The organism is Shewanella sp. c952, assembly GCF_019654975.1.
Lineage (GTDB): Bacteria > Pseudomonadota > Gammaproteobacteria > Enterobacterales > Shewanellaceae > Shewanella.
The window spans coordinates 1-89,047 of the sequence record NZ_BPEW01000022.1 but is presented as its reverse complement, the minus strand read 5'-3'; the positions used below and the strand labels follow the sequence as shown (position 1 = coordinate 89,047).

Annotated in this window: 85 protein-coding genes, 2 pseudogenes and 1 riboswitch; of the genes and pseudogenes, 41 read left to right on the top strand and 46 right to left on the bottom strand. The window is 44.1% G+C overall.

Going from position 1 to position 89,047, the window contains the following annotated elements:
* Positions 1-544 precede the first annotated feature (544 nt).
* Positions 545-1,006 carry an RNA-binding protein gene (locus K5R16_RS14925; protein WP_220738352.1) on the top strand — a complete coding sequence of 154 codons (462 nt, stop codon included), beginning with the start codon at positions 545-547 and terminating at the stop codon, positions 1,004-1,006.
* Between the two features lie 5 nt (positions 1,007-1,011).
* Here K5R16_RS14925 and murI read toward each other — a convergent pair whose 3' ends face one another.
* Positions 1,012-1,818: a glutamate racemase gene (gene murI / locus K5R16_RS14920; RefSeq protein WP_220738351.1), complete on the bottom strand. Its 807-nt coding sequence runs from the start codon at positions 1,816-1,818 to the stop codon at positions 1,012-1,014.
* Between the two features lie 185 nt (positions 1,819-2,003).
* Between murI and trmA the strand changes: the two genes are divergently transcribed.
* Positions 2,004-3,101 carry a tRNA (uridine(54)-C5)-methyltransferase TrmA gene (gene trmA, locus K5R16_RS14915; protein WP_220738350.1) on the top strand — a complete coding sequence of 366 codons (1,098 nt, stop codon included), beginning with the start codon at positions 2,004-2,006 and terminating at the stop codon, positions 3,099-3,101.
* A 60-nt stretch (positions 3,102-3,161) separates the two neighbouring features.
* Here trmA and fabR read toward each other — a convergent pair whose 3' ends face one another.
* Positions 3,162-3,776 carry an HTH-type transcriptional repressor FabR gene (gene fabR, locus K5R16_RS14910; RefSeq protein WP_220738349.1) on the bottom strand — a complete coding sequence of 205 codons (615 nt, stop codon included), beginning with the start codon at positions 3,774-3,776 and terminating at the stop codon, positions 3,162-3,164.
* Positions 3,777-3,916: 140 nt separating this feature from the next.
* Here fabR and K5R16_RS14905 point away from each other — a divergent pair, with 140 nt between their 5' ends.
* The 3 genes from K5R16_RS14905 to mnmH all read left to right on the top strand — a co-directional run bounded on the left by K5R16_RS14905 (position 3,917) and on the right by mnmH (position 7,371).
* Entirely contained in the window at positions 3,917-5,023 is a 1,107-nt protein-coding gene (locus K5R16_RS14905; RefSeq protein ID WP_220738348.1) for a fatty acid desaturase, read from the top strand.
* A gap of 213 nt (positions 5,024-5,236) precedes the next feature.
* Positions 5,237-6,274, top strand: a complete 1,038-nt coding sequence (gene selD, locus K5R16_RS14900) for a selenide, water dikinase SelD (RefSeq protein ID WP_220738347.1) — start codon at positions 5,237-5,239, stop codon at positions 6,272-6,274.
* A complete protein-coding gene (mnmH, locus tag K5R16_RS14895; RefSeq protein ID WP_220738346.1) occupies positions 6,274-7,371 on the top strand; it encodes a tRNA 2-selenouridine(34) synthase MnmH in 1,098 nt (365 codons plus the stop codon). The genes selD and mnmH overlap by 1 nt, the downstream gene beginning before the upstream one ends.
* Before the next feature lie 41 nt (positions 7,372-7,412).
* Here mnmH and K5R16_RS14890 read toward each other — a convergent pair whose 3' ends face one another.
* The 3 genes from K5R16_RS14890 to nudE form a co-directional block, all read right to left on the bottom strand.
* On the bottom strand, positions 7,413-9,068 hold the full coding sequence (locus tag K5R16_RS14890) for an MFS transporter (protein WP_220738345.1): 1,656 nt from the start codon (positions 9,066-9,068) through the stop codon (positions 7,413-7,415).
* A gap of 110 nt (positions 9,069-9,178) precedes the next feature.
* The gene (cysQ, locus tag K5R16_RS14885; protein WP_220738344.1) at positions 9,179-9,994 is read right to left on the bottom strand and encodes a 3'(2'),5'-bisphosphate nucleotidase CysQ; all 816 of its coding nucleotides are present in this window, start codon (positions 9,992-9,994) and stop codon (positions 9,179-9,181) included.
* Between the two features lie 31 nt (positions 9,995-10,025).
* Positions 10,026-10,580, bottom strand: coding sequence for an ADP compounds hydrolase NudE (gene nudE, locus K5R16_RS14880; protein WP_220738343.1), 555 nt, complete (start codon positions 10,578-10,580; stop codon positions 10,026-10,028).
* Between the two features lie 108 nt (positions 10,581-10,688).
* On the opposite strand from nudE, the gene yrfG reads away from it, so the two are divergent.
* Positions 10,689-11,357 (top strand): GMP/IMP nucleotidase, encoded by a 669-nt coding sequence (gene yrfG, locus K5R16_RS14875; RefSeq protein ID WP_220738342.1) that lies wholly within the window; start codon positions 10,689-10,691, stop codon positions 11,355-11,357.
* Between the two features lie 55 nt (positions 11,358-11,412).
* On the opposite strand, the gene K5R16_RS14870 is transcribed toward yrfG, so the two are convergent.
* From K5R16_RS14870 to gspC, 12 genes are all read right to left on the bottom strand, one after another.
* A complete protein-coding gene (locus K5R16_RS14870; protein WP_220738341.1) occupies positions 11,413-12,171 on the bottom strand; it encodes a type II secretion system protein N in 759 nt (252 codons plus the stop codon).
* Between the two features lie 9 nt (positions 12,172-12,180).
* Entirely contained in the window at positions 12,181-12,657 is a 477-nt protein-coding gene (locus K5R16_RS14865; RefSeq protein ID WP_220738340.1) for a type II secretion system protein M, read from the bottom strand.
* 1 nt (position 12,658) lies between these two features.
* Positions 12,659-13,849: a type II secretion system protein GspL gene (gspL, locus tag K5R16_RS14860; RefSeq protein ID WP_220738339.1), complete on the bottom strand. Its 1,191-nt coding sequence runs from the start codon at positions 13,847-13,849 to the stop codon at positions 12,659-12,661.
* A 46-nt stretch (positions 13,850-13,895) separates the two neighbouring features.
* Positions 13,896-14,876: a type II secretion system minor pseudopilin GspK gene (gene gspK / locus K5R16_RS14855; RefSeq protein WP_220738356.1), complete on the bottom strand. Its 981-nt coding sequence runs from the start codon at positions 14,874-14,876 to the stop codon at positions 13,896-13,898.
* 14 nt (positions 14,877-14,890) lie between these two features.
* Positions 14,891-15,634: a type II secretion system minor pseudopilin GspJ gene (gspJ, locus tag K5R16_RS14850; protein ID WP_220738338.1), complete on the bottom strand. Its 744-nt coding sequence runs from the start codon at positions 15,632-15,634 to the stop codon at positions 14,891-14,893.
* Positions 15,615-15,986, bottom strand: coding sequence for a type II secretion system minor pseudopilin GspI (gspI, locus tag K5R16_RS14845; RefSeq protein ID WP_220738337.1), 372 nt, complete (start codon positions 15,984-15,986; stop codon positions 15,615-15,617). Before gspI ends, gspJ begins: the two co-directional genes overlap by 20 nt.
* 44 nt (positions 15,987-16,030) lie before the next feature.
* Positions 16,031-16,663: a type II secretion system minor pseudopilin GspH gene (gene gspH / locus K5R16_RS14840; RefSeq protein WP_220738336.1), complete on the bottom strand. Its 633-nt coding sequence runs from the start codon at positions 16,661-16,663 to the stop codon at positions 16,031-16,033.
* Positions 16,626-17,060 carry a type II secretion system major pseudopilin GspG gene (gspG, locus tag K5R16_RS14835; RefSeq protein WP_220738335.1) on the bottom strand — a complete coding sequence of 145 codons (435 nt, stop codon included), beginning with the start codon at positions 17,058-17,060 and terminating at the stop codon, positions 16,626-16,628. Before gspG ends, gspH begins: the two co-directional genes overlap by 38 nt.
* Positions 17,061-17,124: 64 nt before the next feature.
* A complete protein-coding gene (gspF, locus tag K5R16_RS14830) occupies positions 17,125-18,348 on the bottom strand; it encodes a type II secretion system inner membrane protein GspF (protein WP_220738334.1) in 1,224 nt (407 codons plus the stop codon).
* A 3-nt stretch (positions 18,349-18,351) separates the two neighbouring features.
* The gene (gspE, locus tag K5R16_RS14825; RefSeq protein ID WP_220738333.1) at positions 18,352-19,923 is read right to left on the bottom strand and encodes a type II secretion system ATPase GspE; all 1,572 of its coding nucleotides are present in this window, start codon (positions 19,921-19,923) and stop codon (positions 18,352-18,354) included.
* Complete coding sequence (gene gspD, locus K5R16_RS14820) at positions 19,916-22,060, bottom strand: type II secretion system secretin GspD (RefSeq protein WP_220738332.1); 2,145 nt, start codon at positions 22,058-22,060, stop codon at positions 19,916-19,918. The genes gspE and gspD overlap by 8 nt, the downstream gene beginning before the upstream one ends.
* An 84-nt stretch (positions 22,061-22,144) precedes the next feature.
* Positions 22,145-23,059 (bottom strand): type II secretion system protein GspC, encoded by a 915-nt coding sequence (gene gspC, locus K5R16_RS14815; protein WP_220738331.1) that lies wholly within the window; start codon positions 23,057-23,059, stop codon positions 22,145-22,147.
* 270 nt (positions 23,060-23,329) lie between these two features.
* On the opposite strand from gspC, the gene hslR reads away from it, so the two are divergent.
* The 5 genes from hslR (at position 23,330) to K5R16_RS14790 (ending at position 27,252) form a co-directional block, all read left to right on the top strand.
* On the top strand, positions 23,330-23,728 hold the full coding sequence (gene hslR / locus K5R16_RS14810; protein WP_220738330.1) for a ribosome-associated heat shock protein Hsp15: 399 nt from the start codon (positions 23,330-23,332) through the stop codon (positions 23,726-23,728).
* Positions 23,729-23,743: 15 nt separating this feature from the next.
* A complete protein-coding gene (gene hslO, locus K5R16_RS14805) occupies positions 23,744-24,604 on the top strand; it encodes an Hsp33 family molecular chaperone HslO (RefSeq protein ID WP_220738329.1) in 861 nt (286 codons plus the stop codon).
* Positions 24,605-24,859: 255 nt separating this feature from the next.
* A complete protein-coding gene (locus tag K5R16_RS14800) occupies positions 24,860-26,401 on the top strand; it encodes a phosphoenolpyruvate carboxykinase (RefSeq protein ID WP_220738328.1) in 1,542 nt (513 codons plus the stop codon).
* A 222-nt stretch (positions 26,402-26,623) separates the two neighbouring features.
* Positions 26,624-27,049 (top strand): hypothetical protein, encoded by a 426-nt coding sequence (locus K5R16_RS14795; RefSeq protein ID WP_220738327.1) that lies wholly within the window; start codon positions 26,624-26,626, stop codon positions 27,047-27,049.
* Positions 27,046-27,252 (top strand): helix-turn-helix transcriptional regulator, encoded by a 207-nt coding sequence (locus K5R16_RS14790; protein ID WP_220738326.1) that lies wholly within the window; start codon positions 27,046-27,048, stop codon positions 27,250-27,252. The genes K5R16_RS14795 and K5R16_RS14790 overlap by 4 nt, the downstream gene beginning before the upstream one ends.
* Before the next feature lie 66 nt (positions 27,253-27,318).
* Here the strand turns inward: K5R16_RS14790 and K5R16_RS14785 are convergent, their stop codons facing one another.
* A complete protein-coding gene (locus tag K5R16_RS14785) occupies positions 27,319-27,798 on the bottom strand; it encodes a hypothetical protein (protein WP_220738325.1) in 480 nt (159 codons plus the stop codon).
* A gap of 296 nt (positions 27,799-28,094) precedes the next feature.
* Between K5R16_RS14785 and K5R16_RS14780 the strand changes: the two genes are divergently transcribed.
* The gene (locus tag K5R16_RS14780; protein ID WP_220738324.1) at positions 28,095-29,939 is read left to right on the top strand and encodes a M14 family metallopeptidase; all 1,845 of its coding nucleotides are present in this window, start codon (positions 28,095-28,097) and stop codon (positions 29,937-29,939) included.
* Positions 29,940-30,022: 83 nt separating this feature from the next.
* On the opposite strand, the gene K5R16_RS14775 is transcribed toward K5R16_RS14780, so the two are convergent.
* Positions 30,023-30,826, bottom strand: a complete 804-nt coding sequence (locus K5R16_RS14775) for a bifunctional 2-polyprenyl-6-hydroxyphenol methylase/3-demethylubiquinol 3-O-methyltransferase UbiG (protein ID WP_220738323.1) — start codon at positions 30,824-30,826, stop codon at positions 30,023-30,025.
* 251 nt (positions 30,827-31,077) lie between these two features.
* Between K5R16_RS14775 and K5R16_RS14770 the strand changes: the two genes are divergently transcribed.
* Complete coding sequence (locus K5R16_RS14770) at positions 31,078-31,833, top strand: DUF4097 domain-containing protein (RefSeq protein WP_220738322.1); 756 nt, start codon at positions 31,078-31,080, stop codon at positions 31,831-31,833.
* Between the two features lie 666 nt (positions 31,834-32,499).
* On the opposite strand, the gene K5R16_RS14765 is transcribed toward K5R16_RS14770, so the two are convergent.
* Positions 32,500-33,528 (bottom strand): methionine synthase, encoded by a 1,029-nt coding sequence (locus K5R16_RS14765; RefSeq protein ID WP_220738321.1) that lies wholly within the window; start codon positions 33,526-33,528, stop codon positions 32,500-32,502.
* A 31-nt stretch (positions 33,529-33,559) separates the two neighbouring features.
* Complete coding sequence (locus K5R16_RS14760) at positions 33,560-34,534, bottom strand: DUF1852 domain-containing protein (RefSeq protein WP_220738320.1); 975 nt, start codon at positions 34,532-34,534, stop codon at positions 33,560-33,562.
* Between the two features lie 346 nt (positions 34,535-34,880).
* Between K5R16_RS14760 and K5R16_RS14755 the strand changes: the two genes are divergently transcribed.
* Positions 34,881-35,690 (top strand): sulfite exporter TauE/SafE family protein, encoded by an 810-nt coding sequence (locus tag K5R16_RS14755; protein WP_220738319.1) that lies wholly within the window; start codon positions 34,881-34,883, stop codon positions 35,688-35,690.
* An 8-nt stretch (positions 35,691-35,698) separates the two neighbouring features.
* On the opposite strand, the pseudogene K5R16_RS14750 reads toward K5R16_RS14755, so the two are convergent.
* Positions 35,699-35,959, bottom strand: a pseudogene (locus K5R16_RS14750) (GIY-YIG nuclease family protein); the annotation flags it as partial.
* Position 35,960: 1 nt separating this feature from the next.
* Positions 35,961-38,129 (bottom strand): S9 family peptidase, encoded by a 2,169-nt coding sequence (locus K5R16_RS14745; protein ID WP_220738317.1) that lies wholly within the window; start codon positions 38,127-38,129, stop codon positions 35,961-35,963.
* A gap of 148 nt (positions 38,130-38,277) precedes the next feature.
* Positions 38,278-38,517: riboswitch (FMN riboswitch) on the top strand.
* Between the two features lie 188 nt (positions 38,518-38,705).
* On the opposite strand from K5R16_RS14745, the gene ribB reads away from it, so the two are divergent.
* Together ribB and K5R16_RS14735 are read left to right on the top strand one after the other, a co-directional pair.
* Positions 38,706-39,344 carry a 3,4-dihydroxy-2-butanone-4-phosphate synthase gene (gene ribB, locus K5R16_RS14740; protein WP_220738316.1) on the top strand — a complete coding sequence of 213 codons (639 nt, stop codon included), beginning with the start codon at positions 38,706-38,708 and terminating at the stop codon, positions 39,342-39,344.
* Between the two features lie 404 nt (positions 39,345-39,748).
* Positions 39,749-42,970 carry an EAL domain-containing protein gene (locus K5R16_RS14735; protein ID WP_220738315.1) on the top strand — a complete coding sequence of 1,074 codons (3,222 nt, stop codon included), beginning with the start codon at positions 39,749-39,751 and terminating at the stop codon, positions 42,968-42,970.
* Positions 42,971-43,023: 53 nt separating this feature from the next.
* On the opposite strand, the gene ftnA is transcribed toward K5R16_RS14735, so the two are convergent.
* Positions 43,024-43,551 carry a non-heme ferritin gene (gene ftnA, locus K5R16_RS14730; RefSeq protein ID WP_020910394.1) on the bottom strand — a complete coding sequence of 176 codons (528 nt, stop codon included), beginning with the start codon at positions 43,549-43,551 and terminating at the stop codon, positions 43,024-43,026.
* 378 nt (positions 43,552-43,929) lie between these two features.
* Here ftnA and glp point away from each other — a divergent pair, with 378 nt between their 5' ends.
* From glp to K5R16_RS14705, 5 genes and pseudogenes are all read left to right on the top strand, one after another.
* The gene (gene glp / locus K5R16_RS14725) at positions 43,930-45,174 is read left to right on the top strand and encodes a gephyrin-like molybdotransferase Glp (protein WP_220738314.1); all 1,245 of its coding nucleotides are present in this window, start codon (positions 43,930-43,932) and stop codon (positions 45,172-45,174) included.
* Positions 45,175-45,188: 14 nt separating this feature from the next.
* Entirely contained in the window at positions 45,189-45,962 is a 774-nt protein-coding gene (moeB, locus tag K5R16_RS14720) for a molybdopterin-synthase adenylyltransferase MoeB (RefSeq protein ID WP_374758399.1), read from the top strand.
* 837 nt (positions 45,963-46,799) lie between these two features.
* Positions 46,800-46,940 carry a class IIb bacteriocin, lactobin A/cerein 7B family gene (locus K5R16_RS14715; protein WP_220738313.1) on the top strand — a complete coding sequence of 47 codons (141 nt, stop codon included), beginning with the start codon at positions 46,800-46,802 and terminating at the stop codon, positions 46,938-46,940.
* Positions 46,941-47,003: 63 nt separating this feature from the next.
* Entirely contained in the window at positions 47,004-47,726 is a 723-nt protein-coding gene (locus tag K5R16_RS14710) for a hypothetical protein (RefSeq protein WP_220738312.1), read from the top strand.
* Between the two features lie 959 nt (positions 47,727-48,685).
* Positions 48,686-48,853 (top strand): annotated as a pseudogene (locus K5R16_RS14705) (molybdopterin-synthase adenylyltransferase MoeB); the annotation flags it as partial.
* A 51-nt stretch (positions 48,854-48,904) separates the two neighbouring features.
* On the opposite strand, the gene K5R16_RS14700 reads toward K5R16_RS14705, so the two are convergent.
* The gene (locus tag K5R16_RS14700) at positions 48,905-50,971 is read right to left on the bottom strand and encodes a TonB-dependent receptor (RefSeq protein ID WP_220738311.1); all 2,067 of its coding nucleotides are present in this window, start codon (positions 50,969-50,971) and stop codon (positions 48,905-48,907) included.
* 470 nt (positions 50,972-51,441) lie between these two features.
* Between K5R16_RS14700 and K5R16_RS14695 the strand changes: the two genes are divergently transcribed.
* From K5R16_RS14695 to K5R16_RS14680, 4 genes are all read left to right on the top strand, one after another.
* A complete protein-coding gene (locus tag K5R16_RS14695; protein ID WP_220738310.1) occupies positions 51,442-51,741 on the top strand; it encodes a hypothetical protein in 300 nt (99 codons plus the stop codon).
* Positions 51,738-53,348, top strand: coding sequence for a PepSY domain-containing protein (locus K5R16_RS14690; RefSeq protein ID WP_220738309.1), 1,611 nt, complete (start codon positions 51,738-51,740; stop codon positions 53,346-53,348). The genes K5R16_RS14695 and K5R16_RS14690 overlap by 4 nt, the downstream gene beginning before the upstream one ends.
* A 558-nt stretch (positions 53,349-53,906) precedes the next feature.
* Complete coding sequence (locus K5R16_RS14685; RefSeq protein ID WP_308440829.1) at positions 53,907-54,983, top strand: diguanylate cyclase; 1,077 nt, start codon at positions 53,907-53,909, stop codon at positions 54,981-54,983.
* Between the two features lie 131 nt (positions 54,984-55,114).
* Positions 55,115-55,696: a DUF333 domain-containing protein gene (locus tag K5R16_RS14680; protein WP_220738307.1), complete on the top strand. Its 582-nt coding sequence runs from the start codon at positions 55,115-55,117 to the stop codon at positions 55,694-55,696.
* Between the two features lie 20 nt (positions 55,697-55,716).
* On the opposite strand, the gene K5R16_RS14675 is transcribed toward K5R16_RS14680, so the two are convergent.
* The 7 genes from K5R16_RS14675 to K5R16_RS14645 all read right to left on the bottom strand — a co-directional run bounded on the left by K5R16_RS14675 (position 55,717) and on the right by K5R16_RS14645 (position 59,889).
* On the bottom strand, positions 55,717-56,523 hold the full coding sequence (locus K5R16_RS14675; RefSeq protein WP_220738306.1) for a hypothetical protein: 807 nt from the start codon (positions 56,521-56,523) through the stop codon (positions 55,717-55,719).
* 4 nt (positions 56,524-56,527) lie between these two features.
* Positions 56,528-57,019 (bottom strand): RNA polymerase sigma factor, encoded by a 492-nt coding sequence (locus K5R16_RS14670; RefSeq protein ID WP_220738305.1) that lies wholly within the window; start codon positions 57,017-57,019, stop codon positions 56,528-56,530.
* A complete protein-coding gene (locus K5R16_RS14665; protein ID WP_220738304.1) occupies positions 57,012-57,803 on the bottom strand; it encodes a DNA-binding domain-containing protein in 792 nt (263 codons plus the stop codon). The genes K5R16_RS14670 and K5R16_RS14665 overlap by 8 nt, the downstream gene beginning before the upstream one ends.
* Positions 57,794-58,648, bottom strand: coding sequence for a DUF692 domain-containing protein (locus tag K5R16_RS14660; RefSeq protein ID WP_220738303.1), 855 nt, complete (start codon positions 58,646-58,648; stop codon positions 57,794-57,796). The genes K5R16_RS14665 and K5R16_RS14660 overlap by 10 nt, the downstream gene beginning before the upstream one ends.
* Positions 58,648-58,932, bottom strand: coding sequence for a DUF2282 domain-containing protein (locus tag K5R16_RS14655; RefSeq protein WP_220738302.1), 285 nt, complete (start codon positions 58,930-58,932; stop codon positions 58,648-58,650). The genes K5R16_RS14660 and K5R16_RS14655 overlap by 1 nt, the downstream gene beginning before the upstream one ends.
* A 121-nt stretch (positions 58,933-59,053) precedes the next feature.
* On the bottom strand, positions 59,054-59,440 hold the full coding sequence (locus K5R16_RS14650; RefSeq protein WP_220738301.1) for a thiol-disulfide oxidoreductase DCC family protein: 387 nt from the start codon (positions 59,438-59,440) through the stop codon (positions 59,054-59,056).
* 2 nt (positions 59,441-59,442) lie between these two features.
* Positions 59,443-59,889, bottom strand: coding sequence for a DUF3429 domain-containing protein (locus K5R16_RS14645; protein WP_220738300.1), 447 nt, complete (start codon positions 59,887-59,889; stop codon positions 59,443-59,445).
* Between the two features lie 160 nt (positions 59,890-60,049).
* On the opposite strand from K5R16_RS14645, the gene folX reads away from it, so the two are divergent.
* The 3 genes from folX to folM are packed head-to-tail and all read left to right on the top strand — an operon-like array spanning position 60,050 to position 61,819.
* Positions 60,050-60,415, top strand: a complete 366-nt coding sequence (gene folX / locus K5R16_RS14640) for a dihydroneopterin triphosphate 2'-epimerase (protein ID WP_044555521.1) — start codon at positions 60,050-60,052, stop codon at positions 60,413-60,415.
* Positions 60,416-60,456: 41 nt separating this feature from the next.
* Complete coding sequence (folE, locus tag K5R16_RS14635; protein WP_220738299.1) at positions 60,457-61,095, top strand: GTP cyclohydrolase I FolE; 639 nt, start codon at positions 60,457-60,459, stop codon at positions 61,093-61,095.
* A 19-nt stretch (positions 61,096-61,114) separates the two neighbouring features.
* Positions 61,115-61,819, top strand: coding sequence for a dihydromonapterin reductase (folM, locus tag K5R16_RS14630; protein ID WP_220738298.1), 705 nt, complete (start codon positions 61,115-61,117; stop codon positions 61,817-61,819).
* Positions 61,820-61,872: 53 nt separating this feature from the next.
* On the opposite strand, the gene K5R16_RS14625 is transcribed toward folM, so the two are convergent.
* On the bottom strand, positions 61,873-63,129 hold the full coding sequence (locus K5R16_RS14625; RefSeq protein ID WP_220738297.1) for a mechanosensitive ion channel family protein: 1,257 nt from the start codon (positions 63,127-63,129) through the stop codon (positions 61,873-61,875).
* Between the two features lie 197 nt (positions 63,130-63,326).
* Between K5R16_RS14625 and K5R16_RS14620 the strand changes: the two genes are divergently transcribed.
* The 4 genes from K5R16_RS14620 to K5R16_RS14605 all read left to right on the top strand — a co-directional run bounded on the left by K5R16_RS14620 (position 63,327) and on the right by K5R16_RS14605 (position 66,696).
* A complete protein-coding gene (locus K5R16_RS14620; RefSeq protein ID WP_220738296.1) occupies positions 63,327-63,863 on the top strand; it encodes a porin family protein in 537 nt (178 codons plus the stop codon).
* A 97-nt stretch (positions 63,864-63,960) separates the two neighbouring features.
* A complete protein-coding gene (locus K5R16_RS14615; protein WP_220738295.1) occupies positions 63,961-64,602 on the top strand; it encodes a DUF3157 family protein in 642 nt (213 codons plus the stop codon).
* A gap of 221 nt (positions 64,603-64,823) precedes the next feature.
* Positions 64,824-65,366, top strand: a complete 543-nt coding sequence (locus K5R16_RS14610) for a DUF4287 domain-containing protein (protein ID WP_220738294.1) — start codon at positions 64,824-64,826, stop codon at positions 65,364-65,366.
* Between the two features lie 160 nt (positions 65,367-65,526).
* Positions 65,527-66,696: a MerR family transcriptional regulator gene (locus K5R16_RS14605; RefSeq protein ID WP_220738293.1), complete on the top strand. Its 1,170-nt coding sequence runs from the start codon at positions 65,527-65,529 to the stop codon at positions 66,694-66,696.
* 652 nt (positions 66,697-67,348) lie between these two features.
* Here K5R16_RS14605 and K5R16_RS14600 read toward each other — a convergent pair.
* The 4 genes from K5R16_RS14600 to hutC form a co-directional block, all read right to left on the bottom strand.
* A complete protein-coding gene (locus K5R16_RS14600) occupies positions 67,349-67,804 on the bottom strand; it encodes a PaaI family thioesterase (protein ID WP_220738292.1) in 456 nt (151 codons plus the stop codon).
* A 394-nt stretch (positions 67,805-68,198) separates the two neighbouring features.
* The gene (gene hutH / locus K5R16_RS14595; RefSeq protein WP_220738291.1) at positions 68,199-69,731 is read right to left on the bottom strand and encodes a histidine ammonia-lyase; all 1,533 of its coding nucleotides are present in this window, start codon (positions 69,729-69,731) and stop codon (positions 68,199-68,201) included.
* 2 nt (positions 69,732-69,733) lie between these two features.
* Positions 69,734-71,422 (bottom strand): urocanate hydratase, encoded by a 1,689-nt coding sequence (gene hutU, locus K5R16_RS14590; protein WP_220738290.1) that lies wholly within the window; start codon positions 71,420-71,422, stop codon positions 69,734-69,736.
* 122 nt (positions 71,423-71,544) lie between these two features.
* Positions 71,545-72,249 carry a histidine utilization repressor gene (gene hutC / locus K5R16_RS14585; protein ID WP_220738354.1) on the bottom strand — a complete coding sequence of 235 codons (705 nt, stop codon included), beginning with the start codon at positions 72,247-72,249 and terminating at the stop codon, positions 71,545-71,547.
* A gap of 244 nt (positions 72,250-72,493) precedes the next feature.
* On the opposite strand from hutC, the gene hutI reads away from it, so the two are divergent.
* Positions 72,494-73,720 carry an imidazolonepropionase gene (hutI, locus tag K5R16_RS14580; protein WP_220738289.1) on the top strand — a complete coding sequence of 409 codons (1,227 nt, stop codon included), beginning with the start codon at positions 72,494-72,496 and terminating at the stop codon, positions 73,718-73,720.
* Between the two features lie 456 nt (positions 73,721-74,176).
* Positions 74,177-74,854, top strand: a complete 678-nt coding sequence (mtnC, locus tag K5R16_RS14575) for an acireductone synthase (RefSeq protein WP_220738288.1) — start codon at positions 74,177-74,179, stop codon at positions 74,852-74,854.
* Between the two features lie 58 nt (positions 74,855-74,912).
* Here mtnC and K5R16_RS14570 read toward each other — a convergent pair whose 3' ends face one another.
* A complete protein-coding gene (locus K5R16_RS14570) occupies positions 74,913-75,665 on the bottom strand; it encodes a DUF4344 domain-containing metallopeptidase (protein WP_220738287.1) in 753 nt (250 codons plus the stop codon).
* 104 nt (positions 75,666-75,769) lie between these two features.
* Between K5R16_RS14570 and K5R16_RS14565 the strand changes: the two genes are divergently transcribed.
* The 3 genes from K5R16_RS14565 (at position 75,770) to K5R16_RS14555 (ending at position 77,203) form a co-directional block, all read left to right on the top strand.
* Complete coding sequence (locus tag K5R16_RS14565; RefSeq protein ID WP_220738286.1) at positions 75,770-76,195, top strand: thioesterase family protein; 426 nt, start codon at positions 75,770-75,772, stop codon at positions 76,193-76,195.
* Positions 76,196-76,258: 63 nt separating this feature from the next.
* Complete coding sequence (locus tag K5R16_RS14560; RefSeq protein ID WP_220738285.1) at positions 76,259-76,525, top strand: GNAT family N-acetyltransferase; 267 nt, start codon at positions 76,259-76,261, stop codon at positions 76,523-76,525.
* A 39-nt stretch (positions 76,526-76,564) separates the two neighbouring features.
* The gene (locus K5R16_RS14555) at positions 76,565-77,203 is read left to right on the top strand and encodes a hypothetical protein (RefSeq protein WP_220738284.1); all 639 of its coding nucleotides are present in this window, start codon (positions 76,565-76,567) and stop codon (positions 77,201-77,203) included.
* An 11-nt stretch (positions 77,204-77,214) separates the two neighbouring features.
* Here the strand turns inward: K5R16_RS14555 and K5R16_RS14550 are convergent, their stop codons facing one another.
* From K5R16_RS14550 to K5R16_RS14530, 5 genes are all read right to left on the bottom strand, one after another.
* On the bottom strand, positions 77,215-77,619 hold the full coding sequence (locus K5R16_RS14550; RefSeq protein WP_220738283.1) for a thioesterase family protein: 405 nt from the start codon (positions 77,617-77,619) through the stop codon (positions 77,215-77,217).
* 173 nt (positions 77,620-77,792) lie between these two features.
* Positions 77,793-79,589 carry a long-chain fatty acid--CoA ligase gene (locus K5R16_RS14545; protein WP_220738282.1) on the bottom strand — a complete coding sequence of 599 codons (1,797 nt, stop codon included), beginning with the start codon at positions 79,587-79,589 and terminating at the stop codon, positions 77,793-77,795.
* Between the two features lie 337 nt (positions 79,590-79,926).
* Entirely contained in the window at positions 79,927-81,231 is a 1,305-nt protein-coding gene (locus tag K5R16_RS14540) for a hypothetical protein (RefSeq protein WP_220738281.1), read from the bottom strand.
* On the bottom strand, positions 81,228-82,073 hold the full coding sequence (locus K5R16_RS14535) for an ABC transporter ATP-binding protein (RefSeq protein WP_220738280.1): 846 nt from the start codon (positions 82,071-82,073) through the stop codon (positions 81,228-81,230). Before K5R16_RS14535 ends, K5R16_RS14540 begins: the two co-directional genes overlap by 4 nt.
* A gap of 20 nt (positions 82,074-82,093) precedes the next feature.
* Positions 82,094-82,465 carry a GntR family transcriptional regulator gene (locus tag K5R16_RS14530; protein WP_220738279.1) on the bottom strand — a complete coding sequence of 124 codons (372 nt, stop codon included), beginning with the start codon at positions 82,463-82,465 and terminating at the stop codon, positions 82,094-82,096.
* A gap of 90 nt (positions 82,466-82,555) precedes the next feature.
* Between K5R16_RS14530 and K5R16_RS14525 the strand changes: the two genes are divergently transcribed.
* From K5R16_RS14525 to K5R16_RS14515, 3 genes are all read left to right on the top strand, one after another.
* Positions 82,556-84,163 (top strand): alpha/beta hydrolase, encoded by a 1,608-nt coding sequence (locus K5R16_RS14525; protein WP_220738278.1) that lies wholly within the window; start codon positions 82,556-82,558, stop codon positions 84,161-84,163.
* A gap of 10 nt (positions 84,164-84,173) precedes the next feature.
* Positions 84,174-84,908 (top strand): ATP-binding cassette domain-containing protein, encoded by a 735-nt coding sequence (locus K5R16_RS14520; protein ID WP_220738277.1) that lies wholly within the window; start codon positions 84,174-84,176, stop codon positions 84,906-84,908.
* Positions 84,909-84,969: 61 nt separating this feature from the next.
* The gene (locus tag K5R16_RS14515; RefSeq protein ID WP_220738276.1) at positions 84,970-86,106 is read left to right on the top strand and encodes an ABC transporter permease; all 1,137 of its coding nucleotides are present in this window, start codon (positions 84,970-84,972) and stop codon (positions 86,104-86,106) included.
* Between the two features lie 49 nt (positions 86,107-86,155).
* On the opposite strand, the gene K5R16_RS14510 is transcribed toward K5R16_RS14515, so the two are convergent.
* Positions 86,156-87,169: a GlxA family transcriptional regulator gene (locus K5R16_RS14510; RefSeq protein WP_220738275.1), complete on the bottom strand. Its 1,014-nt coding sequence runs from the start codon at positions 87,167-87,169 to the stop codon at positions 86,156-86,158.
* Positions 87,170-87,305: 136 nt separating this feature from the next.
* On the opposite strand from K5R16_RS14510, the gene K5R16_RS14505 reads away from it, so the two are divergent.
* Positions 87,306-87,485, top strand: coding sequence for a hypothetical protein (locus tag K5R16_RS14505; RefSeq protein WP_220738274.1), 180 nt, complete (start codon positions 87,306-87,308; stop codon positions 87,483-87,485).
* A gap of 278 nt (positions 87,486-87,763) precedes the next feature.
* Here K5R16_RS14505 and mog read toward each other — a convergent pair whose 3' ends face one another.
* Both mog and K5R16_RS14495 read right to left on the bottom strand, forming a co-directional pair.
* Positions 87,764-88,297, bottom strand: coding sequence for a molybdopterin adenylyltransferase (mog, locus tag K5R16_RS14500; RefSeq protein ID WP_220738273.1), 534 nt, complete (start codon positions 88,295-88,297; stop codon positions 87,764-87,766).
* Positions 88,298-88,561: 264 nt separating this feature from the next.
* Positions 88,562-89,044 carry an NlpC/P60 family protein gene (locus tag K5R16_RS14495; RefSeq protein WP_220738353.1) on the bottom strand — a complete coding sequence of 161 codons (483 nt, stop codon included), beginning with the start codon at positions 89,042-89,044 and terminating at the stop codon, positions 88,562-88,564.
* Positions 89,045-89,047: the final 3 nt, after the last annotated feature.

Sequence of the window (89,047 nt, the reverse complement as noted above, 5' to 3'; positions counted from 1 at the left end):
GCGTGAAGTCATCTTTCATACTTCGCCGAAGACGCTAGGTCGTTGGCTTGAGGAGGCGTATTCTACACTCTCCAGTGGCGGCGTCAAGCGCTTATTTTAAGAAGTTTTTCAAGCGATGATTTCTTAATCACTCTCGTGAAAAGAAGCACTACCCGAAGCCCTTAAAGCGTTTGTCACCTGAATCAAATCCCCGAAGGTTTTTAACTCTCTAACACCGCTGCAAGTCCCGTACTACCTAAGCTTTTGTTTAGTTAGTTGGCCTGCTGTGCCGTGTCAGTGGTTGCGCATTATAGGGAGATCTTGAGTAAGCGCAAGCGCTTTTTAATAAGAAAACGATCGCATGTCGATCTTTTCACCAAACAGCCAAATTATGGGGGATTATCGTACTTTCAATGCTGATTAATTGGCCTTTATAGGTTTGAGATTAAGATAAAGTTCATTTTTTCAGCAACGCACTAGTGTATTGCTCAATAATTCATTACCATATGCAAGTTATTAACAGTTAGTTATCGATTCATTCATTTACACTTCAGAGATTATATATATGCAGAAGTCATTCTTTATCGTTTTAGCCGTTGCCATTATAGGTGCATTAGCTATTTTTCAGATCGCTCCAGATCTAAACGCTGCCATTGCTTTCTTTACTGGTGCAATCATCGCAAGCGTTATCTTTTCAATTCAATCAAAATCAGGATCGTCTGTTACAGCTAGTAGCAACGAACCTTATACCGGTCCAACTATGACCTTATATGTAGGTAACTTGCCTTACCGTGTTCATGAAGGTGAAGTAAAAGCATTATTTGGTGAGTATGGTCCCGTGAACTCAGTTCGCTTGGTGCGAGATCGTAAGACCGGTCGTCGTAAAGGCTTTGGCTTTATCGAAATGTCAGAAGCGGGTGCTAAGAAAGCGATGTCTAAGTTAAACGAATATGATTTTCAAGAAAGAACATTGAAGGTTCGTGAAGCTAAGTCTCAAGATTCAGATAAAACAGAAAGCCAAGCGTAAGCTAGCTAACGTAAGTTAGTTGAGGAGTGTGGTTCTATACTCGTGAACCCCTCTTCAACTAACCTTTCTTTCAATCCCTTCGCAATCTCGCCCGTCGTAAATACCGCACTATAATCTACCACCCTGTTGCTTTCCGTTTTTATTAGACCATTCGCTTTAAGTAAATTTAGCACTCTGTCAGCCACTGCTCTACCAGAATCTAGCAAGATAACGCTTTGCCCTAATAGCTGTTTAATCTCTGCTGCCAAAATTGGAAAGTGTGTACAACCTAGCACTAAGGTATCAAGTTCAGACATTCGGATTGGGGCTAGCAATAACTCAAGCCTTCGCATGTCGACTGCAACTCCCGCCAACTTTGCTTCCGCAAGCATGACCAATTCAGATGAACCGAACAGCTCCACTCGACAATCTTCTGCAAATGCATCGATTAACTCTTTGGTATAGGGACGTTTGATTGTACCGGGGGTAGCCAGTAAACCGATGTGCCTGCGCTTAGATATTTTTGCTGCAGGTTTAATAGCCGGGACAACACCGACAACAGGAATTGATAACTGCTGCCTTAATATTGGTAACACTAGTGTGCTGGCCGAGTTACATGCAACCACCACAATGCTGGCATTGATACGCTTTGCCTGTTCGGTGATAAGCGATACGCATCCACTAATGAGTTCCGACTCTTCTAATTCACCATATGGTAGTCGCGCATTATCGAATAAATAGCAGCAGTTTTGCTGAGGCATTACTTTTCTGATCTCGTCCAGAATCGATAACCCACCAATTCCAGAGTCAAAAATAAGAATAGGTCCAGACAAAGCGTTCTCCACTATCATATAAATGCTGTTATATAGCTGCGCAATTAGCCTTAGTTAAGGCCGAATTAGCTATTTTGCTTTAAAATTTCCCCACAAGCTAGGTTAAATCGAATGGGAGAAACTGGACATCCCTGCTATCTAGTATAATATTCCGCCCCTAATTTAAAGCTCACGGTGATCAAAATATGAATTTAGCAGCAATGGATCCTTCAACCTATGATGTGCAACTCGAAGCGAAGCGCGTCAAGCTAAAGCAGTTATTTACTGATTTTGACACGCCGGAACTTGAATCATTTAGCTCTGAAACAGCCCACTATCGTATGCGTGCTGAATTTAGAATGTGGCATGAAGGGGAAGACCTCTACTATTACATGTTCGATAAAGAGCTTGATAGCAAAGTGCGTTGCGATCAGTTTCTACCTGCAAGTGAGCTGATCAACAAAATGATGCCTGTGCTGGTTGAGCTATTAAAGCCCAACACTATCTTGCGTCATCGCCTGTTTCAAATAGATTTTCTATCTACGCTAAGTGGAGAGATCTTAGTATCCTTGCTTTACCATAAGCAGCTAGATGCTGAATGGGAAGAGCAAGCCAAAATCTTAAAGCAAACACTGAGTAGCCAATTCAATGTCAATTTGATTGGCCGCGCTCGCAAACAAAAACTGATCTTTGATAAAGACTTCGTCGTTGAATCACTTAACGTAGCTGGTAAGCAACTGCAGTATCATCAGATCGAAAATAGCTTTACCCAGCCTAATGGTAAAGTTTCAGTCAAAATGCTTGAGTGGGCGATTGATGTCACTAAAAATAGCACTGGCGACTTATTAGAGCTCTATTGCGGCAATGGTAATTTCTCAATTGCACTGGCGCAAAACTTTGAACGAGTATTGGCGACTGAACTCGCTAAGCCGTCAGTAGAATCTGCACAGTACAATATCAAAATGAATAACGTTGAAAATCTGCAAATTATTCGTATGTCAGCAGAAGACTTCACCGACGCCATGGCAAAGAAACGTAGCTACCGACGTTTAGAAGGTATCGATCTTGATAGCTATAACTGCAACACCATCTTTGTCGATCCGCCACGTGCTGGTTTAGACGAGAATACCGTTAAACTAGTGCAAGGTTATGAGCGTATTGTTTATATCTCATGTAACCCTAATACCTTGCTAGATAACTTAAAAGAGTTGAGTAAGACCCATAGCATCACTCGTTTTGCATTGTTTGATCAGTTCCCGTATACCGATCACATGGAGTCTGGTGTATTTCTTGAGAAGAAATAGAGCCCAATGAGTCCAACAAAAACGGCATCCAATTGGATGCCGTTTTTGTTATTTAGTCTGCTACTTCTGCTCTCTTTTATTCTGCAGAGCATCGGCACCTTTAGCGATCATATGCAATTGGATCACTAGTCGGTCTGCTAAGGCCTTACGATCTATACGTTTCATATCCAACGCCGCAGCACCCGCATTGAATACTAAAGTCACCAGCGCTTCTGCTTGGGCATGTGCTAGATCTGGTGCTCGATTAGCGGTTGCCTCTGTGTAATGCGCTAATTCAGAGATGAAATGCTCAATCTCTCTTGCTACTGCACCACGAAATGGCGCAGAGGTGCCAGAACGCTCATGCAGCAGGATACGGAATACGTTAGGGTTAGATTCAAGTACTTCCATAAAGGTTTCAACAGAGATACGGATAACGCTGCCGCCCGCTTCTGCACGCTGGCGTCCTTTACGCATCATCTGCCTGAGCGTAAGTCCACCTTCATCCACCATCGTTAAACCCAACTCATTCATATCTTTAAAATGTCGATAGAATGAGGTCGGTGCAATATTGGCCTCGCGCGCAACTTCGCGCAAACTCAAGCTAGAAAAGCTACGCTCAGCACTCAACTGATTAAACGCTGCATCAACTAGCGCGCGTCGTGTCTTCTCTTTTTGTTGTGCTCTAATGCCCATACTGAACCTACTTACAAAAGTTATGTTTCGAATAATAACGCTTTTTTACTTAAAACGCAGCATCAACAAACTTGACCCAAATCTCTATCCAAGTTAAATTAGCGTACAGCTGTACGCTCAACTAGAGATTATAAAAAATAATGAAAAAACCTCCAATTATTTGGATGAATGTGAGCCTTTTTACCATCACATTTGCCTGCGCTGTATTATTAGTACCTTGGTATGGGATCGTTTATGGCTTTGAAGCTATTGAGTGGATTGCCTTTGTCGTTCTTGCCTTTGCCAGTGGCTTATCGATCACCGGTGGCTACCATAGACTCTGGTCTCATCGCACATATAAAGCCCATGCTTCAGTGCGCTTTCTCTATGCCCTTGGCGGCGCATTGGCACTACAAAACAGTGCACTGCATTGGTCTTCAGATCATCGAGTTCACCACAAGCATGTCGATAATAACGACAAAGACCCTTACTCAGCGAAAATGGGGTTTTGGTATAGCCATATAGGCTGGATGCTGCGTGAATATCAATCTCAGCGATACCATGATTACAAAAATGTACGCGATCTACAGAATGATAAAATTGTGATGTGGCAGCACAAATACTACCTACCTCTGCTTATTATCATGAACTTCGGTCTGCCTATTTTGCTAGGTTGGTTGAATGGTGACATTCTTGGCATGCTACTGCTAGCAGGACTATTACGCCTAGTGGTGGTACATCACTGTACTTTCTTCATTAATTCATTAGCTCATATATGGGGTTCCCAACCGTATACAGATAAAAATACTGCCCGTGATAATGGATTTATAGCACTGTTAACTTATGGCGAGGGATACCATAACTACCACCATATATTTGAGAATGACTACCGCAATGGCATTCACTGGTGGCAGTATGATCCAACCAAGTGGTTAATCGATGGTTTAGCGTTAGTCGGGCTCACTAATAGCCGCCGAGTCGTGCCACAAGAGCGTATCGAAAGCGCTCGCTTACAGATGCAGCTTAAACGCACTCAAAATAGAGTCGCTCATCTTCCTAACAGTGAAGAGATTATTGAAAAGCTACAAGCTGAGTATGAAATGCTGAAAACTCATTTAGCTGAATATTACGATGCCAAGAAAGCACTGCTAGAGGCTAAGCGTAAACAGCTCGCGGATCGAGATCTTATGGCAGAGGTCAAAGAGCTTAAACTTCGATTCAAGCAGCAAAAGAAAAACTGGCATAGTCTGACCGCAAGCTTTAGCTAATACCCAATACCTAATACCATTGCTAAAACAACATCAGCCACTCTCATGAGTGGCTTTTTCTTCTATATTCATCTCGCTTAATGCTAAGTAAATTCAACAAATGCACCACTAGTTTGCTAATAGACTTCAACTTCACTAACCACTCCATTGAAGTCATTAGATGATGGGTCTATGATGATCGGCTAATTAGCATTTTTAGGGCGTTTTAAGCTCATGTCAGATCAACAAATTAAACTTACCGAGTATAGTCATGGCGCAGGTTGTGGCTGCAAGATTTCCCCTAAGGTACTTGGTACTATACTCGCGACTCAACTACCGGTATTTGACGATCCTAAACTGCTTGTGGGAAACCAAACCCGAGATGATGCTGCGGTTTACAAACTTAACGACACCACAGGCATTATTAGCACCACCGACTTTTTTATGCCTATCGTTGATGACCCTTTTACTTTTGGACGCATAGCAGCAACCAATGCGATCAGTGATATCTATGCCATGGGCGGCACACCTATGATGGCTATCGCCATTTTGGGCTGGCCAGTCGATAAGCTACCTGCTGAAGTGGCACAACAAGTTGTTGATGGTGGCAGACAAGCCTGCGCCGATGCAGGGATAATACTGGCCGGTGGTCACAGTATCGATTCTCCTGAGCCTATTTTTGGCTTAGCAGTCACTGGGCAAATTCCACTGGATGAGCTTAAACAGAACAATACGGCTAAAGTTGGCGATAAACTTTACCTAACCAAGCCTCTTGGTATTGGTATTTTAACCACTGCGCAAAAACAGAAAAAGCTTGCTGATGTCGATCTCAATATAGCAGCAGATGCGATGTGCCAGTTAAACATTTTGGGCCCTAATATCGCTAAAATCTCACAGGTAAACGCACTAACTGATGTTACTGGTTTCGGCTTAGCTGGACACCTTTTAGAGATGTGTCATGGCGCAGAGCTTGGCGCAAAAATCGATATCAGTTTGCTGCCACTACTTCCCAATGCTCAGCAATACCTTGAGATGGGCTGTATCCCAGGCGGAACCCACAGAAACTTCGATAGCTATGGTGAACACTTGCCCGTGTTAACTGAACAGCAAAAAGCGATTATCTGCGATCCGCAAACTAGTGGCGGCTTGTTGATCTCGGTCTCTGCTGAGGGCGAAGCTGAATTGCAGCAATTACTATCAGACAATGGTGTCGAACCTATCTGCATTGGTGAGCTAGTAGAGCAATCAGCAACCACAGTGGAGCTTATCTAATGCCCGTCAACATGGTGAGCGCAAGTGAGTACCGACGAATTCTTGTCAGTGATCATCCAATAATGGATGCGCGAGCACCTGTTGAATTTACTAAAGGGGCATTTCCTGCCAGTAGTAACTATCCGTTAATGGAAGATGAAGAGCGTAAGTTAGTCGGTACTTGCTACAAACAAAAAGGACAACAAGCTGCTATAGCCTTAGGTCATTCACTTGTTACCGGCGAGGTAAAACAGCAAAGACTTGACGCTTGGCAACGCTATTTTACTCAGCATCCAGATGCGTACCTTTATTGCTTTCGAGGTGGCTTACGCTCTAAATTAACTCAACAGTGGTTAAAAGAAGCCGGTATCAATATCCCCTTTATTGAAGGCGGCTATAAAGCGATGCGTCAGTTTTTAATTGAAACTATCGATAACGCAGCGAGCCAGAAACCCATGTTAATCCTCAGCGGGATCACTGGCAGTGGTAAGACTGACTTTTTGCTCGCTCGTAATGACGGCGTAGATCTCGAAGGTATTGCCCATCATCGTGGTTCGAGCTTTGGCCGTTACCATGAGCCGCAGCCGACCCAGATAAACTTTGAGAATGCATTAGCGGTTGCCCTCCTGAAACATCAAGATAGCAACGCTAAACACCTGCTGCTCGAAGATGAGAGCTTCCTCATTGGACGCTCTGCATTACCACAAGCATTCTACAAAGGGATGCAAGCGGCAAATGTCGTCGTGTTAGAAGAACCGATGGAGGCTAGATTAACTCGCCTACTTAATGAGTATGTGCATAAGATGCATAGCGGTTATATTGAGCGTCTTGGTGAAGAAGCCGGTTTTGCAGCATTTGCAGAATATTTAGCACTGAGTATCACCGGGATAAAGAAACGTCTTGGCGGTAAACAGCACGATGAATTCCAAGCGATTATCACCAATGCACTCAACATTCAGCAAAGTCGTGGTGATACTAGCGCTCATCTTGAATGGATTGAGCTACTGTTAAGCAAATATTACGACCCTATGTATCAATACCAGATAGATAAGAAAACTGAACGGATTTTGTTTAAAGGTGATCATGCCGCAGTGCATCAATGGTTAGATGCTAACTAACGTCTCCCCCTTTAGCCGGTTATGACTCTCTTCTTAACCGGCTATATCGTTAAGTTCACTTCAATCTCCCCTCTTAACCACGACTTTTTTCTGTGCTTAATACTGCATTTAACCCATCGAGCGTGCTTTATTGATTCTGGCAATGCAGCCCCTTTAGCACACACCAGCACTGACAAGGGCTGCATTGCACCGTCCCATTGTCGTTTATTGATAAAGTACCTCTCTAGGCGATTTTGTTGAGTATCAGGCTGTGGAGTTGCGATATAAACAGGTCGATTAAACAAACCATCAATGACAAGCAGCGTAGAGAGTTCGAATCGCTCTATTTCAACGATAACAGGCACGGTTCTGTCCTGCTTTAAAGCAACGAGTTCATCAGTATTGTTGATGTTCTGCCGATTAAGGATCCGCCGTAATACATAGCTAAATGCACTCATCGCAAATTCTGACCAACTTAGTAGCAACACCAACAGTACTAGCAAATTACCACAGGCGATCAGGAGGAATAATTGTTCGATTTTCCATTGCAGTCCGTTTAACACCAACATGGCAAAAACTGCCGAAGTCACCATAAACAGTGCGTTGACGATATTGTTACTGGCGATGGCCTGCGCACATTCGTTTTCATCTGCACGCGCTTGAATGAAGGTATATAGCGGCACAATAAACAAACCGCCGCCAACACCTATCATCAATAGATCAAACATCAAACGGTAGTGGATGGCATCGCTGACAAATGTGACGACATCAAATACAGCAGTTGGAGCCGCTAAGATTGGTAAAGCGACATACAGATCGATGCCAAATACACCAAGTACTATCAAACCTAAAGGTGCGATCCCCAGTTCAACTTGCTTACATGACAATCGCTCACACACAAAAGAGCCTATGCCTATGCCAATTGAAAAGAGCAGCAGCAATAATGACACCACGGTCGGGTCAGAATGAAGTGTTATCCGGGCAAAATTTGGGATCTGCGTTAAATAGCTCGCGCCAACAAACCAAAACCAGCTAATAGCCAGTATCGCGATCCATATGTCTCGACTTTTTCGTACTTTCGCAATGCTTGTTGCCGTCGCTTTGATGATCGAAAACTTGGGTTTTACTTTATTACTTGAGGGAATACTGGGGATCATCCAGCTACTAAATACGCCAATCAACGCCAAGGTAAACACGCTGCCCGCCGCCCAATAAGTCGCATGTTCGCTAGCGACAATCAGCCCAGCAGACAAAGTACCGGCCAAAATAGCCAGAAAGGTGCCCATTTCAACCCAAGCATTGCCCGACACCAGCTCATGTTCGCGTAATACCCGGGGCAATAATGAGTATTTTACTGGGCCAAAATATGCTGATTGCACCCCCATCAAGAACAGCAGTAACAACATAATAAGATAGCTATGAGAAAAGATTGCCAACACTGCAGCAGACATAATCAATAGCTCGAGTACTTTCAGTCGACGGATAAGAGTCGCTTTATCGATACTGTCGGCTACTTGTCCCGCATGTGCTGAAAATAGCAAAAATGGCAGAATGAAAAGGCCTGCGGCAAGGTTTACAAAAAGGTGTACATCAATAGGCAACGCTTCAATTTGTGAGTAGCTCACCATTAATAGCAGCACATTTTTATAAACATTATCATTTAGCGCCCCTAAGCACTGAGTCACAAAATAGGGCAAAAAGCGGCGGCTAAAAAGCATAAATATCCTTTTGAAAACTGACTGATACAAGTTGCTATAAAAGCCAGCGGCGATAGAATTAGTCCAATAAAAAAGCCATCACATTGTGATGGCTTTAAACAGTTAATAACTTAACTCTCAGCGATTAGAATTTCATCCCAGGCCAAGTTTGGCGAGCCAACAACGATAAAGTTTGGATTCTCCAAGCTTTCTCGCTCGTTATAACTCAATGGCTGCAGTGCGAGATCCATGATCTGACCACCCGCCTCTTCTACAATAATTTGTGCTGCACCTGTGTCCCATTCACCAGTAGGACCAATACGTACATAGCTGTCTGCACGCCCTTCAGCTACTAAACAGCTTTTTAGTGCTGCTCCACCAAGCACCACGAGTTCGCAATGCTTATTTTGGTTAAACAGCTTAATAACCGACTGTGGATCTTGGCGGCGACTAACTGCTAGCCTCAATGGACTATTGTCATCATGGCTAATCTGACGACTACTAATGCGCATCTCGCTGCCGTTGTCTCGCTTATAAGCACCTAAACCGGCAATAGCGTAGTAACACACCTCGGTCATCGGCACATACACAACACCAACGATAGGGCGATTATGCTCAACTAGAGCGATTATTACTGAAAAATCACCACTTCCGGCGATAAACTCACCGGTTCCATCGAGCGGATCGACCAACCAGTAACGTTGCCAATTGCAACGCTCAGAAAATGCTATGTCGGCATCTTCTTCTGATAAGACAGGGATCTCAGGCGTGAGCTCTTTAAGGGCTTTGATGATGATATTATGCGCGGCAATATCAGCCGAAGTCACCGGGGTATTATCTGACTTTATCTCGCGTTCGAAATCACCAAGTTGGTAAATATCTCGAATTTTTTTACCCGCCTCAGTGGCGATATCTATGACTTGATCGATGTAACTCTCTGGCTTCATAACTACTTACTACCCGGTTATATTAGTTAAGCTACTTCAGTTGTAGATGCTTTTGCGCTAAAAATAAAGCACTTACACTGCGAGACTCTGAAAAATCCTGCTCTTGCAATAAATCCTGCCACTGCTCCAATGGCCATGGAACCATGTCTATCGGCTCAGGTTCATCACCTTCCAATTCACTTTGATACAGCTCTTCAGCTAAAAATATCTGCATTTTGCTGGCAAAATAACCTGGCGCGAGGCTCAACTCCATTAAGTGAGTCAGTTTATTTGAGCCGTAGCCAATCTCTTCCTGCAACTCTCGATTAGCAGCCTCCGCTGCGGTCTCACCTGGATCAATTAGCCCTTTTGGAAAGCCAAGCTCATAACTGTGAGTACCCGCTGCATACTCCCGCCCTAATAATAACTGTTTATTACCAAGTACAGGTACTACCATCACAGCGCCACGATTGTTACCTTTCATCCGCTCATATTGACGCTCAACTTGATTTGAAAACCTTAAATGCAGCTGTTCAATCTGAAATAGTCGGCTTTTAGCCACTACTTCAGCATGCAATATTTCCGGTTTAACCTTCTTGATAGTCATACACATCCTATGGCGATTGATCTTTCCCGCAGATAGTTGCTGAGATCAGTTACAATCTTACTATTCTAGCTCCAATCTACAACCTGAATTTACTAGGATCATCTAACTATGTTTCCATGGCACGATATTGATACTGTTTTACTTGATATGGACGGCACCCTACTCGACCTGCATTTTGATAATCATTTTTGGCTCAGTTTGATCCCAAAAGCGCTGAGTGAGCAACGTAATATCTCGGAAAGTGCCGCAATGGAGTGGGTTGAAGCAAACTACCAAAAGGTGGACGGTACACTAGATTGGTACTGTTTAGATTATTGGGAGCAACAGATGGGGCTCGATATTATGACCCTGCACAAAACCTTAGTGGAGAAGATCCAGTTGCGCCAAGACAGCTTGCCATTTCTGTATGCGCTAGAAAAAGCCAACAAAAAGCGAATTCTAGTAACCAATGCTCACCCGAAGGGCTTAACACTCAAATTGGCGCATACCGATTTAGCTTTAGGCTTAGACGCAATGATATCTAGCCATGAAACAGGTTACCCCAAAGAGCATCCACTGTTTTGGCAACAACTATTTGAACGCTTTGATCTAGATCCAAGTCGCTGCTTATTCATTGATGACAACGAAACCATTTTAGCTGCAGCTAAACTCGCCGGAGTCGGCCATCAATTAGGTGTGGCAAACCCAGATAGCCAAAAGCCAAATAAGCTATTTAGCGACTTCCCTGCAATAGACGATTACCATCAGCTATTGCATGAATTGCTCAAACAAGTTTGATCAAAAAAGGCACCTTTAAAGTGCCTTTTTTAACATTTTTACAGGAGCGATAAACCTAGATAGGTAGTCGACCTTGATAGGTAATTGGGTAGTAACCTTGGCTATCTTTCTTGCCTAGGAATCCAAGTGCTTTTTTCAGGTCATCAGGCTGTGTATTAACCTCACGGATCTTGGCATTCACCTGCATCATCTTATTATCAGCCAACAAAATAGACCCGTCTAAGCCTAGGCCATTAAGCTTTTCATCTGTCGCCAATTGCACTTGGCCATCGATACAGCTTAAACCTAAAGCGATATCGCCTAATGGATAATTACCAAACTGATTAGTCACTTGTACTTTGTTTAAAAACAGCTTACCCGATAACTGTTCGCACCAAGGTAACCCTTGTTCAAAGGTATCGACTAAGGCGCTTACATCACCTTTAATTTCAGTTCTAAACGGTAGTCGAGTATTACCTAACAAAAAGTCACTCGGCGCTTCAAAGCGCAGCGCGCTAACGTCAAGCCCAGCAAAAGAATACGCCACTACAGCTTTACCATTAACGGCGCTACTGCGACTTCCTATACTAATATCGGCCTTAACCGTTCCCATCAACAGTGAAGCAACACTCAAGTCCCAGCGCACCATTTCAAGCTGACGTTTTTGCACAGTCAAAGAGTCGATACTGCCAGACCAAATAGTGCCAGATACACCACTAATAACCGTATTAGCCGGTATAGGTGCAAGCTTCACTGCCATGCTAGCGGGAAATAACACCACTAAAAAAACCAAATAGATGAAAAAGCCTAGCGCGATTTTTTTTACTAATTTCACAACAACATCCTACTTGGATAACTGAATTCGGCGAACATTAACGAAACCTGGGGTATCGGATTCAGCCACATCCAAGCTCTCTAATGATAAACCTTGGTTTTGAACCAGCTCATTGAGATAGCTCAGCAAAGTATCAAAGGGCACTTCGTCCATCCATACTTGAATTTTATTACCTTGTGGCTGCATACGAGTAATTGTTAAACCAAAGCTACCCGCAGTTTGGTTAACCGCAGCGCTTAAGCTGCCTTTAAAAGCACTGCCTTGGCTTGTTTGTTTCAAGCCAGCAATACGATTCGCGGTCTGCTTTACATAATTGAGAGTATTGAGCTGGCCTTCAAGATTACGCTCAGCATCGGTTTCGGCATTGGCGATTGGCGTCCAAACACCCCAATACAAAATACCTATAACTAAGACTACGCCACAAGCGCTAACCATCTGCTTTTCACGCAGGATCAAGCCCGCCCACCATACTTTAAGATTATCCATCTTATTTGCTCCTAATGGTTAAGGTGCTGGTGACTTCTGACTCACCACTGTTCATCGCGCCACCATCGAGCTTGTATTTGCGAGATATTATCTCTTTAAACTTCTCAATTTGTGCATAGTTCTTAGCTTTAATCTGCATCCGCAGTTCGCCACGATTACTGTCAAAACGCAATGTGGTCGGTTTTAAATCTTGTACTTGCTCAAACGCTGCTTGAGTGCCTTCAAGCATGCTGAAAAACTCAGTGCCGCTGCCGCCACCTTGCATTTTTCTTACATGACTATCCATTTGCGCGCGCAGATTAACCACTCGTGAACTACCTGGTACCACTTGCTTGTAGATCTGTTCGCTCTGTAGTCTTACCACATCCGCTTTAGCATTCATTTGGTGAATATTAAGGCCTTTATTCACTAGCGCTAACACCACCACAACCGCAAATATAATGGCAGCATTACGCCAAAGGCTAAGATGCTTGCCGTATTCACGCTTAGGCTGATAAACACCTGATAGAAGGTTCATTGGCGCATTAAGCATACCGCGCGCTAACACCAACATAGGTAAGTCTAGAGGTTGTGCTTTTATAGCGGTGCCTGCCAAAGCAAGTTCGGTATACCCAGCAACTGTGGTAGCCTCTTCGCTGTCAGGCAAGAGTTGTGGTAACGCCATCTCGAGCCACTCTTGCTCAAGGCTTACACCACTGCCTTGGCCTGTTCGTAGCAAAATCTCCTGCCCAAAAGTAATAGCCGCCCAATCACATTCAGCCAAAGGCAGAGCAAGACAGTCTGGCACAATACACTTAGCTTTCAATCCAGCTTCCGCGAGCCACTCTATCCAGTTTTGCATCTGCTCGTGAGCAACTACTGCAATATTGAGCGCATCGCCTTCACGAGGACCAACCACAAAATGCAGCTCTTCTACATCTTGCGCTAAATTCTCTTCGAGCATAAATGGCAGTGCTTTAATCGCCTGACGCTGGCCTTTTTCTGGCAGATCCACTGCAGTCAAAGTGATGCTAGATGCCGGGACTAATACGTCAACTGCACGATTAGCTGCTCTTTCAGTCAGAGTCGATAGTGCGCTGGCATCACTAAGTTCGCCAGAACCTATTATTTCTTGTTCCTGTTCAGACCAAACGAGCCACGAACACGGTTGCTCAAAGGATTGTCCTAAACGGATGAATAGTCTTTCACTCACTGATCTGTCTCCACGAGTCTCTTTAATTTTGCTTAAAGGACTGTTGTTATTTTTGTCCGCCAAACTGACGGGATAACACATTTAGCGTTCTGCCATCGCCATTGAGTACACTCTCAAGCCTAAATACGGCATTATCGACTTTAGCGCCCGCTTCCAATAAAAAATAGCTACTGGTCACGCCAAAACTCGATTTAAGTTGTGCATCGCCAGCGAGGCTAGCAATAGAGGAGTTTTCCCAAAACTTATCTACTGTTTCATAACCATCGCCAGGACGTTGGTTGATGATACTTTCAGCCTCACCAACAGAAATTTTATTGTCTAACATGCCCGCAATCAGCGCGGCATGCTCTACCGGCACAGTATTAACATTTAATACTTGTGTTGTATTACCTGGTAGTGCACACACATACGGTGCAATCTTGAGATAGATATCTTGCGTGAACCCCATAACAGCACGCAACTCACTCTTATGGCTCATCAAGGTATTAGCTGCACGATAAGGTACATTTCGCGCCTCATACTCTGCATCTTCTGCACCGTAAGGGCTCGCCGTCATATCTTCATCAATATAATCTTTTAAGGTTTGCGATAAGCGCTCCGCGGCAAAATCGTCCATCCCTAGAGCGACTAACAGCCCTTTAAACTGAATCACTGGCAGTGGCATTTTAGGTTGACTATTTTCAACTTTCTTAGTCGTCTGTGACAATGCATTCACGTTAAAGCATGATTGCATATCACTGATTTTACCTGCTATCTCGCCATTCTCTGCTGGGAAAATCACATCTGCTTGGGCCCAATACTGCTGCATGTGCACAGTATCAGAATCTTCTAAATCTTGTTTCAATACTTTCTTGGCGATCTCTTCAGCTGATATGGCATACCAAAAAGCTTGATCATACTGCGCCAAATTGATGGTGCGCCTAACAGACAACTGGTTTCTAGAGGTGATATTAGTCGCAATAATCGCGACTAACGCCACAATCAACAACACCACGATCAACGCAACGCCTCTTTGTTTAGTTGGCATGGTTAAGGAATTATTCACCCTGTCTTACCATCCTCTGTACTGCTGCCACCGTTATTATTGCCGCCGTTGTTATTACCGCTGTTATTATTACCGCCGTTATTATTACCGCCGTTGTTATTACCGCCACTGTTATTACTTCCAGCGGGGGCACCTGTCGGCAATAAGAACTTACGCTGCACCTTGCCTATATCCTCGAACTCTATTTCCATAGCGATCGCTTTAGGCAGCTTGGTAGCATCAGTTTTTCGTTCCCACTTATCATCACTGAAAAAAGCATACTCAACCGAAATCACCTTTTTCATCACAATCGTTTTAATCGGCTCGGCACCAATTTCGGGCTCAGGATATGGGTAATACCAACGTTCCAAATTCCCTTCTATAACCACATAAGCAACTGACTGCAAACTGCCTCTAGGCAGTAATCCATCAGGATTTAACCAACCTAAACGGAAAAACACTAACGACTCAGATTCTGAATCGAGCATGTTATCGCCAGTCTGAAACACAGTGGTGGCACGGCCACCTTCAAGTAATCTAGGGGTGCGAGCTACCATCTGGTTAAGGTCACGCTCAATAATGCCAAAACCTTGCTGCATCGCTTTTAACTTAGCGGCGAATTCACGGGTAACCGTATCGTTTTGCATTACGGTATGTAGCACCGTATTTGCCGCAAGCCCTATTAGGGCAAATATCGCAATAGCGATCAGCATTTCTAACAGCGTAAAGCCGCCGCTAGGTTTAATCCGACTTGAGGACATAACTACTTACCTCAGCAATAACACGACCAAAGCGATCATCATCGCTAATGGTGATCCGGATCATTCTAAAATTATCATCGGTTGTCTTCACAACCTCTTTGCGCCAATACCAGTCTTTACCCGCTAACTGCTCTTGGCCATCTTTACGACCGATATCGGGAAATTTGGGCTCTAAACGCGCTTCTACCATTTGATTATGGGCAACCCATTGCGCCATAGTGCGCTCTTCCAATATCGGCATATTGGCCATCTGCTCGCCCAGGCTTTTAGTTATGGATACTGCGGCAATTGAAAAAACCGCCAAAGCAACGATGACTTCAAGCAAGGTCATTCCGCGCTGCTTAACAGACATAGGCAGGCGCTTTTTGATGAGGGATTGGCGTTTGTAGAAAACCATTAACGATCATCATCTTCATAATTCAGTTTCAATCGACCTAATGAATCGCCTACGACTACGACTTCGATCTCTTTACCCATTTCGTCTTTAGCAACAAAAGCGAGCTCAAATGCACTCATTTCACCACTTGGGAATAGTAGAATTTGTGGCTCCGGATACTTCTTTTTTTCGTCGGCAGACTTTTCGATTAATGGCTCATCAAACCAACTATCTTGCTCTTCATCCTCTTGCACCAGCGGCAAACCATCAAGCACCAAAACCAGCTCAATACCCGGCTCCATCTGCCTGTTCGCTAACAACCTATCTTGCTCTAGCGGCTTCCAGTTACCCTCTTCGTCATAGAAGACATACTCATAGCTGTCTTCTTCAATGACAATACCGATAAAATGGCCACTGAGGACAGTTTCATCCAATACCATTTCCGAGGACATCATAAACTGCTGCGCCAAGCGGTCGAGTGATTGCTTTTGACCACCACCGCCCATACTCAAGGTAACCGCCGATGCCGCTAATCCCATAAGTAGCACAACGAGCAACACCTCCATTAAGGTGAAGCCCGTTTGGCGAACTTGACGCGCTGCTGGTAATGTCATCTTATTGGAAGTTCTGTAAGTTCCAATTACCGATGTCATCTTCAGTACCTGGTTGGCCATCAGGACCTGCACTAAAGATATCTAACTTACCGTTTTCACCTGGACTTAAAAGCAGGTAATCATTGCGCCATGGATCTTGTGGCAAGCGCTTAACATAGCCATCTTCACGGTAGTTACGTGGCTCAGGCGACATGGTTGGCTTCTGTACTAATGCTTCTAAACCTTGTTCTGTAGATGGATAGATACTGTTATCTAAACGATACATATCTAACGCATTTTCTAGCGCCACAATATCTGAAACAGCTTTCTGTTGGTCAGCTTTATCTTTGTTACCCATTAGGTTTGGTACCACCATTGAGGCTAAAATACCTAGAATAACAATAACGACCATCACTTCTAAAAGCGTGAAACCTTTTTGCTTATTACGAGTTTGCATTAAAAACTTCCTTTAACTGAATTACTTACATATTTCTCGAATGGCAATGCCAACATCGAAACGGTTAACCACTGATCATATTATTCAGCGCCAAAATAGGCTGCAGAATAGCTAAAACAATAAATAGCACTATTGCCGCCATGCTAACAACCAACATGGGTTCAAATACACCCAGTGCAATAGTGACATTTGACTCAAATTCACGATCTTGGTTATCTGCTGCTCGCTCAAGCATCTGCTCGAGTTGACCACTTTTTTCACCAGAGGTGATCATATAGAGCATCATAGGCGGGAAAAGTTTAGTATTTGCCAACGCAGTCCCTAAACTTGTGCCCTCACGCACTCTTAACGTAGCCTCTTCAACAGCTGCTTTAACCTTTACGTTAACCAATACATCACTAGCAATGCGCATTGCATCGAGCAGTGGCACTGAACTGGCCGTCAAGATACTCAATGTTCTAGCAAAACGAGCCGTGTTCAGGCTTTTACTGACCTTACTTATCACAGGTAGGCGCAGTAGCAATGTATCGTATTTCATTCTATTTGCAGGCACGACTAACAAGCGCTTCATGACCACAAATAGACCAATAATAAGCCCAAGTAAGATAAGGCCATAATCACGAATAAAATCAGACGAGCTAATGAGCAACTCGGTAGTCCAAGGCAGCTCTTGCCCCATATGCTCAAATTGACCTACAACCTCTGGTACCACTGCAGCCAGCAAGATAGCTATCACGCCAACAGCAACACAGGTGAGCACGATAGGATAGATCATCGCTTGGGTCATTTTGCTTTTAAGTTGTTGGCGACGCTCGGTATAGTCGGCAAGACGATTTAATACCACTTCTAAGTGACCAGATTTTTCACCTGATGCCACCATCGCACGATATAACTCATCAAAGATGTGAGGGAACTCAGCCATTGAATCAGCCAAGCTATAACCTTCAACAACACGCGAACGAACCGCCATCACCATACTGGCTAAACGATCTTTTTCGCACTGTTGACCAACGGCCTTAAGCGCCTCTTCAATCGGCAGGCCCGCTGCCACTAGGGTCGCAATTTGACGAGTGAGTAATGCGAGCTCCGAAACCGAGATGCCACGCTTAAAAAAGCTCACACCACCGGATTTAGACTTGCTCTCTTTTTCAACCACCGGAGTAATTTCCAGTGGCATCAAACGTAACTCTCTAATTTGGCCGCGAGCATGCCTGGCTGTATCGGCTTCGACAACGCCTTTTTGCTGCTTACCCGCTTTATCTAATGCTTTGTATTCAAATGCTGGCACTGGTTACTCCTCGCGAGTCACACGCAGCACTTCTTCAAGGGTGGTTTTCCCTGCAAGCACTTTACTCATACCGTCATGACGGATACTCGGGACTGATTTACGTATATGCTTCTCAATCGCCAATTCGCCTCGACCAGTGTGGATCAACTCTCGTACATCATCATCAACCACTAACAACTCATGGATACCAGTACGACCACGGTAGCCGTTATGCCCACAAGCCTGACACCCTTTAGCACGATAAATAATACTTGGATCATCAGCTGAAATGCCTAACAGCTCTCTTTCGCGCTCGTCAGGTACATGCTCCTCCTTACAATGCTTACATAAGGTCCGGATCAGTCGCTGTGCAAGCACACCCAGTAAACTTGAAGAAACAAGGAAAGGTTCTACGCCCATATCCTGTAAACGGGTAATCGAGCCAGAAGCAGTGTTAGTATGCAGCGTTGAGATAACCATATGACCAGTTAACGAGGCTTGCACTGCAATTTGTGCGGTCTCTAGATCTCGAATTTCACCAATCATCACCACATCGGGATCTTGACGTAATATTGCACGTAAACCACGGGCAAAGGTCATATCCACTTTAGTGTTAACTTGAGTCTGGCCGATACCTTCTAATTCATACTCGATAGGATCTTCTACCGTAAGAATATTGGTATCAATGGAGTTCAGTTCGGTTAGACCGGCATATAGAGTGGTACTTTTACCGGAGCCTGTTGGGCCAGTAACCAAGATAATTCCGTGAGGTTTACGAATAAGCTCATCGAACTGTATCCGCACATCTTCAGTCATACCGAGTTGCACTAGGTCTAAGTTGCCGGCATTTTTATCCAGTAGACGCAGTACCACTCGCTCGCCATGACTTGATGGCATCGTTGATACACGCACATCGACCGCTCGACCAGCAATACGCAGTGAAATACGACCATCTTGCGGCACGCGCTTCTCAGCAATGTCTAAACGTGCCATCACTTTAATACGTGATACCAACAGCGACGACAGCTTGCGGTTAGGTTTTAAGACCTCTTTTAAGATCCCGTCAACACGGAAACGCACCACGAGTTGCTTCTCATAGGTCTCAATATGAATGTCGGACGCTTCCTCTTTAATCGCTTCGGACAACAATGCGTTGATCAATTTAATGATCGGAGCATCGTCATCACCCTCTAACAGATCTTCTGTTTGAGGTAGCTCTTCGGCCAGCGTGAACAGGTCCATCTCATTACCAATATCTTCCATCATCTGCTGTGCTTCTGACGAATTAGCTTGGTAAGCTTGCGTTAAGCGCGCTTCAAAGGCGCTATCTGCTAATTTAATGAGAGGTAGAGATTTACCGCTATAACGGCGAGCCTCTAACAGTGCCGACAAAGGCGTCCCAGCAGTATGATAAAGCGACAAAATACCCGCTTCGTCTTTATCTAAAGCCGCGTTGAATCGGTGAGCAAAGGCAAACGGTAAGCGTTCTTTACTGGTTGAGTGGAAGACTTCATCCGCTTCCGCCTCTGAAACTAACCCAAGCTCATTAGACACTTGTGCTAGCTCGTCATCTGCTTGAAGTTGATTATCACTCATCGCTAGAGTCTTTATCTGTGGCTTCTTCAGCTTTCACTTTCTCAGCATCAGCATCCTTACTGCTCGAAATACTCTTCAATGCAGGATCTGTTTCACGCATTTTAGTATCCAAGCCTTTACCGTCTTTATAACGATTGAGTACTTCATTAACGTCTGCTGGCAGATAAGCATCTTGATCCCACTCGTCAAGTATCGGTACATCAGTATTTGGCATTAAATTAACACCACGTTCCTGCTGCTCAAGTTGTAATGCGCGGAAATAATTGTACTTTCGCCCAGCAATACCTTCCATAGTAATACCATCACGAATAATCGTTGGTTTGATAAATACCATTAGGTTTTTCTTTTTCTTACCGCTTGATGATGACTTAAATAGATGACCAATAATTGGGATATCGCCTAAGAATGGTACCTTTTGTACCGACTCTTGCACCTCTTCGTTGATCAAACCACCGAGTACCACAATCTGTCCAGAGTCGGCCATTACAGTGGTAGTCAAACGACGAGTTGCAAAGGTAACATCAACACCTGTTTTACCGTTAATACCTGATACTTCTTGTTCAATCGTTAGCTTAACTGCGTTACCTTCGTTGACCTGTGGCACCACTTTAAGCTTTACACCCACTTCTTTACGTTCAACGGTTTGGAATGGGTTGCTATTACCGTTACTAGAGTTTTGGCTACCAGTAAGAATAGGCACTTCATCACCGACTATGAATGAGGCTTCTTGGTTATCAAGCGTGGTAATTGACGGAGTAGCAAGTACGTTTGATTTAGTATCACTCGATACCGCTTGAATCAAGGCACCAAAATCGCCCATCGCGACCCCCCAGGCCATACCATTCACTTTACCCAGCGCTTGTGCCAGTAAAGTAATGTCACCTCGAGTGTCAGGGTTTTCAGTACACGTGCCATCATTACAGACTGTAGAGCCATCTTCACCTTGAGCCTGCCAGATACCAGCGCCAATCTCGCCAATGGTTGGTCCTAAGTTATTAAACTGAGTACCACCACCGGCCTCTGTTGCCCACTGCACACCAAAACCAACATCATCACCTTCGGAGACTTCAACGATAATCGCTTCTACTAAAACTTGAGCACGACGAATATCAAGCTGATTAATCACGCTTTCAATGGTACGCATTTGATCTGGCTCGGCACTAATTACCAAGGCATTGGTATCTGTGTGCGCCATAATATTTATTTCGTTGCGGCGCTTACTCGCCCCTTGAGCGGCGCTGCCTTTGTCATCAACCAGTTGCTGTGCAAAACCAGTTAATACTTCAACTAAGTCTTCAGCTTTGGCGTAGCGTAAATAACGTACTTTAGTATTGCCTGTGCTTGCTTGCTCAGCGTCTAATTTCTTAATTAACTTAACCACACGCAAACGACTCTTTTCGTCACCACTGACGATAACGGCGTTAGTACGCTCATCAGCGACAACTTTTGGAGCCTGACCAGGCATTTGTGATTGATTCGCCGTTGAACGATAGAGCGTGTCGACGATGCGTACGATTTCACCTGCGGAAGCAAACTCAAGCTTTACCACTTCTACAGCAGTATCACCTTGCTTATCCACTCGGCGTACAATCTCAACCAACTTATTCACTACCGCTGCACGGCCAGTGATCATCAATACATTTGAGGGGTCATATTGAACGACATTACCGCCACCGGCATTATCGTTTAACTGGCGTAACAGCGGCGCAAGCTGCTTAGCTTCTGTGTTATACAGCGCGACAATGCGGGTAACCATCTCATCGCCTAAACCAGGCGAATTGTCATCAGCTACGCGAATAGATGCCGTTTTAGCATCTTTATCTTTGATGACCTTTATGATGTTGTTATCCATCTCAACAACCGCATAGCCATAGACTTGCAAGGTATTGAGGAAGAATTGATAATATTGCTCGTCATCTAAAAGATCATAGCTGCGAACGTTGATTTTGCCGCGAACGGTAGGGTCGACAATGATCGTGCGATTCAAGTTTTTACCAACGATGTTGATAAACTCCTGAATGTCAGTGCCCTTAAAGTTAGCCGCATATTGTTCAGACCAAGCAAGTTGTGGTGCGAGTAACGATGCGCCCATAACCATACCAGCGATTAGTCTGCGTCTAATCCTTTTATTATTCATTGTATTACTTCCCCTAAAACCTTTAATTGCGGCAAGCTCAATTAATTATTGCAGCAGCCTTTATTGTTATTGGTTGCTGCTCTTTTATTGCGGCAAGCTAAACATAATTTCGATAAGTTGACCTTCACGCTCAACCATTAAGGCAACTTCAGTCATCTCTGGGAGTTGCCCCATAACCTCTAACGCCTGACCCATGTCGGTCAAGTCATAACCGTTAAGTGATTTAGCCAAATCATTTGGCTTGAAACCCGCTTCGGTAAATAGCTTTCTGTCTTTTCCTGGGTTAAGTCGGTAACCCGCTAGCTCTCCACCACTCTTAACAGGTGAGATGGCTAAGTAATCAGTTATCTTGCTCGGGTCAGCCAAAATCTCAGCTCGAGATTGGCCTAACTCACGGGCAACTTCGCGATTTTGACGTTGATCAACTCTTTTACCTTTTGGCAAGCTCTTAGCTTTCTGTAGCTGCTGGTTAGCATTGCTATTAGTGTTGTATTCGAGTCCATCTAGCATCAAGGTTTCATAGCGGCCACTGTTAGTGATAATAATGCGATCGGCATAAACCTCTTTCAACGATGCTGACGTTCCTCTAATTTTATCACCGAGACTATAAGTTTCTTGGCTACCACTAGAAGCAATAACCGCCAGACCTTTTTGCTCTGTGGTCGATGCCACCACCCCTGTCAGCTGAATCGACAACGAAGTTTTCGGTGCATCGGTGATAATCTCTTCTACAGGCGCCGTCTTAGGCTTAGAAGAGCTATCTGCACGGCCAAATAGACTCAATGCTTTGACGCCTGAGATATTGGCTGAACCGGAAGATGTCGATGAGGCAGGCGTAGGCGTCCAGCGAGAAACAGCTGAATTTTCAGGGACTAACTTCCATGTGATCTGTGCTAAAAGAAATAGCATTAGCACGATACCAATAGTAAATATCGCTGAGCTAACAGGCTTCTGGGGCACACCTGCTGCTTTGGTTAAAAACTTATCTAATAAATCCATATTTATGTGGACCCTCTGCACAGGTCTCTGTTCTGGTTATGATAATTTAGCAAATCCTGACTCATGCTAACCCACACTTCAATCCGCAACAAGCCCATAACAGCAGCAATGTTGGCGATAATAGGGCAAATATGCTAACTTTACGCGCCTAAAAAGGGTGTGAAGCTTGCCACTATTTTGCGTGTCGAGATGTAAAGATTCGTATATTAATACTCAGCTTGTGAACTTACCCCTACTTTAACAAAGGTTAATCTACCACTGGAGTCGCTCATGATTGACAACGAGCAACAAGCATTAAAAGTCAGGTTAGACAAATGGCTCTGGGCTGCGCGCTTCTATAAGACTCGCGCCATCTCAAAAGAGATGATTAATGGTGGTAAAGTACACTACAACGGTCAGCGCACCAAATCGAGTAAGTATGCTGAGATAGGTGCCACCATTAGATTAAGACAAGGCTATGACGAAAAAGAGATAGTTATTGTTAAATTGTCAGAACAGCGCCAAAAAGGGTTAATCGCGCAAACCCTTTACCAAGAAACACCGCAGAGCATAGCGAAACGAGAGACCTATGCCGAGCAAAGACGCTTGAATATTCTTCATAATCCGGCTCCAGAACAGAAGCCCGATAAGAAACAACGTCGTCAAATTATGCGCTTTAAAGAAAGCTAACACTGGAATACCGAAATGACTAAAGACAACTTATACCGTTACCTATTTGACAATGCCAGCGTGCGTGGTGAACTGGTGCAACTAGAGAAAAGCTACCAAGAAGTGATTGCTGCGCATGACTACCCGGTTGCCATTCAACACTTACTCGGCGAGCTCATGGCGGCAACTTCACTGCTGACAGCAACCTTGAAGTTTAGCGGCGATATTAGCATTCAACTGCAGGGCGACGGTCCAGTATCACTTGCAGTTATCAACGGCAATAACTTGCAACAATTGCGCGGCGTTTCACGCTGGAATGGCGACATTGCTGCAGACGCACTGTTGCAATCTTTATTTGGCAAAGGCCATATGGTCATAACGTTAACACCCGATGATGGTGAACGTTACCAAGGCGTTGTTGCACTCGACAAAGAAACATTGAGTGAGTGTCTCGAAGCCTACTTTGAGCAGTCAGAGCAACTACCAACCAAGATAAAATTGTTTGCCGATGCTAAGCAAGCAGCAGGTATGTTCCTACAGGTGTTGCCAACTGACGGCAACCACAATGAAGAGTTTGAACACCTTTCAGTGTTAACCGAAACAGTTAAGCAAGAGGAACTCTTTTCGCTTGAAGCTGAAGAAGTGCTACATCGCCTCTATCACGAAGAAGAAGTTCGTCTATTTGAGCCAGTAGCAATTACTTTCAACTGTACTTGCTCGAAAGAGCGTAGTGCACAAGCTATCCGCACAGTAGCGAAAGAGGAAATAGACTCCATTATTGCTGAGCAAGGCAAGGTTGAGATGGGTTGCGAGTACTGCAACAGCAAATATATATTCGACGCAATTGATGTCGAAGCTATTTATGCTGTGTCGCCAAATAGCGATACCACTCAATAAGCAATTTTTATTTGCTTTACCTATTTTAAGGCGCTCATTGAGCGCCTTTTTTATGCTTCAATTTAATGAAATATGTAATTGGTATGACCTTCCTACCAAGTTTCACTGCAATATTGCAGTTTGATGATCACTTTTTAGTATTTTTTTTGATCTAGTCCACATATTCAATTGCGCATACGTTACAATCGCCGCAGACAAAATAGCTGGCGCCATAGACCGGCACATAAAACGACCCTAAAGATGGAGACCTTACCCATGGCGGATGGATCAAACCGCGAGTACCTTAACCTCTCTACAGGCCAATTAGTCGAGCTTGCGCTAGCACGCGGCGAAGGCGAATTGACCGCAAACGGTGCTTTAGTTGCAAAAACTGGCGAACGCTCAGGTCGCTCACCTAACGACCGCTTTATCGTGAAAGAGCCAAGCTCTGAAGCTGATATCGAGTGGGGACCAGTTAACAAGCCATTCGAAGCAGAAGCTTTTACAGCGCTTTGGAATCGTGTTGAAGCTTACTTAGCGGATAAAGACACGTTTGTTTCACAGCTGGAAGTTGGTGCTAGCAAAGAGCACTACCAACCCGTCACTGTAACAACTGAATATGCTTGGCATCAGCTATTTGCTCGTAACCTTTTCATCGTACCAGAAGAGTTTAATGCAGCAGACAAGCCAACTTGGCAGATCATCAATGCACCAGGATTTGTATGTAATCCAGAGCGTGATGGTACTCATTCTGATGCAACAGTTATTTTAAACTTCGCTGAACGTAAAGTACTGCTTGCTGGCCTTAAATATGCTGGCGAAATGAAGAAGTCTATGTTCTCAGTACAAAACTTCCTGCTACCAGCGAAAGGTGTATTACCAATGCACTGTTCTGCTAACGTAGGCACTGACGGCGATACTACGCTGTTTTTCGGCCTATCTGGCACAGGTAAAACTACGCTTTCTGCAGATCCTAAGCGCTTCCTTATTGGTGATGATGAGCACGGCTGGGCACCCGGTGGCGTATTCAATATTGAAGGCGGTTGCTACGCAAAATGTATCGACCTTAGCCAGAAAAACGAGCCTGTGATCTGGGATGCTATCCGTTTTGGTACCGTACTTGAAAACGTGGTAACCGATGAGAACCGTGTACCTGACTACACTAACTCTTCACTAACAGAAAACACTCGCGCCGCTTATCCACTTGAGCACATAGCTCAACGTAAAGAGGAAAACTGCGGCGCAGAACCTCATGCAGTCGTGTTCTTAACTTGCGATGTTTCAGGTGTATTACCGCCAGTTTCTAAGCTGACCAAAGAGCAGGCGGCCTACCACTTCTTGTCAGGTTACACAGCTAAAGTGGGTTCAACTGAAATGGGCTCAACAGCAGCTATTCAGTCAACCTTCTCAACGTGTTTCGGTGCACCGTTCTTCCCACGCCCTGCAGGCGTATACGCTGAGCTATTAATGAAGCGTATCGAGTCTTTTGGTAGCCAAGTTTACTTGGTCAATACTGGCTGGACTGGCGGACCACACGGTATTGGTAAGCGTTTTGACATTCCAACAACCCGCGCGATTGTCGATGCAATCGTTAGCGGCGAGCTAAAAGATGTTGAAACGGAGTACCTTGAAAAGTTAAACCTGCATGTTCCAGTGACGATTCCAGGCGTAGACAGCAACTTACTCAACCCCGTTAATACTTGGGAAGATAAGCAGCAGTATGCCGAGTTCGCACAGCATCTAGCAGAAAGCTTCCAGAAGAACTTTGAAAAATACCAAGTGCCTGATTCAATCAAGAATGCAGGGCCAAACGCTTAATGCTCTAACATAAGTGTTTACGCTTAAAATCCCAATTTAGCCCGGCTAAATTGGGATTTTTTTTGTGAAAAGCATCTTTGATTCTCCTCTAACCAATATTATCAGCCCGAAATTAAAGTAAAGCCAAGTAAACTTTTAGTAAAGCAAGCTTGACTTACGTATCAAGTAAGCCTAACTTAAAGTCAAGCTTGCTTTACTAAATATACAAAGGGAACTGTACTGATGAAAAAAGCACTAGATGCCATATGCGTTAAAGGGCTACCAAAACGTGATATTAAAAACGCCAATAGGGTTAACCTATTAACATTGCTGTGGGTAGTCACTTTGATGCTCAGTACCTACTTAGCCGGAGAAGGGATGTTAACAAGCCCAATAGCGCTAACGATCGCCATTGCGATTCATGCCATTGTCGGTATCGCTATGCTGCTATCTTATAAACATTTCCTCACTCAGCTAGATGAGATGGAACGTAAGGTACAGTTAGGCGCTCTCGCACTGGCAGTTGGGGTAGCCATCATTAGTTTCTCCAGCTATTCAATCCTTGAGGAAGCCACCACATTGCCACCGTTAAATACCGCATATCTCATCGCACTTATGGCGCTAACCTATATTGTTGGCATCTTTAAAGGAAGGTTGGCCTACCGATGAAAAATCGCTTAAAAATCCTCAGAGCTGAGCGAGACTGGACCCAAGCAGATCTCGCCGACAAACTGGAAGTATCGCGGCAAACGATCAATGCGATAGAGAAAGGGAAATACGATCCCAGTTTACCGTTAGCGTTTAAAGTCGCCCGTCTATTTGAGCTAACTATTGAGCAGATTTTTGAGGAAGAGACGACGCACGAAGAATAGATATTTAAATTTTTATCAGTGACTTAGCTGCTTAGCTGCTTAGCTATAGTCACTGTGACACCAATTTCAATCTTTAACCAAGCTAAAGTTTGAATAATCAAATACCATTTTTATCGCAAAACTCATAAATAAAATGCCAGCCTCTGTTTCCATTACGGTCTCTACAGGCACTAGCATATTTTCTTGCCGGCGATAGCGAGTATTATAGATCTTGTCATCTTTTACCTCGTTGATGAAAACATCATCCCCTTGTTGAGCGATATCATCACAACTAAAGCTTTGATACATAAAGGGTTCATACCCGTCAGCATCGTATGACGTACCTTCACTCATCCATAGATCCAGTTGCTCATATTTAGACTGGCCATTCGCATAGTGGATTAAGTTTGTTCCTGTCGCTTGTTTTTCATCATCGACTGTCAGCAAAAACATTTGCTTCATAATGAAGTTAGAAGACAATAAATTGCTATGCGCCGTCTTTATATCATCACAACCGTAGCTTAAGCTGGTAAAAAAAAATGCACTAAAAATAATAAAACTCTTCAAGTTAAGTTCCTTGTAAATCAAAGTGTTCAACTATTACCCTGCACTAGATCCAGGTATTAAACAAGAACTAAGCAGCCATAACAACAAAGCAAAGTGTAAAAATGGGTTTATACCAACTTTGTAATCAAACTTACCCAAATTTAAAGGATGGTTTTTTACTGAATAAGAATGTTGCCTGATGAGTAATCTAAGTCGCATATTTCGATACAGTTATCCGGTTGCACTTGTTAGCATTTTGGTGAAATATAAGCCTCTTATAATAATTCCAAATTTATCTTACAGATGGATGCCCTACCATGCGCTTTTTGACCCCTTTAACAAGCTACGCAGCCGTTGCGGTTGCTGTCACTAGCTTTTGCACTCTTGCCGTCGAACACAATGACACGCCTCAGTTAGCAACCACTTACGTTAATGATGCCATTTTACCTCCCATTATCGAATGGCATGGTAAGAGTGAATCACTACTGGCAGCACCAGACAGCGAATGGGCTACACCTTTTGAACTGCATGGCCTTAAAACCAGTCCAAATTATGATGAAACCTTCGCATGGTTAGATAAGCTGATTAGTCAGACAGATATGCTCAAAAAAGTCAGCATAGGCAAGAGTCCGCAAGGACGTGACATTTGGATGATAGTCGCTTCTAAAGAGGGCGCTGAAGATGCCCCCACTCTACTTAAAAATAATAAACCTAGCGTGTTAGTTCAGGCTGGCATTCATTCTGGAGAGATTGATGGCAAAGACGCTGGCATGATGCTGCTACGCGATATTGTTATTGGTGATAAAGCCGCGCTACTCGACAACGCTAATCTATTATTTGTGCCTATTTTTAGTGTTGACGCCCATGAGCGTTCAACCGAATATAACCGCGTCAACCAAAGAGGCCCGGTTAATATGGGCTGGCGCACAACGGCAAACAACCTCAACCTTAATCGTGACTACGCCAAAGCTGACACGCTAGAGATGCAGCATATGCTGCGTGCCATTAATATCTGGCAACCTGACCTATACATAGACGTACATGTTACCGACGGTATCGACTATCAGTACGATGTCACCTTCGGTTACAACCTTGCCCAAGGTTTGAGCCCTGCCAGTTATAAGTGGTTAGAAAACAGCTACCGCCCAGCCATTGAGTCAGCACTTGTCGAAGAGGGTCACGTTCCTGGACCACTCGTTTTCGCAATCGACAATACCGACATCAGCAAGGGTATGTCTTTATGGAATGCTAGCCCACGTTTTTCCAATGGCTATGGTGATGCGCGCCACCTGCCGACGATTTTGATTGAGAACCACAGCCTAAAGCCATTTAAGCAACGAGTGCTCGGCACCTATGTGATGCTTGAGGCAACGCTGAAAACCATCGGTGAGCAAACAACCAAACTCAAATCGGCTATCCAACAAGACAAATACCGCTACTCGCCTCGTCTAACTTTAACTTGGAAACGAGAGCAGCAAGCAAAAGGCTGGGACTTTAAGGGTATCGGTTACTCGATGGAGCAAAGTGTAATCAGTGGCAATGAGATTGTTCGTTGGAATGGAGAGCCTAAGTTGTACCCTAACCTACCAGTCATTGGTGGTACCAAAGCCGATATCAAAGTGAATCGCCCAACGGCTTACTATGTGCCACCACAGTGGACAGAAGTGATTGAACGGTTAAGCGTGCACGGCATACGCATGACCACTATCAGTAAACCTAGTTCGCAAAAATTGCAACAATACCAATTTACCGAAGCCAAGTTTGGCAGTGCTGATTATGAAGGTCATCAACGCGTTAAAGCTAAGGTAAGCAGCCAAACTATCGAGGCGACTTTGCCTACAGGCACTGTACGTATCGACACCGAGCAACCGCTTGGCGATCTTGCAATCTTATTACTTGAACCGCAGTCGCCTGACTCACTATTTCAGTGGGGATTTTTCAATCCTATTTTCACTCGTACAGAGTATATCGAAAACTATGCGGTTGAGCCGTTAGCAGCGCAGATGTTAAAACAAGATCCCAAACTGCAAGCAGCATTCGATAAAGCACTTAAGGATGAAGCGTTTGCCGCCGATCCAAAAGCTCGTTTGCGTTGGTTTTACCAGCGCAGCCCTTATTATGATAACGAGTACCAAAAATACCCGGTGTTAAGAAGCAACTAAATTTGCAATCATCGGTAAACATCCGAGCTTAGCTCAAACAAAAACAGCGCCAAATGGCGCTGTTTTTATGTTAAAAATCGAACTTAGGCTTTCTTATAACCTGAAATAGCATAAGTCAGCGGCAAGCGTTGCCCTTGCTGCTCGACAAAATAACGTGACCGTGGCGCAGTGCCTTGCGCTAAAGTGACCTCAACCGTCTCCTCTGTCAGTCCATCGAAACAGTTGTATGGGCTAAAATCGAATTCATTGAATGAGTCGATTTCGATACCGGCACGGATCAGTGCATTAATAACATCAGCTAGAGAGTGCGGCCAACTCATAAAGGTCTCGGTTTCATCACCTGCATTTTCTGTGTAGGTAGGCTCATCATCCACATCAGGCTCATCTTGATGAAAATAGCTATAACCGTCAAACACCGCTTGTGCGGGGTGAAACTCCACCATATAGAACTGACCACCCGTTTTAAGCTTACTGGCTATGGTTTGCGCCCACTTATTTAGATCTGGCAACCAGACAATGGCGCCGTAGGAGGTAAATACGATATCGAACTGACCCGCGACCTGCTTAGTCACTTGATAAACATCGGTGCAAATAAAATCGGCATCTAGTTTAGCTTGAGTTGCTAATAATTTAGCTTGTTCAATAGCTGCACCAGAAAGGTCAACACCAGTTACTTTTGCGCCTAAGCGTGCCCATGACAGGGTGTCTAAACCAAAGTGACATTGCAGATGTAGCAGGCTTTTACCCTCTACATTCAGTGCAGCCAGCTCTATCTCTTGCAATGAGCTGTTACCCGCTAAAAAACCAGCGACATCGTAAAAGTCGGAAGTAACATGAGTTTGTACTCGGCGATCCCAACCTTGTTGATTTACAGATAAATAATCCATTCTTGCTTCCATCCCCTATGACTGAACTAGGCTATAACCGAAAAATTCAGCAGTAATAAACGATTAAGTAAAATCACTAACAATGTCGATTTTGGCCAATTTTATGAGTTAATTCACCACCAGTAGTCAAGATAACAATAAAACATCATAATTAAAACAAATAGATAACAGGTTGGCATGCTACCTGCTTAGATAGGTCATAGCTTTAAATACAAAATTGATTCTAAAAAATATAACAAGGACATCATCTTATGAAATTAGCCTCTAGTCTTTTTGCGGCAGTCATAACGCTAGCGCTATCGGGTTGCATCATCAATGTAAATGGCGCCAGTGCCGGGCCGCTTGATCATCAGAAAAAGCAGATCCAGATTGAAGCAGCAGGTATCGATACATTTGTCGCCAATACAGGCGCAGGTGACTTAAAAATCCAAGGCGTTACCGGGTTAACTCAAATCACCGTGGTAGCTGACATCTACACTTATGGTGATATCAAAGCAGACTTAACACTAGAAAAGAGCGGCAGCAATGCAAAGTTGGTTGCCGAGTTTGACAGTAATATCAATTTTAGTCGCTCGCCATATATCGACCTCACCATTCAAGTACCTGCAGATATGGTACTGAAAATTGACGATGGTTCTGGTGACATTGAAATTAAAAATGTCTCAGCCAATATTGAGCTTGAAGATGGCTCTGGTGACCTTTCAATTCAAGGTGGCCATAACCTTAGTATCACCGACGGTTCTGGCTCAGTATCGATTACTAACACCACCGGCAAGCTAACATTGGAAGATGGTTCAGGCTCAATCAACCTAAATGGCATTGGTGGCGACACTAACATCGATGATGGCTCTGGCGATATGACGGTAACCAACGTCAATGGTCACGTTGTTATTGATGACGGTTCAGGTGATATTGAAGTCGACAACACCAAAGGCCTTAGCATTGTTGAAGCTGGTAGTGGCGATTTAAGCATCGATAATATCAACGGTTCAGTGAGTATGAACTAAGCCAATACCAAGTCTAATTAAGCTTCAACAGGAGCAGTTCAAACTTGCTCTTTATAGCAACTCTGAAAAACTGAGCTAAAATTAGCTTAGTGAAGGAGTATTCCTTCCCGGCGTGGGTGCTATTGTCGATTAATGTGCTTAGTGGTCGGTTATGTCGACCAAGAGCGTATTTAAGTACAACAGCGCCCAGCCCACCCTTTGAGGAGCTCAGCTGAATTATCAGCTGAGCTTCGACAATTTCAAGCCATCTAGCTCGTTATTCTGAATCGTCAACTCAACTTCTAGCATCATTGGTTCCAATAGCTATGTGGCTCAGTTTCGAAGACCTCAGCCGTATTTACACCGATTTATCAAAGCGTAAGTGTTCAGCATGTGTGCTTTTCAATTAAAAAATACCAAGCCACCATTTCGCAAAATTAACAAAAAACACAGATCCACCATCGGCGTTGCCGAAGTGCACTGAAAAGAGTCGTAATAGCGCCAGGACCTTTCTCAAGCGTAGCTTTATGCTGTAGCACTGAGCTAAACCCACAGTAAAACCGACTCCGCTTCAGCCTACCGTTTCAGAATCAACTAAAAGTCAGTAGGTCTTTACTGAGTAGCAACTTGACTGACTAGGGGCTGCGCTCTATTTACAAATATCAGACAGACTCTAGTCAGCAGTAGCTAGGCTGACAGCTCCCGTCTAACGATGTCGGCTCCAGCTGTTAAAGCGTTTAGTTTGGCGGTTGCTATTTGGCGAGGCAAAGGTGCCATGCCGCAGTTGGTACACGGAAAGAGATTCTCGGCATCAACAAACTCGAGTGCTTTTCGTAGGGTATTAGCCACCTCTTCTGGCGTTTCAATAGTGTTAGTCGCTACATCGATAGCCCCAACCATCACTTTTTTACCTCGAATAAGCTCAAGCAACTCGAGTGGAACATGAGAGTTATGACATTCTAATGAGATTATATCGATATTCGATTTTTGCAACTTAGGAAAAGCTTGTTCGTATTGCCTCCACTCTGTGCCCAAGGTCTGTTTCCAATCGGTATTCGCTTTAATGCCATAGCCATAGCAGATGTGTACTGCCGTTTCGCATTTAAGCCCCTCGATTGCTCTTTCTAAACAGGCAATCCCCCAATCATTTACCTCGTCAAAGAACACATTAAATGCTGGCTCATCAAACTGGATGATATCAACCCCTGCAGCCTCTAGCTCTTTGGCTTCTTGATTGAGAATTTTGGCAAATTCCCAAGCGAGTTTTTCACGACTTTTATAACGATCATCATACAGCGTGTCGATCATGGTCATAGGGCCAGGCAGCGCCCATTTGATAGGTTGCTTGGTCTGCTGGCGTAAGAACTTGGCATCTTCTACAAAAACAGGCTTTTGACGAGAAACCGCGCCAACCACGGTCGGCACGCTGGCATCATAACGATCGCGAATTTTTACTGTTTGACGCTTTTCAAAATCCACGCCGTTTAAGTGCTCGATAAAGGTCGTCACAAAGTGCTGCCGCGTTTGCTCGCCATCACTAACAATATCGATACCTGCTTGCTGTTGATCTTGCAGTGACACACGCAATGCGTCGTGTTTACCCTCAAGCAACTCCTCATCTTGCAATTTCCAAGGTGACCAAAGCGTTTCTGGCTGCGCGAGCCAAGCGGGTTTAGGTAAACTGCCTGCAGTTGAAGTCGGTAATAATTTTTTCATAATAATTGCTACTGCCTATTTAAGGTTGTTATTAAGCGTAATTTGCAGACCACTGCTCAAGCACAGTTTGGTATGGTTTGATGAAATGCTCCTCTGCGAACTTTCCTTGCTCAATAGCCAACTGGCTGCGCTCTTCTCGGTCATAAACAATTTGAGTTAATGAATGATCTAGGTTCTTCAAGTTTGGTTGATAACATTTTCCCGCCACAGCATTAGCATTGTAGATCTCAGGTCGGTAGATTTTTTGAAAAGCTCCCATAGTGCTGATAGTACTGATGAGCTCAAGATTGCTGTAATCACTAAGCAGATCACCAAAGAAATAGAACGCTAAAGGGGCTACGCTATTAGCTGGCATAAAATAGCGAACCTGCAGTCCCATTTTTTTGAAATACTGTTCTGTCAAAGAGGATTCATTTGGTAAGTATTCAAGGCCTAGTATTGGATGTTGGTTCTCAGTGCACGTATATATTTTATTATCCGAGACGCTGAGACAAATAACAGGCAACTTATTAAAACTCTGTTTATATATTTCAGAGTTGATAAAGCATTTAAATAAATTACCATGTAATTCACCAAAGCCGCTTGGAATACTAAAATTTGATTTACCTTTATTGTGTTCCAGCAGTAACACGCTGAAATCATAATCTCGCACATAAGAAGAAAAGTTATTTCCAACTATACCTTCAATACGCTGATTATTTTTATGATCAATAATATTTGTTTTCAACACTTCAATTGACGGGAAGGCCTGCCCATCTCTTTCGATATCCATATCAACAGAGACAATTTCAAGTTCTACAGCATAGCGGTCACCTTTAGGATTATCCCAACCCGCTAAGGCATTAAAATTGTTATCTATCATTTTTAATGCATTTCTCAGGTTCTCACGACGGCTGTCGCCTCTTGCCAAATTAGCAAAGTTGGTCGTGATGCGAGTACTGTTTGCAGGGTGATAATTCTCATCGAGAGGAATACTCTTGATTGCAAAATTAAAGTTATTGCTCATTATTATTCGGTATCCTGTTTACTGAGATATAAGTTGAATTAATTTTTACTCTGATGGGTTTTACTTGCTTGGTTGATCTATTCTCACCCTTCAGTTCTAAATATTTATTACTGATGACTTAACCAAATAACAACGGTAATGATGACAACGTAAATATTAGAATCTATTTATACTTGTTTCGATGCATTAACAATAGTGCTTTTATTTCACACTCAACATGAGTGACATTCATGTTCTATTAAGTTTGAAAAGTGAATCGAATGTCAGTTATATTAATTAGCTTGAAGCGAGCACAATCTAATTTATTTGGCACGCTAGTCCTACTTATACAAAGAGATAAACTAAAATGAGTGAGTTGCTGTTGTTGATTGTTTACTGCGCATTGCTAGGTTGTGGAGTTGGTTTTTTAGCAGGTCTGCTGGGCATTGGCGGTGGGCTAGTTATCGTGCCGGTACTAAGCAGCATTTTACTTCATTTTGAGGTTCTACCTGCAGAACAAGTGATGGTAGCCGCAATTGCGACCTCATTAGCATCGATTTTATTTACCTCCACATCGTCGGCAATCGCTCATCACAAGAATGGTAATGTGCCGTGGAGCCTAACGCCTTGGGTAATGGGTGGGGTTGCTCTTGGCGCTCTTATCAGTGGCTTTATGGCCTCACTATTACCAGAACAAATTGTGCGTATTGTGTTTGCAGCGAGTGTAGTGCTGATTGCTTTTAAGATGCTTTACAGTAATAAAAATCACTCCAGCACTGAGCGAGAAATGCCAAATAAGGGTCTGTTAACTGTTTTGACGACGATCACTGGCAGCTTGTCAGCCATGATAGGGATTGGTGGCGGTGCACTCTTGGTACCCTTGTTGACATTTTTCTCACTAGACATGAAAAAAGCCATCGGCTGTGCCTCTGCATGTGGAATTGTTATCGCATTATTTGGCTCGATAGGTTACATCAGCTCTGGTAGCCAGCAGTTTGCTTTAGCAGACGGTTTTGCTGGTTTTGTTTATTTACCCGCTTTATTCGGCATTGTTTGCACTTCCTGGTTTACCGCTCCTTTAGGCGCCAAATCGACGCACCGCTTACCCGTTTCAGTTATAAAGAAAATTTTTGCCGTGTTACTGTTAGTTGTCGCTGCAAATATGATTCTAAAATAACAGGGACGTTAGATTGGCTGGCGGCTTTCGATCAACGCCAGCTTCTTTGCTCTAGGCCATTTCTTCAACGCTATCTCTCGCTTTAGCGCATCACTGTGGCTGCCTATTGTTTCCGAATAGGCTAAGGTTAATGGGCCTTTACCGCGCAAAAACTTGGCAGACTTAGCGCTGCCACTTTGATGCTCGCTAAAACGCCGTAAGACATCGGTGGTTACTCCTGTATATAGGTGGCCGTTAGCACAGCGCACCATATACAGATACCAGACGGATTCAGTTGCCACTAGTAGCATTTACTTTATCTAAACCGAGCAAACCAATGAAGAAAGCATACTCTTGTGCTTTGTCTTCATATTGGCGATAGCGGCCACTCTTGCCACCGTGGCCCGCTTCCATATCGGTATCAAACAGTAGCAAGTTGTCGTCGGTTTTAATATCACGCAGCTTAGCGACCCATTTAGCGGGTTCGAAGTACTGCACTTGTGAGTCATGCAAACCTGTGGTGACTAACAGATGTGGATAATCCTGCGCCTTGGCTTGATCATAAGGTGAGTAACTCAGCATATAGTCAAAGTAGACCTTTTCATTGGGGTTACCCCATTCGTCATACTCGTTTGTGGTCAGTGGAATAGACTCATCCAGCATAGTGGTAACGATATCAACAAACGGCACGTGCGCTGCCACCGCAAAGTAACTTTGTGCTGCTTGGTTGATAACCCCACCCATTAACAGACCACCAGCACTGCCACCTGCAGCAACGACTTTACTTTTGTCGCCATAACCTTGTGCAGTTAATGCTTGAGTTACATCAATAAAGTCATTAAAGCTATTTTGTTTGTTGAGCATACGTCCATCGTCATACCAACCGCGGCCAAGCATCTCGGAGCCACGTACATGGGCAATCGAGTAGACAAAGCCGCGATCCAGTAGACTCAAAATCGAGGAGCTAAAATCAGGTTCGACCGTATAACCGTAGGAGCCATAGCCATATTGGTATAACGGGTTAGTACCATCTTTATTAAACAACTCTTTACGGTAAACCAGCGTTACTGGTACCTCTTGACCATCACGGGCTTTTACAAATAATCGCTCTGCTTGATATAGCGTAGCGTCAAATCCACCAAGCACTTTTTCTTGCTTGAGCAATTGGCGCTGGTTAGGCTGAGTGAGGTCATATTCATAAACCGATTCAGGCGTAGTTGGGCTTGAGTAATACACTCTAAGCTTATCGCTCTGTTGGCTGGCATTAACATCGAAGCCGACGACATAGGCTGGGTCGTTAAACTCAAGTTCGACACCCGCGCTCATATCAAAGTCTTGCTCCTTTAAGGGGTAAACATGGATACGGCTAATACCGCGTTCACGGGTTTGCACCACCATGTACTGCGTTAGCAGCAAGACATCTTCAATTCTCGACTGTGGATCATGACCAATCACGTCCTGCCAAGCCTGTTTATCAGCCGCTTTATCGACTGCGACTTTCATCAGTCTAAAATTACTCGCTTGCCAATTGGTTAAGATGTAGTAGCTATCACCCAACTTAGAGACTGAATACTCGTGCCCCTCCTCTCTTGGCAATACCGCTTTAAACTCTGCTAAGGCCGCATTAGCATCAAGCATTAGCACTTCGCTGGTAATGGTACTCTCAGCGTACAAAGCGATTGAGGTTTCATCTAACGACTTACTTAGGCCAATATAAAAGGTGTCATCTTGCTCTTCATACACCAGTACATCTTCAGTTTGTGCGGTGCCGAGCTTATGGCGAAACACTTGATAACCTAATAAGGTTTGTGGATCTTTGGCGATGTAAAATAGATGCTGGTTGTCATTGGCCCACACGACTCGTCCATCGGTACCTTCAAGCTTATCTGCTATTAACTCACCGCTGACGAGATCTTTAAAATAGAGGCTATAAATACGCCGACTGAGTAAGTCTTCTCCAAACACTAGCTTGGTTTCATCGGGGCTAACAGATACACCACCTAAACCATAGAAATCGTGCCCTTCAGCTCGCTCATTCACATCAAGCAACACCAATTCATCATTACTATCGAGCGCCTTTTTTCTAGCGACAATTGGGTATTCAAACCCCTCCTTGTAGTAACGATAGTACCAATGCTTGTGCCAAAAATAAGGCACGCTTGATTCATCCTTATCAAGTCTCGCCACTAACTCTTCAAACAACTGCTTTTTAAGGCCGTCATAAGGTTTGAATTGCGCCTTGGTGTAGTTATTTTCAGCATTAAGATGAGCGATGATTTTGGGATCTTTACGCTCGTCATCGCGCATCCAGTAATAATCGTCGACGCGAGTCTCACCATGTAAGGTCATGGTATGAGGGATTTTTTCCGCAATGGGGGCGTCGATTTCAGTCTTAGGGGTCATGTTTTTACATCCAGATAGCAAAAAGGTGCTTAGTGTGAGGGCTAACATCAATTTCATTCGCGGCGTCCTTGTCAGCATAAAGTCATGGCGCGTTAGTCAGTAAACAAGTTCACTACACCCACCACATTTGTCAGTGCTCCAGCTTGTCATTTTAATCAAATTGACGCAACATAGCGGCGTTTATCTGTTACCAAACAGAAATAAACATAATTCTCAGGGCGGGGTGTAACTCCCCACCGGCGGTAAGTTATGTAAGTTGTGGTTATACAACTTCATAAAAGCCCGCGAGCGCCTGCTGATAGTGACAAGATGTCCACTAGTAGGGTCAAGCAGATCTGGTAAACAGACCTTTTACAGGTTGTACCTATTCCAGAGCCGACGGTAATGAATACTGCTGCGTACTATGTGCGTTGCGTGTACTGAGTCCGGATGAAAGAGAATATAAGATTGAGCAAGCTTGCTTTTGCAGCTGCGTCAGTGTGTTTTGCCGGGTGCAGAGCGACTAATGCTGCCTGTATGAACAAAATTGTCTTCACCTCTTATTAAGCACATGCATCTATCAATGATGCAGGTGTCATTTTCTGTACGCCCTGATTCTGGCAACCCAATGTAGTTTATTTAAGGATGTTTACCATGAATCAGTCTTTACTTGCGCCTTATGGCAACGCTATCGAACGCGTCAACGCAGCACTTACCGCCCTTCGACAAGGGAAAGGGGTGTTAGTAGTTGATGATGAAGATAGAGAAAACGAAGGCGATCTTATCTATAGCGCCGAAACTCTAACCAATGAACAGATGGCGCTACTTATTCGTGAGTGTAGCGGCATTGTTTGCTTATGCCTAACCGATGAGCGCATCGCGCAGCTAGCGTTGCCACCAATGGTTGTTGATAACAACAGTCAATATGGCACTGCTTTTACTGTCAGTATCGAAGCCAAAGCGGGAGTCACCACAGGTGTCTCAGCCGCAGACCGTGTTACCACGGTAAAAGCCGCTATCGCTGATGGTGCAAAACCTGATGACTTAGCCCGTCCAGGTCATGTTTACCCACTGCGCGCTCGCCCAGGTGGAGTACTAGAGCGCCGTGGTCATACCGAAGGTACTGTTGATTTGATGAAACTTGCCGGACTTAAGCCTTTTGGTGTTCTGTGCGAAGTCACACTACCTGACGGCACTATGGCACGCCTGCCAGAGATCATCGATTTTGGCCAGCAACACAATATGCCAGTACTCACCATTGAAGATATTGTGGCTTACCGTAACTCGCAATAATCTGAATCACCAATCTAAGTCGCAGCGTAACTTGAGTCTATTGTTATGCCAATGATATAAAAAAGGTCATGCCTACTGCATGACCTTTTTTATGCGAGTAAGCTATAAATCAGTCAACATTTCGTCTTGGCTTAACGGAAAAATAATTTAGTAAACACGCATTTACCACCTTTTCCGGTGATTGACAGCAGCAAAATAATTTCAGATTAGCAGAGAGGATTAGCCACAATTTCGACACTATTAGTTAAATTCGTGACCTAGATTAGACTTTGATGAATTAACTGAGACTCCACATTCTGAATATGGTTATTATTTAGCGCAATTTTTTAATCTCCTATCTTCACTTTTAAGATTAAAACAACATATTTAACAGTCAGACTGTTACGTGAAAAGGTTGTCGCCGAATGTTAAGCCTATTAAGCCACTTGAGCTTAAAACAGAAACTATTTCTTATCGCTTCTCTACCAATGCTTATATTGGTGGTGTTTGCTGGGCTACATTCCATTTCGCTCTACCAGCAATACCAAGATGCTTCTGCCAATTCGTTTACCACTCAAGTAACTCTCGATATCGAAAACATTATTTTCGAATTGCAAAAAGAGCGCGGCCTATCGGCAGGCTATCTCAGCAGTCACGGCAAACAATTTAACAATGAACTGCAACAGCAGTGGCTAGCGACAGACCAAGCACTAAAAAGCTTGTTGCAGAACAAAGCATTGCAAATGGTTATTGATACCACTAAAGAAGATCGTGAACTTTTTCACTTGTTGCAAAGCCGCTTTAGCCGCAGCAGTGATGAACATCAACAACTACTCAAGATGCGCCAGCAAGTACTCAAGCTTACTGGTGATAATTACTTTAACTATTATTCTCAACTAAATCAGAAGCTGATTAGCTTTATCTCCCAGCTACGTTTTAAGAGTGACGACTCCTATCTAGTAATGATACAGGCTGATTTAGTCAATATCTTAAAAGCTCAAGAACTTGCGGGGCAAGAGCGCGGCTTGGTCAACCAATTACTGTCAGCCCCCACCTTAGACGCAGACTCATACGAAGCCATCAACAACATTACTCATCGACTGAAAAACACGTTTAAGAATGCAAGCTTAGCGATGACAGATGAAAATCGCAGCAAACTAAATCAGATAATAGAAAGCCCAGAACAACAGCAACTCACAGCATTATTAGATAATTTAAAACAGCAAATCGAACTCATAGAGCAAGCCCATGGCCTCAGTGTGCTAATGGGATATGAAGGATTAACCTATGACTATAATCGCTACTTAATGACAGCTAAGCCTCAATATCAAATCAATTTCGAACAACATCATTTTGAACTAAATATCGCTCTCGAAAACATTGCTCGCCGAGATAATCTAACCAGCCAACAATCGGCTCAGGTAGCAACGATTAAGCGCACTACCAATACTTACTACCTACATTTACTACAAGCTAGCAAGAACCAGCAACTGCCAGCTCCTATGAGTTCTCTAGCTGGGCAATATGCAGATATGCACCAAGCATTGCAGCAGTTGCAATACCAAACACCATTAATTAACAGTCAAAAATGGTGGGTTACCGCCAGTGCTCGAATCGACCTATTGCACCAAATGAATATCCAGTTGACCCATAAGATAGCCCGTCAAAGTGATGTTCAAAAACAGCTAATTTTGTCGTCACTCTATATCAGTTTTCTTAGTGGTATTTTGGTTTTCTACATAGTGTTTATTTTAGGTAAATATATTGCCAACAGCCTTATCAGCTCGATTACGACCATAGTCAATGATGTGGAGGAGATGGCAAAAGATCCTAATCTACAGCTGAACATTGAGATTAAGGGTAATGATGAATTAACCCAGATATCTACCGCGTTGAACCAGATGCTAAGTGAGCGCATGTTAGCGAGAACATCATTACAACAAGCATCTGCGGTATTTGAGCATTCATCCGAAGCGATTATGGTCACCAATGCTGACAACCTTATTGAATTGGTGAATCCCGCTTTTACCAAAATCACAGGTTATACACTTGAGGAAGTCAAAGGCCAAAAGCCTAGCATACTCAGTTCTAACCACCATCAGCCAGAGTTCTACCGCGAATTATGGCAGTCGATTACAACCACCCATCATTGGGAAGGCGAGATCTGGAATAAGCGTAAAGATGGTAATGTTTACCCTGAATACCTTTCAATAACCGCGGTTGAAAATGCCCAAGGCCAAATAAGCCAATACATAGGCCTATTTTTGGATGTGAGCAACCACAAACAGTATGAACAAGATCTCTGGTACAAGAGTAATTATGACTCGTTAACTAAGCTTCCCAACAGACATCAGTTTTCATCTAGACTGCAGCACGCTATTGACGGTGCAAACCAAACAAATTCTCAGGTGGCAGTGTTCTTTATCGATTTAGATCGTTTCAAGTTCATCAATGAATTACATGGTCACGCAGCTGGCAATGAGATTTTAAAGCAATCAGCCACTCGGCTTGAGACCGTACTCGGGCCAGAAGACTCTATTGCTCGTTTTGGTGGTGATGAATTTGTCATTATCTCACCGCTACATAATGCCATTGAAACCGCAGAACAGCTGGCACACAAATTGGTAGATGTATTAGTTCAACCGTTAAAACTGGGTGCCATTGAAAGTAACATTTCCGCCAGCGTCGGTATCGCTTTCTACCCTGAAGATGGCCAAGATATTGAGATGCTACTGCGAAATTCAGAAACGGCGATGTACCAAGCTAAACGTGATGGTCGCGCCCACTTCCAATATTTCTCGCCTGAGATGAATGTTGAGATGCTAGAGCGAATGCAGCTTGAGCAGAGACTAAGAAAGGCAGTTAAAAAGTCTGAGTTTTATTTGGAGTATCAACCTGTGGTTGATATGACTCACGGCACAGTATCCAGTGTAGAAGCACTTATCCGCTGGCGAGATCCTGAGTTTGGCATTATCTCTCCCGCGCTATTTATTCCCATCGCTGAAGAAACAGGGCTTATAGAACCACTGGGCGAATGGGTGTTAAATCAAGCGCTAGCTGATCTGTCTAGCTGGCATGCCCAAGGGCATATGCTAAAAATTGCCATTAATGTATCTGGTCGGCAGTGTATTAACTCCAACGGTTTAAGCTTTTTCCAAGTATTAAAGGCTGCACTGCAGAGCCATGCAATAGCAGCGCATTATGTACATATAGAGATCACTGAGAGCATGCTCATTGAAGACAAGCCCTATAGTCTAGAGATCCTGCAATCAATTAGAAACTTAGGCGTTGATATCTATCTTGATGATTTCGGTACTGGCTATTCCGCATTAAGCTACCTCAACCAGTTCCCTATTTCTGTGATTAAGATTGATAAGAGCTTTATCGACAATGCTACGGTCAGTCAGTCCGACGCTAAGCTCGTTAAAGCCATTGTGATGATGGGGCAAAGTTTAGAGATGCCACTGGTCGCTGAGGGAATTGAAACTGAAGAGCAGTGGGACTTCTTACAATCATTAGGCTGCAATTACGCCCAGGGTTACCTAATGTCAAAACCCTTATCCAACGAGGATCTACTGACCTTTCTTGAAAATGAAACCGCAATCAACCGCATCGTAAATCGTAAAGCACTGGTGTCGGTTAATTAGGCATAAAAAAAGAGCAGCTAGGCTGCTCTTTTTTTATCACACCAAATAATCAGTTATTCAGCGGTGCTAGTCATCACACTGGCAGACTCTTCAATTGCCATTTGCGCCAGGTCTTTATCAACGAAGAACAAGGCTTTACCATCTTCACCGACTAAACGGATCTTATCGACGATTGATTTGAATAGCTTCTCTTCTTCGTGCTGCTCAGAAACATACCACTGCAAGAAGTTAAACGTTGAGTAATCTTGATTAGTGAATGCAGCGTGAGCAAGTTCATTAATCTTTTTAGTGATTAGCTGCTCATGCTCATAGGTGTATTCGAATAATGCTAACAGCGATGGGAAGTCAGCTTGTGGTGCTTCAATAGTACCAAGCAGTGGCATGCCACCCGTTTCACTCACGTAAGTGAACAAACGGTGCATATGCCCCATCTCTTCATCAGCATGGGCACGCATGAACTTAGCTGCGCCTTCAAAGCCTTTATCTTCACACCATGCACTCATCTGCAGGTACAAGTTAGAGGAGAAAAACTCCATGTTGATCTGGTCATTTAATTGGTCAATCATCTTCTGGGCCAACATCTTAATTCCTCTGGGTATCTGTATATGGCCGCTATTGTTATCAAGCTAGCTTAGAATTGCAATAAAATTTACTTAAGTTACTGTTTAATAAATAATAATGGTTTTCATTTACATAAAAGCAAACGCTAATGTTTAGCGGTAAACTCAAAGAAATATCAAAGGAATCAGTCTTTAACTAGCCTATAGATAGAGAAAAAGAGATTAAAACATGACTAAATCCAGCGGCTAACCAAGGCTAATTTCGATAAAAATAATAATAAAGCCACTATCAGCTGTTAAAACTGCCGAGCAGATCATAGTCATCTGCAATCACCGTGGCATAATGCCTTATATTCGTTTTTAATTAACGTACGCTAATTTAGCCTCAAGGATAGATAGATGCAGACTCATGCAGACCCGTGTAAACAACCTAGCCTAATGCATCCCTCGCTAGCGATTGTAAAATTACTAGAACAAGTGCAGCCAATCACAGATTCTGAAGTCGTAACGCTGACACAAGCACTAGGACGCGTCTTAGCTGAAGACCTTGCTTCTCATGTCGATCTACCTCCTTTCGACAACTCAGCAATGGACGGTTACGCCTTTAATTTTGATGATTTAGATACCGGCACTCCGCTAACTCTTATTGGTGATTCTTTTGCCGGACACCCTTTTAGCGGACAATGCGTTAAAGGCGGCTGTATCCGCATCATGACTGGTGCACCAGTACCTGCAGGTTACGACACCGTACAGATGCAAGAAAAGGTAACGGCTGATGGTAACAACATCACCATCGAAGCCCCAAAAGCCAAAGGCGCTAATGTGCGCTATCGCGCCGAAGAGCTTACCACCGGTACTAAGGTACTCTCAGCAGGTACCCTCATTGGCGCCGCCGAGATGGGCGTACTAGCAACCATAGGTGCAAGCCAGTTAAGAGTGTATCGCCCGCTCAAAGTTGCTTTTTTCTCAACAGGTGATGAGCTGCGCCCTGTTGGCAGCGAGCTTGGCCCTGGACAAATTTACGATTCAAACCGCTACAGTATTCAAGGGCTACTGAGCCGAGCAAACGTAGAGTGGCTTGATCTTGGTGTTATTGAAGATGATAAAGAAGCCATTCGCCAAGCTTTTAAAACGGCAGCAGCTCAAGCTGATATGGTGCTGACCTCTGGTGGCGTATCAGTTGGTGACGCCGATTACACCAAGCAGATCCTCGATGAAGAGGGTGAAATCACTTTCTGGAAGCTTGCCATTAAACCAGGTAAGCCTTTTGCCTTTGGTCACTTAGGTGATGCGGTTTTCTGCGGTTTACCCGGTAATCCAGTTTCCTCTATGGTCACATTCTACAAGCTTGTTTGGCCGCTAATACAAAAAATGCAAGGCTTACCGCAAGTGAAACCAGTAACGCTATCAGCCACCTTGACCCAAGATATTCGCAAGTTCCCGGGACGCGTCGAATACCAACGTGCGGTACTGAGCTATAACGAGCAAGGTGAAGCACAAGTAGCCGTCACTGGTGGCCAAGGTTCAGGCATGCTGACCTCAATGACACTCGCTAACTGCTTTATCATCTTAGAACAAGATTGCGATGGCATCAGTGCTGGCGAGAAAGTTACCGTCGAACCTTTCAATAGCGTACTGGCTTAAGAGAACATAGAGCAATGTCGAGTGAACTGACTGACACAGATGAGATTTTAACTGACGCGGAAATATTGCGTTATAGCCGCCAAATCTCCATTAAAGCGATGGACTTTGAGGGACAAGAGAAGCTCAAACAAGCCAAGGTACTAATCATAGGTGCGGGCGGTTTGGGCTGCGCTGCCAGCCAATATTTGGCAGTAGCAGGCGCGGGAGCAATCACTTTAGTCGACTTTGATACCGTTGAAGTGTCTAACTTACAACGTCAAGTCCTGCATCAAGATGCCAATGTCGGCCAAGCTAAAGTTGACTCCGCTAAAGAGACACTAACAGCCTTAAACCCACATATTAAAATCGATACCATCAATGCTGTATTAGATGACCACGAGATTGAAGCACTGGTTGCACAGCACTCGATTGTGATGGACTGTACCGACAACGTGATGGTGCGTGAGCAACTCAATCAAAGCTGCTTTAAGCACAAAATCCCGCTTATCTCTGCTGCAGCTATCCGTATGGAGGGCATGGTTACAGTATTTGACTATCAAGCAGCAACACCATGCTATCGCTGCTTTAGCCAACTGTTTGGTGAACAACAGCTCAGCTGCGTCGAGTCAGGAATTCTCGCACCCGTGGTTGGCATGATAGGTTGCCTGCAAGCCGTAGAGGCCGTTAAAGTCATCGCCAATATGGGCCGCACGTTAGCTGGGCGAATTTTGATGATCGATGCCATGACTATGGAGTTTCGAGAGATGAAACTGCCAAAGCAGCCAAGTTGTAAGATTTGCAATAATTAACACATAAGTATTATAAATTAACCCACAAATTTGAGGTACCCACTGCAAATGGCTACCTCTCCTTCCCACCTTCATTTTTCCAATAATACTTTAGAGTGTGACTCTTGGGTGCCAAAGCAACTCCCTCAATGATTTATGCACCTTAACATTTGAGCACACAGTGATCTTAAAGATTAACGCCTCCGATTCAAGCCTTGCTTTGAGTTAACACAAAATATCTACACGTGCTTCGCAATGAGTAATGCAATAAAAGTAATTCCAGCGAATAAAAGTGAAGAACCTCGATAATGACATAATTCCAACCTTCAACCTTTAGTACCATAACTGTAACAACTCGGTGAAATAATCCACAACAAAAAATTTGATGTATTCGACGATTAGTACTAGTTTAGATTCCAATCCAAAGGGCACGAAGTCACCCTTAATGTTTTGGAAACTATTTTATTAATACGGAAGTTTTATGTCAGGGTTATTTCGTCGACAGGCCATTGACGCTCAAAAGCAAAAGTTGCACGGTGACATTTCCTTAGCACAACCTATCTCTATATATACAACATCGTTCACCTTAGTCTTTATTGTTTCCGCAATAATACTTTTCCTATCCTTTTCTCATTACGCCCGCAAAGAAACTGTTCGCGGATATTTAGTTCCTGACAAAGGTTTGATTAAAACCTACGCCAACCGCAGCGGAAACATTGACAAACTGCATGTTTCAGAAGGTGACATTGTTAAAAGCGGCGCGCCCTTAGTCAGTCGCTTAAGGTTTAGTAGCTCTCATCGAGCAACGAAACACCTAAGCAAACATAACGTTAAACAGTTTAAATTAAGGAAGATATTATGCAATTTTCAAAAATAGAAGAGTTAACAATGAACGAGATTGAGCAAGTAAATGGTGGTGGATTTCCAGCGATCATCGCATATTGGGGCGTTCGAGCACTAATAGTTGGGGCTTTAGCATACTCTGCCGAAGCTCATTAGGCTAGCTGAATAAGATAAAGGTAAGCGGATACTTCGCTTACCTTCATTTACTAAGGACTATTAATGAAATTTAAGTTTATACAACTTCATAAGCTTCTGTCATATTTACCCCCCCCCTTTTTTTTGTTCCCTATACTTAAAAAGAAAAAAACAAAGGGAGATAATGTTAAGTCTATTTTTGACAGTTTGTTTACTGTATTGGCTGTCGTCTACTGTACTTTATTTATCTGGACACCATATTCAAAAGCATATGACGCTTGTTCTAATGAGTACTTTGAGATTAGAGAAGCCAATTTCTCTTGTGAAGATGTGACAGTAAAGATTGTTAGCAATGAATTGACCTATCGATTTCTCAGTTTTAGTTTTACAGGGGCTTCACTCGGTTTTAATAGCTTTTTTAGTAACATATTTATAAACCAGCAAGGCACTGAGGATGCTAACCAAAGCGTGGATGAACTTGTTAAACATGAGTTAGAACATGTTAACCAAAGAGAGGAGCTCGGAGAGGTTAGTTTTTTACTGTCGCCTAAATGGCTAATTGAAGGTAGTGCTGATTATATTCGAGGGCAACCTACGATTGAATATTGCGAGGGACTTGCCAATTGGGGTGAGGAAAATGATACTAGGCAGTTTTATTTTGAATCCTGGGCTAAGGTAGCTTATCAGTCACAAGTTAAAGGTGTTAGTTTTGACGACTTATTAAAAACTGATTTACACTTTCCAGAAAATGAAGATATCATTATAACCAAGATTTCTGAAATCTATTGCCCCTCTGATAAGAAATAGCGATGATAATAATAGTCCCTATTACTTTAATATTGATTTATATGTTTATCATTGCAATTTCCTTACGAAAAAAAAGTAAGTTCCTAGCATTTTTCGCCATGTTTGAACTGTACTTTTCTGTCATTATTACTTACTCATATTTACAATAGGTAATTAATGCCACATAGCCCAATCAGGCAGGGTGAGATCGCGAACATTTTTCAGGCAATTTAACGACCAATTTGACGATCACATTTAGGTGTGATCATAAAAAAACTATAGCCAGCCATTATTAATCACTATTTGCTACAAGCAAGGCTTGATGGTCAATGTATCATTGTTAATCATTACAATTTCTATTGTTTATATCTTAGGATTCATATCCCTAAATCTTATTAATACTTTCATGAAAAACAAAAAACAAGTCATATCTACACTGGGTTGGAAAGCTCGAAGTTGCCGAAGTACATTGAAGACTATTTATAAGCTGACGACAAATAGTGCCACCCATAGCTAATTCATTGTCGGCGCTGTAGGTGTAAAAATTAAGGTGTGGGCGAAGCGGCACGACCTTTATCAAGCTGAGATTGATTTAGTTGTTAGACGAAGTCTAACTTAAAAGTCAGGAAAAGGTTCTATAGCCACCCATTATTAATCCCAGATATGCTTTAAGTGCTGGTGCTCGACATGCTATAGAGGTATGGCTGGAGCAGGCTTAGCTGGGTACGGACTTGCAGATGCAGCGCAGCAAGCTGCAGAGAATGCCCGAGCAAAAGGTGAACCAGGACAAAACTAATAGCCAAATGTAGTAAAGGTCAGTCTATGCGTAACAAATTTCTATTTTTTGGATATACTGCAAGTGCTCTAATTGGCATTTGGGTAGCAGGCTTAACAGGTATCGCTGGAACACATTTGCTACAATCGGCCATATTAATGACAGCTTTCTTTGCAGTCATTTTTTTAATGAATAGAAAATAGCTCTAGACTCTGCACTCGGTATGATCGGTTGCCTGCAAGCGGTCAAAGTCATCGCCAATATGGGCCGCACGTTAGCTGGGCGAATTTTGATGATCGATGCCATGACTATGGAGTTTCGAGAGATGAAACTGCCAAAGCAGCCAAATTGTAAGGTCTGCAATCAAGGCTGATGATTCGTGTGCGTGACACAGTACAAGCTGTCACGCACAAGCTTTTATAGACTAGAAATTGTACGTAACCGATACTCCAACATTTCTTGGGTCAACAACTGCAGCATAACCATGCTCATAACCACGTCCAGGAGGTTCATTCACTGTAAGCGCTTGCTCGTCAAATAAGTTGTTAACAAAAGCACTGATTCGCCAGTTATCATTTTGATAATCAACATTAAAGCGACTTAAGATGTAATCACCAGCCACGCGCTCTTCAGTATTGGCAATATCAGCAAAATACTCATCAACGTAATTTCCTGATAACCCAAATGTCAGCTCATCAGACAGCCAATATTTAATACCAAGATTAGCAGTAACGTTCGGTGCAGCGTTAAGCTCATTGCCAACAATATCGCCATAACTAGGATCTGCTGCTTTAATTTCACTTTGAAGCAGGCCTAGACCTGAAAACAGTTGCCAGTTCTCACCTAACATACTGGTAAATTCAAGCTCTAAGCCATAGGTTACCGCTTTATCAATATTGGTGATTCTACGTAAGCTATTAGACGCTTGGTAGCCGTCATAATCGTTATAAAACAGGTTGGCGTTCAGGTTAACGTTGCCGCCATCAAAACTACTTCGAGAGCTCATTTCATAGGTATCAACAGACTCATCATCATAGTAATAGTAATCGCCACCAGCTGACGTTAACGCCATGGCTCCACCGCCGGCGTTGTAACCTCGTCGACCACTTACCGCAAGAGTCGTACTACCAGTAACGGCGTATTGCACCACAAGCTTAGGCAATGCCACTGTTTTAGCTTCATCGAGTTGCTCATCAATCGCTGAACCTCTAAATTGCATGGCAAAGTTTCGTGTTTGCTCATCGCGCATCACTCGTCCACCAAGAGTCAGCCACCACTTTTCGGCCATAGCAAAGGTCATTTCTCCATAAACAGAGGAAGAGGTACTGCTGTCATCTCCGCCATAAGAGAACCCCCCCATACTGCCAAAGTCTTGAGTGCGCTTATAGTAAGCTAAACCAATAAAACCATTTAGATCTCGGTCATTAAGCCCAAAGCTATATTTACCATCGACGTTGTAACTATTGTCATTCATGTCGACGGTACTTTCTGCTGCAGGCAAAGGCTCATAAGATTCAAACCCCCAGTCATAATCCATAAAGGAGAATTGTAAATCGAGTGACTGACCATCAGTAAGCTGGTAATCAAATGTCACTGAATGTGTGGTTGACTTGGTGGTGATATAACGTTGAAACAGCGGTTTATATGCCCAAGGGTCATCACCTGTGAAGTAATTACGCCCTGAATCACCTTGCTCGTCGTTATATGAAAAACTGTACAGTACTGATAAGTCTTCTAATCCGGCAGGTTGCCATAGTAGCTTTCCGCGCCACCGATTTGTAATAAGCTCATTCTGGTCAAAAGTTTTTGGGTTGGTGTCATACACCAAACCATTATTGTAGGTGTTGCCATTTACATTTTGCCCCGTGATCCTAAAGGCAAGCTGCTCGTCTAAAATTGGGCCCGATAGCATCACAGCACTGTCGATAAAACTATCCTGATCTCGATAACCTAAACGTGCAGCCGCTTGCCAGTCAAAGCTTGGATCTGCCGTTTTAATAAATACTGCACCACCAATACTGTTACGACCATTAATGGTCGACTGTGGTCCTCTGAAAACTTCTATCTGCTCTATGTCCCAGAGGCCTGTATCACCGGTTAAGTCAGCGACGAAAGGCTCTGCAACACCATCAACAAGGGTCGAAACTCGTGCCTTGGCGCCGCCAGTGAAAGAGTTAAACCCAGTAGCAGAGCCATTACCAGTAACGCCTCGAATATCCGGTACAGCTCCGGTTGTTACCACAACGTTTGGCACTTCAGATAAAGCACTGGATACCGATTGGTATTGGCCACTATCTAGCGTCTCTTTATCGATAACAGACACTGATGAGGTGGTATCTTTGAGGCTACGTTCAACTTTTTCACCATATACAGTGATCCTTTCTATCGATTCAGTAGGTTCAACATCAACAGCAGCATAAGCCATCGAAAATATAGGACTACATAATATTGCCGCCACAACGAGATTTTTCTTAAACGCCCTGTATTCCATGGGATCCCTCAAGTTCACAGTAAATAGAATTTATCGTTCTGATTAAAAGCAGCAACAATTTACATTAAACCATACCCACATACAATTGCGAATCATTCACATTTACATTACTATTTACACAATTTAAATACCTATGTAATAAAGCGAATACGTTATTTAGTTTCGTTGCTTACAGCAGTTAATTAGACGTTTAGGGCGGAGTTGATAGTCATGTTTCAAGTCACAGGATTAGTATTGACTTTGGTAGGAGTCATTATGATATATGCCACCAGTAAGCATCAGAAATTGCTACCACAATCTCTACCCAAGCCCATCATTCTAGTCGGACTGACTCTATTGTTATTCGCATTATTAAGTTGGGTACAACTGCTAACAACAACAGCAGCTGTTTTCACCTGGCTATTCACTATTATCGCAATATTGATATGCGTCCCCTTTAGTATGATTTTGAAATCAAGAGAACCACATTGATGCCACGGTTAACCCAAGCGGAAAAAATTCAACCACATTGGTGGCGAAAAAGTCTCACCGCAAGCCTTTTGGGTCTGAGCTTATCTTATGGTGTCATTGCGGTGTTTGCATGGTTTGGGCCTGGAGGAATCGATGCACCAATGAAAGTGCAAATGAACATGTGGCTTATCAGTTTTATCTGGTTACCCGTTATAGCGTTTAGTTTTCTGTTCAAAACAGCGACGAGTGCATTTGGTTATCTCATGTCAGCGAACCTCGTTATCTACAGTTTATTTGCAGCTTTATGGTGGTTCAAGTGAGAATACGTCCAGACATTTTAAGAACTTATCAGTCCATTCACACCTGGACAGGAATCACTGCTGGCCTACTATTATTTATCGGCTTTTTTGCTGGCGCTCTCACTATGTTTAAACCGCAAATCGAGCAGTGGGCAACACCACCAGCACAAACACTGCAGCAGGTACCCAGCACACAACTTGATAGCTTAATTCAAGCAGCAATAAGTCAAAGCGAAAAAGCAAAAGATGGTTTTATCGTTAGCTTTAATAGCAATGACTCACCAATTAAATGGTATGAAAAGGGCGGCGGAAGAGGTTTACGCCTTGATGATCACTTACGTCACGCCAGCTTCAACGATGAAGGTGACTGGATCAGCCAAGCGAGCAGTACCAATGAATTAGGAACGCTTATTGATCAACTCCACCGCACCGCAGGAATCATTGGCAATATAGGCCATGAAGATCTCGGTGTGTTAATTCTAGGGCTCGCCGCAACACTATATTTTCTCGCACTGATTTCAGGCGTTATCGTTTTACTGCCGACGTTAGTAAAAAACCTATTTGCGTTAAGGCAACACAAAGGCGTGAGCCGTTTTTGGTTAGATAGCCATAATTTAGTCGGTGTGATGAGCCTACCTTTCCACTTGATTATCGCATGGACCGTAGTGGTATTTGCGTTTCATGACATGTTCTACGGCGGTTTGAGTATTCTTTATGGTGACAAGCCCTTATTTGAACCCAGAGAACGTTCAACCATTGAGTACTCCGTCAACCAATTGCGCAGCATCGATAGCTATATCGCTGCAGTCACGCCAATATCTGAAGGTTATCAAATCGCGTCAATGGAGTTTAGTCAGCTCAACTCAACCTCCCCTTCTTTAGCTGTGGAGCTGCAATCTAATGGGCGGATGCTGCGTGGCGGTTACAGTGATTTCATCTACATGCACCCTTATACCATGGCGGTACAATACAACACGATTAATCAAGTCGAAGAGGGGTTATACGGCCCTGTAGTGAACAGTTTATTCGCACTGCATTTTGGTAATTATGCGGGCAGCTTTGGCCGCTGGATATACTTTTCCCTTGGCTTACTCGGAGCATTTCTGTTTTATAGTGGTAATTTACTGTGGCTTGAAAAACGTAGACAGAAACAGGCTGAACAAACTAAAGCAACTAAGGTCATGGCCGCTCTCACTATTGGGGTATGTTTGGGCTCGATGTTAGGAGTCGTTGTCTCTATGCTAGCCACAAAGTGGCTCTATCTGCTAAGCGAACAGATAAACAACTATTACCTCAGTTGCTACTATGTCGCCTTCTTTGCAGCATTAGCCTACAGCTTTGTTAAGGGAGCAGCTCTTGCTGCTATTTCACTGCTTAGGTTGCTAGCACTTTGCTGCTTATTAATTCCGATAACCAGTGTAATCGCTCTGCTACTACCTCAACTCGCAATATGGACAGCAACAGATCTTGCATCAATAACCATTGAAGCCGTATCGCTCTTGTTCGCACTGTTATTCTATATTGCAGCCAAAAAAGCACAGCATAGAGCGTATTTCGGTGAACCAGATAGTATCTGGGCGGCACCTCATCAACAAAATGCAACAGTAGCAATCAGTATAAAGGTTTAATCGCTCGGTAATAGTTTAGCGGTATAAGAGCCGCTAAAAGCCGCCAGCGTGAAGTGTTTTTGACTTGCTATTTCTGCGTAACTTGTCATTTCTGCGTAGTTCGACTTCTTATACTGACTTGGTATAAGACCACAACATCACAATAGTGGTGCTCAGCATTACCTTAGCTTATTACCGAGAAAGGCCCAGTAACCCATTGGGTCTATATTGACTCCACTCACGAGCTCATGAAATAACAATCAAATGATCGTGACAGCTTCAATGCTTGTTCTGTAAAATCCTCATCAAGTTAATGCGTTATCTATCTTTGTAATACGCAAAACTATCTTCAATAACTCTTTTGCGAACTGGCAACGACAACAGGCTTAATATTTTGTTAAAAATGTCGACTTACAAAAGGTAAATACCCGAGTTGTAGTTAAACATACGTTTATATTGAGGTTAACCTTGTCCGCTTTTTATCATCGCTGCCGCTATTTTTTCTTGCCTCTTTTTTTCACAGGCTTACTTTTAGCTGTCACTCAATATTCCCTACCACAGCTGCAAACCTGGCACAGCGTGATAGAACAGTTGCCCTACTGGTTGCTACCAGTGGTGGTTATTATTGCGCTGCAGTTTAATCGCAGCCGCCTAGCATATCTTGCGCTACTGCTACTGGCCTATTGGTACCTTTTAGGCCAAGACTCACCTACAATCTTATTTGACAAATACTCACAACAGATCTTTCTTGGCGGTGTTTTTGCCATTACTTGGTTTGCATTTATTAAAGATAGAGGACTGCTTTCCGCTCATGGTGTGATTAGGGTTTTAGGCATAACACTCTGTTTTGCCGCTGCGTTTGGCTGGATATGGGCTAATACTCAATACCAGAGCATTGTCGATGGTTACCTACCCAGCATGATAACCATGGAGATACGCACCCTTGCACCCTTTTACCTTGGGGCGATGTTAGTTTTTATACGCGGGATCTGGCAAGCCAACTTAGTTAACACCTCTATCTTCATCACGTTATTACTTTGGGGCAGTCAGGCGCTAATGCCCGAATTACTGTCTATCTCAGTGTCGATAACAGCCTTAGCAATTGTGTATATACTGACAGTACTTACTGACTCCTATTTTCTTGCCTACCGAGATGAACTAACAGGTCTTGCTTCTCGCCGCGCACTTTATAACTTAGTGCTGTCATTAGGACGAAAGTACAGCGTGGCCATGCTCGATATCGATCACTTTAAAAAGTTTAATGATACCTATGGCCACGATGTTGGTGACCAAGTACTTAAATTAGTCGCTAGTAAAATCTCTCAAGTAAGAGGAGGTGGCAAAGCCTTCCGTTATGGCGGCGAAGAGTTCACCATCGTATTTGCTCGCAAAGATACCTCATCGATTTTGCACTTTCTTGAGGAGGTACGAGAGATAATAGAGGACTATGACATAGCACTGCGCAATGAACAGCGTAAGCAGCAAACCAAGGCTAAACGAGGCAAAGCACAAAGCCAGAGTAAAACCGTTAATGTCACCATCTCCATTGGAGTGTCAGAACATCAACATGGTGAGACTTTCGAGCAAACATTGAAAAAAGCGGATCAAGCTCTGTATCGAGCCAAGAAAAAAGGCCGTAATCAGGTGTGTGTCTAAACAACGAGAGACCTTAACAGTCTCAAAGCCATTTCTTAACAGAAATACTTTTATTTAGCTATAGTGATTGAATAACCCTTTTCGGTGTAATGGCCGTTAGTAATCCATATAACGCCAAAGGAGAGCGATTCATGAAAAGTCCATTGCTAGTTAGCCTATTAACTTGTAGCGCCTTGCTACTAACAGCTTGTGACAGTCAGTCAAATGAGCCAGCAGCAAGTAAAGTAAACTTAGCCAACCCTGCCTCAACTTACTGTATTGAACAAGGCGGTACAGTTAAAATTGAAAATCAAGCAGAGGGGCAAGTTGGTTATTGCACCCTAGCCAGTGGCGAACGCATAGAGGAGTGGCAGCTATATCGGCAGTCGCAGCAAAATAGTCAGCAAGACAGCACCCAAGATAAAACCGAACAAGTCGGTAAAGCCAATCCAGCTTCCAAATATTGCATATCTATGAACGGTAAACTCGACTTAACGAGTGGACAATGTACGCTACCTAGCGGTGAGGTGATAGATCAGTGGCAATTGTTTAAGCGTGACCACAAGCAAGAGACTGAAGTGACTGAGATGCAAAAAATGCCCAACCCTGCCACCCAATATTGCATTGAGGTTGGTGGTAGCGTTGATCTATCAGATGGCAGTTGCACGCTGCCGAATGGAGACAAAGTCGACCAATGGAAGCTTTATAAAAAGCATCAGCTCATGTCTATCTAGACCGTTACCAGTGCGCGGCGTTAATCAACTGAGCGGGCTGTTGCCATTAGCAGCCCTTTCTCGACCCATATAGATACGGCCACGCCGCGAACTATCAACTCTGTGGGCTTATCTCCCTGCTCCAATATTGGCTGCTCACCATAGAGACTTGGGTCATATTGCACTTCGTATAGAGTAAGAGGTTGTTTATCTTTTTGACTAAATCTAATCTGTGCGGCTGTTAAACCCTGAATAGAGCAATAACGGCCGCCAAGCATTTTACTATCAGTATCGTTGGCTTTGGCGAGAAAGCTTGAATTAACGGGGGTGAAATCAAGCTGAGTAAAGTAACCTCTAAGCTGGCTTAGTTGCTCAGTTTTCACTTCAAGTGGTTTCATCTTTACATGATTTCGAGCCACTTCATCGGCAATTTTCCAGCTCATACTCGTCATAACAACACTATTTGATGCACCATTAAATAGCTGCTGAATCTGGGTATATGAATACAGCTGAAATGCTGCCACCAGCACAAAAACACTGGCTGCAAGCGCATAAACTAATTTAACTAAAGGTTTTCGCCCCTTACTGGAAGCCGCAGGCAGGCTGGCAAGTATAAACTCAGTTTCGTCTATATAATCTTGAGCAGACGGCTTTTCAATAGCGTCACTTTCAAGCTGTAACTCTTTGTTCAACAAGCTATCAGCACTAACTCCCTCATCTGCCTGCGCTGCAGCAGAATACAATGCCTCCATGCGTGCTAAAGCCTCATCTGACAGTTGCTGAGATTCAATATATTGCTTCACTGATTGTCTAAAACTGTTGTCAGTGGCATCGTGCTTATTACTCATAGTATTACTCGCTCCCCTGACCGTTACTTTGTGTGGTGGCAGTTTCATTTGGCATAAGCTCAACCGCCTTAATTTTTATCCGGTGTAGCCTCGACAAAATCGTACCTCTAGGTTGACCCAAGTCATTGGCGATCTCTGCAGCGCTAAACCCTTCAACCGCCCACAGATACAATACCTCCCTTTCGGCGGCATTGAGCTGAGAGAACAGATACTCAATTAAGTCATGCTGCAACGCGACCTGCTCCATACAGGTCTCGTCTAACAATGCTGGGGCGTGCTCATCTATAGGCTCAAAGTCGATCCGCTTTAGGCGTCTGCAGTCATCAATAAATTGATTGCGAATAATTGTGCGTAGGTAGGCTTTTGGATATTGAGGCTTAGCCGCGCTGCTTAACCAACGTTCGATCGCTGTTTGCAATAAGTCTTCCGCTGCTGCGCTATGCCGAGTCAGACATAAACAGTAGCGATATAGACTCTGCAATAGCGCTCTATCCATCGGCTGTTACCACCAATTTATAGCCCGCAATCCAGCCCTGCTGAATCAGTTGAGTTAATTCACTCAAATCCACATCAGTGCTAGTTAACTGTCCGAGCGACATACTCTGCTTTATAGCCATTATTAACTGAGCTTGAGGCGCTGATATTTGCTTAAAGTTCACCTTAAAGCGGTCCCGAAAGATCAGCAGATAGTTTGCTGCGCTATCGCAACTAGTTGTGTGGCTTTGCTCTGCTGTGGCTTGGTGTTTTACCCAGACTTGTTGCACCGGATAGTGACAACTAAGCAGCTCAATATCAGGTTGCAGAAGTAGCACTGCTTGTTGCTGCTGCGCTTCACTAAGTAGCGCTAGTTGGTCCAGCTCATGTACTTGTGGCAGTTGCACATAGGCACTGCGATCTTGGGCGTAATAGCCCTGCTTTAGCGCCCATTCAAGCATTGCCAGCTCAGGTAGGTACTCAAGCCCGATAAATCCTTGATGTTGCTTAACCTCATCGGCAAGCAACCTTGGATACTGGGCACCATAATGGTTTAAGTTGGCATCTTTCAAAGGGTAACGGTTGCAATATTGCTGCGCTAGTTGCTCAAAGCAGCGCTCTCCCACTACCGTCTGGCATACAGGAAAGCTACTTTGTAGACTACTTAGCAGCGCTTGAAAGGCGTTGTTTTGGTAAATTTTTAACCGAGAATGCTCGCGCTGATTGACCATAGCCAATAATGCACGCTCATCGCCATTCGCTTGCAACGCTTGAATAAATGCTCCCTGCCAGTCCGCTAAGCGCATCGATCAACTCCAGCAACGGGCTTAGCATTAAACTGCATCATATCGGCGGCAATCTGTCGCTCCTGTAACAGCCGATCCAGTGTAGGTATTTCACTGTCCCACTCAATCATGGTGGGAATATTGCCATTGAGCTGAATGTAATTTTGATAAGCCTGCCAAACTTGCGGATCAACAGGATGGTTATGGGCGTCCAGCAGATAATCATCTTTTTGATGAAAGCCCGCCAAATGGATCTGCTTTACCCGCTTGGCAGGTACGGCATCCAAAAAGGCTTGTAACTGCTGGTCTAGATTCACACTAGTGACAAAAGCATTATTGATATCCAGCAACAGGTAACAATCAGCTTCTTCAGCAATAGCAGCAATAAACTCCCCCTCACTCAATTCGTTGTACTGGCAACTCATATAGGTAGACACATTCTCCAGCAACATTCTTTCACCCAGTAGATCTTGAGTTTGCTTGATCCTATTGCTGATATGCATGACCGCTTCGTCTGTGTAGGGCAACGGCAACAGATCTGCGACTTTAAAGTCGTTATTACCGGAAAAGCTTGCATGTTCGGAATACCAATGGCCGCCACAGGCTTGCTTGAGAGATTTGATCTTATTGAGGTAATCAACATCTAGCCTATTGGCGCCACCAAGAGACAAGCCTACACTATGAAATACCAGCGGAAATCGCTCACTAATACGCATCAGCAGATGTTGGTTTAGCCCGCCTTCCACTAGCCAATTATCAGCCAACACTTCTAGCCAAGGGATTTCAATACTTTCGTCAGCCAATATTTGCTGCACATGAGGAGTGCGCAGGCCAATGCCTGCGCCTGCTATGCCAGTATTAGGCATTAGCTTTTCGCCGGTTTAACCGCTTTAACTTCGCCGCCAGCAATTTTGTCGCAAGTGCCTGCAGGAACATAAACCCATTCTGTAGGAAGGTTGTCAGCTTTGGCTTGTCCGGCGCAGCCATGACTGCCATCTAATGCGCCGCAATCGTTAGCACCCGCTTTAGCAATACCGGCACATTTCTCCCACTCTTTCGGTTGATCGGGCACCGCTTGTGCACCTAAAGATAAACTCGCAGCTAAAATACCTGCCACCGTTACACCCAGTGCTGTTGTTGAAGATTTCATATCGATTATTCCTTTTGATAAATAACACATTCAACCCTATAACGAGTTAGCTGGAGGTTTGATTGCATTATGTACAAAACTAATTTTAGTCGAATTAGAAATAATCATTTAATTACCGCTCTTAGCGGTAGCAAGTGCCTGTTTCGCAGCGCTTCTTGCCGGTTAGTAAGTAAGATATGCGGTATCGGTGCTTAGCAAAGAACAGGTAGCCTTTGTCAGCAAATGGCTTAACTAACGAGCAACGTAGTAGTGAAACCCACTTCTCTTTACCCACTGCAGCCCAAGCCTCGTAGGTCACATCGAGTCCAGAGATCAACGAACCATCTGCGCGTTGAGCATGTAAAATTTTATTCGCTAACGCGAAATCTATCTCAGGAAACTTAACGCTAAAATCAGCTTGATTTAGATCTTGCAGTTCAATGTTATCGTGACTGTCTAATGATTTAATGTGCTGCATTTCTGCGTCACATAGCGGACAAAGTGAGTCATAAAAGATACGTAGTTTCATTGCTAACCTCCGAATAATTGATGGAATAACATCAGTAGATGCAAAGTTACCGCTACCAGCGTTAATCTGAGCCTCATTGATATATAATCTTGGTTAAGGCATAACTCTTTAGCTTTCCTTTCAATCGCAAGCAGGCTTAAGTAGCCTACTGCCAATATCGTTAGACTGATCAGCTGTTGATTTAGCAATAAAGCTAACCAAGCTAAGATTGAAAACAGATTACTCTGTATAAGCAAACGCCCAGTCGTGCTGCTGGTTGATAGCGCAATAGCACGCCCCCACAAAGTGCCTGATATAAAGCTAAGAATGACCGCGCTGTAACTAATAAAGGCAAACTCAGCATTTAACCAAGTTAACTGCAATCCTACCCAAGCCATTGTTGTTGCTATAATAAAAGGCAACAGCCCGGCATAACCTAGACCTTGCCAAATACGTTCATTTCGCTCCATAGTTCACTCAACTCAGCCAATAAACATTATCAACCTGTACGATGTCAGTTGACATTTAGATCTCTGCTTGGTGTAAATTGGTATTAAAGGGATGATCTAAATTGCTGAATTATCCGTATCTTTGCCTATAGTTAGTTAAAAGAACGATAAAGGACTATAAATGACAACAAGCAACGCCATTATCAAAGTCACCAATTTGCGCCTGCGCACTTTCATTGGTTTCAATATTGAAGAGCGCGAGAAAATGCAGGATGTAGTGATAAATATTGAGATCCACTACCCTGCTAGTAATGCTATTCGCGAAGACAACGTCGATGAAGCGCTCAATTATAAGAAGGTAACTAAAGCCGTCATTCAGCACGTCGAGGAGGGGCGCTTTCTACTGTTAGAAAAATTAGTCTCTGATGTACTCGATATCAGTAGCCAGCATCCATGGGTTCAATATGCCCGAGTGACTATTGATAAGCCCCATGCATTAAGATTCGCAGACTCCGTTTCACTGTCTTTAGAGTACCGAAAATCTTAATACAAAATTGCCAAACTAATCATTCACAGCAGGAGTCACCTATGGATGTATCACAGGCTCAACGAGTGAGAGAAGCACTCATCAAACAAGGACTCGAGACCCCTTTAATTCCTTCGGATATGACCGCCGAACAGAAGTATGAGCGTATCAGAGGCTTAATGACGGAAGTCGTGTCAACCTTAGGCCTCGACCTCAGCGATGACAGCTTACAAGAGACGCCGCACCGTATCGCTAAGATGTATGTCAACGAGATATTTGCCGGCCTAGACTACGACAACTTTCCTAAAATCGCCCAGATTGAAAATAAAATGGCGGTCGATGAGATGGTGCGGATCTCTGATATCAGCGTCGTCAGCACCTGTGAGCATCACTTCGTTACCATCGATGGCTTAGCCAAAGTGGCTTATATCCCCAGCAGCACCATTATTGGTCTGTCTAAAATCAATCGTATCGTGCGCTTTTTTGCCCAGCGCCCGCAAGTGCAGGAACGTTTAACCAAGCAGATCTTAGTTGCCCTGCAAACATTACTGGCAACCGATAATGTCGCGGTCAGTATTGATGCCACCCACTACTGCGTAAAATCCAGAGGGGTAATGGATACCCAATCGCAAACGCAAACCACAGCCCTCGGAGGCGAGTTTAAAACCAGCGCCGCAACTCGAGCAGAGTTTTTCCGCTAGTCAGCTATTAAGGAATTTGATGACAGCCGCTATTTTAATAACCGGAGTCGGCAAGCGTGTCGGCTTCTACCTTGCCAAGCATTTAGCCCAACAAGGCCATAAAGTCATTGGCACTTACCGTAGCCAATATCCGCAACTGCAAGAACTCGAAGCCTTAGGTGTTGAGCTACATCAGTGTGATTTTTACCACGATGCTCAGCTCGATGAACTACTGCAAAAGCTTGCTCAACAGTCAGCCTTTAAAGCACTAATCCATAATGCATCTGACTGGTTGCCAGACGGCAATACCGCATCAGCCCTATCGACTATGGACAAAATGATGCGCATTCATGTGAGTGTGCCTTATACCATCAACTTGGCACTTGCGGAGCAGCTCAAAGCCAATAACGGCATGGCTGACATTATCCACATCACCGATTATGTAGCAGAAAAAGGCAGTAAAAAACATGCAGCTTATGCTGCCAGTAAAGCAGCGTTACAAAATCTGACGCTATCTTTTGCCGCGAAGTATGCGCCTGAGGTTAAGGTCAACAGTATTGCCCCTGCATTGCTCATGTTTAACCCCGATGATGACGAGCAATACAAACAAAAGGCACTCAAAAAGGCACTGATGGCCAAAGAGGGGGGTGAGATAGAGATCTTAAATGCGGTCAACTACCTGTTGCAGAGTCACTATGTTACCGGGCAAACCTTGAAAATTGATGGCGGCCGCCACTTGGTTTAATCATATTAAAAAAGGCACCTAATAAGGTGCCTTCCTAGTTTCAGCGACTGTGACTAATGGCTTTGCAAACTACGCACATCCGCACCGGTTGGCCCTTGATACACCCTTAAGCCAAATTCTGGCAATATTGCAAACACATGATCAAAGATATCCGCTTGAATATCTTCATAAGCCGCCCACCTTATGTCATTGGTGAAGATATACAGCTCAATCGGTACACCGCTCGATGTAGGTGCAAGCTGACGTACTAACAAGGTCATATCTTTATGAACTTTCTCATGCTGATTTAAATAAGCCAACATGTAGGCTCTAAAGGTCCCCACGTTAGTCAAGTGACGACTATTCACAGGCATATCGGCATCTTCTACCTGTGCGTTAAATGTACTGATCTCCTGCGACTTTGCAGCGAAATAGGACTTAAGAAGATTGATCTTCGACAATCGTTGCTTATCTTGTTCAGTTAAAAAACCGATAGAACTGATATCAATCTGTACCGAGCGCTTAATTCTACGGCCACCGGATTCAGACATTCCACGCCAGTTTTTAAAGGCATCCGACACTAAAGCATAGGCGGGGATCATGGTAATGGTCTGATCCCAGTTACGCACTTTAACCGTTGTCAGCGACACCTCTTCAACCGCACCATCGGCGCCGTATTTATCCATTTGGATCCAATCTGTTGGGCTGACCATTCTGTTAGCCGCTAGCTGAATACCAGCCACAAAGCCCAAAATAGTATCCCTGAAGACCAACATCACCAAACCGGTCGCAACACCTAAACCGCTTAAGAAGTATACCGGCGATTGGTCAGCCAGTACCGAAATCGAGATGATGATAGCGACAAAAAACATAAACAACTTAAACAGTTGTACAAAGCTCTTAATCGGCAGCCGACGGCTAACTAAATTAACATCAGCAACTTCGTTGGCGGCATCTAATGCACTATAAACCGCTCGCACAAATAAAATCACAATGGTGACATCAAGTAGCCTATCAGCCAAACTCGCTAATACTTCATGCTCGGTTAGCGCCAAGGGCAGAATGATGTTGAGAATAAGAGCCGGAACCAACTTGGCCAACTTCTCCAATACACGATAGCGCATGAAGATATCGTCCCAATGGACGCGCGAGCGAGTGATGACAATATTCATGGTGCTGACAACACCACGTTTCACAAAGACGTAGCCTATAAAAGCGACAATGAAACAGGCTATGACAAGAATACTGGTTGAAACACCGTCTGCCGGTTGGCTGTCGATCCCGACGGTAGCCAACCATTGAGTGATACTTGCACGTAATTCCTGATCCAAAATAGATATCTCCGATAGTGAACAGACATAAACAATCTATTCAAGCTTGCAAAATAGGGTTAACAAGCCACAATCAAGTGGCGAACAAATCAATCACAATCATCAAGTTTAACAGCAATTTGAGCTATCACAGTTGACTGTAATCTAAAGATTCACAACAATCCATTTTCTATTGCCTGAAGTTCATCGAGATCAAAATGACCAAATACTTACTTACCTGTGTTATCACCCTCTGTAGCTTTAGCGCTCTCGCCAATGATTACAGCAAAGATGCACCTGTTTTACCAAAACCTACAATTGGTATAACCGTAGACTATATTCCGGCAATCGACGATCTCTACGGCATCACCATTGCTCCTAGTCACTACGATACTGACTATGCTAACTGGGGTTACTACATCGGCTATGCTCAAAGCAAAAAAGATGACATAACTGTAGAAGAACCTGGCGAAGCCTATTCGCAGAGCTCATTATGGCGCTTTGGTTTGAGCTACCCTATTGCTGCAGGCTTAAGCTTTTATGGCGGAGCCGCAGCTTATACGCACGAACTATCTTCGACCAATAACATCACTCCGCTTATTGTTGGTGGCGAGCCTGTATGGGAAACCGACAAAGACACCACTTGGGGGGCAGAAGCCGGCCTTAGATATGTGCTAGGTCCGCACTTCACTATGGCCGCAGGTTATAACAGCGCAACTGAATCAGCGGTATTTAGTATCGGTTACACCATGTAAATCCGCGACTACATGTACACTAAATTTGATCTTGTCAGTGTTATTATGGCGGGAGTTTGTCTATGCTAGGGCAATCTCCTTTACAAGGTTAACAATCATGTACAAAACGCTAATGGCCTATGCCTGTATTGCCTTATTCTCACTATCAATTCCCGCTTATGCCGATGAAGTGGCACGAGTCACCTTAGAAAATGGTGCAACCGTCAAGCTCAACGATGACTTCACTTGGGAATATGTCATCCTAGAAAGCCAGGCTAAAGCAGACACAGCTACTCCAGTAACACTGCCGGCAGCAGCCGCAGCTGTTGCCGTCACCGAGAATACGACTCCAGCCGTCACCCCAACAGCGCCTATAGCAAATACCGAAGCACTCACCTCAAGTGCTATCGCTCAGTCTGCACTATTAAAATCAACCGCCAAAAGTGGTGTTAAAGTCAGCTTTTTAGATAGCCAGTGGGATGATGATGGCCGTTTGGGTCTAACGTTCGAGCTATCAAGTAATAGCTCTGAACACTATGTCATGATCGAACTTGAAGTGAGTTTGTTTGCTGACTCTGGGGCATTAATCAAAAGAGAAACCGTTAAAGTTTGGCAAGCTGTTTTCAGAATGCCTGATACATACTTACGCAAAGGACAAACCCGTGAGAGCCGCGTATTATGGATAGAGGACATCGATAAAGCCCAGTGGACTAAGCAGTTAATGAGCTTGAAGATGAAAGAGATGGACTCACGCATGTAGTCTCAGTCGTTGAGCCAACTATTTTTGAGACCTAGCATTGCGCTAGGTCTTTTTGTTTTACTAGCCGTAAAACCAAAGCCATTCCCCTCCTTTAATCCTATAACCATTCAAAATATGCCAGCGACTCTGTGCTCTGCAAAACAATAGTAGATTACTTCTTTGCTAAACTAATGCATAAATGAACATTCATACCAATTGCTATGGATCAAAGGTTGAACAATATGGATAAAGCACTGCAGACCATGATTAACAACATGCCTGAAAAAACAGGCAAGACACTCGATGAGTGGTATAAAATATTGGCAAAAGAGAGTTTCGACAAACACACTGCAGCAGTAAAGTATCTAAAAACGGAACACGGTGTCACTCATGGTTTTGCCAATACTATTGTTACCTTATCTCGAGAGAGTAATCAGCCAGTAGAAGATCTTGTTATCACTCAATACAGCGGTAAAGAAAACCTCAAACCCCTCTATGAAAAGCTTATTTCAATTATTGAAACGTTCGGTGAGGACATTAATTTCACGCCGAAAAAGGCCAGTGTCAGTCTGATCAGAAAGCATCAATTTGCACTCATAAAACCCGCAACCAAAACAAGAATAGATCTAGGACTAAAACTCAACGGAGTTGAGCTGCAAGGGCGGCTAGAAGATTCGGGGCCATTTGGCACCATGTGCACTCACCGGATTCAATTGAAAACCCTCGATGATATTGATGACGAAGTCATTAGTTGGGTGTCGCAAGCATATGAGAAATCAGTGTAGTCAACTACTGACAAATATAGCTATTTTTAAATGGCTATAAATACCTATCTGCTTTAAACCATCCTGTAGCCCCATAAAAATAGCTACAGCTTTCTATTGACCCGTCTACAGCTTTATAGTTTAAAGTGCTTAACCATCAACGGATACAAGGCTGATGATCATGTATAAGATCTCTGAGCTTGCGGCAGCAGTCGGGCTCTCTCGAACCGCGATACTTTATTATGAAAAGCAAAAGCTTATCAGTGCTAGTAGGCTTGAAAATGGCTATCGCGCCTACAGCGATAAAGATCTGCAACGCCTCCGTTTGATTCAACAATTACTGGCTGGCGGTTTAACAATGAAAGAGTGCAAAGTATGTCTAGAAGCAAAAGTTGACAGACAATTACTGCAAAACCGCCTCAAAGCGCTAGACGAAGAGATAGAGCAAAAGCAACAGTCACGATATTTACTTGCAGCCATGCTTGGTGAGGGCGACCTCAAAGCATGGCACACGAGTTTAGATAAACTGGCCCCAGATGCTCATCTAGACTGGTTAACAAAGCAAGGCTTTAGTGAGAAAGAGGCCTTACGACTAAAATGGTTATCAAAAGATATGAACGAACACGATGTATATATGGCTGACTTTATGACGGTTTTTGAACCATTTGAGCGCTGGGGGCCAGGCAGTGAAAGTGATACACAAAAAGCTTTATCACTGGTAGCCAAAGCACCTGACAATATCTTAGAGATAGGCTGTGGAAAAGGGCTAGCAACTAAAGTGTTAGCCGCACATAGCAAAGCAAACATTACCGCCGTCGATAATGAGCAGTCCGCACTAGATAGGCTAGTGCAACGCTTTGAGCAGCTCGGTTTTTCTAATCGACTCAAAACCGTTTGCGCTAGCATGACCGAACTGCCGTTTACTGATGAAAGCTTTGATCTTATTTGGGCTGAAGGCAGTGCCTACATAATGGGTGTAGAAAAAGCGCTCGCGCAGTGGCTGCCACTATTGCATCAGCAGGGCTATCTAGTGATTAGCGATCTCGTTTGGAAAACTGACAATCCAAGTCAGAAATCCGTTGAGTTTTGGAGTCAAAACTATCCAGATATGCAGCCTATCGCAACCCGAATCGAGCAAATGAAGCACGCGGGCTACCGTGTTGTCGAGCATTTCTCTCAGAGCAAACAGGCTTGGTTAGATTATTACGGCCCGTTAGGTGAGCGAGCGAAAGAGCTTGAATCAGAAATGGCAGCTTCTGCAGCGCTGAACGATATCAAACATGAAGTGAATATCTGCAGCCAGTTTGCGGCAGAGTTTGGCTACCATCTGTTTGTGTTGCAAAAAATTTAAAAGTAAGCGCTTTAATGACTAGAATACCTAGCTATTAAAGCCTAGCTGCACAAAGTAACAACACCTCTTTTAACTAGACCTTGTTAATAATGATAGACAGTAACATTCTCGATTTCTGATGTGTTATCGTCTATCTCATCAATAGACATATTGCATAGATAATTTATTTTGCTTTTAAACAATATATTATCCTTGGGAAAAATTACCTCAATATAAATTCGCTCTTTTTTATAGCTAAAAGAAAGGCTTTCTAGCTCACTTAGTTCCAGTTTCTTATCATCAATAAAGAGCATTTCTGAAACAAAGTCTAACCTTATTGTTTTTGGGCTATCTATGAATCTTACGATAAGAACCAGTAAATATAAAACGAAAAAAGGCACCATAGTTATAACTATTAAGACTTTTCCAAAGGTCTCACTAGAGCGAAGCGTATCTATATTTATATAAAAATCCGTACCTATCGCGACCAAAAATAAAATAAAGAAAACTTGAATAAAAAAGCCCTGTCGACTTAGCTTACAACAGATCATTAAAATCCCAAGCGAAAGAAAAGAAGTAATAGCTTAACACTATCACTTGCCTTATAAAAAAGAACTAAACCCGCTTGAAACAGCGATAATCATTAACTAAAAATTGCCTTATAAAAAATAAGTTAAATCAGCATGTTTTCTGGCATTTTAACCGCTACCATATGTCCTTTGGCGCAAGTCACGCCTGCAGCAATAAGGCTGATATCCAATACCACTTTTTTAGGCTTAATCTCTCGAATAACGCCACGTAGCTCCAGCTCTACACCCATTGGAGTTGGCGCTAAGTAATCAATGTTGAGCGCGGCGGTGACAAACCTTGGCGGCTGCTGCGTACCATCACCAAATGCCCGACCAGCAGCGGCGCTAGCACTGCCAGTACCATGGCAATCGATAAGTGAAGCTATTAATCCACCGTAAACAAAACCAGGAATGGCGGTATGAAATGGCTTAGGGGTAAACAACGCGATGGTTTCATCATCGTCCCAGTAACTTTTGAGTTGATGCCCATGGGGATTATTTTTACCGCAACCATAACAATGGCAGAGATCTTCGGGGTATAAATCTTGAAATGCTTGCATTACCGCACCTTAATTCGCTTCAACGACCATCAACTCCAAACTACGCTATTACACATTAACCGTTTCGACAATGCAGACATTAGGCTTAAGACTAATGATTAGCTTCCTGATATTCAGCCCTTCCAGGCTCTAAACAATTGCAGCTTCGCATTTGCAAACAGTTAATATTTCCACGGCTGTTAGTGCCTAAACAGCGCTCTCTGATGCACCAAATGACCTTCGACAACATGGATGTTGTCGTAGAGCTTACAAGGATGTATTCACAGCGAGTCATTTGTGCGTTAGAGGCGGAGCATACGTATAGAAAATGAGATTATCCAGTGTTAATCCGGGCTGCTTTACACGCATAAAAAAGGGCCGTTAGGCCCTTTTGTCAATCCACTATCACTTTGGATTACAAGCTTGGCAGAATATCTGCTGGCAAGTAAGCGTTGTAGCTGGCAGTGATCAATAAGTCAGTTGCGGCTTCAATATCTGGGCCGAAGAAACGGTCCTTATCGTAGTAAGTCACCAATTCACGCAACTCAGCTTTAGCCTTCGCCACAGCAACAGCTGGTTGCAGTGGACGACGGAAATCCAAGCCTTGCGCCGCAGCTAGTAACTCAACCGCTAACACGCCACGAGTGTTTTCAGACATATCACGCAAGCGGCGCGCCGCAAACGTAGCCATAGACACGTGATCTTCTTGGTTAGCAGAAGTTGGCAAGCTATCAACTGACGCTGGGTGCGCGTAAGTCTTGTTTTCAGATGCCAATGCCGCAGCCGTAACTTGGGCGATCATAAAGCCTGAGTTTACCCCACCATTTTCGACAAGAAACGGTGGCAGTTTTGACAGGTTTGAATCGATAAGCAGTGCGATACGACGCTCGGCGATAGAGCCCAGTTCTGCAATCGCAATCGCTAGGTTATCGGCAGCCATTGCCACAGGCTCAGCGTGGAAGTTACCACCAGAGATAATGTCGCCAGTATCTTGGAATACTAATGGGTTATCGGTAACACCATTAGCTTCAGTGCCTAGCACCTCAGCCGCATGACGAATTTGGGTTAAACAAGCACCCAATACTTGTGGCTGACAACGCAGTGAGTAAGGATCTTGCACCTTCTCACAGTTAACATGATCAAGGCTGATCTCAGACTCTTCACCTAGTAGATGACGGAATACAGCTGCTGAATCAATTTGGCCTTTTTGGCCACGAGCAGCGTGAATACGCGGATCAAACGGACTACGGCTACCCATCGCAGCTTCAACGCTCATGGCGCCAATAACAGAACTTGCCGCAAACAGGTCTTCTGCGTTAAATAAACCTTCTAGCGCTAATGCGGTTGAAGCTTGGGTACCGTTCAGTAATGCTAAGCCCTCTTTAGCCGCTAATTCAAGCGGTTTAAGGCCTGCAATCTCAAGACCTTCAGCAGCCGTGATCAGCTGACCTTTGTAGCTCATCTCACCTTCAGCAAGTAGTGGTAAACACATGTGAGATAGCGGAGCTAAATCACCAGATGCACCTACTGAGCCTTTTTCTGGCACACAGGGGTAAACTTCAGCATTTACCAATGCGATAAGGAAGTTAATCACCTCTAAACGAATACCTGAGAAACCACGGCTTAACGAGTTGATCTTCAATACCATCATCAAACGCACTGTAGCGTCTTGCATGTATTGCCCAGTACCCGCAGCGTGCGACAGCACAATAGAGCGTTGTAGCAGTTGCAGATCTTCAGCAGCAATCTTAGTGTTAGCTAATAAGCCAAAACCGGTGTTGATACCATAAACTGTACGGCCTTCATCCAATACTTGTTGTACAAGACCGGCACTGGTATTGATGTCGCTAATAGCGCTCTCAGCCAGCTCAAGGGTGACTTTTCCGCGGCTAATTTCACGAACTTGCTTAAGGGTAAGGCTACCCGGCGTTAATACTAAATGGCTCATGTTTACTTACCCTCTGTGTTGGCGGTATCAAGCATCGGCAGGTCTAGACCCTGCTCTTTTGCACAATCTTTGGCGATATCATATCCAGCATCAGCATGACGCATCACGCCTGTTGCGGGGTCATTCCACAGTACTCGGCCTAAACGCGCTGCAGCATCATCGGTTCCGTCCGCCACAATCACTACACCTGAGTGCTGGCTAAAGCCCATACCGACACCACCACCGTGATGCAACGACACCCAAGTTGCACCACTTGCAGTGTTCAATAGTGCGTTCATTAGCGGCCAATCAGATACTGCATCTGAACCATCAAGCATAGATTCAGTTTCACGGTTAGGGCTGGCTACAGAGCCTGAATCTAAGTGATCACGCCCGATAACAATGGGTGCAGAAAGCTCGCCATTTTTAACCATTTCGTTAAAGGCTAACGCCAGACGGGCACGGTCTTTAAGACCTACCCAACAGATACGAGATGGCAGACCCTGGAACGCAATACGCTCACGCGCCATATCTAACCAGTTGTGCAGATGTGGGTTATCAGGAATAAGCTCTTTAACTTTAGCGTCGGTCTTATAGATATCTTCTGGGTCGCCAGATAGCGCTACCCAACGGAATGGACCAATACCTTCACAAAATAATGGGCGCACGTAAGCAGGCACAAATCCAGGGAAGTCGAATGCGTTTTCAACCCCCTCTTCAAATGCCATTTGGCGAATGTTATTACCATAATCGGTCGTCGCAGAACCGGCAGCTTGCAGTGCTAGCATCGCTTTAACTTGAACTGCCATAGACTGTTTAGCCGCTTTCACGACAGCCGCTTCGTCAGTTTTACGCATCTCAATCGCTTGCTCTAGCGTCCAGCCTTGTGGCAGGTAACCGTTTAGCGGATCGTGTGCTGAAGTTTGGTCGGTAACCACATCTGGTGTAATACCACGCTCAACGAGCTCAGCGAAAACATCAGCAGCATTACCAAGTAGACCAACTGATACAGGCTTGCCACTGGCGTTTGCTTCATCAATCATCGCCAGCGCTTCATCTAAGGTCGTCGCCTTTTTATCGACGTAGCGAGTACGCATACGGAAATCGATACGCGTTTCATCAACTTCACAGGTCAGTACCGAATAACCCGCCATGGTGCCAGCTAGAGGCTGCGCGCCACCCATGCCACCAAGACCACCGGTTAAAATCCACTTACCCTTTGACGAACCGCCGAAGTGTTGCTTAGCCATTGCGACGAAGGTCTCGTAAGTCCCTTGCACAATGCCTTGCGAACCGATGTAGATCCAAGAACCTGCTGTCATCTGGCCGTACATCGCCAAACCTTTCTTATCTAACTCGTTAAAGTGTTCCCAGTTGGCCCAATGAGGTACTAGGTTAGAGTTGGCAATAATCACTCGTGGCGCATTATTGTGGGTTTTGAATACCCCGACAGGTTTACCCGATTGCACCATTAAGGTTTCGTCTTCTTCAAGACGCTGCAGTACTTCAACGATTTTGTCGTAGCATTCCCAGTCACGTGCGGCGCGGCCGATACCGCCATAAACCACTAAGTCTTCAGGACGCTCAGCAACATCTGGGTGTAAGTTGTTCATTAACATACGCATTGGCGCTTCGGTTAACCAACTCTTACAGCTTAGCTTTGTTCCTGTCGGCGCAATGATGCGGCGGCTTGGATCGTGTCTCTTATCCATCGGTACTACCTCGTTCAATTTGTTTTTATATGCTTGTTTTTATAACTGTCTTTTTGTTTTTTAAATCATTTTCAGCTCATTTTTTTGAGCGTTTTACTTGTGGATCTGTAGCAAACCAACCTCTAGTTAAAGGTCAGATGGCCACCTAATCTAAATCGACTTCCTGGATGCACTAAACGTGCAAAACTCACCACACCTTGGCGTGACCAAGTGCGGCGAGTAATCTGTAAACAGGGCTCTGAGGCCTCGATGTTGAGCAGTGCTAGCTGCGCATCATCGGCCATTTTGGCTTCAATGGTGTGCTTGGCTTCCGTTAGCGGTGCCACCATAGATAAATATTCGTGCGGCGTTTGTTTAATAAAATCTTGCGCTAAATACTCAGGCACGAGTTTAGGGTTAACAAAACGCTCCTCTAATTGCAGCGGCGTACCCTGCTCGCAGTGCACTAGCACCGACTGATAAACAGCGCTGCCCTCTTCTAGCCCTAATGCAATCGCTATGGCACCTGTGGCGCTAGCTTGGCTCAAAGACACTTGCTGCACGCTATAACCATGGCCACGGTCTTTGATCTCATCAGCAATATTGCGGATTGCCATCATCGAAGATTGGCTTTTAAGCCCCGCAACAAAAGTGCCCAATCCTTGAGAACGCTCTAACACACCAGATTCGGTAAGCTCCGTTAAGCCACGCCTTGCGGTCATTCGACTACAGCCAAACAGTTCAGCCAGCTGGTTTTCCGACGGCACACGGCTGTCTTCGGCCCACTCGCCAGATTCTATTTGGGCTAAAATATATTGCTTAATCTCTTCAAACTTCGGCATTGCCATATCAGGTTTGATTACCTTTATCGGTTGCTTTGCTATCACGGTTTTAATTTTTGATGACCGATACACCATGCTGGGTGTTAGCGGTCAATTAACAGTTGTCTGCTATTTATAATGATCAAAAACTCGGCTACAATCCTAGCTTGTATATACAAGTAAATACAAGCTAGCTCACAAATTATTTTTCGTGACGATGCTTAGTGTTAGTATTCAACCACTAGCTAAAACAACAAAAAGAGAGTGCAGTATGTCGTGGGATCAAGTCTGGATTGATATCAATATCGCTACCATGTCACCAACCATTTCAGAGCCTTACGGTGCAATCAAAGATGCTGCATTAGCGGTTAAAGATGGCAAAATTGCCTGGGTAGGGAAACGTAGCGAGCTGCCAGAATTTGATGTACTTGCCACGCCAATTTACAAAGGTAAAGGTGGCTGGATTACTCCGGGGCTGATTGATGCTCACACCCATTTAGTATTTGCAGGCAACCGTGCCAATGAATTTGAACTACGACTGCAAGGTGCTAGCTACGAAGAGATTGCTCGTAGTGGCGGCGGTATCATCTCAACCGTTAAAGCCTGCCGTGAAGCCGACGAAGCCGAACTGTTTGAGCTAGGCCGTCAGCGCCTTAATGCACTGGCAAAAGAAGGTGTCACCACAGTTGAAATCAAATCGGGTTACGGCTTAGATATTGAAACCGAGTTAAAACTGCTGCGGGTAGCACGCGAGCTAGGTAAGCATCATCACGTGGATGTAAAAACTACCTTTTTAGGTGCGCATGCAATCCCGCCAGAATACAAAAATGATAGCGACGCCTATGTCGATTTAGTGATCAACGAGATGCTGCCTCAAGTGATTGCCGAAGGTCTTGCCGATGCCGTCGATGTATTCTGTGAGAATATCGCCTTTAGCTTAGAGCAAACTGAGCGAGTGCTGACCGCAGCCAAAGATGCAGGACTGGATATCAAGCTCCACGCTGAGCAGCTATCAAATTTAGGCGGTTCAGCCATGGCAGCCAAGCTAGGCGCCAAGTCTGTAGACCATATCGAATACCTTGATGAAGCCGGCGTCAAAGCCCTGAGCGAAAGCGGCACCTGTGCCACCTTACTGCCCGGTGCTTTTTACTTCCTACGGGAAACCCAGCTACCTCCTATTGAGCTGCTACGCCAATACCAAGTCCCTATGGTGGTTGCCAGTGACTATAACCCAGGCTCATCGCCAATGTGTTCTAGCCTTTTGATGCTGAACATGGCTTGTACCTTAATGCGCATAACCCCAGAAGAAGCACTCGCAGGTATGACTCGCAACGCTGCCAAAGCCTTAGGGATTGAAGCTGAAGTCGGCGTGTTAGAAGCTGGAATGACCGCCGATTTCTGTTTATGGAATATTAGCACCCCCGCAGAGCTTTCCTACACCTACGGTGTTGGCTCTTGTATCGAAGTGGTTAAGAATGGCCGTTTAGTACATCAGTAATTTTCTATAAAAATCGGGGACACCTGAGCGATGAGGGTACTCATCGTTTTGGGGGTGGCTGTTAGTCTTTTATTATTTCAGGAACCTTGGAGTGGCTTCAGGCACCCGAGGTTCCAATTACCTGCAATAACTATATGTACAGATACTTTAATTACACGCAACTATCCCATACCGAAAAGATCCGCCATTAAATAGACGAGCATGACCATACTTGCACAATGTAACAAAAGCAGTTCGTTTAAGTTTACTACATGTTAGTGAACAACAAACTTACTCAGTATTAGCTCCTTCGTTAGCTTAAGAATTCGATAGCAATTCCTAGAAAGTTTTACCAAACCTACATGACTGAAAATTAACTACGATTTGCGGTCCGAATAAACTAGCCAAACAGGCCGTTTCAGCTTAGGATCTGAGCAATAAACAGATCAATAGCACATTGCGGAGTAACCAAACATCATGGGTATCAGAGCCATTGTCGTAGATACAGCCGGTACAACTACCGATCTTAACTTTATTGAGGATGTACTTTTTCCTTATTCAGCTAAGGTATTACCCGCTTTTCTTGCAGAAAATCAACACAATGTTTTAGTCGAAAACTGCATTTGTGATGTACAAGATATCGCACTAGAACCTGACGCTGATCTTGCTCGAGTAACTGAAATATTGTTGCAGTGGATTGAAGAAGACCGCAAAGCGACACCACTTAAAACCATTCAAGGTTTAATTTGGAAGCAAGGTTACGCTAACGGTGAGTTTAAAGGGCATATCTTCCCAGACTTTATCGAAGCACTAGACGGTTACAAGCAGCAAGGCCTGCGAGTGTATAGCTTCTCATCCGGTTCTGTTGATGCACAGAAATTACTATTTGGTAATAGCGATGCTGGCGATTTAACTGATAAGTTTAACGGCCACTTTGACACCCGCACGGGTAACAAACGCTTTAAGCAAGCTTACTGCAATATCCTCAATACGATAAGCCTTAGTCCGAAGCAGATTCTATTTGTTTCTGATGTGCTTGAAGAGCTAAAAGCAGCCAGTGAAGCAGGTTTAAATGTGGTACAAATGGTGCGCCAAGACAATCAACGCACGGGTGATTTTAAACAGATAAGCAGCTTTGCTGAAATTGAACTGTAAGCTATAGCACATACTGTTAAAGGCATTCTTAACCGAATGCCTTTTTTGTTTTTTCTGTTTATTCTTCGACGATATATTGTTGCTTTAACCTATCCCAATTATCACTCTGGCGGAAATACTCCTCTTGGCAATACTCGCCGTTTTGTAGCAATGACTGTGGCCTATCGAGCATCCCAACAAACTTCTGTGGATCACTGCCATAGATTAAACACAGAGTAGCAAAATATCGCTGCGCATCTAGGCTGTGCTCATCGGCAAAATCTTGCTCTTCAAATTCTTCAATACTTTCATCTTCTAAAGCAAACAGATCCGCAGCGCTGAGCGCGATATCTGCACCATCATCAAACGAATTGATTAGCAGTAAGGTCGCTAGAGTATCAACTGCATCTTCCTCCTTACCCAACACCATCACTTGATTCGCGTATATAAAGGCATGTCCATATTCGTGACCAATGGTGTGCAATAACGCATCTTGAGTTGCAGTTGCAGCACTAATGCCTGTTTCTTGATAGTTGTCTGCGCTAAAGCGGTTAAAGACCTCAGTAATAAACGAATAAGGAATATGGATCTGCATTAACTGAGGATCAAATAGAGGCCCGTCTTCGGCACCATAGACGATCTGTACAGGTTGCTGCAGCGGTAACTCATCAACTAGCAATTGTAGTTGTGGCTCAACAGATTTAATTAGCTTGTAGGCTTGCTGCTCTTGCGAGGATTTAACTGGCTCAAATTGGCTCACTGTTTTTGCTTGGCACAGGCTAACCGCGAATAAACTGCAACATGCTAATCCACCGATATAAATTGCTCTCACAGATACCTCTCACTAGTCCTTGTTGCGATAACAGCATGCTGGTATGCTGAACAAAAATCAAACAACCGTTTGAAATCGATTTACACTAATAATAAGAGATCATTATGGATAAGTTTCTCGAGCAATACCCGATAAATACTTCAATAAACGTCGCCTGGGGCGAAATGGATGCCCTACAACACGTCAATAATGTGGTTTATTTTCGCTATTTCGAAACCGCCAGAATCGACTTCTTTAACCAAATCAATCTACTCGAAGATCTACAAAAAACCGCGGTAGGTCCGGTGATCAGCGAAAACCAAGCGCGCTATAAACGACCAGTGACCTTCCCCGACACCTTAGTCGTTGGTGTCAGCATCAGTGACATTAATGATGACCGATTCATGATGCACTACCACGTTTTTAGCCAAACCCAGCAAGCTGTAACCACTATTGGCTCATCTCAAGTGGTGATGTTTAACTTTAAAACGGGACAAAAAGCGCAATTAACGCCACAGCTATTGGACGCGTTAAAAACCTATCTGCAGTAGCTCTGAGCCAGATATATCTGTATGGTTTTCTTTTGAAGTTTAAGTAAATTCAAAGGATTTTAGATGAGTGAAAAGATTGTCCATCAGTCTGATAATCACCAATTTGTGATTAATCTAGGCGCAGCGCAAGCGTTACTCACTTATGAGATTTTGCCGAGTAATACTCGGCTTAATAACCATAGTATTTGCAATTTCACTCATACCTTTGTCCCCAACGAACTGCGCGGAAAAGGCTTAGCAGAGAAGTTGGTTAGACATGGTATAGCATGGGCAAAATCGCAAGGATTACAGCTAGAAGCAAGTTGTTGGTATGTACAAAAATTCCTTTAGATTAGGCAAGCGGTACTTATTAGTTTAGCCAGCGTTTTATTGCTAATTGGCTGTGCCCAGCAACATGCTTTTATCAGCGCTAATGGCGTTAAGCCAGCTAAACTCAATGCATTAAGCCAGCAACTTGAAGCGCAAGGCTGGCAGGTAACGTTGACGCAACTGGAGATCCCCGCTGAATTGTCAGATACCAGTATCGCCATGAACCCCGCCCAACAAAATCAAGATGCTATCGAGCAGTTGATAACCCTGTTACAACAACTTGGGTTTAATCAGCCGCAAACCTATAAATTTGCTGAGGGAAAACACTTTTACAGTATCGATAATATCGGTCTCTATATCCGCGGCAGTCAGTCTACAGCCACGCTTCCTAGCTGGTTAAGAAGTGACAACTGCACAGCAGGCGACACGCTATTAGCATTAAATCCAGGCGGTAATGTCACCCTCGAACATGAAGTGTTAGATACAGAATTAGAGCAGCTAGATAGCTATCAAGGCCAGTGGTTATTTGATGGCGAGACGCTCACTATTCACATCATGGAGCACCAGCAGGACTATATACGTAAAGAGGTAATGAGAAAGACATGGCGAGGCGATAGCCCCGCGCAACTTTTCACTCCATTAAAAGAAGTCGAGTTTGCCCCGCTAAACTGCAGCTTCATCATTATTGAGATGGAATAACGTGGATGACACTATTCACCCGTTAACAAAGCCAGCTGCTGCCGTACCTCTTCACTCAAAGGTACACTTTTTTCGGCGGCATAATCGTAATGCACCATCGCCGTTTGCGCTTCTGCGGTTTTTTTGCCGTTTTGCCAACAGCTCTGAGTGAGCTCGAAACTACTATTGCCAATGCGACTGACCCAAGTTTTGACTGTCACGTCACTCGCAAAGTAAGTCGGTGCGTTAAAGGCGATGGTAAAACCTGCGACAATGAGATTCCATTTCGACAAGTCTTGCTGTGGATTAAAGATCTTAAAAATCGGTTCTCTGCCCGCTTCAAACCAAACTGGGATCACCGTGTTATTGATATGACCTAGCGCATCGGTTTCACAAAAACGCGGTTGTATGGTTAAGCTAAATTCACTCTGCTGCACGCTGTCTCTTCCTTATGCTTGTTATTATTGTTGGCATGTTATCGATTCATTCTACCGATATTTCTTTTTCAACGCAGTATTTGCTCACCTCGAGTTATACCTGCTCTGCTTATTTTAAGCCAGATAGCAAAAAGGGATGCATCGCATCCCTTTTCTATTGCTGTGTTAATCTTTTACCGCGCATACATCTTATCGATTTCTCGCGCATACTTATTGTAAATAACCTTACGGCGTAGCTTCATTGTTGGAGTGATTAAACCCGCTTCCATTGAAAATGCATCAGGCAGTAGAGTGAATTTTTTAATCTTCTCAAACCCTGCGAGCTCTGTTTGTAAGGTCTTTAAGCGCTCTTCAAAGTGCTCTACAACATGGGAATGACGCAGCAACTCAAGTGGCGATTCATAATGCACGCCCTTCTCTTTTGCCCATACTTCTAAAGACTCGAATGCAGGCACAATCAATGCGGTAACGTAGTTACGCGCATCAGCAATAATCGCTACCTGTTCGATGAATGGACAACAGCCGACTTTGCCCTCAACACGCTGCGGGGCAATATACTTTCCGTTTGAGGTTTTCATTAGCTCTTTAATACGGTCAGTGATAAACAGATTGCCGTTTTCGTCAATGTGGCCCGCATCACCGGTTTTAAGCCAGCCATCTTCAAAGGTTTCTTCGGTTTCTTGTGGGCGGTTATAGTAACCACGCATAACCGTATCACCACGAACAAGAATTTCGTTGTCTTTACCAAGCTTAATCTCGGTTTCAGGTAATACTTGTCCATTTGAGCCAGTCACTCTGTTACCCAACGTATTACAGGTCACTGTTGCAGTGGTTTCAGTCATACCGTAACCACACAGCACAGGTACATTAATGCTATGGAAGAAGCTAGCCACTTTAGTGTCTAGCGCAGCACCGCCACAGGGCATAAATTTAAGACGACCACCCAATACCTGTTGCAGCTTGCTATAAACTAGCTTGTTGGCTATTGCCCACTGCAAATTCAACATTGCAGAGCCTTTAGCTCGGCCTTGGCTGACTTCAAACTGGCGCTCACCCACTGACATCGCCCAAGCAAACATTTTCTGTCGTGCATTGGGGGCTTTACTCACCTTATCTTGTACTGCGCTATAAACTTTCTCTAGGAAACGCGGCACAACACATAATGTATGCGGACGCACAGCAGTAATGGCGTCTTTTGCTGTCATTGGATCCTGCAGATAAACATTGTGACCACCACGACAAAGCACATAGAAGCTCCAACCACGCTCAAATACATGGCTTAATGGCAAAAATGCCAATGAAGTATCGCCAGTTTCGAAGTTCATCTTCTGATCGTGTTGGCGCACAGTTGATGCAATATTACGGTGATCTAACATCACCCCTTTTGGCTCACCCGTGGTACCAGAGGTGTATATAAGCGTGAGTAGATCGTCAAGACTGGTATCGGCGAGTCGCTTTTGCAACTCTGTATCGACTGCCTTATCGAGCTCTCGCTCCAGCAGTGTATCTAAGTAAAAGTGATTATGGTTATCTTGCAGCGGCACACTCTTATCGAAAACCACAATGCGCGATACTGAATCACATTGGGCAATCAAATCACACGCCATAGCGTATTGCTCTGCGTCGCCAGCAAAAATAAGTTTAGCCTGTGCGTCGTTAACTATGTAAGCAGCTTGTTCTAAAGTGCTAGTCGGGTAGATAGGCACCACCACCGCTTTAGCCTTTAATAAGCCTAAATCAGCACAGGTCCACTGCGGACAGTTCTGTGAAAGGATCACCGCACGGTCTTGCGACTCTATGCCAAACTGGATTAACACCCGTGCAATTTTTGAGGTGACAACATCAAACTGGCCCCAGCTAACTTGATGCCAAGGAGCGGCCATTTCGAATCCTTCGAGTGCTATCGCATCGCCAAGTGCTTGGCTCTGTTGCTGTATAAGACGTATAACGTGAAATGACTCGAGTGACATAAAATAACTACCTTTTAGCTTACAAGTGTTCCGCTTTAAAGTAAGTTTACTCGAAGTTCGCTCAAAAACTAAGAGCTTTTGCTCTATTAGTGTTAAGTCAAACACAAAAAAAGACCGCTCATGCTGATGAACGGCCTTCGATTAACAAAAAATATCTTAAGCTAACCAGCTCAATTAAAACAGAAACACCTCAGTAACAAGTGTATGTAATTACGCCGCAAAAAGGCTGGCTAATTAATTCTATATTGATTTCAAACATAGCCGTTTAGTGCCCGGCAATAAAAACCTGTCATCCGCAACACAACAAAACCAGCCGGTTGATAACAGTTTCAAACAGTTAGCTAGACAATAGGTCACCACGCCATAGGCGATATTTGCCGTACCAAAGGCAGAAAAACGCTAATATTAGCAACGGAACGTCCCAAGCTACCCAGTGCCAAATATCACCGCCACTTTGCACCGTAGAAAGTGAGGAAGATACCCAGCCAGATTGCAGTGCGACAAAAAAGATTGTGGCGGAGATCTGCATTGAAGTACGACACATCGAGCCTAAACCTAATATCGCCGCGCAGCCAATCACATTACTCAAAACGATGTGGCACCAAACCGACAAACTCATCAGTGGTGATAGCAAGCTGACTAATGCAGCAGTCACCATCATGCTAACCGTTAATATGGCCAGTAAACGGTATTGGGCTAACATGAAGGCATTAATCATGCCCTGTTTGCCATCAAAGCCCGGCAATACGAATAGACTTTCTACCGCGCGCCAACGTTGAATACGGCTCCAGTGCAACATGGCGCAAGCGATACTACTAAACTGAATCAACAGAAATAGCACAGGCAACTGCACATCAAGTAAATACGCCCCAAGTGCTAAAAACAGTGTGACTAGCGGCATTGCTAGCAACATCATTGTCAGCATAGGGCCAATGAAATAGTTAGCGGGATGCAGATAGCGCTCGAATCGGTTAAGCAGCTTGGAAGACTTAAGTGATGGCAACCAAAACCAGCCCATCTCTAGACCATTAAGGTAAACAATACGAGCCTTACTATTCCAACCAAACCTTGATAGCTTGCGCCATAGAAGCACCAGCAAAATCAAATCCGCAAACAGCAATAAAGCACTGCCACTAGCAGGTAAAAGGTCTACCAAGTAGGGCAACATCGGCAAAGAGATATACAATACAAATGACAGATGAAAAGCACTGCTATTCTTCAAGCTAAAATAGAGAAAACCGAGCCCGAATAATAGTGTCAGCAGTAGCTCATCAAACTTATCAAATGCGTTATGTGCGGCTAAAAAAATGGTGGCGATGATAAGGCTTGTTATCAATAACGTAAGCGCTTGAAGCAGCACACTTTGTCGATATTGGGGCACAATAGCGGCCCACTCTGTAGCGGCTAAGCGGTTCATCTGCCAACCGATAGCGACACAAGTGGAAGCGACAAACATATTCATCAACAGCATTAGTGTGTCGACTTTGCGCTCGGCGTCATCGGCAAGCAAAAAAGGCATAGCTAATGCCATAATTAACCCCAGCAAGCCAACACCCAGAAAACTGGCGCAACCAAGATCAAATAACCACAGCCGAACAGAACCTTTTAACCACTTACCCGAGGTTATGAAGGCCCTATTCATGAGTGCAACTCCATAAACAGCTGCTCTAGATTAAGTGCATTAGCACTGATAAGCCCAGCAAACTGTTGCTGTTGATAGTTATCAACCAGCACATTATTGCCATTTCGATGCAATTCATTTAGCTCGACAGGCAGCGTGGCAGACTCACTCAGTTTTAATAGCCTCACTTGTTCTCTTAGCTCATCTATCTCTTTAAATATCACCAGCTCGCCATGCTTAATCAGCGCGAGATGGCTAGCAACCCGTTCAAGATCGGAAGTGATATGAGAAGAGAACAGCACACAAGAGCCTGACTCGACTGCTAATTCAAACAGATCGGCCATAAATTTACGTCTGGCGATGGGATCCAAGCTGGCCACGGGTTCATCAAGGATCAGCAGTTTGGGTCGGTAAGCCATTGCCATAATGAGTGCTAACGACTGACGTTGTCCAACCGATAGACGCTGCACCTGCTGCTTAGGATCAAGATCGAATCGTTGTAGCCACTCAGCCTCTAATGATCTGTCCCACTCAGGATAAAAACTCCGATGCAGATCCAGTGCTTTAGATACACTAAAGCCCTCATAACCAAAAGGTTGCTGCGGCACATAACCTATTTGCGTTTTTATCTCTGACGTCATCTGCTCAACGGGCGTTGCTAGCACCTCAATACTGCCAGAACTGGCTTGTATAATCCCCAAAGCGCAGCGCATTAAGGTCGATTTTCCCGCGCCATTTTGCCCCAGTAAACCCACAACCATTCCAGGGTACAGCGCCATATCTAATCCATTAAGCGCCACTTTATCATCAAAGCTTTTTGTCAGCTGCTTGCAGACTAAAATTGGTGTTTCATTCATATCCATCGAAAAAAATCCTTTAAATGTTACTTCCAGCGATCACCAAGCAGTGTTTTTAAAGCATCTAAGCTGATGCCGAGTTGTTTGGCCTGCTCAACAACCGCGTCAATCTGCGGGTGTAATAATTGTTCATTGGAGGTGATATCACTCTGCTCACGTTGTGCCACGCGAGTAGGTTGGCCACGGCGCCGCTCAAGCCAACCTTGCTCCACCAGCTGTTGCACCGCACGGCTCACCGTCATTGGATTTACCGTTAAATGCTCAGCCATCTGCCGTACTGACGGCAATACTTGCTCACTTTGTAGCTGGCCGCCCACAATCAAGCGCACGATCTGCTCGCTCAATTGTTTATAAATTGGTTCACCACTACTAGGGTTGACATTTAGTTGTTCTAACATTAGCCTTTAGTCACTGTATTAATACATTGATACACCGATACAGTAACAAGTTAACATATACCCGCTAAATTGCAAAAAGGAATCAGTATCATGCACCACGGAATGTATTCGCAATTACGAGCAGGAGTTTGTCCAACTCTGACGCGCCGTAAGAAAGTTGCCATCGCAGTTGCCATTTGGGCAGCTTTACTGCTTCCTTCTGTTCATTCGCAGCCACTTACGCTTTCAACGACAACGTCAGCATCAAGCACTGCCAGCAGCTGTTATGTTGACGGGCTATCAGAGCAGATGAACTGCGGCGCGGTCAGCGTACCTGAAAACTACGCCAAACCAGACGGCAAACAGATTCAAATACATTACGTGGTGATGCCAGCAATTAAGAGCAGTGGCAAAAGTGAAGCCTTGTTAGCGATTGCTGGAGGCCCAGGGCAATCAGCGATAGAGAATGCCCAAGGCTTCGATAAGATGCTCACTAAGGTGCGCCAAACTCGAGACGTTATCTTGATCGATCAGCGTGGTACTGGCCAATCAAACCAACTGCAATGTATCGGTGATGGCTTTGACAATGCACTAGCGATTAACGAAAGCGACTTTGATACTCGCGTCGAAACTCAAAAGTGTTTAGCTGAATTAGACGCCGATGTTACCCAATATGGCAGCCTACCCGCACTGAAAGATTTTGAAGCGGTAAGAGCCCATCTAGGCTATCAAAAGTTGCACCTTTATGGAGTCTCTTATGGGACTCGCATGGCACAACTTTATATGCGTCACTACCCTGAACATTTAGCCACGGTTACCTTAGATGGTGTCGTTCCGATGCAGCAAAGTGTATTGGCGATTGGTGATGCGATTGCCCGTGCTTTTGAGCTGGTGATCCAAGACTGTAGCAACAATGCTTTATGTCATAAGCAGTTTCCGCAGCTCGCTGCCGATCTGGAAAAGGTTGATGGCGAACTGGCTGAAGCGCCGAAAATAAGCACTATTGCAGATCCAACCACTGGCGAAGCAACCCAGCTCACCATGACTCGCAGTAAGTTTAAAGGTGCGCTGCGCATGGCACTTTACTCACCAAGCGTCCGAGCGCTGATCCCCCACGCCATTCATCAAGCCGCTAAAGGTAATTTCCAACCCATTACCGGTCTCTATGCCATGTCAATGGACAGCACAGGCATCGCTATGGGCATGCATGCCTCGGTGGTATGTGGCGAAGATTGGCAGCGATTAACACCTGAATTACGTGCCACTACAGCTGCAAACTATTTCGGTAAAGAGATGCTCAAGACCTTTGAGCAGTCATGTGCCGTATGGAACATGCCAGCTGTTGACGACAGTTTCAGCCAAGCCATCGCCAGTGACATTCCGACTCTGTTGTTATCTGGAGAATTAGATCCTGCCACGCCGCCAAGTTGGGGAGAGATGGCGATGGAGAAATTAACCAATGCCAAACACTTTATCGCCCCTTATGCGACTCATGGGGTTGCCTACCAATCTTGTGGCAATAACTTAATTGCCGAACTGGTCGAAAAAGGCGCGGTAACCGACATAGATGCTGAATGTTTAAGCAAAGATACTCGCCGTAATTTCTATTTGAATGCGAGTACCGTAGAAGCCATTCCAGCCAATGCTAATGAGCAAAAAACCACGTTAAGCGCCGATGCTGATAAAGCTTTGAGCCCACAACAAGCCCTGAATAAGTAAGGAAACACTGATGATTAAAGTATCAAACTTGTCAAAACGCATCGGAGATGTGCAGGCGCTGAATGATTTAAGCTTCTCAGCTCTCGACGGTCAAATTACAGGGTTACTAGGCCCTAATGGCGCGGGTAAAACAACCTGTTTACGCACAGTGTTTGGCCTACTCAAGCCCGACAATGGTATCGCTGAAATCGACGGAATTAACATTGCCAAATCACCGGTTGCAGCCAAGCAGCAGCTGGGATTATTTCCCGACCCATTTGGACTGTACGAACGTTTAACCCCACGGGAATACATCAGTTACTTTGCCGAGCTCAATGGTTTATCGCGTAAAGATGCCAAACAAGCCACCAGCAATGTAATTGAGAAACTGCACCTAGCTGATATTGCAGACAGGCAGTGCAAAGGCTTTTCTCAAGGTCAACGAATGAAAACAGCGCTGGCACAAGCCATTGTTCATCAGCCAACCAATATTATTCTCGATGAGCCGACGCGAGGGCTAGATGTAATGAGCACTCGGGTACTGCGTGACATATTGCGAGACCTTAAAAACCAAGGTCACTGTGTACTGTTTTCCAGCCACGTGATGCAGGAAGTTGCCGCACTGTGCGACCAAGTGATTGTGATGGCTGAGGGTAAAGTTGTTGCCGTTGGTAGCCCTGAAGCCTTGTGCCAACAAACGGGCAAAGCCTCACTGGAGGATGCCTTTATTCAGCTTATCGGCACCGATGAAGGGATTGCCGCATGATGCATTCAATAATAAAAACACGCAATGCAGCCCAGCACAACGGCAACAAAAGGATATTGAAATGAGTAATAAAATAATCACCATGCTCCGCAAAGAGCTTATTGATGCCGCACGAGACAAACGCTCGGTAATGGCTGGGCTTTACTATGCAATGGGTGCACCACTGCTGATGTGCGGCATGTTCTTTATGTTGATCGGCCAGTTAACTAGCCCAGAAGATTTGAATATCAACATCGACAACCCGCAAGGCGCTCCTGATCTAGTGAAGTACCTATCTAGCAAAGGGATTAATCAAACCGATGGTGAGAATACCAAGGATATTTTGCTGGTCATCAGTGATGATTACGCCAGCAATATGGCTAAAGGGATCAGCGCTGACGTTACTCTTATTGCCGATGCATCCAATGAAAAGCTACAAAAATCGATTCGCCGCCTCGAAAAACGCTTGCAAGAATACAGCGCAGAGATGGGCAGTTTACGTCTAATTGCTCGCGGTATTGACCCGAGAGTCATGCAACCTATTAAGCTAAACGTAGAAGACCAAGCTACACCAGATTCAAAAGCAGGCATGATCTTAGGTATTGCCACTATGACGATGATCTACGCGGTGTTTATTTCAGGAATGAACCTCGCGATTGATACCAGTGCCGGTGAGCGCGAACGTAACTCGTTAGCGTTATTGCTGAGCCATCCAGTATCAACAGGGCAAATTGTATTATCTAAAATTCTCGCCGTGACCATCTTTGCGATGATAGGTCTGCTATTGACCTTAATCGTCTCGAAGTTTGCTTACAGCTTTGTCCCTTGGCAGGAGCTAGGCTTTAGCGTCAGCGTTAACAGTAGTTTCATCGGCATGATGATGCTAGTTGGCCTACCCGTCGCCATTATGGCTGCCTGCCTACAGCTGTTTGTATCGTTTATGGCTAAGAGCTTTAAGGAAGCCCAGTCGTACCTCACCATAGTGCTCATTTTACCCATGATGTTAGCGATGGCTGCTAGTTACAACATAGCCCCTGATACTTTACAGTGGTTACCAGTATCAGGTCAGCTTCAAGCATTGATGGAGTTTATTAAAGGTAGAGAGCTGCCTGTAGTGCAACTCGCTATATCATCCATTACCACGCTGGTGATTTCCGCAGGCTTAGCAATGGGTATGCAAAAGTCACTGAAAAGCGAAAAAATTGTCTTTGGTTTATAAGTAGAACAATTAGCCTCTTAGCGATTTAAGAGGCTTAATATGAATGAATTTAATACTCACAGCAACTGTGAGTATTAAACTTTTGCCGATAGGCTCTGGGCGACACACTGGTTAACTGGATAAATAACTTTCTAAAAGAACTTACATCTTCATAGCCGACCTTAATCACTATCTGCTCTAATGCTAACTCAGTGGTTTCCAGTAAGCGTTTGGCTTCATCCACTCTAAGCCTTTGCATGTAGCTTGCTGGCGTTTCATTGAGTGCCCTTTTAAAGCGGCGGATTAAAGTACGCTTACCTACGGCAAACTTATCGGCAATATCATCCAATAAAAAACTCTCGGCTAAATGCAGCTGCATCCAATCTTGAATACGGCTGACGAGCTGATCCTTATGCTGCGGATCTGCATCTAGTGTCATAAAAGGTTGCTGCGAGATACGGTTGGGGTCGATAAGCAAGACCTTAGCCATTTGCGTGGCAATCTGCTCACCAACCAGTTGTTTAACCAGTTGCAACGCCAAGCTTAAGTTAGCCGTAGTGGCACCTGCGGTATGCAGCTGACCATCGTTGATGACTAAGTGATCCATGCATAAATTGACCTTTGGGAATCGACGTTTAAATAGCTCGGCCAACCACCAGACGCAAGTAGCGGTTTTACCGTCGAGTAAACCGCTTGCCGCTAACACCAACGTACCTGAGCAGTAGGCAGCTATCGGCTTACCCGTTTCGGCGAACTGATGCAGGCTCGACATATGTGGGTGAAATGCTTTTAAGTAACTTTCTAGCTCTGTGCGGTTGGTGATGGTGGATGAAGCAACGACTACCGCATCGGCGTGTGATAAATAATGTTCGGCATCTGAGTGAGGCACGACAGGCAATGATAAGCCATAGTCACTGCTAATTGGTTCTCCGTCAGGTGACAGAATTTTACACTCAAACAGATCCTCTTCAGCATTGGCTTGTGTCACCTTCCAGTAAGTATTACAGAAGCTAAATACATCCATAAAACTGATGATGCCACCAGCAACTGCATTATCTGCAGCTAACACTACGATTCTTTTCACAGAAACCCACCTGTCACTAATCACCTTTATTTTGTCAATAATGCCACTTATCTGTTAATTGTCCAGAATTTAAACTATATCCAAGTTGTTATTAGTCCAGCCAAACAGGCACCAGCGACAAAACAAGGAGTTCGTTATGAAGTCATTCTCTACTAAACATCTATTCAGCGTCAGTTATTGGTTATTGAGCTGGGCATTGTTGGTCTGGCTCAATTTTAGTATCGAGCCCAATGCAATGGTGCACTTCGTAATGATCCCTGCTTTGCTACTCATCACTGGGCTTAACGCCGCCAGCTTATGCAACAACAAATGCTAGCAGCGTTGTGAACTCAGCAAATAAAGTAACGCTGGATGCAGTTACCGAATGAACATTTATGTGCGGACCTCCAAGGACGGAGGGAATGCCAATAAATGTATGGAACATTTATGGCCTGACACAAATACCAAAACTATCCCATCCATGGGTTTTGGCATAAGTGTTCTGACCTCCAAGGACGGAGGGAATGCCAATAAATGTATGGAACATTTATGGCCTGACACAAAAAAGCCCGAATTGATTCGGGCTTGTGAGCATTTTAATCCAGCTTAAGCGAACTACTTTGCTTTGGGTCTAAAAGGCTTGATGACTGCTTCATCACACTCTAAAAATGGGCCATCCATAAGGTCGATGCAGTAAGGTATTGCAGGGAATACAGCATCTAAACATTCACGAATAGATTTAGGCTTGCCCGGTAGGTTAACAATTAAAGAATCACCACGAAGACCTGCTGTTTGACGAGATAAAATCGCAGTCGGTACAAACTTCAATGACTCTGCACGCATCAACTCGCCAAAACCTGGCATCATACGATCGCATACCGCTTCAGTTGCTTCAGGGGTAACATCACGCTTAGCAGGACCGGTACCACCAGTGGTGACAATCAGGCTACAGTTTTGCACATCTGCCATATCAATAAGTGTTGCTTCAATCGCATCGGTTTCATCAGGAATAACCTTATAAACAGGCTCCCAGTCAGAAGTAAGGTACTCATTAAGTACGTCAATAATCGCCTTGCCTGAAAGATCTTCGTATATACCGGCACTAGCGCGATCACTGACAGTCACAATACCTATTTTTGCTTTGCTCATTGCTTAATCCTTTCACTTTAATCTGTTGCGAAACCACCCGCGGCTATCTGCCATCGAATGTCAAAATCTGTTGAGGCTATAATACCAGCTCTTACTGAGTGTGCATAAGCTCTGACTAAAAACCTGCCAGCAAGAATGGCTATAAAGTAGCATAAAGTTAACTAGCGAGATTTGATAAATATCTAATAGTTACCGATCCAACTTAAAGATGCAGCTTTGAGAGTAATCAGAATATGCGTTAGAGCAAAGGCTAAAGCCACACAGCTATAGCCTTCGTGACTGCCAGTACTTTTGTTTCCAGTAGCTATTGTCCAAACTGGAGATCATCACTCCTTGGCTCGTTGAAGCATGTAAGAACTGATGGTTACCTATGTAGATCCCAACGTGACGTGTACTCCAACCTGTTTTGAAAAAAACCAGATCACCTGGCCTCAAATTACTTTTACTGACACTTTTACCCACAGCACTTTGTTCATCAGTAGTACGCGGTAATGATAAGCCAAATTTTTGCTCAAATCCCAGCAGCACAAAACCAGAGCAGTCAACACCCCGCTTACTCATACCACCGAAGCGGTAAGGCGTGCCTTTCCATTCTTTATGTAATTGCATTAATTGACTTTTTACTGCATCACTATTCTCTAATGCAATCTTATCTCTCGCTGCAGTTTGCAGAGTTTCATCACCATTGGGTGCACTTGAACAGGCATTTAATAAAAGTAATAAGCTTAAAACCACAATGAATTTCATATA

What these genes read in the sequence shown, in the direction of transcription:
- K5R16_RS14925 (WP_220738352.1), top strand. Translation starts at nt 545, where the DNA reads ATGCAGAAGTCATTCTTTATCGTTTTAGCCGTTGCCATTATAGGTGCA.
- trmA (WP_220738350.1), top strand. Translation starts at nt 2,004, where the DNA reads ATGAATTTAGCAGCAATGGATCCTTCAACCTATGATGTGCAACTCGAA.
- fabR (WP_220738349.1), bottom strand. Translation starts at nt 3,776, where the DNA reads ATGGGCATTAGAGCACAACAAAAAGAGAAGACACGACGCGCGCTAGTT.
- K5R16_RS14905 (WP_220738348.1), top strand. Translation starts at nt 3,917, where the DNA reads ATGAAAAAACCTCCAATTATTTGGATGAATGTGAGCCTTTTTACCATC.
- selD (WP_220738347.1), top strand. Translation starts at nt 5,237, where the DNA reads ATGTCAGATCAACAAATTAAACTTACCGAGTATAGTCATGGCGCAGGT.
- mnmH (WP_220738346.1), top strand. Translation starts at nt 6,274, where the DNA reads ATGCCCGTCAACATGGTGAGCGCAAGTGAGTACCGACGAATTCTTGTC.
- K5R16_RS14890 (WP_220738345.1), bottom strand. Translation starts at nt 9,068, where the DNA reads ATGCTTTTTAGCCGCCGCTTTTTGCCCTATTTTGTGACTCAGTGCTTA.
- cysQ (WP_220738344.1), bottom strand. Translation starts at nt 9,994, where the DNA reads ATGAAGCCAGAGAGTTACATCGATCAAGTCATAGATATCGCCACTGAG.
- nudE (WP_220738343.1), bottom strand. Translation starts at nt 10,580, where the DNA reads ATGACTATCAAGAAGGTTAAACCGGAAATATTGCATGCTGAAGTAGTG.
- yrfG (WP_220738342.1), top strand. Translation starts at nt 10,689, where the DNA reads ATGTTTCCATGGCACGATATTGATACTGTTTTACTTGATATGGACGGC.
- K5R16_RS14865 (WP_220738340.1), bottom strand. Translation starts at nt 12,657, where the DNA reads ATGGATAATCTTAAAGTATGGTGGGCGGGCTTGATCCTGCGTGAAAAG.
- gspK (WP_220738356.1), bottom strand. Translation starts at nt 14,876, where the DNA reads ATGCCAACTAAACAAAGAGGCGTTGCGTTGATCGTGGTGTTGTTGATT.
- gspJ (WP_220738338.1), bottom strand. Translation starts at nt 15,634, where the DNA reads ATGTCCTCAAGTCGGATTAAACCTAGCGGCGGCTTTACGCTGTTAGAA.
- gspI (WP_220738337.1), bottom strand. Translation starts at nt 15,986, where the DNA reads ATGTCTGTTAAGCAGCGCGGAATGACCTTGCTTGAAGTCATCGTTGCT.
- gspH (WP_220738336.1), bottom strand. Translation starts at nt 16,663, where the DNA reads ATGACATCGGTAATTGGAACTTACAGAACTTCCAATAAGATGACATTA.
- gspG (WP_220738335.1), bottom strand. Translation starts at nt 17,060, where the DNA reads ATGCAAACTCGTAATAAGCAAAAAGGTTTCACGCTTTTAGAAGTGATG.
- gspE (WP_220738333.1), bottom strand. Translation starts at nt 19,923, where the DNA reads ATGAGTGATAATCAACTTCAAGCAGATGACGAGCTAGCACAAGTGTCT.
- gspD (WP_220738332.1), bottom strand. Translation starts at nt 22,060, where the DNA reads ATGAATAATAAAAGGATTAGACGCAGACTAATCGCTGGTATGGTTATG.
- gspC (WP_220738331.1), bottom strand. Translation starts at nt 23,059, where the DNA reads ATGGATTTATTAGATAAGTTTTTAACCAAAGCAGCAGGTGTGCCCCAG.
- hslR (WP_220738330.1), top strand. Translation starts at nt 23,330, where the DNA reads ATGATTGACAACGAGCAACAAGCATTAAAAGTCAGGTTAGACAAATGG.
- hslO (WP_220738329.1), top strand. Translation starts at nt 23,744, where the DNA reads ATGACTAAAGACAACTTATACCGTTACCTATTTGACAATGCCAGCGTG.
- K5R16_RS14800 (WP_220738328.1), top strand. Translation starts at nt 24,860, where the DNA reads ATGGCGGATGGATCAAACCGCGAGTACCTTAACCTCTCTACAGGCCAA.
- K5R16_RS14795 (WP_220738327.1), top strand. Translation starts at nt 26,624, where the DNA reads ATGAAAAAAGCACTAGATGCCATATGCGTTAAAGGGCTACCAAAACGT.
- K5R16_RS14790 (WP_220738326.1), top strand. Translation starts at nt 27,046, where the DNA reads ATGAAAAATCGCTTAAAAATCCTCAGAGCTGAGCGAGACTGGACCCAA.
- K5R16_RS14780 (WP_220738324.1), top strand. Translation starts at nt 28,095, where the DNA reads ATGCGCTTTTTGACCCCTTTAACAAGCTACGCAGCCGTTGCGGTTGCT.
- K5R16_RS14775 (WP_220738323.1), bottom strand. Translation starts at nt 30,826, where the DNA reads ATGGATTATTTATCTGTAAATCAACAAGGTTGGGATCGCCGAGTACAA.
- K5R16_RS14770 (WP_220738322.1), top strand. Translation starts at nt 31,078, where the DNA reads ATGAAATTAGCCTCTAGTCTTTTTGCGGCAGTCATAACGCTAGCGCTA.
- K5R16_RS14765 (WP_220738321.1), bottom strand. Translation starts at nt 33,528, where the DNA reads ATGAAAAAATTATTACCGACTTCAACTGCAGGCAGTTTACCTAAACCC.
- K5R16_RS14760 (WP_220738320.1), bottom strand. Translation starts at nt 34,534, where the DNA reads ATGAGCAATAACTTTAATTTTGCAATCAAGAGTATTCCTCTCGATGAG.
- K5R16_RS14755 (WP_220738319.1), top strand. Translation starts at nt 34,881, where the DNA reads ATGAGTGAGTTGCTGTTGTTGATTGTTTACTGCGCATTGCTAGGTTGT.
- K5R16_RS14745 (WP_220738317.1), bottom strand. Translation starts at nt 38,129, where the DNA reads ATGAAATTGATGTTAGCCCTCACACTAAGCACCTTTTTGCTATCTGGA.
- ribB (WP_220738316.1), top strand. Translation starts at nt 38,706, where the DNA reads ATGAATCAGTCTTTACTTGCGCCTTATGGCAACGCTATCGAACGCGTC.
- K5R16_RS14735 (WP_220738315.1), top strand. Translation starts at nt 39,749, where the DNA reads ATGTTAAGCCTATTAAGCCACTTGAGCTTAAAACAGAAACTATTTCTT.
- ftnA (WP_020910394.1), bottom strand. Translation starts at nt 43,551, where the DNA reads ATGTTGGCCCAGAAGATGATTGACCAATTAAATGACCAGATCAACATG.
- glp (WP_220738314.1), top strand. Translation starts at nt 43,930, where the DNA reads ATGCAGACTCATGCAGACCCGTGTAAACAACCTAGCCTAATGCATCCC.
- moeB (WP_374758399.1), top strand. Translation starts at nt 45,189, where the DNA reads ATGTCGAGTGAACTGACTGACACAGATGAGATTTTAACTGACGCGGAA.
- K5R16_RS14715 (WP_220738313.1), top strand. Translation starts at nt 46,800, where the DNA reads ATGCAATTTTCAAAAATAGAAGAGTTAACAATGAACGAGATTGAGCAA.
- K5R16_RS14710 (WP_220738312.1), top strand. Translation starts at nt 47,004, where the DNA reads ATGAAATTTAAGTTTATACAACTTCATAAGCTTCTGTCATATTTACCC.
- K5R16_RS14700 (WP_220738311.1), bottom strand. Translation starts at nt 50,971, where the DNA reads ATGGAATACAGGGCGTTTAAGAAAAATCTCGTTGTGGCGGCAATATTA.
- K5R16_RS14695 (WP_220738310.1), top strand. Translation starts at nt 51,442, where the DNA reads ATGCCACGGTTAACCCAAGCGGAAAAAATTCAACCACATTGGTGGCGA.
- K5R16_RS14680 (WP_220738307.1), top strand. Translation starts at nt 55,115, where the DNA reads ATGAAAAGTCCATTGCTAGTTAGCCTATTAACTTGTAGCGCCTTGCTA.
- K5R16_RS14675 (WP_220738306.1), bottom strand. Translation starts at nt 56,523, where the DNA reads ATGAGTAATAAGCACGATGCCACTGACAACAGTTTTAGACAATCAGTG.
- K5R16_RS14670 (WP_220738305.1), bottom strand. Translation starts at nt 57,019, where the DNA reads ATGGATAGAGCGCTATTGCAGAGTCTATATCGCTACTGTTTATGTCTG.
- K5R16_RS14665 (WP_220738304.1), bottom strand. Translation starts at nt 57,803, where the DNA reads ATGCGCTTAGCGGACTGGCAGGGAGCATTTATTCAAGCGTTGCAAGCG.
- K5R16_RS14660 (WP_220738303.1), bottom strand. Translation starts at nt 58,648, where the DNA reads ATGCCTAATACTGGCATAGCAGGCGCAGGCATTGGCCTGCGCACTCCT.
- K5R16_RS14655 (WP_220738302.1), bottom strand. Translation starts at nt 58,932, where the DNA reads ATGAAATCTTCAACAACAGCACTGGGTGTAACGGTGGCAGGTATTTTA.
- K5R16_RS14650 (WP_220738301.1), bottom strand. Translation starts at nt 59,440, where the DNA reads ATGAAACTACGTATCTTTTATGACTCACTTTGTCCGCTATGTGACGCA.
- K5R16_RS14645 (WP_220738300.1), bottom strand. Translation starts at nt 59,889, where the DNA reads ATGGAGCGAAATGAACGTATTTGGCAAGGTCTAGGTTATGCCGGGCTG.
- folX (WP_044555521.1), top strand. Translation starts at nt 60,050, where the DNA reads ATGACAACAAGCAACGCCATTATCAAAGTCACCAATTTGCGCCTGCGC.
- folE (WP_220738299.1), top strand. Translation starts at nt 60,457, where the DNA reads ATGGATGTATCACAGGCTCAACGAGTGAGAGAAGCACTCATCAAACAA.
- folM (WP_220738298.1), top strand. Translation starts at nt 61,115, where the DNA reads ATGACAGCCGCTATTTTAATAACCGGAGTCGGCAAGCGTGTCGGCTTC.
- K5R16_RS14620 (WP_220738296.1), top strand. Translation starts at nt 63,327, where the DNA reads ATGACCAAATACTTACTTACCTGTGTTATCACCCTCTGTAGCTTTAGC.
- K5R16_RS14615 (WP_220738295.1), top strand. Translation starts at nt 63,961, where the DNA reads ATGTACAAAACGCTAATGGCCTATGCCTGTATTGCCTTATTCTCACTA.
- K5R16_RS14610 (WP_220738294.1), top strand. Translation starts at nt 64,824, where the DNA reads ATGGATAAAGCACTGCAGACCATGATTAACAACATGCCTGAAAAAACA.
- K5R16_RS14605 (WP_220738293.1), top strand. Translation starts at nt 65,527, where the DNA reads ATGTATAAGATCTCTGAGCTTGCGGCAGCAGTCGGGCTCTCTCGAACC.
- K5R16_RS14600 (WP_220738292.1), bottom strand. Translation starts at nt 67,804, where the DNA reads ATGCAAGCATTTCAAGATTTATACCCCGAAGATCTCTGCCATTGTTAT.
- hutH (WP_220738291.1), bottom strand. Translation starts at nt 69,731, where the DNA reads ATGAGCCATTTAGTATTAACGCCGGGTAGCCTTACCCTTAAGCAAGTT.
- hutU (WP_220738290.1), bottom strand. Translation starts at nt 71,422, where the DNA reads ATGGATAAGAGACACGATCCAAGCCGCCGCATCATTGCGCCGACAGGA.
- hutC (WP_220738354.1), bottom strand. Translation starts at nt 72,249, where the DNA reads ATGGCAATGCCGAAGTTTGAAGAGATTAAGCAATATATTTTAGCCCAA.
- hutI (WP_220738289.1), top strand. Translation starts at nt 72,494, where the DNA reads ATGTCGTGGGATCAAGTCTGGATTGATATCAATATCGCTACCATGTCA.
- mtnC (WP_220738288.1), top strand. Translation starts at nt 74,177, where the DNA reads ATGGGTATCAGAGCCATTGTCGTAGATACAGCCGGTACAACTACCGAT.
- K5R16_RS14565 (WP_220738286.1), top strand. Translation starts at nt 75,770, where the DNA reads ATGGATAAGTTTCTCGAGCAATACCCGATAAATACTTCAATAAACGTC.
- K5R16_RS14560 (WP_220738285.1), top strand. Translation starts at nt 76,259, where the DNA reads ATGAGTGAAAAGATTGTCCATCAGTCTGATAATCACCAATTTGTGATT.
- K5R16_RS14545 (WP_220738282.1), bottom strand. Translation starts at nt 79,589, where the DNA reads ATGTCACTCGAGTCATTTCACGTTATACGTCTTATACAGCAACAGAGC.
- K5R16_RS14540 (WP_220738281.1), bottom strand. Translation starts at nt 81,231, where the DNA reads ATGAATAGGGCCTTCATAACCTCGGGTAAGTGGTTAAAAGGTTCTGTT.
- K5R16_RS14535 (WP_220738280.1), bottom strand. Translation starts at nt 82,073, where the DNA reads ATGGATATGAATGAAACACCAATTTTAGTCTGCAAGCAGCTGACAAAA.
- K5R16_RS14530 (WP_220738279.1), bottom strand. Translation starts at nt 82,465, where the DNA reads ATGTTAGAACAACTAAATGTCAACCCTAGTAGTGGTGAACCAATTTAT.
- K5R16_RS14525 (WP_220738278.1), top strand. Translation starts at nt 82,556, where the DNA reads ATGCACCACGGAATGTATTCGCAATTACGAGCAGGAGTTTGTCCAACT.
- K5R16_RS14520 (WP_220738277.1), top strand. Translation starts at nt 84,174, where the DNA reads ATGATTAAAGTATCAAACTTGTCAAAACGCATCGGAGATGTGCAGGCG.
- K5R16_RS14515 (WP_220738276.1), top strand. Translation starts at nt 84,970, where the DNA reads ATGAGTAATAAAATAATCACCATGCTCCGCAAAGAGCTTATTGATGCC.
- K5R16_RS14505 (WP_220738274.1), top strand. Translation starts at nt 87,306, where the DNA reads ATGAAGTCATTCTCTACTAAACATCTATTCAGCGTCAGTTATTGGTTA.
- mog (WP_220738273.1), bottom strand. Translation starts at nt 88,297, where the DNA reads ATGAGCAAAGCAAAAATAGGTATTGTGACTGTCAGTGATCGCGCTAGT.
- K5R16_RS14495 (WP_220738353.1), bottom strand. Translation starts at nt 89,044, where the DNA reads ATGAAATTCATTGTGGTTTTAAGCTTATTACTTTTATTAAATGCCTGT.